Origin of the sequence: Paenimyroides aestuarii (assembly GCF_024628805.1) — a bacterium.
Classification (GTDB): domain Bacteria; phylum Bacteroidota; class Bacteroidia; order Flavobacteriales; family Flavobacteriaceae; genus Flavobacterium; species Flavobacterium aestuarii_A.
In genome coordinates this window covers 2,478,274-2,593,616 of sequence record NZ_CP102382.1, presented here as the reverse complement: position 1 = coordinate 2,593,616, position 115,343 = coordinate 2,478,274, and the positions used below count along the sequence as shown (strand labels likewise).

Sequence of the window (115,343 nt, the reverse complement as noted above, 5' to 3'; positions counted from 1 at the left end):
CGATGTGAAAGATGCAAAAAGCTTAAAAGAAAAGTTTTTTTATGTGTTTGGAAGTCCTGGAAAGATTGATAAATTAAAAAAGAAATCTGTAAAAGTTAAATAATCGTTCAGGGGTTGTAATCAACATTTTAGAGAGATAAAAGGTGCGTTAAAAAAAGTCCTCCGCGCAAATTAAATATCTCACCTTTTAATTCTTTTTGAGTAAAAAACCCCATTAGCGGAGGACCAAATGTCATTCTTTTAATAGAGTTTTTGAATCAAAAAGGTGAGTACGCAAATATAGAAACAAATTTATAAATCAAGCAAGTCTAGAACTAATAAAAATCTTTAAATATTACGTGTTTCCGTTATTTTTATAACCTGTAGAAAGTGCAAACCCTATTTCTAATTTTTCAAAGTACATTTAATTGTAGTGAATTTATAAAGCAGATAATGCTTACCTTATAGATAAGCATTACCCTAAAGAACTAAAGGTGAGGTCGCGTTTACTAATTCTTAAGAATTTGCAATTGCTAATCACTAAAATAGCTCTGTATTCTTATTTCTTTAAAACGAAATTTTTCTGTTTGAAGCTTTTACCCATTCATTTCTGTTGCAAACCGTACATTTCATTGCATGCTCTTGATTATATGAAACCGTTTCACCACAAAAGGTACATGCATAAAAAGTGCCAATTTCAAACGAATATACAATATTTTTTAGAGAATCGGGCAGAATGGGCAGCCCATATTTTGTTTGCTCTGTTTGGTAAAAATAAACACTTATCTCGCCAGAAATCTCTAAAATTGCATATTCTACCTGACCTAGATGAAAAACACTGTTTCGGCGCATTTCCATAAAAAATTCATCTTTACTTAAAGTTTCTTTTGAAAAATCTTCTAAAGCAAATTTTCCTTTTTTAATGATATATACTTCTTTGCCTTCCACCACATTCTCCAGCCACTTAAACTTAAAAACCAATAAGGTTAGCAATTTGTAGCAAATGGCAATTACGCTAAAAGCCACCAAAGCGTTTAAAATACCAATTTCTTTATAAATCATAGGATCTCCCGCAGCAGACCCCAATCCTAAAATCACAACTAATTCAAAAACAGATAGTTGTTTTACGCCGCGTTTTCCTAAAATTCGCAAAAAGATAAGGATGACCAAAAACATCACAAAAGTTCTAAATGCTATTGAAAGCATAAACGTCCAATTATTTTCACCTAAAAGTAATCCTTCTAAATCCATAAAAATGTTTGTTATGGTAGATTAGTAGCTATCAACTATTGCTATTTTGGTTTTATGGTTCCATTTTATTGCATCAATTATGGAATCAATTTGGGTATTTTTTGTACAAATAAGGTACAAATTCATCAATGAAAAATTACAATTTAACAAGCACGCCTTTTCGTTTTACGATATTTTTGTAATCCCACTGAATGTTTATCGATTTTTCCAACCAGCGTTCTAAATCGGCAGCGATAATTTCATCTACATGGTTATAAAAAATCGATGCGTCTTTAAATTTCGATCCACGAACACTTAATAAATCTTCATCAAAATCTGCACCACTCCAAAATATTAGCCGAATGCCTGCTTTTTCTTTGCTGTAACCAACAATCGGGTTTCCGTTAATAAACCAAACCGGATGCCCATGCCAAATTTTACTTTCTGCATTTGAAAGGTTTTGAGATATAAGTTTGTTCAATACATTGCACACTTCTTGGTGTGGTTGCGCTTGCTTGCTGTTATAGCTTTTAATAGTTTCCATTTTTATATAGTTGATAGTGCTGCCACGTATTTATCAATATACCATTCTTTTTCTTTTGATTTATATTGTTGGATAAACCGCGGATGCTCTAGAACAGTAATTTTTTTAAACAATTGGGCTTCATTGTTAATTTCATGAATAAATGTAGCGTTTTTAATGCCTAAAACAAAAACTTCTTCACTATTTAATCCCAATGAAATATGTTTTTTTAGGCAAGAAACCATAAATTTTTTTACATTTTTGAAAAGATTTTTATCATCATAATAATTAGCATTCACCCAATTATTTGATTTGTTCTGTCGAATAATGGCCAACGGAAAAGGAGAGTTTATATAAAAATTGCGGTAAAAAGCATCAGCACCGCCAAAAGCTTCGATCACATCATATAGAAAAACCGAAGATATTTCATGGGTGTGTGCCGATTTCATTTGAATGCCACAAACGCTTTCTAATCGTTTCGTATCGGTAAATGGTACGCCAGTGACACCCGCACCATGCCGGCTTGGGTTAATGCCAATAATAAATTTTCGTTGGTTGGTGTCGTTGTAGTATTTTTCATAAAACTGTTGCATCACCACCAACGTTTCCGGGTTGCTATGATACGGGTTCAATACCTGAAACCCATTAGGCAACAATCCCTTAAATGCAATTTTTTTATTAAAAGCTATGATTTTTTCGGCAAATTGTTCCATTTGAAGTGCTACTTTCTGCTATTAAACCTTTAATTGTTAATCAATAAAAATTCTTCAAAAGTGATTTCTTCTGTGTTTATTAAAGCATAAAAAAAGTATTCTAATTTAAACTTTGCGCCATGTGTATTGGGCTCTAAAACTCCTTTTTTATTGTACGTTTTTTCGAAAGCTGCTTTTTGGAATGATTTAATTACGATTTTGGAATTGTGAACGTATTTTAAATTTTGAATTCGGTTAAACAAAGTTTCTAAACAAATTCCTTCCTTTTTAATTTCATCAAACAGCGCATCTAAGTCAGTGATGGGGGTTGCGGCTGCTATTGGGTTTTTTCTTGGCATATATCAAACATCATTAAGGAAATTAAAAAGTAGTTTTTTTAATTTCTTTAAAGGTACGCCTAATTATCTTACCAAATTCATTTTTAACGTATTGATTTTCTGCTAGTCATTTTGCTGATACGAACCACATTTTATCAAAAAATTTCCGTAATAAGGTGCTGTTAGGTTTGAAATAATAACCCCTTTCGATGTAGATGCATGCACAAACATATTGTTTTGCAAATAAATTCCTACATGGTTTACAACGCCCGTGTTTCCAAACGAAAAGAACACTAAATCGCCTTCTTTTAAATCTTTGGTGTATTTTCGTTTCACATTTGCAGCAATATCCTTTGAAACTCTTGGAAGTTGTAGATTATACACTTCTTTATACAACAAATTGGTGAAACCTGAACAATCGACTCCTTTTTTGGAAATGCCACCAAATTGATAGGGTGTGCCGTACCAATCAATAATAAATTGATACAGGCTTTTGTTTTTTAAACTGCTCGTACTAACGTCTAACAAAGTGCTAATTTCTTCTAAACTAGCGGGTTTCGAAACATTTTTATTTGTTTTTACAACTTCTTTTTTATTGTTTTTTTCTTGGTTGTACTTATCGCGCCAATCTGTTTTTGATTTGCAGGAAAAGGCAGCCATAGCTAAAAAACAAATAAAGATGTATTTTGATATGAAAAAAACCGGAATGCTCCGGTTTTGTATGTTATTCATCATTTTTATGGATGTTTTTTAATTGATCCAGCTTCTCTTTCCAAAGATTCAATTCATCTTTGTGGCGGTCAATGTTTTTATTGATTTCTTTTACCAGCGGATTATCTGCTTTTGCATTTGAAATAAATTGCACATTGTTTTCTAACTGAAAAATTTCCGAGCGAATTTCTTCTATCTTTCGTTGCACAAAAATGGTTTCGTTTTGCAAGCGGCGGTTGTCGTTGTTTTCAATTAAATGCTCAATTTTATTATTGAATTTCACCAATTCTGCTTCTTTTTTAGAAAGACTTAGTTTGTCAAACAAAGCATCTAAAATTTTATTGAATTTGCCTTCAATATGTCTTCGGGTTTGAGGTACAACTCCTAAACTTTTCCAGTTTTCAATATGCGCTTTAATACCGTCTAAATCGGTTTTGTGATCGCCTGTCAACTGAAAATCTTTTAAGCTTTCTAAATATTCTTTTTTCTTGTGAAAATTTTCCATTTCTGCTTCTATCTCTTTGCTGCGTTCGGCATGCAAACGATCAAAGTACGCATTACAGGTTTGTTTAAATTCTTTCCACAAGCTGTCTGAAAACTTTCTTGGCACATGCCCAATGTGTTTCCATTCTTCTTGTATTTTTTTCATCAAAGGAGTAACCGTTTCAAAATCAGAACTTTCATTCAAAGCTTTTGCTTGTTCCACCAATGCTTGTTTTTTAGCAAGATTGTCTTGCTGTTCTTTCTTAATGTCTTTGTAAAAATTATTTTTTAAAACATTAAAGTTGCGTGTGGCATTTTTGAAAGCGGTCCAAGTTTCCTCGCTTTGTTCAGCAGGAACTCTACCAGTATTAAAGAATTTTGTTCGCAATTCTTCGATTTCTTTAATGCCGTTTTGCCAATCGTTGTGTGAGTGGAACGATTTAGTCGCAATTTGTTCAATAGCAGCGATTAATTCCTTTTTTTGCTCTAAATTTTGTTCTTCACGTTGGCGAATTTCATTTTGCAACATTTCTCGTTTATTGTGTAATTCTTTTGTGATGTTGCTGAAATTATGCCAGATTTCTTCGCGGTATTCTTTTGCTACCGGTCCAATTTCTTCTTTCCAAACGCGGTGCAAAGTCTGCAATTCTCTAAAAGCTTTTCGAATGTCTTTTTCATGAATTAACAACGAAGCACGCTCTATTAATTTTTGTTTTTGTTCTAAATTGTTTTTAAAATCTAAATCACGTGCCTCACGGTCCATGTGCAATTGATCGTAAAAACGTTCCAAATGAAAATGGAAATTATTCCAAACGTGGTTGTAATTGTCTTTGGGAATAGAACCCGCATTGCGCCAACGTTCACGCAACTGATTAATATCTTTTAAGGCAGCATTGTAATTATCGGTGTTTTCTACTAAATCTTTTAATTCTTCGATAATTTGGTTGCGTTCTGCCAAATTTTTCTTTAATTGATCTTGTATCGATTTAAAATGGCTGTTGCGTTGGTCGCGGTAGTGGCTGTATAAAGAATCGAATTGATTTTTTGCCGGCAGATCATACTGAAAATCGGAAGCAAAAGCATCGGGGTTTTCTTCTAAGAAAAGTGTTCTTTTTTCATCGATCACATCATGATATTTCTGTAAGAAACTACGTTTTATAGCTTCTACATGCTCGCGAATGGCAGTTACCTTTTCGTTTTTTAGCAAAAGATCCAATTGCTCGTTCAATGCCTCTAACGATAATTCATCGTAATCGAGTAAAGGAATATCGTTATTTTCGTTGATTGATGACGTTTCGCCGTCTTCTGCATTGGTAGAATTGATTTGATCCACAATGGTATTTGATTCATTTTCAGTTGTAAATCCGTCTGCTTCATGCAGGTTATCATTCTTTTCTTCTAACATTTTTCTAATGTTTAAGTTTAACAAAATTATTTTTGAAAGATAAATAATTAATTATAATTAACAAATACTTTTTGAAAAAACAATCAACTGTTCCAAATTTTCCAAGCTTCTTCTGCTTGAATTTGCAGCATTTCCCATCCATTTTTTATGGTTGCGCCTTGTTTTTTACAATTTTTTAGAAATAATGTTTCCGCCGGATTGTACACTAGATCGTAAGCCAAATGGTTGTTTGATATGTAATTATAAGGAATTTGTGGTGCAGAATCTACATTTGGAAAAGTACCAACAGGCGTACAGTTTATAATAATTGTATGATTATGAATGATTTCTTCTGATAAATCTTCGTAAGATGTTTTTCCGTTTCTCGATACTATTAAAGTTTGAATTTGCAATTGATCTAAAGCGTAAATTACTGCTTTGCTTGCACCACCTGTTCCTAAAACCAATGCTTTTGTATGATGCACTTCTAATAAAGGTACTATTGATTTTTTAAAGCCAATCCAATCGGTATTGTAACCAATTTTTTTTTCGTTTTCGATTTTTATGGTGTTAACGGCACCTATTTTTTCCGCATGAATATCTAGCGCATCTAAATACGGAATAATCGCTTCTTTGTAAGGGATGGTTACATTATAGCCTTGATTATTTTCTTTAAATAAAAGATTTAACTCTGATAAGTTATCTATATCAAAATTAACGTATTGCGTATTTAAAATACTTTCTTTATTAAACTTATTGTTGAAGTAATTTCTCGAAAAAGAATAGCTGATTTTTTTGCCAATTAAGCCGTATGTTTTCATAAACAATTAATTTTTTACCAGAACTTCCACCAAGATTTTTTTCTAACTGTAATAGATGAACTACCCTCAATAAAATATCTTCCCTTAATTTCTTTAGTATCCAAATTTATTGAAAAATCTTGCCATTGTTCAGTGTCACAAAGATCATATGTTTTTCCAAAAAGAACGTTGTCTTGAATTTTTAGATCTTTTATACCATCTACAGATAATCGCTTACTGCACCACAAACTATTTTCATAAATATTATAATCAAAAATTTTTTCAGAATCAGAAAATATTAGGTTTTCATCGTTATGCTTTAATGCATATTCTACCCCTAACTCATAAGAAACAATGGGTTTTTTATTTTCTGGCGACATTACATAAACAAAACCACCAGCTATAACAATAACAATATTAAATTTTGGGTAATCAAAAACATCATAATAATTTGTCCAACCTGGTTTAAAGTTTGCTATCCAGTTAGTTCCGTCTTTATTATAAAATTTTACAACAAAACCCTCTGAAAAGAAACCTTCGCCATCTGTATTTATAGGAATATACATTGGTCCATAAGCGGGTAAGCTTTTTAATACTTCAAATTGATTTGAATTACGAGTGGACAAACTATTCTTGATTAAAATTCTGTATGTAATTTTGCACCTGCTCATTTTCCCAAACCGTTGGAAAAAGATCTTGTAACAATGTTCGGTTTTTATAATTTAATGCCAGGGCATTTGTTAAATGATATAGTGCTTTTTCGGTTTGATCGGTCAACATATATAAACCCACCAAACGGTATTCAATCTCGTATTCGTCATTAAAAATATCGCGAGCCTTTAGTAATTTCTGTATAGAATCGTTATTGTTTTCTAGCAATCGCAAGGTATCGCTCCAAAAAAGCCACGTGTCTAAAAAAGCATCGCCGTGTTCAATTGCTTTTCTAAAACCCAATTCGGCTTCTTCCAAAAACAATAAATCTTTATTAATGATTGCAAATCGGCGCCAATACAAATAATTGTGCTCATCGATTCCCAATGCTTTATTTACAAATTGTAAGGCTTTTTTAAAATCGTTTTTTTTCAGATATAAATCTGCAATAGCAATCCACGATTTATCCATTAAAGGATCTTCGTGTACCGATTTCAAATAATATTTTAATGCTTTATCTAAATTCTTTAGATGTTCATAACAAGCGCCAATTCTGCGATATACATACGATGATGGATCTTCAATTTGCAATACATCTTTGTAGCAGTTAATTGCTTGTTGATACATTTTCAATTTTTCGTATGCTTTACCTTTTTCAATATAAGCGCCTGTAAATTTTTCATCGATAATACAAGCAAAATCAAAAGCTTCAATGGCTTTTCGATAATCTTTTGTGATATAAAATTGGCGACCTAATTGATGCCAAGCAACTTCTGAATAAGGGCTGTGGTCTATGAATTCTTCTAAGAACTCAATGGCTTCTTTGTTGTTGTCTAAAAAATCGTAACAATACACCACATTATAAAGCGCTGTTTGGTCTTCCACATCGTGTTCCAAGCATTTTATAAATGCGTCTTTTGCTTGTACAATTTCATCGATATATAAATATTCCATTCCCAAAAGCGAATACACATCGGCAAAATCATCTGTATATTGCAAAGCAATGTTTAAACATTCAATGGCCTTTTGATGGCTACCTTGTTTTGAAAAAATGGTTGCTCGTTGAATATACACTTCATCATTTCGAGGATCAATAGCTTGTATCTCGTTAAGCAGTTTTTCGGCTTTGTCTAATTTATCTTCAAAAACCAAAAGCTCTACCTGAACCAATTTCAGTCCGATAGAGTTGGGATGCTGCTCCAAACCCAGCTTTAGTGCCTTTTTAGAAAGGTTTACTTTCCCTGAATCTAAATAGTGCAGTATAATGTTTTCAAATTCTTCTGAATCGAAAAAACAAACTTTATTTGTTTTAAGCATATTCTCGAATTTTGAAATAGACATTCTAAAAAAATCTTCTTCGTCGTTTGTAAACATAATCGACCTTTCTTTTTATTAAATATAGTTCATTTTATGCATTTTTTTTGCTTTTAAAAACTATATTATTAACATTTTAATTAACAAAGTTCGGCTTGAACTTCGTTTAACGCATCCAATAGCAACGCACAACCTTCTTTAATTTCTTCTTCAGAAATGGTTAACGGTGGTGTGATGCGGATGGCTTTTCCTTCAAACATCAACCAAAATAATACCAAACCTTTGTCTTTGCATTTTAAAATTACGCGATTGGTGATTTCTTCAGAGGGTGTCATGGGTGCCAACATTAATCCTTTTCCGTGAATTTCGGTGATTAGTGGGTGTTTTAATAAGCTTCGGAACAATTGTTCTTTCACTAAAGTTTGGGCCATTAAATCGGTTTCAAGCAACTCTTGCAGCGTTGCCAAGCAGGCTGCCGCAATGACAGGGTGTCCGCCAAAAGTGGTAATATGCCCACATTTAGGATCGCTCGCCAATAAATCCATAAGTTTTTCATTGGCTGTGAATGCACCCACGGGCATGCCGCCGCCCATTCCTTTGCCCATAACTACAATGTCGGGTATGATGTTATAGTTTTGAAAACCAAACAGTTTGCCTGTTCTACCAAATCCCGGTTGAATTTCGTCTAAAATTAGTAAAGTTCCGGTTTCGTCACAGCGTTTTCGCACCTTTGCTAAATAATCATTTTCTGGAGTGATGAATCCGGCGCTTCCTTGAATGGTTTCTAAAACCACTGCAGCCGTTTGGTTGGTGATTTGTTTTAAATCGGCTTCGTTATTAAAGGTGATGAAATCTACATGGGGCAGCAGCGGGCGGAAAGCTCTTTTGCGTTCTTCGTTGCCCAAGATACTCATCGCACCTTGTGTATTGCCGTGATAGGCATTGTTGCACGATATAATCTGTGTTCTGCCGGTGGCACGTTTTGCCAATTTTAACGCGCCTTCAATAGCTTCGGTTCCTGAATTGACCAAATAGGTTTTGTTGAGCGATGCGGGAAGCTGTGCTGCTAACAGTTTGCAAAAATCAACTGCAGGTTTTTGAATATATTCGCCATAAACCATCACATGTAAATAGTGATCTACTTGGTTTTTTATTGCTTGAACCACACGCGGATGCTGATGTCCTAAGGTGCAAGCCGATACACCGGCAACAAAATCTAAATGCTTTTTGCCATCGGTGGTATAAATGTAACTGCCTTTGGCACTGCTAATTTCTAGTGCTAGCGGATGCTCAGTAGTTTGTGCTTGGTACTTAAAAAAATCTTGCTTCATTTATTCCTTTCGGTTTTTAATCACATTTGGTGCTTTTGCTTTTCGCTTAAAATTCAAGGTTTTTTCTTGAATTTCCATAGGTTTTTCGCTTATTTTTTCGTTCTGTTTAATTTCTTGCTCGGCTTTATCGTCGTGCTTCAATTCTTCCTCGCTAAAGAGTGCATCTACGCTGTACATTCGTTCATCGCCCCGCCAATTAAAACCTGCTAATTTTCGAGCATTCTCTGGAAATTGCTCGGGTGGGTAAGTGGTTCCTTCCGGATTAATCATTCGGGTGGCAGTTGTGATTTTGTTTTCTTCTAATTCTAAAACAATTTTGCTACAAATGCCTTTATCAATTCCTTTCAAAACTTGCTCATCATATACATAATAAATCATTTCTGCATTTTGAACCAAATCAATCTGCCGAATTTTATCATCGATAAATTTTCCATACATATTAATTCCTTTGGCCTGGTTATAGCCTGATCCTAAGGTATCTTTCTGAATCACAAAGGCATTGTTTAATACTTTTAAGGAATCTAATTTTTCGGTTTGCACATTGTTTATCAAATGAATCACATCGCCGGTTAACTGACTTTCACCATTGAATAAAACAGGTTTTCGAATTAATTGCAAAAGTCCAATTTTTTGATCGTAATGCAATGAATCTGCTTTTCCGCTCATGTCGGGTGTGCGATACATGCGTGCATTGGGATAACCTTTTATCACACGTTGTTTATCAGGTCCCACAATTTGTAAATTTTTTGCATGAAAATAGGTGGTATCTTTTGGCGTATAATAGGTTATGAGGGGTTTTTTAGTCATGTAAAGTGAATCGTTTGCCCGAAAAACTTCAGCAAAATGGCTTGTTGCAACAGTGTTGTTAATAGTATCGGTAACTTTTACATTATTGATTCCTTTGGCATACGAACGTTTTTCATCATAAAACATTTCATCAGCTTCAATACGCTTGTTGTCATAAAGAATAAACGATTTTTCAATCATTTTTCCTTCGTTTAATCGGGTGTCGTAAAAACCATTTTCGGTGTAGATATGATTTCCTTTATTATCAATCGTGGAAGGACCAAACAAATAGGCATGACCCGAATCTTCGTAATAGTCTAAATGGTTCGATTTCACCACATTTTCAGGATTGGTAATCACCACTTGCGTTCTAAACTCATATTTTAATTCCCGCGTGTAGTATTTTCCGGTTTTCGATTTTAAGGTATTTTGTTTGTTGGTAATGGTTGCGTGGTCGTTGTAATAGGCAATTCCCGTGTTTCGGTCATAATATACTTTTTCTGATTTTAAAGACGAATCGGGGGAAGTCATTACCACATTTCCCGAAGCATACGCAATTTTTTGCATGCCATTATATTCGGCATATTTGCTGTTCAATTGCAGAGTGTCGTCTTGAACAATTCGTACATTTCCAAACAGTTTTGCATAATTTTCTTTTTCAAAAAAATAGGCTTTATTGCAGTAAATATACATACTGTCGTGCTGCATTTGAACATTACCTGTAAGAATTTTGGCACCGGGAACTTCATATTCGTTCACATCGGTAAAATCGGCTGCCAAAAGTCGTATAATTTTACCACTTGTTTCGGTTGTTTGTGCATGCAATGACAGACTGCAAACCAAAATAAAAAGCAGGTTTAAAAAAACGTTTTTCAATTGAGATTATTTTTTTCAAAATTACGCATTTTAAGCGATATCTTCACTAAACTTTTGTTAATGGATTTTATAAAAAACGAGCGATCTTTTTAAATTCGGCATCCAAGTTTTGCCAGCAATTGTGACTCCAAATACGAATGTATTCATAACCTGATTTTTTAAGGATTTTCTCTTTGTGTATATCTTCCAAATAAGCCAAGTTTTCCATATAAATTTCTTTGCTCATACATTCAATTGCAACTGCTGGTTTGTTTTCGGGCTGTAAAAGGATATCAATTGCATAGCCGCCAAAATCATAATTTAAAGTTGCTTTTACAGTTGGATAATTTTCCGTAATCAATTGAAAAATTTGCTTTTTAAATTCGTTTTCTGGTTTTTGGTGAATTTCAGAATGTTTGTTGCCGTATTTTTCTAATTCAGCCAAAATATCTTTTCTGGCTGTTTCGTTTTCCTCGCTAACAGCTTTGCAATAAGCTAAATAGGTGTAAAAAACAGCGCGGCGGTTATTGGCGCCTTCTTGTGCTAAAAAATCTTTGTAATTGCTGTAAAATTCGGAAGGAATAGAATTACAAATGTAGATTTTTTCCTTTGCTCGGGTCACAATCACATTGAGCAATTTGTATCCTTTGGTGTGATTTACAGGACCAAAACTTTGCACAAATCTACCGTCTTTTTTCTTGCCGTAAGTGGTTGATATAATGATTACATCGCGTTCATCTCCTTGAATATTTTCTAAATTTTTTATAAAGAAACCCGCTTTTTCTAATGCATTTATTTTGTCTGCAAAAGCGCTGTTTTCTGGTGCATTCATTTTTTGCAAGATTTTTCTGCGGATGAAATTTCGCTGAGTAATATTAAACGTTGCAATTCCAACCGATGGATACAAACCGTTTGCTTTGGGTTGAATTTCCTCTAAAATTTCCAGTACTTTTTCTGCTTCTTCTTCATTGATATGCTCGTGAAATGTGCCACCCACTTCATAAAATTCAATGGGTTTTTCATTTTTTGAAGCCGGAAGTGGTCGCAAGCGTGAATTGTAAAACGCATGATTTGAAAAATCAATTAAATGCGGATGTTTGGATCGATAATGAAAATCTAAATGATTTTTTTGAAAATTGTTTTCTAAAGCAAAATCTAATAGCGATTCAATGTTTAAAAGTGCATTTTTAAATGTGAGCACTTCTTCGTCTTCCACATCATCTTCGTCTTCCACACTTCCGTCAAAAACTTTACTAAAATAATTTGAAGGAGGCATTTGGTGCTCGTCACCCGCCACAATGATGTTTTTTCCTTTGAGCAACGCCGGTAGGTTGTCTTCTAATTTTAACTGCGATGCTTCATCAAAAACCACATTGTCAAAATAAAAATTTTTACCTTGAAACAAGTTACAGCACACATCGGGCGTTGTTAAAATTATAGGGAAAAAAGCGGTGAACAAATCGGTGTCTTTAAACGTAATTTGCCTTAATGACAAGCGGTTGTGATTGGTGCTTTTACGTTTGTTGTATAAATTCGCTACGGTTAAATCTTTGTTTTTTAGTTCAAACTCTTTCACGGCATTTTTTTGTGCATCGCTCCAGAAATTATGAATGAAATTTTTTTGTATCGATGAAAAATTTTCAATTTTCTTTGAAAGATCTTGGTAGTTTTTCTCGCTAACTTGCAAAATACTTTTCGATTTTTCTTTTAATAATTTATCGAAATAAGCATATAAAAAAGACTGTTCCCAATTAGAAATTTCATAAAGCACTGCCACACATTGCTGCTGAAAAGGCGAGAGAGTGCTGTAAAAATGAAACCATTCATGCCCTGCCAACAAAGGATTTTCAATATTGGAGCTGTAATTGTCAAAGGTTTCAAAACTTGCTGTAATTTTTTCTTTGAAGGAAAAATAGGTCGTTCCAAAATCGGTATTAGCCAACCACGTATCATTAATGATTTGCTTTTTCAGCTGCAAAATATTGTTTACCAATTCATTAAACACATCGGTGGTGAAATTGCTGTCGTAGTAATTTAAAACATCAATTGCAGCAAAATCTGTGGTTATCTTTTCTGAAAAATGTGTTTTTAATGTGGCTAATTTATCTTTATAAGCAAGAATCTCTTGTTTGTTTTTCAATAAATCGGCAGAAATCTCAATAGCATCAAAATCGTCGTGTTGGGTAATGGTTTTAATTAAATGCCCGAGTTCAATTAGTCGTTTTTGGGCTTTTATTGCTTTTTTCTTTTTAGAAGATACAATCGCAAGCAATTTATAGAAAAAGCCATTGGTTTTCTCAGGGTCATAAATATCTGCTGTATCGGCAAAAGTACTTGTGAGCAATTCGGTTTCATTGATATAATTGGTTAATTGCTCACTGTTTTTGGTGAAATCGGTTTTTCGTTTGCCATAATAAAAATGTTCAAATGCAGTCGCTTGCTGTTCAATTGCAGCAAATTGTTTTTTATAGTGCGCAAATGCTTCGTTTATTTTATTTTGAATAGCGAAAAAATGATCGGTTAAAAGCATTTGGTCGTTATAAAAAAACGAAGCGCTAAACGGTTTAAATTTTTCATAAAGGGGTTGCCCGTTTGAAAATAGATAAAGCAACTGCTGAAATTCATCGGTGGTAAAATTGCACGAAATCAGGTTTAAATCTACTGGTTCTTGTATCGATTTTAACGATAAAATGGTTCCAATAATTTCGGTCCAATTTCTGTTGTCAATCAATTGCACGTTCAGTGTATGATGAATAGTGTTCAGTTTTTCCTTGAGTTTGTCAATTGCTTCCACCTCTCTATTCAAAAATTCTTGCCAATGCAATTCACTTGCTTTTTTAAAATCGGGTTGATCAATAGTGTTGCGCACCGCATCGACCACCAATCGGCGGTCCGAAAGACTGTCTTTAATCATGATGCAGTATTTCCCCAAGCCCTTTTCTTGCAACGCATTATACAAAACTTCTAGAGCAGTTTGTTTTTCACATACCACCATCGTGCGATGTTTGTTTTCAAGGGCATTGATCAGCACTGCAGTTAAAGTTTGGCTTTTTCCTGTTCCCGGTGGTCCTTGGATTACAATTTTGGATTGCTTTTTTAGCGATTCTAAAATTTGTTGTTGGGATGGATCGGTTTCTATGGAAGTAATTGATTGAAAAGTTTTATTTTCATTCGTTCCTTCTTGGGGTTTAAAATCGGTGATTAAGCTTTCATAATCGTTAATAATATTTTGCTTTTGCACTTCAAAAAGTGAAAAAATACCACATTTTTCGATTACCGCATCGCCGCGTTTTTCTAACTTTTTGTCGTATGCAGCTTTGGTTTTTAGCAAAGGAATGCGCTCATAGTTATTCAACAAAAAATCAATGTTTTGATCCATTTTAAGTTTTTGAAGAATTTCGGTACAAATAGCAAAAATTTCGGGTTTGTCTAACTTTCCATCTTCGAGCATTTCAGGCGGAATAGGGTTTAGGCTAATGCCGGAATCATTCTGCAAATGGTTGATAAGCACTTCGTTTAAATAAATCGGGTCTTCTTCGGTACGACTTATTTTCCAAGTGTTCATTTCCGATGATTGCTTAGCTCTTACCGACCAAATAAATAGCGGAGCTGCCGTGATTTGCCCATCGTTTTGATCTTTGCGAATTAAAATAGGGAAGCCGAAACCAAAGGTGTTGATTCCTTTTTCAGACTCAATTGCTTCGCTTTGAAAAATTAAATTTTCAAAACTATTGGCAATTTTTAGTAAGTTTTTTTCGCGTTCTGCTGCCGCATCTGTTGGATCTTCTTCTTGTGCAATGACTTCTTCTTCCAATTCAACAAGTTCCACATTTTGATCGCTAGTTGCTTTGTCATGAATTGAAAAAGAAAAATTCATATTTTTCAAGGTCAACAAATCTAAAATAAAGCGTTCGGGCAAGCTTGGGTATATTTCAGCCAATCGCGCCAAATCGAATTTATATCTAGAGTTTCCGGGAATGGCATTCAGGTGCACACCACGGCGGTTACCCACTTTTAATTTGTTTTGAAATGCCTGAAAAACATCGGCAGTAAAACTATTCATAGTATTTTTAATATGTTTCGCAGTAAAAGTAGGATAAATTTTTATCTTTAAAAAAAAATCCTGCATTCTTTCGTTTGCAGGACTTTTGTTTTTTGGTTGAAAATTATTTCATTATTGTTTGCTTGCGGTCAGGACCAACCGAAACAACTTTTATCGGCACACCTACATATTCTTCAATAAATGTGATGTATTCTTTTAATTCTTCAGGCAAATCGGTATAGTTTGTTAAGCCGGTTAAATCTTGTTTCCAACCTTTTTTCTCTACATATACAGGTTGCACATTTTCTGCTTCGATATTATAGGGCAAATGATCAATTTCTTTACCTTTATAAGTATATGCTGTGCAGATTTTCAATGTATCGAAACCAGATAAAACATCGCCTTTCATCATATATAATGCGGTAACACCGTTCACTTCAACTGCATATTTTAAAGCAACTAAATCTAACCAACCACAGCGACGTGCACGTCCGGTTACTGATCCAAATTCATTGCCCACTTTTGCCATTGTTTCTCCAATTGTATCAAACAATTCGGTAGGGAATGGCCCTGAACCAACGCGAGTGGTATATGCTTTAAAAATACCAAATACATCTTTAACCTTGTTAGGTGCAATTCCTAAACCAGTACAAGCGCCAGCAGCAGTTGTGGTTGAAGAAGTTACAAATGGATAAGTACCAAAATCAATGTCTAGTAAAGATCCTTGTGCACCTTCGGCTAAAATAGATTTTCCTTCTTTTAAAGCGTTGTTTAGATAAAACTCAGAATCGATAAAAGTAAGTTTTTTCAATTCTTCAATAGCTGTGAAAAACTCTTCTTCCATTTCTGCTAAATTGTACTGTAAATCAACATTGTAGAATTTTATCATTTCAATGTGTTTTTCAGCCAATGCATTGTATCGTTCTTTAAAATCTGCCAATTCAATATCGCCAATTCGCAAGCCATTTCTTCCGGTTTTATCCATATAAGTTGGTCCGATTCCTTTTAAGGTAGAACCAATTTTTGCTTTGCCTTTTGCTGTTTCAGAAGCGGCATCGATCAAGCGATGAGTTGGTAGAATTAAGTGGGCTTTACGCGAAATTAAAAGGCGTGATTGCACATCAATATCAAATTTTTGTAAACCTTCGATTTCTTTTTGAAATACAACCGGATCCATTACTACGCCGTTTCCGATAATATTTATTGAATTTTTATGGAAAATTCCAGAAGGAATGGTTCTTAAAACATGTTTAATTCCATCGAATTCTAAAGTGTGTCCTGCGTTTGGACCTCCTTGAAAACGAGCAATGATATCGTATTTTGAAGTAAGAACGTCTACAATTTTTCCTTTTCCTTCATCTCCCCATTGAAGGCCAAGTAACAAATCTACTGTCATGATGTTTGGTATGTTAGTCTGTTTTTAATTATTTGTTGTGCTGTTATTTTCTTTTTTGGTTCCGTAGAAGTATAAAGAATGATTTTGAATTTGAATGTTAAAAATTTCTTCAATCGTTTGTTTAATGCTTTGGATACGTGGATCGCAAAATTCAATAACTTCCCCAGTATCGGTTAGGATAATGTGGTCGTGTTGTTTATCAAAATACGATTTTTCGTAATGCGACTGGTTTTGCCCAAATTGATGGCGGCGCACCAAACCGCATTCCAATAACAATTCAATCGTGTTGTAGAGTGTGGCTCTGCTTACACGATAATTTTTGTTTTTCATTTTAATGTAAAGCGATTCAATATCGAAATGTTCTTCGCTTTCATAAATTTCCTGAAGAATAGCATAGCGTTCAGGGGTTTTTCGGTGCCCTTTTTCTTCTAAATACTTAGTAAAAACGCTTTTAACAATGTCTTGATTTTTATTTTCTTCCATGGTTGTCTTTAACAGCACAAATATAATTGTTTATTGCCGATACTAAAAATAAATATTTAAAATTAAGCACTTCCTATGATTCTCGTGATTTTTTCAACGCCGTCTATGTTCTGAATGTTGTCTATCAATTTGTTAAGAACGCTTTTGTTTGGTACGATTACCGTGATTTGTCCTGTGAAAATTCCAGCGTTTGAACTTAGCGAAATACTTTGTATGTTAACGTTCATTTGGTTGGATATAACGCGTGTTAATTCATTGGTTAATCCTAATCCATCAATACCTTTTATCATTAAAGATGCATTGAACTCTTGTGCAGAAGAATCAATCCATTTGGCAGGAAGAATTCTATACGCATAATTAGAGCGCATGCTTAATGCATTCGGGCAATCTATTTTATGTACTTTGATGCCTTCGTTGATGGTTACAAATCCAAAAACTTGATCGCCCGGAATGGGGTTGCAACAGCTTGCTAATTTATAATCAAGTTTTTCATCGTCTTTACCAAAAACAATTAAATCGAGTTTAGCTTCGGGTTTCACCTCGTTTACTTCTTTTCGTATCGATTTTTTAAAGAAGTTTAAGAAAGCATTACTGTTTTTGTGGCTAGCAAACTCTTTTAAATGCGGGTTTTCTATTTTTCCTGTTCCTACTTTATAGAAAAGATCCTGACTGGTTTTAAGTTTAAAAAAGTTTACCAGTTCATTAACCACTTTTTCGTCGAGATTTATTTTTAGATGTTTTAATTTGCGTGCTAAAATTTCTCTTCCTTCTTCGGCAACATGTTTAACATCTTCGTTTAATGCATTTTTGATTTTGTTTTTGGCGCGTGCTGTGGTAACAAATTCTAACCAATGCACACTTGGTTTTTGGTTCGCCGATGTAATGATTTCTACCTGATCGCCCGAATTTAATTCGTAGTTTAAAGGTACTAATTTTCCATTTACTTTTGTTCCGCGTGTTTTAATGCCAATATCGGTGTGGATGCTAAAGGCAAAATCCAAGGCAGTAGCTCCTTTTGGCAATGATTTTATTTCCCCTTTTGGGGTGAAAATATAAATTTCTTTGGCGTATAAATTCAGTTTAAAATCTTCTACGAAGTCTACAGCGTTTGCTTCAGAGTTTTCTAAAGCTTCTTTTAATAAATTCAACCATTTATCTAAACTGTTTTCTTCGGTAACACCTTGTTTGTATTTATAATGTGCGGCATATCCTTTTTCGGCAATTTCATCCATACGCTCGCTGCGGATTTGTACTTCCACCCAACGTCCTTTTGGGCCCATCACAGTGATGTGGAGTGCTTCATAGCCGGTTGATTTGGGCGAAGAAATCCAATCGCGCAATCTGCTGGGTGATGGTCTGTAATGATCGGTTACAATAGAATAAATTTTCCACGCAATAAACTTTTCATCTGCTGGAGCTGATTTATAAATGATGCGAATGGCAAACTTGTCATATACCTGATCAAAAGTTACTCCTTGCGCTTTCATTTTTCTTCGGATGGAATAAATCGATTTGGGACGACCTTTCATTGTAAACGAAATATCTTCTTTTTCTAATGCCTCGTTCAATACCGATGTAATGCTTTTAATATAAGCAGCTTGTTCTTCACTGCTTTCTTTGGTTTTGCTTAAAATATCGTCATACACATCGGGTTCGGTATATTTTAAACCCAAATCTTCTAATTTCGATTTTATATTGAACAATCCCAAACGGTGTGCAAGCGGTGCATAGATATACAAGGTCTCCGAAGCAATTTTAGCTTGTTTGTAGGGCGCCATCGATTCCATGGTTTGCATATTGTGCAAACGATCGGCTACTTTAATAAGAATTACCCGCACGTCATCGTTAAGCGTGAGCAACATTTTGCGGTAGTTTTCTGCTTGAAGCGAAATGTCGGGATCGGGTTCCATGCGTGAAATCTTGGTTAATCCTTCCACAATCTTAGCGATTTTAGGATTGAACATGCGCTCTATATCTTCTACCGTTATATCGGTATCTTCAACCACATCATGCATTAATGCAGCAGCGATAGAAGTGGGACCCAAACCAATTTCTGATGCTACAATTTTTGCAACAGCAATAGGGTGGAAGATGTATGCTTCGCCCGATTTTCTTCTTTGGTCTTTGTGCGCTTCAACAGCAACATCAAATGCTTTGCGAATAAGCTTTTTGTCTTCATCGTTAAGTGTTTGATAACTAATGCTTAAAAGTTCTTTGTACTCGCGTGCGATTTCTTTGTTCTCTTTTTCAATTTCTTCTTGTGTCATAAAATGCCCATTTTCTTCACTAAATATATAAAAAATCTGTTATTGCTATACTATTTTAAACAAAAAAAGGAGCAAAATGCTCCTTTCTTATATTTTTACGAGAATGACCTACTAAAATACATAGAAAACGCCTGCTGAATATTGTGCGTGTGAGCCTTGACCTTTGGTTGAAATATTGCTTCTACCCATTGCTTCTACATTAATACCTAATCTTCGATAAAATTTATCGTGGTGATAACGGGAACTTTTTGTAGCGGGAATATCGGCAATCCAGAAATTAATACCACCACCGGCGCTAGCCATTGTTAAATCGGTTTCGTTTAAACGCAAATGACCAACACCTGCTTTAATATAAGGGTCGGCAATTGGAATATTGAATAAACCACCTAAACTATATGCTAATGAACCGTTAAACGATACAATAGAGATGTTTTCGTTTACAACCATACCGTTCATAACATTGTCTTTCTCCATTTCGTTCATTGAAAAATCTGCTTCAACGGAAAAATTTGGTGCAAATTCGTAGCCAATCATTACTTTGGCAGGAATACCCCCTGAAATCATACTGGCACCCTCTGGTAAATCGGTGTGATTAAAGTTAAAATCCATCATATTGTAACTTGCTCCAACTTTCCAATTGTAGCTTTTTACATAGCGTTCGTTTTTATGTATTACCTGTGCTTGTGCTGAAAAACCTATGCAGCTTAATGCAAAAAATGCTTTTAAGATCGTTTTTTTCATAAAGTCTAAAATTTTTTATAAATATAACTAAAATTTTAAATATTTGTAGCTTTTATTGATTTCTTTGTCTTTTTGCTTCGAAAATTAATACAGCAGCAGCCACAGAAACGTTCATAGAATCAATTTGTCCTTGCATGGGAATAATGATATTTGCTGTTGCTTGTTTGCGCCATTCTTGCGATAAACCTGTAGCTTCGGTTCCCATTACGATGGCTGAAGGCTGGCAAAAATCAACACTGTAATAAGGCACTGCTTCCTGCAAAATAGCACTAAAAAGGGCAATGTTTTTATCTTTCAAATAACTAATAATCTGGGTTGATGTACCCACTGCGATTTGATTGCTAAACAAAGCACCCACACTAGAACGCACTATATTTGGGTTGTACACATCGGTTTTTGGGTCGGCAATCAGCACGGCATCTATTTTTGCGGCATCTGCTGTGCGAAGAACAGCGCCTAAGTTTCCGGGTTTTTCTAATGATTCTAAAACCACAATCAACGGATTTTTAGGCAATTGTAAATCTTGCAATGTGTGCGTTTTTGCTTGCGCAATGGCAATTACACCTTCTGTGCTTTCTCTATATGCTATTTTTTGATATACTTCTTTCGATAGTTCAATAAATTGTGTTTCATTGGTAAACATTTTCTTGAAATCGAGAAATTGTGTTTCGTTAAACAAATCAAAGCAAATAAGCAACTGATCTATTTTATAAGCATTTTTTAGGGCAATTTCGATTTCGCGCTTGCCTTCAATCACAAAAAGTTGTGTTTTTTTGCGGGCTTTACTTTTTTCTTGCAGCTGCAAAATGTCTTTCACCAATTGATTGTGTATGCTGGTAATTTGTTTCATTTAAATAATTTCTTGCTGTTTAATTTCTAGATATTTGTTTAACAAGTTTACCGACAAATCCTTTGGTTTGGTGTAAATGGTTTTTATGCCGTGCATTTGTAATTCTTGAATAATGAGTTGCTTTTCGTGCACAAACTTTGAGGCAATGGTTTGTATGTAAATATCTTTCGTGGTGTGTGCTTTTTTAGCGCTTACTGAGTGCAACAAGGTATTTTCAAAAATAATGGTTAGCAACACGTGTTTCTTTGCCAAGGCACGTAAATAGGGCAATTGTCTTTTTACAGCGTCTAAGGTTTCAAAGTTGGTGAAAAGAATCAGCAAACTGCGTTTTTGAATTTTCTTTAAACTATCTGTTAACACATATTGATAGTTCGACTCTTTAAAATCGGTGGAAATATGATACAATGCATCAACAATTTTACGCACTTGTAACATTTTATTGTCGGCTTTCAAAAACACATCGGTTTTCTTTTCAAAAGTCCATAAACCTGCTTTGTCTTGTCGTTTCACAGAGATATTTGCTAGCATTAAAGCGGCATTTATGGAATAATCTAACAGCGACATGCCATCGAAAGGCATTTTCATGGTTCTGCCTTTATCAATCAAAAGATACACATTTTGTGCTTTTTCTTCTTGATAATGATTCACCATTAAATGTTGTTTTTTTGCTGAAGCTTTCCAATTAATATGCCGCAAGTCATCGCCCATAACATAGTCTTTTATCTGTTCAAATTCAGACGATTGACCTATTTTTCGGGTGCGTTTGATACCGTTGGGCAACAAAGCTGTTTTTGATGCCAACAGCTCATATTTTCTAAGATTTAAAAAACTAGGATAAACCGCAATGTTTTGATTTACAGCTTCTTTAAAGCGTTTACTTAGCAGTTTAGTTCCGTAAGATGCAAAAACATTAATAGCTCCAAACTCATATAAACCGCGTTCTTTCGGAACTAATTGATAGTTTAATTGTTTGGAGGAATGTTTGGAAATCTTTGTAGTTATAAGAAAATCTCTATTTTGAAACTGAAACGGCACTTCGTCTATAATTTGCAGAGAAACAGCAAAGGGATACTTGTTTTTAACCTGCAATTGAATATCATTGGTATCGCCATTAGACAATCGCTCGGTAACTATCCGTTCTGCTGTGATTCCGTTTTTTATATGAAACAATAAAAACAATTCTATGGCTAAAGTGATTGTTAAAACAACTAATAAAACAAAGGCAAAATAGAAGAAAAAGGGCAGAAAGTATCCCACGGAAAAAGCGGTAATTACTGCAAGTAATACCAAATAAAAACGTGTATTTAGAAATATAGATTTCATTTAATTATCGGGGAATTTCAACCGTGTCAACAATTTGTTTCACCACATCTTTAATCGTAATTCCTTCCATTTCGCGTTCTGGAGCTAAAATTAAACGGTGATTCAACACGTAATAAGCTACATATTTAATATCGTCTGGCGTTACAAAATCGCGACCGTTTATCAAAGCAAACGATTTACTGGCGTTTAAAATTGCAATAGAAGCCCTTGGCGAAGCGCCTAAATACAAAAAGCTGTGGCTGCGGGTGTTGTTTACAATTTGAGCAATAAACTGAATCAAATGAGGTTCAATCATTACTTTTTGAGCCAATTTTTGAAAATCGATCAATTGTTGGGCGTTCACCACAGGTTTTAACAAGCTTGTTTTATCAACTTTTTCGTTGGTTTGTTCCAATTGCAATAGTTCAATTTCTTGTTCCAAGGTAGGGTAATCTATTGTGATTTTCATTAAAAAACGATCCAATTGTGCTTCCGGTAGGGCATACGTTCCTTCTTGCTCAATGGGGTTTTGAGTAGCCAACACCAAAAAAGGTTCTTGCATTTGATAGGTAGATCCATCAATGGTAATTTGACGTTCTTCCATCACTTCAAACAAAGCAGCTTGCGTTTTGGCAGGCGAACGATTTATCTCATCAATCAAAATAAAGTTTGAAAAAACAGGTCCTTTTTTAAATTCAAAATGATTGGTTTGATTGTTAAAAACCGATGTTCCTAAAATATCCGAAGGCATTAAATCGGGCGTAAATTGTATGCGCGAAAAATTGGTTTGTACGGTTTTGGCAAGCAATTTGGCTGTTAAGGTTTTTGCCAAGCCGGGAACACCTTCAATGAGCACATGTCCGTTTGAAATAAGTGCCACTAAAAGTAAATCAATTAACTCATGCTGGCCCACAATCACCTTATGCAGCTCGGTTTTTATTGCGTTTATTTGTTCTTTTAAATCGTTTAAAGGAATACGGCTGTTGAATTGTATTTCGTTGGTTTCGTTACTTGGGTTCATTTCTTGATTTTCCATAATGAATATTTAGTTTTTCTAATAGTTTTGTAAACTGAATTAAATGGTTTTGAGTGTATTTATAGCTTAAATTAAATTGTTGTATAAAAGTTACAAACTGATTAATATCGCTGTCTGCAGCCATTGATTTTTGCTTTAATTTTTCTTTGAATTCTTGATTGATAGTTTGGGTTGAAATGTTCCATTCTGTTCTTATAAAATACAAAGCATGCTGAATTTTCTTTTGTAACAATTGGGTGTGGTCGTTTTCTTGGAAATATAAATTCCCCACGGTTTCAATATATTCAACGGTAGTGTTTTTCACGGGTTCAATGATTGGCACAATGCGTTGTTTACGCTTTCCGTAGAAGATTAAGAACAAAATCAACCCACACACAAGCGTGTACCATCCAAAACGCCAACTTTTATTTTTTAAGATAACTTTAAAAATAGATTCATTGTTTGCCAGTTCATTTGATTGATGATTTTGATCGAACCAAATTACATTTTTCTTCTTCAAAAAAGAGGTGAAATTTTCGGCAAAGCTTGCAGTATTTTCATCTTCGTTCAACAAATAATAATTGGTGAGCAAAATAGGAGTGGAGCAGATATAAATCGTTCCTTTTCCAAATTTTGAAGACAAAAACACGGGATTGTTGTTCATTTTTGCAATAACTTGATGTTTTTCTGCATCTATTACTGTAAAAATGGTGCTGTATGTATCTTTTAAAACCAATGTATCTTTGTTTGGTGTTTGTGAGGAAACAAAATGCAGATTGTTGGTTTTAATTTCGTGTGAATGAATGTTTAAAGTGTCTAAAAATGCCTTTCTTCCTTGATAAAAACTTTCGGCAGCAATTATTAAATCGGCACCATTTTTTACCTGTTCTAGCAGTTTTTCAACCGATGAATGGTCAATAAACTGATTGCCTTCAACCATTAAAAAAGTAGTTTGGGCAGCAGAGATTTGTTCACTTTCCAACAAAAATTCATAAGGTGTTAATGCGGTTTTTGTAAGATTTTGATTGGGAAGCAACTGTGGCAATTCCTCATTAAAAACATACAAACCATAAGGATCTTTGCTATTCGTATTAAAATTTCGGTTCCAATTGATAGGGTTTGGAAAATACATTTGTACAAATATTACAAGCAACACAGCCAATAAAAAGTACATCACATATTTAATGTATTCGCTTTTCATGATTGTTTATTTATTAATTGTACAAATTGTTCTTCGATTTTTTGAAAATCATTGGATTGAATTTCATGATAACCATACCAAATATTGTCATAAATATACGACACATACTGAAAAGCAGCCTTGTTGGTAGGATTCTGAATTTCGTTGAGATATTGCTTAGTGGTTTTATTGGGTTCGTATTCAATAAAGCCGTTTTGCGACCAATTTTTTAACATCCATAAATAATAATATCGAACTGCTTTCCGAAGGTTGTTTTCGGCTTTTGCTTTGGAGGTCAAGGCATCAAAATTGATTTGTTCAATATTTTCTTCTATAAATTTTTCGTTTATAATTTGGGTTTCTTTTTTCGCAAATAGACGGATAAATCCTTTTTGGTTGAGATAATAAATTAAAAAACCAAGCCCTATTGTGATACCAATAAATAAAACAATATTTATAATTTCATCCACAACGATGGACGAACCACCGCTATCGGTTGAAAACCAATCTAAAAAATTACGCCACATTTCGCGCAAACGAGCCAAAAACCCGTTTTCTTTGTTAATGTCGTAATTGAATTCAGAACTGGAATAGTTTTCTTTGAAATTTTCGGGTAATTTTTTTGCGGTAACCGTTTCGTTATTCAGCGGTATTAAAGCATTTTTTAAGGTATCGATTGCTAAATTTATTTCGTATTCATCGGAATATGTTTCTTCGATCACTTCTTGATAATCCATTGTATCGACTGCTGTTCCAGTTTGTGAAAAACCAGAAAAGCTGAAAAAAATCAAACAAAAAACTACGAATTTATTCATATTTTCCAATATCATCAATAGATTGGTGCATGGTGTTGTACTCTAATTTTTCTCGTTCCGAATAATATACTAATCCGTTTTGTATCAATAATAAATGATTTAAAATGGTGCTTACCAATATCGAAAAGCAATAGATAATGATTACTACAATTCCAATAATAGATACGTTTGATGGATCGAAATTTTCAGGTCCTTCAGTTTGCATACCAAATATAACTCCGAAAACAGTTATAAAATAAGGAATCATGGTGACAATAGTTCCTAAAACTTGTACAATAATCAACATGCACAAACTGGCACCTACTATGTTCCAAAAATTGTTGGTGATGGTATAAAAACCGTGTTTAAAAGCCTCAAAAAAGGGTTGTTTTTTATCGATATAAAAATACAAAGTAAGCGAATACCAAGTTATAAAAAACGGAATTATTAGTAAGAAAAGAAAAAATCCGATGATTACAAACATTAAAATCCCTGCTATTATTAAGGCAATGATTCCAATAAGCGAAAAAACGATTAAACTTAGAAAACCAAAAAGTAATAACCGGCTAAAATCTGCTTTAAATAAGGCGCGAATAGAGCGCAGTTCGGGTTTCTGCTCGCTGTTTTTGGATAAAATCTGCATATAATAAACTGGGTAGGAATAGTTTACAAGTGCCAAATACAAACCAACAACCACTAAAGCAATAAGCCCCAACACCAACAACACCGCATTGTTGTTTACAAAACTGTTGTTGAGTGTTTCACCGCTTGTATCGCCCAACGACGTGGCAATTAATCGGTAATAAAACGTACCAATCAGCGACATGGAAGCCATTAATAATACCAGCGGAAGAAAGGCAAATTTTAAATAGTTTTTAAAATAATTTTTTCCTTGCACTTTTAAGAACGTAAAGCTATCTGAAATATACGATCCAAAATCACGTATTTTAAATAATTGAAACATAAAATTATAGGTTTTTAAGTGTTTTTTTGTGAATTAAAACCGGATAAATAAAATAATAAAAAGTAATTAAAGCCAACGTGCTACCAATGATTAAATAGTTTAAAACATTGGGCATTTCTTTGGCGTATCGGGTGATGTAACCTTCTATTAATCCTGCAAAAATAGTAAAAGGCATGGTACTTATAAACAATTTAAAGCTGTTTTTAAACCCAATTTTTAGTGATTGCATACGCGTATAAGTTCCGGGAAAAAGCAAACTGGCACCCAACATGAAACCCGCAGCAACTTCAATAACAATAGCCATGATTTCCATGGAACCATGAAGCCAAATGCCACGAATACTTTCGCTAAACACTCCTTTTTCATAAAAAAAGTATTGGAAGCTGCCTAGCATAACGGCATTTTGAACCATGATATAAAATGTACCTAACCCAAGAAAAATACCGTAAATATAACAGCGCACACCCACATACAAATTGTTAATAGTAATACCAAAAGCACTTCCCCAATTGCTAGAACTTTTATAAACAGCCATTGCATCGCCTTTAGAAATGTTTTCTAAAGTTTGGTTCACATAAGCATCACCCAAAATTAAGCGAACATATCGCTCATCAACTGCTGCTGAAACCGCTCCGATGGTTACAAAAACCAAAAAAAGAATCAATGCAAAATACATTACTTTTCTGTATTTATAAGCGATTAATGGTACATCGTAGAAAAAAAACGCATTTAAAACACCTTTTTCGTATCGGTAATTGGTATAAACCTTTTGATGCACAGTGCTTGCAAGGTTATTCAAATAGACCGTTAAATCGCTTTTTGGAAAATAAGTTTGGGCAAAAGCCAAATCATTGCTCAGTTGCACATACATATTAGACCAATTATCAGCAGAAATTTTATTTTTTATGGTTAATTGTTGCTCAATATTTAACCATTTTTCTTTATTTTGTTTTATAAAAGCAATTTCTCTCATAAATGCTAAAATATAAATAATGACCGAAATAACGATCAACACAGCACAAAATGTTGCTATAAATTTTAAACCGGCTTCGCTAGGCGAGCGAATTGTAGCTTTTGCAATAGATATGGTTATTAAAATAGCTTATGTATCAGCTATTTACTATTTTATAATTGATTTGTTAAACTTAAACAGATTTTTGAATTCATTGGATGCTTGGGAATCTGGAGTGGTTTATTTTGTGCTGTTTATACCTTTTATTTTTTATACCTTGTTTTTTGAAAGTTGGACCAACGGACAAACACCAGGAAAAATGATGATGAAAATTAGAGTTGTAAAATTAGAAGGATACCAAGCGCGTTTTTCAGATTATTTCAGCAGATGGGTTTGCCGTTTAGTGGATATACTTATTTTTATGGGTTTACCCGCTATTTTAGTAATAATTTTTAGCAAAAAAAGCCAGCGAATAGGCGATATGGTAACCGATACCACTGTGATTAGTTTAAAATCGAATGTACAATTAAACCATAGGTTTTTAGACGATTTATCCAATGAATATGTGGTGACCTTTCCCACTGTTTTACGATTGTCGGATCATGATATGAACATTATTAAAAAAGCATATAACACAGCAATTATTCAAAACGATTATGAAATGATCACCAAATTGATTGCTAAAATTGAAGAAGTGACCACAATAAAAAATCAGAATTTTAATCAACACCAATTCATTCAAACCATTATCAACGATTTTAATCATTTAACCAGCAAATAATGATTTTTACCATATTAGATATTTTAGGATTAATTGCATTTGCCATTTCAGGAACATTGGCAGGAATCGAAAAAAAGTTAGATTTTTTTGGTGTTTTTGTGATTGCAATGGTCACATCAATCGGCGGTGGAACCTTGAGAGATCTGCTTATTGGCAATACGCCCGTTTTTTGGCTTTTAAATTTACAAACGTTTTATATAGTAACCGCAACAACAATACTTTCGGTGGTGTTTCGTCATCGGTTGAGTTTTTTAAGAACATCGTTGTTTTTGTTTGATACCATTGGTATTGGTATTTTTACAATTATAGGCATTGAACAAGGTTTGATGATTGAATTAAGCCCAATTGTTTGTATTTTATTAGGAACTGTAACAGCCTGCTTTGGCGGCGTCGCGCGTGATATTTTGTGTAATGAAATCCCCGTTATTTTTAGAAAAGAAATTTATGCCACGGCTTGTCTTACAGGTGGTTTTATGTTTTTTGCTTTAGATTTCCTTAAAGTAAATAACGATATAATTTATGTGGCAACCGCAGGAACCATCATTTTAATCCGCATTTTTGCCGTTCGCAATAAATGGTCGTTTCCACAGATTGAGATTAAGTGATACATAAAAAAAAGGCTCTTATGAGCCTTTTTTGTTGGTTTCAATTTTATTTAAAAGATATTCTAATGCGGTATCTTTATCATTCATAAAATCCTCTTCAGTTGGTTTTATATACACATCAGGCATCACTCCGTAACCTTCTGTTTGACTTTGTTCGTTTGGTTTTATCGTCATTAAACCTACACGCAGTTTTAATTTGGAATGAGGTAGTTTCACAGCGGGCATGATACCAGCAACTGTTCCGTTAAAAGTACCGCCTGTTTCATCGCCCACAAAAAATGCTCGTTCTCTGCCTTTTAAATGCGATGAAATAATTGCTGCTGCTGAAAAGGTCATACCATCTGTTATCACATATAAATTATTCTTATAGTTTAATGGTTTGGGCTGTGTGATTTTAGACGATTTTAGCTTTAATCGCAACTCTCCTTCAGCAGTTCTTTGCGCTTTTATTCCTCTGATTGTTGAAAAAACGCTGAAAAAAGGTGCGCCTAAAATTTTTGATGTTACACTTTTTCCTTTAAAAATATTAAAAAAAGTTGTTCGCTTGGTGATGGTTGCCGGTTGTGTAAAAACAAATGTAGTATCGTTTAAATATTGTGCCAATTGGTGAATTTCATTTAACCTGCCACCAGGGTTTCCACGCAAATCTATAATTAAATCTTGAACATTGTGCTTGTTCAGTTCTGCAAAAATAGTATCGTAAACTTTTGTTTTTCCCTTAATAAAATCTTTAATTGTGAGTACAGCAATGGTGCTGTCTTGTGCAACGGGATACGATATTTGTTTAGAATAGGTTTTGGTTTCACTGTCATAACCAAACCATCTGTGTTTGTAAAACGTTTTTTTGCTTGCTTCCTTTAAAGCTAATTTTCGAGCCTTTTCCTCTTCTTTTGTGCGTTTTTGAAGGGTGTCATTCTTAGCAATAGATTGGTTCGTTAATGTGTCTTTTTTGGTTTGATCAACCTCTTTTTTCTTTGCCTTTTTTTCTTTAAATATTCTTTTAATTGTGTGGTGGAAAGCAGAATCGGCACAAACCACTTCCATGTTGATACTATCTACAAATCCTAATTCGTTCTGGTAAAACGAATTAACTCTGCGTGCAAAAAATTTTGGTACAGCGGTTTTGTTGTATCCATCGGATGTGAACGTTTTACCGTATTTTTCAAACAAATAATTAGGAGTAATCCCGTTTATAGATAGCACTTGAGTTCCTTTCTGAATAAGTGTATCGTTTTTTAATTTATTGCGTTTTACAAATAATTTGTTGTTTAAATATTCATATTCAAAGTTATCAATTGGGTTTAATGAGTTTTTGTATTTTTTCTTTACAGAATCTGCCGATGTGAGTTGTACCATAGACATACTCATGTGCCCTTGGCGAACCGAAGCGACAATTGGACTGATTTTTAAGAAAAATTCATTAGGAGTTAAGGGCTCCTTCAGTGTGTTTTTTAAGCTGTCGAACTTACTGTTTAATGCTTCCTTTGAGATATACCAATACAAATCGGGATGCATATTTGTGAGTTGTTTTTGCACATACTTTACATCTTTTTTTAATTGATGAGGGGTTAATTTTGAATAATAGTGACTGTTTTGTTTGTCATGACTTGCACATGCCACAAATAATAAGCCCAATAATGCACATGAAATTTTTTTCATATTTTTTTCTAAATTAATCATTAATTTCTATAAATGGATAATTGCCCAAGCGCGGTGCTAATTCTTTGGTTTTGTACGCCAACTGCGAATTATGGTTATTGAAACAAATAATGGTTATTGTGTCTTTGCGTAAAGTTACATACGAGGTTCTGTTGCCTCGCCACCAACCATTGTGAAAAGTGTAAAGATTGCCTCCATTTTTAGGTTCAATCATTCGAATAGCTAAACCATAGTTGTTTTCACCTGCTTTTTCATAGGAATAACCTTTGTACATTTGCTCTTTCAGTGTTTTGTTTAAAAAAGCGTCTGAATACAAGGCTTTGTCCAGTTTTAACATATCTCGGGCAGTTGTATAAATATTTTTATCGCCATACGTTCCATCTAAATAATCCCAACGCATTATTTGATTGTTTGCGTAATATGATTGAGTGATGTTGTACTTGTTTTCTAAACTCTCCAAAACAAAGGTATTGTTCATTTTTAAGGGTTCTAAAACCAATTCTTTCATTGCATTTTGAAATGATTTTTCGGTGATTTTTTCAACAATCAAAGCCAAAATCACATAGTTGGTATTGGAATATGTAAACCGAGTGTTGGGACGAAAATCAAGTTTAATGCTTTTAGTAGCTAATAAATTAAGAACATCTGTATTGGTTAAAGTCACCTTATTGTTCCAAACGCCTGCTTTCGAAGTAAAATGTCCGTAATAAGGCAAGCCCGAACGATGGTTTAAAAGTAAGCGAACCGTGATGTCTTCATAAGGAAAATTAGGTAAAATGCTTTGCACTTTTTGGTCTAACGATAGTTTACCTTTTTGGATTAATCGCAACACAGTAACACCTGTAAAAACTTTACCTACCGAAGCGACATGCATGGGAGTAGAGTCGTTTATTTTTTCTTTTTTCTGATAATTTGCGTATCCTTGATAATCTTCAAAAATAATTTGACCGTTTTTTGCTACAAGAAATTGTCCCCAAAAGCCACCGCGATTGATTCGATTGTTATAAAAATCTTCGATAATTTCTCGGGTTTCTAATTTATATTTAGGAGTAACAGGATTAAACTTTACGCTATAAGGGTCATCGTTAGATATTAATTTATTTTTTTCTTTAAAAAGCTCACTTCTTTTTTGAATAACTTGTGCAATATCAAAATTTTTATCGCACGATGAGGTAAATAAACCACCCACAATAAGAAGCGGCACAAAAAATTTTTTCATGGTATATACTTGCTATAAGTAAGCAAATATAAAAGTTTTACTAAATTTTTAAAACACTTAATGGCGTTTAATTTTATAAAAAGTAAAAAATGTATCTTTGAAGGATAAAAAGATATAATATGGAGAAAATTAATTGGCAAACAGCCATAGAATTTGAAGATATAACTTATAAAAAATGTGACGGCGTTGCCCGAATTGCTTTCAACAGACCAGAAGTTCGCAATGCTTTTCGCCCAAAAACCACCGCTGAATTGTTAAAAGCATTTCATGATGCACATGAAGACACTTCAATTGGAGTTATTTTGCTTTCGTCTGAAGGTCCCTCTCCTAAAGATGGTGTATATTCTTTCTGCAGCGGAGGCGATCAAAAAGCGCGTGGCTATCAAGGTTATGTTGGGGAAGACGGTTATCACCGCCTGAATATTTTAGAAGTGCAGCGCTTAATTCGTTTTACACCAAAAGCGGTTATTGCCGTTGTAAATGGTTGGGCTGTGGGTGGCGGTCATTCATTACACGTTGTTTGCGACTTAACATTGGCTAGTAAAGAACACGCTATCTTTAAACAAACCGATGCAGATGTTACAAGTTTTGACGGTGGATATGGTTCGGCATATTTAGCCAAAATGGTTGGTCAGAAGAAAGCACGTGAAATTTTCTTTTTAGGAAGAAACTACTCTGCCCAAGATGCGTATGATATGGGAATGGTGAATGCTGTGGTTCCGCACGACGAATTAGAGCAAACTGCGTATCAATGGGCACAAGAAATTTTAGAAAAATCGCCAATTTCTATTAAAATGCTCAAATTTGCTATGAATTTAACCGATGATGGAATGGTTGGTCAACAAGTTTTTGCGGGTGAAGCAACGCGCTTGGCGTATATGAGCGATGAAGCTATCGAAGGCCGAAATGCTTTTTTAGAGAAGCGAAAGCCTAATTTTGAGAAGAAATATATTCCTTAAAAATAAACCAATTGATTACTTCTAAAGGGATAAATATTTATTTGACAAAAATAGTTGGTTAAACACTTGCAAAAATGTTTTGTGAGTGTTTTTTGTTAAATCTATTTTTATTTTCAATTTGTTTGATTATGTATTTAATTAGCAAAATATTGGTGAGCTCTATCAGAATGATGTATCAAAATCAAATTATTAGTTTTTCTTTGTTTTATAGCCAATCTTAATGCTACCAAACTGACTTTCAGTATATAGATTATCAGATACATGATAACCAACGATTTTCTATGTAAATGATGACAGGTACCCAGACTAGTCACGACTTGTTTATTTCCGGATCTATTATTTGATTATTCTATTGTTCTGAAACAAGGATATAAGTTCGTTGTGATATGATAAGAACGTTTTGGCGTAATATGCAAATGATTGGCTCGAAGGATGCCAATAAACTTATCCTTACCGATTTTTAATGTTTTTAGGTTATTGTGTAAAAAATAGTATAACTTTGAAGCTCCGATTCATGGCATTTGCTGGTCAATTTATAGAACCATATAAACAACCAGCCGAGCCTTGTTTTTCTTGTTAAAACACCTATTAATTTTTCTATAATAAATCTGTCTTTCTATCCTGAACAAAGTACTGGAAAACTTTTTCGTTTGTTGTTTTTTCTTTAAAATGGTCGATTGACCTGAGGTGAGTTTTTCAAAGGTCAATTTTATTTACTTGTTCGGTAATATCGATCATCATCTCACAGATGAACTTCGTTGGCTATGAATATCATTTTGTTTCCTTACTAATGGCCGATTTTCTTTGCTGTAATTTTTGTACAATCTAAAGCTTTAAAGGTATTGAATAGTTTTTATTAGTGCACTATAAGAATCTTGGTTTATGAGAATTCTCTATCTAGATATTTGTGGTGTTTCTCTATTTCATGACAATAAAGATCATACATCAAAATTTAATCATTACACTCCATAAGGATTAAATGCCCCTGTTCATACGTTATTTCCACCAAACCATCTGTTAATACCTCATTACTGCTTCCTGGTTTGAAGCCTAAAATCAGGGAATCATTTTTGAGTTCGTATTTCAAGTTTTTGGTTGAAATTCCTTCAACAGATCCTACGGGAATCAAGGATAAAATAGTTTCTTTTGGATACCATTTCACGAAGTTTTTCTGCAACGGAAAGATTTTAGAGTAATCATCAATAATAACAAGTTTTATTAAGGCTTGATATTTAACCAAATTGGTAATATTAGTAAATGTGTGATCCATTCTTTTGCCAGTTGCCCAAAGAATATTTGCAGCAGGTATTTTTCGGTCAATTAAATAATTGATGGCTTTGTCGATATCATACGAATCCTGTGCTTCTAATTTAACAATTTCGATGGGATATTGTGAATTTTTGTAATATTCATAGTCAAAACCTCGATCAAAATCACCAATTAAAACATCTACTTTAATTCCCAATTCCAAAACGCGTGTCATAGCGCTGTCTAGCACAACCACCAGCGGATTCCATTCCAATAATTCATTCAGCAAATCCATTGAACAAGCTTCGCCATTGGCAATTATTAAAGCAGGTTCTTGATCATCGCGTACTATGTGGTGTGAAGACATTGGGATAAATTTTTAAGATTACTAAATTAATAAGATTTCTTTATTTTAAAAGGATTTAATTATCTTTGAAAAAAATAAAATTCTAAAACATGGATTTACAACAAGAACAATGGTGGAGCGATTTTCAAAACGATGAAAACGCTGTTTTGTTAGATGTTCGCACGGAAGAGGAAGTAAGTGAAGGAACTATTCCAGGAGCTGTTCATCATGATTTTTACCAAGGACAAGATTTTTTAAACGCGTTAGAAAACTTAGATAAATCGAAAAATTATTATGTTTATTGCCGTTCCGGAAACCGCAGCGGGCAAACGTGTTTATTGATGAACCAATTGGGTTTTGAAAACACTTTTAACTTGGTTGGAGGGATGAACGAGTGGGAAGGACCAACGGAATAAGGAAGGCGAAAGCCTTTTTTTTATGTATTTTTTCAAGATTTTAAAATGGAATTAATCGATTTTATACTGCATATCGACCAGTATTTGGAAGTTTTCTTGCAAGACTATGGCGTTTGGGTGTATGCTATATTGTTTTTAATCATTTTTGTTGAAACCGGTTTGGTGGTAATGCCTTTTTTACCGGGCGATTCATTGTTGTTTGCAACCGGAATGTTAGCCGCACAGTTTCCTGAAAGTTTAAACGTTTGGCTGGTAATGATTTTATTGTTCATAGCAGCAGTTTTAGGCGATACCGTTAATTATTCAATTGGGAAACAAATCGGCATGCGCATCATCAATTTTAGAATATTGGGCAAACAGCCGGTTACGATTGAACATATTAATAAAACCCATTCGTTTTACGAAAAATACGGCAGCAAAACTATTGTTATTGCACGCTTTGTTCCAATTGTTAGAACCTTGGCTCCATTTGTTGCAGGTATTGGCAGAATGAATTACGCTACTTTTTTAACCTATAATTTTGTAGGTGGATTTATCTGGGTTTTCGGGATTACTTTGGCTGGATATTTTTTAGGAAATATTCCATTAATAAAAGACAATTTTTCAAAAGTAGTGTTGCTGATAATTTTACTATCGGTACTTCCGATTATTTATTCGGTTATTAAAGAAAAAGTAACTGCTAAAAACAAAACGCTTTCGTAAGGAAAGCGTTTTTCGTTTTATATCTTCAAATTATGATGCAAAGAAAACATTAATTGCTGATGAGCTGTTTTTTGAAGCATCTGATTCATCCAACCAACTTGAATTCCTAAATCTTTATTAAATTTATAACCCGCACCAATATATAAGCGATCTCTGTCGAATGCATTATTTTTTCTTGAAGATGCATCGGTATTCATAAAAAGTTCATTGTAGAAACTTGCATACAAGCTTTGATTTTTTTCCGTGTTTTGGTAAATAGGAACATCTACTCCTAACAAATACCTAAACCTTGATTTAAAATCTTGATTTTCAACAAAACGCTGTTCAAACCTGAATCGATGCCTCACAGTAGCAGTTGCAATTTTTTGTTGGGTAATCACATCCTGAAAAATTCGGTTTTCGATAATTGGAACATCGGGTTTTAAGTATTGCTCTGTGTTCACAAAACCATATCCTGCGCCCAATGTAAGATCATCAAGCAGCATATATTGAACAGAACCCCGAATTAAAAGTTGGTTTAAATCAGAAAAAACTTCATAATTTCGATATTGCGCATCGTAGTTAAGATTCCACTTGGTATTTTGAAATCGAGCATTTCCAAAATACATATACCATGCCCCTAATTTTGGATCTCCTTTTTCAGTAGTGTTTGAAAAACCTTTTATGGTTGTGAGCAAAATTGCAACTAATACAACGATTTTTTTCATGAGAAATTAATTCTTTTTTGATTCTAAAATAATGGCAAATTGCAAGCCAAACATAACAGCCGCAAGAACCAAATGCGCAGCTTGTGTACCAAACGGAAAATGAATATAATACATTAAAACACCTGTTAAAATCTCTAAAATTAATAGCAACAGCACCCAATTTACTTTTTTATTACCAAGGTTTAATCGTTTATTGCGCAAGAACAAGTAAAGGTTAACAAAAAATATAGCTAACGAAAATGTTCTGTGAATATAGAAAGTTAAATCCGGATTTTGCAACCAAAGCGATACATCGGTGATTCCGCTGCGAGTTTGATCATCTATAAACTGTCGAACTTGCGTTCCTAAACCAATTTGTATCAATGAAAAAAGTAGGGCTACCCAAGTGAAAACATAAAAGGTGCGATCATATTTAAGAGATTTGGTGTGGTTATTCTTCGCCAAATAAATCAAATAAATCAGTGCGGCTACATTTAGCAATGCAGCAATCATGTGTGTGGTTATTTTGATAGGATTCAGCACCGAATAAACTACAGTAGCGCCTAACCAAGCATTAAAACCTAATAAAAACAGCACAATTGCCGACCAAATAATTAGCTTATAATTTGCTTTAAAAAATGCTACAGAAATTATTGAATGAATAAATAACACCAAACAAGCCAAACCGGCCAATGCGCCAAACAATCTATTGATGTATTCAACCCAAGTGTGATAAGGGTTAAAAACAGCATAATCGTGCTTTGTATATTCGTTCCAATGGCTTGGATTGTACACATCATTTGTAGTGAAATCGCTATTTGCAACCCACAATTTATTGCTGTTGATGATTACTTGTCCTTTATTATAAGCATGATTGGGCTTCCAAAGCAATTCTTCCACTTGTGTGGGTGGAATATAATATCCAAAACATTTTGGCCAATCAGGACACCCCATTCCCGAACCAGTCATGCGGACAGTTGCTCCTGCAATAATGACCAAATAAACCAATACAAGTGTGATTTTTGCCCAACGAATAAACGATTTGCTTTCCATAATTATAACTTTGGATTAACGGGTTTTAACCCTAAACTATCTGCTTTTTTTACCATAAATTGATACGCCGCAGCATACTCATTTGCAATATCACCTTCCAAAATAGCCTCTTTAATGGCATCTTTTATTTGTCCGATTTCTCTTGAAGGCTTTAGATCGAAAATTTCCATTATTTCTTCGCCAGTAATGGGTGGCTGAAAATTGCGTACATGATCGCGTTCTTCAACTTCCACAATTTTATGGCGAACAATTTTAAAATTGTTATGGTATTTTTGAAACTTCTTTTGATTTTTCGTAGTAATATCTGCTTCGCACAAGGTTAACAAATTTTCCACATCTTCGCCTGCATCAAACACTAATCGGCGAACTGCCGAATCGGTGACTGTATCTTCTGCGATTACAATTGGTCGAGAACTCATCGCCACCATTTTTTGTACAAAACGCATTTTTTGGTTTAAAGGCATGTGCAAACGCTGAAAAATTCGCTTCACCATTTTACTGCCCAAAAATTCGTGCCCATGGAATGTCCAACCGTTCTTCTTATTGAATTTTTTGGTAGGTGCTTTTCCAATATCGTGCAACAAAGCAGCCCAACGCAGCCATAAATCATCCGTATTCGGACAAATATTATCAACCACTTCTAAGGTGTGGTAAAAGTTGTTTTTGTGTGTGTGACCTTCCACTTCTTCCACATTGTTTAAGGCAGTTAATTCAGGTAAAATCAAATCGAGTAACCCTGTTTTGTACAACAGTAAAAAGCCTGTAGATGGTTTATTGGTCAATAAAATTTTATGTAATTCTTCTACTATTCGCTCGCCCGAAATAATCTTTATACGATTGGCATTTTTTGCAATTGCATCCAGCGATTGTTCTTCAATGGTAAAATGTAACTGAGTGGCAAACCGCACGGCGCGCATCATTCGCAAGGGATCGTCAGAATAAGTGATATCTGGATCAAGTGGTGTGCGAATAATTTGATTTTGCAAATCGATCATTCCATCAAAAGGATCAACCAAATCACCAAAATGACTTTCGTTTAATGAAAAAGCCATGGCATTTATGGTAAAATCCCTACGGTTTTGATCGTCTTTAAGTGTTCCGTTTTCAACCAATGGATTTCTACTATCAGCTCGATATGACTCTTTTCGTGCGCCAACAAATTCAATATCAATATCATTAAAACGCAACATGGCTGTGCCATAATTTTTGAAAACTTGCACTTTGGGTTGGTGCGGTATCAGTTCCGAAACTTTCAAAGCCAAATCAATACCGCTGCCAACAGCCACAATATCAATATCTTTCTTAGAATTGCGTTGCAAAATGTAATCGCGTACAAATCCACCAATCACATAAGCATCTACCTTCAAAGCTTCGGCAGCTTGCTTTATTATTTCAAAAATGGGATTTTGTAAGGCTTCTTTATAATTGGATGAATGAATCATTATTTTCTTAAAATTTTTACTTGAGCATCATTTGTAAGTTTAATTACGGTTGATGATTTTTTACAGATTTTATCTTGATCTAATTGCACCACATAATCTACACCACTTATTATTTCCTGAGAGATTTCTGAAAACCGGGTAGGAGTGACATCGCCAGAAATATTAGCCGATGTGGAAACCAATGGACGCTTCATTCGCTCTACCAATTTGAAAACAAAAGGGGTATTTACAATGCGTATTCCTAATGAATTATCATCTGCAATCAGGTTTTTTTCTACATTTCTGGGCTCATCTAAAACTAAAGTTGTTGGTTTTTCGGCACAATCTAAAATATCAAAAGCCACTTGTGGAATGTTTTTAAAAACATGGTAAAGTAAGCGGTCGTTGTTCACCAAAACAATCATGCTTTTGCTTTCCTCACGCTTTTTAAGCTCGTAAATTTTCTTCACAGCTTCTTCGTTGGTTGCATCACAGCCCAATCCCCAAACAGTGTCGGTTGGATAAAGGATAATTCCTCCGTTTTTAATTACTTCAAATGCTTGATGTACTTCTTTATTAATGTCTTCCATAAAAAGGAATAAATTTAATTCTAATTAAAACTCAATCTTTTCGCCTACATTCATTCCTGAGTTTTTAGCAAAAACTCCACACAAATGAAACAATAAGCGTGCACCAACATTTCCGTCCCAATCATCTTCGCCTGGAGCAACTTCTACCAGATCAATTCCGATGATTTTTTTGTTTGAATTTGCTAATGCACTTAATAAATATGTGGCTTGTTCGTAAGCTAAACCACCCGGAACTGGTGTGCCTGTATTGGGGCAATACCAACGATAAAGAGCATCTATATCAAAGCTAATTGCAACATTTTCAGGTAACTGCGCTATTATTTCATTGCACTGATCCTGCCAAGTAGTTCCTGTGAATTGCTTTGCTTTTAAATCGGTATCAGTATATACTTTTACTTTGTTTGATTTTTTTACAACTTCTACTTCGCCTTCACTAAAATCACGAATGCCTACTTGCACTATTTTTTCTATTTGTGGCAATTTTATAGCATTATACATGATGGAAGCGTGCGAATAGGTAAAACCTTCGTAAGCTTCGCGCAAATCCATGTGGGCATCAAAGTGCAGAATACCAAAAAGGTCATTTTTACTAGCCAACGCTTCATAATAACCCATGGGCGTGGAATGATCGCCACCCAAAAGAATTACTTTCTTTCCTTGATTCATCCAATAAAGTGTGCGCTCTTTCACTTCTTGGTTGAATTGAGCCGATGCTTTATTAATTTTATCTAAATCTGCCTGTAGTTGTGGGAATGTTTCTATGGCTTCACCATTTTCTAATGCTTCAATAATTGGTTGGGCTAAATTTTTATATTTTTCGCTGTTTTCAATCCAATGTTGCGGCGCTTCGTCCATATAAATTCCTAGTTTCCATAAATCTGGAAATTCTTGATGCAGTAAATCAACTTGAAAGGACGCGTTTAAAATTGCTTCAGGTCCTTCGCTGGCACCACTTCCATAACTCACCGTTACTTCCCAAGGTGCTGGTAAAATGATTATTTCACTTTCGTGTGCTGTGAAAGGTAATCCATAAATAGATGCATCAGCCGAACCGGGTTGCGATGGATCAAAATTTTCGATTTTTTGTTGTTTAGTAAGCATTTTTTATTTCTTTTTATGCGTTACAAATATAAAAAAAGCCAGCGTAAAGCTGGCTAAATATATTAAGTTGTTTGTATTCCTTTTTTCAAAATTTGTCCAAAATGATACATATCTTCAAAGGTTGAATATAATGGCACCGGAGCTAAACGAATAACTGCTGGTTCACGCCAATCTACAATCACGCCTTCTTTCATTAAATAATGAAAAAGTTCTTTTCCTTCGCCGTGTAAAACCACAGAAAGCTGCGATCCTCGTTCTGCTTGATTTTTTGGAGTGATAATTTCTAAATTGGTATTGGTTTCTTTGGCTATTTCGTTTACGATAAATTCTAAATAAGCAGTTATTAAATTGCGCTTTTTTATAAGGGCATCCATACCTATTTCATCAAACATTTCAACAGATGCCAAGTAAGGTGCCATTGCCAAAACACCCGTACATGAACTTTGCCAACCCAATGCTCCTTCATTTGGCGTAAATTCAGGCTCCATTAAAAAACGACGTTCTTTATCGTGACCATACCATCCTCCAAAACGATTTAGATCAGGATTGTTGTGATGTTTTTCGTGTACGAAATATCCGGCAACGCTTCCTGGACCTGCATTCATGTATTTGTAACTACACCAACAAGCGAAATCTGCATTCCAATCGTGCAATTTGAGCTCGATATTTCCGGCAGCATGTGCCAAATCCCAACCTACTTTTGCCCCAACCGCATGACCAGCTCTTGTGATGTTTTCCATATCTAAAACCTGACCAGTGTAATAGTTAATGCCACCAATCAAAACAAGCGCCAATTCATCGCCTACTTCATTAATCTTAGCGATAATGTCTTCGTTGCGCAGATTGTGTTCACCCGCTCTGCGCTGTACTTCAACAATAGCATCTTTTGGATCGAAACCATGAAATTTAACTTGGGTTTGCAACATATACTGGTCGCTAGGAAAAGCTTTTTCTTCGCAAATAATTTTGAATCGGGTAGGTGTTGGGTTATAAAACGAAACCATCATCATGTGTAAATTCACAGTAAGGGTGTTCATTACAGAAACCTCACTAGGTTTTGCTCCCACGATTTTTGATAACGGATTTGAAAAACGCTCATGGTAATCCCACCATGGCTTTTGTGCATAAAAATGTCCTTCAACAGCCATATTTGCCCAATCATTCATCACTTCATCTACATATTTTTTGGCACGATTTGGCATTAATCCCAATGAATTTCCCGTAAAATAGATTGCTTTTTTTCCATTGACTTGTGGGAAAACAAATTCACTTTGGTATTTCTTTAATTCGTCTTGTGCATCTAAGGATTGTGCAAATTCTTTTGTATTTTGAAAGTTCATTATGTTGATTTTATTTTTAAAAGATAAATTTACTTATAATAAATGTGTTGAACAAAGTCTTTAGTACAGAATATTTATGTTCCTACTCATCATCTGGTTTTTCAACTTTTTTATCAATATTTTCATTTAAAAAAGGAACATAGATTCGTTCACTTTTTATTACAAGGATTAATGCTATAACTGCATGAAGAAACACACACGTGAGTAAGAATATAATTCTGCCTTTCCCAAAAACATCTTTATTGAAAAGAGTTTCGTAATGGTAGGCAACAAAGCAATATCCTACAAAAAGTAAGGTGTTGATAGTAATCACACGAAAAAATTTTTTGCGATTTGCCAACACAATAACAGTCACCAAAAAACAAATCATGGAAACTGCTACTACTGCGATAATTGCTTCTAAAAAAGTCATATATAAAAATGTAGGGTAAATATCGGTTATTTTTTAGATATTTTAAAACAAAAATCCGACCAATTATGTGAATTAGTCGGATTTTTTATGTGTGTATTTTCAAGAAATTATTTTCCTGCTGCAATTAAATTTAATGCAGAACCTGCTTTAAACCACTCAATTTGGCTGTCGTTATAGGTATGATTTGCCATGATGATGTCTTTAGAACCGTCTGCATGAACGAATTCTAAAGTTAATTGTTTTCCTGGAGCAAATTCGGTTAAATCTAAAAAGTTGATGGTATCGTCTTCTTGAATTTTATCGTAATCAGCTTCGTTTGCAAATGTCAATGCCAACATACCTTGTTTTTTAAGGTTGGTTTCGTGGATACGAGCAAACGATTTTACTAGAACTGCTTTTACACCTAAGTGGCGAGGTTCCATTGCAGCGTGCTCACGCGATGATCCTTCACCGTAGTTTTGATCACCCACTACGATTGATGGAATTCCTGCGGCTTTGTATTGACGTTGAACCGCTGGAACTTCTGCATATTCACCTGTTAATTGATTTTTAACAAGGTTTGCTTTTCCGTTAAACGCATTTTCTGCACCAATTAGCATATTGTTTGAAATATTGTCTAAGTGTCCGCGGAAACGCAACCATGGTCCTGCCATTGAAATGTGGTCGGTGGTACATTTTCCGAAAGCTTTGATTAACAATTTAGCTCCTGTAATATTTTGACCGTTCCAAGGTTGGAAAGGTTCTAACAATTGTAAACGAGATGAATCTGGACTCACCACTACATTTACGCTAGACCCGTCTGCTGCTGGCGCTTGATAACCTGCGTCTTCCACATCGAAACCTTTTGTTGGTAATTCATCGCCAAATGGCGGTTTAAACATTACCTCTTCGCCATTATCGTTTAGCAATTTATCGGTAATTGGGTTAAAATCTAATCGACCCGAAATTGCCAATGCTGCAACCATTTCTGGAGAAGTTACAAAGGCATGCGTATTTGGATTTCCATCGGCACGTTTAGAGAAGTTACGGTTAAAAGAGTGTACAATAGTGTTTTTCTCACCTTTGTCTGCTCCTTCACGATCCCATTGCCCAATACAAGGTCCACAAGCATTTGTAAATACTTTTGTTCCCATTTTTTCAAAGGCAGCAATCATACCGTCTCTTTCAATGGTGTATCGAATTTGTTCAGAACCTGGGTTGATACCAAACTCGGCTTTTGGTGTAATGCCAAGTTCCACAGCTTGGTTAACGATTGAAACTGCACGCGACATATCTTCATAAGAAGAGTTGGTACATGAACCGATTAATCCCCATTCTACTTTTACCGGCCAATCATTTTTAGCGGCTTCTTCTTTCATTTTTGATACAGGTGTTCCTCTATCTGGAGTGAAAGGTCCGTTGATATATGGTTCTAATTCTGATAAATTAATTTCGATTAATTGGTCAAAATATTGCTCTGGGTTTGCATATACTTCTGCATCGGCAGTTAAGTATGAAGCTACTTTATCAGCTGCTTCAACCACATCTGCACGACCGGTAGCTGTTAAATATCTTCTCATGGAATCATCATACCCAAAGGTAGATGTAGTAGCACCAATTTCGGCACCCATATTACAAATGGTTCCTTTACCTGTACAAGACATTGAAAGTGCGCCTTCGCCAAAATATTCAACAATAGCACCTGTTCCACCTTTAACGGTTAAAATATCAGCAACTTTTAAGATAACATCTTTTGGAGCTGTCCATCCGTTTAATTTTCCTGTTAATTTTACTCCGATAAGTTTAGGAAACTTTAATTCCCAAGCCATACCGCTCATTACATCAACTGCATCTGCACCACCCACACCAATAGCAAGCATTCCTAAACCACCTGCGTTTACTGTGTGAGAATCGGTTCCGATCATCATACCGCCAGGGAATGCATAGTTTTCTAAAACAATTTGGTGGATGATTCCAGCACCTGGTTTCCAGAAGCCAATACCGTATTTATTGGAAACAGATGAAAGGAAATCAAAAACCTCTTTTGATTGGTTGTTTGCTACAGCTAAATCTTTTTCTGCACCTACTTTTGCTTGAATTAAGTGATCACAGTGAACGGTTGTTGGTACTGCCACTTGTTCTTTACCGGCATGCATAAACTGCAATAAAGCCATTTGGGCAGTAGCGTCTTGACATGCTACACGATCTGGAGCAAAATCTACATAATCTTTTGCTCTTTCAAATTTTTGTGAAGGTGTTCCTTCCCATAAATGAGAATATAAAATCTTTTCTGAAAGTGTTAGCGGACGACCTACTAATTCGCGTGCTTTGTCAACACGTGCAGGCATGTTTTCGTACACTTTTTTAATCATTTCAATATCAAAAGCCATACTTTATAAATTGTGTTTAGTTATTTAATGTTTAATTTTTACAAAAATACAAAATTCAATTTGAATTAAAAAATTTTTAATAAATTCATCAATTATAAGAATTATTATTTATAATTATTCTATTTTAGTGTTTTTAAGTCAATATTTTAATAAACTGCATATCATTATCTAAAAAAAATAATTGTTTTTTTGCTATATAGATACATTTCTTTTCAAATATCTGCTAAATAATCAAAAAGCCCTTCATAGAGAAGAGCTTTTTGTGTGCATATTATCTGTTTTTAAGCCAATTGCTTTTAAAGTTGCAGTTTTGATAATCATCATTAATATAGATATAGGTATCTTTTATATGATCTGCTATCCATTTTCCAATCACCTCGTTTTGTTTTGATTTAAGTGCCACATAACGTATTTGCATATAATCTTTTGAAAAATCAGCAAGGTGTTGGGGTATTTTATTGGTTATTTGAACAATTCGGTAGTATTGTTTGTCTGTGGGATCAGTTACCAAAGTGTTGTTTGAAATTTCACCTACTTTTAAATTTGAAACCATTTCATACAACATTCTGTCTTCCATTTTATTCAATTCAAATCGAGATTCTCCCGAACGATCTAATAAAATTCCACCGCTTTGTTTGGTTTCTTTTTGTTCTGAATATTGACGAGCTGCATCGGCAAAGGTGATTTCTTTGTTTAAAATACGAATGCGCAACTCATCTAAAGTGGTTTTTGCTTTTTCTAATGCTTCTGCGGTTGGTTTTGGTTTTATTAATATATGGCGAAGTTCTAAATCTTTCCCTTTAATTTTTTCTAATAAAATAATGTGATACCCGTGTTCTGTTTCGAAAGGTTTTGATATTTCGCCTTCTCTTAATGAAAAAGCCACATCTTTAAATTCTTTTACAAATTGCGTTTTTTTGTCGATGGTATATAAACCACCTGTTTGTATAGATCCTTTGTCTTCAGAATACATATACACTTTGCTGGCAAACGACGAGCCGTCTATAACGTCTTGACGGATTTCATTGAGCTTATCAATAACTGCTTGGCGCTGTTCTTTTGTGATTTCGGGTTTTATAACAATTTCTGCCATTTCTATTTGATCGCCCACCATTGGCAATGAATCTTTTGGGATTTTATTGTAAAACTGGCGAATCTCTTCTGGGGTAATGGTTACTTCTTTTATCAACTTATCTTGCATACGCGATGCCAAAAGATTTTCTTTTGTAATGTCGAAAAACGTTTCTCTTAATTCTTCATAGCTTTTTTTGTTGTAAAACTGCACCACATTATCAATTGAACCTGCTTGTTCAACCATACGGTCGATTTGTCCATCCATATAACTATTCACTTCCTCATCTGTCAACACAATACTGTCTTGAATGGCTTGGTGTGTGAACAATTTATTTTCTAAAAGTGTTCCCAAAAGTTCACAGCGGGTTAGTTTAGCAGTATCGTAGCCGGTTGCTTTTGCTTGGATGAGGGTATTGTTTATATCAGAATCTAAAATAACGTAGTTACCTACAACACCCACAACGCCATCGATACGCTTTTTGGTTGCTTGTTGTGCCTGTACGCTTACAAAACTAACAACAGCCAAAACTGTCATTAAAATGTTTTTAAGAAATAATTTCATATTTGTGTATTAATTTTTACAAACTGCAACAAAGATACATAGCTACAGCAAACTTTTGTCTATTTTTAATTTTAATTAAGATTTTTTTTGTTGTATTTAGTTTTTAATTGATTCAAAACAGCTTGATTGGCGTGTATTGATGCTTTTTCTTTTAATTGCTCATTGAACTGTTTTTCGAATAATGCTTGGTAGTCTGTGATTACTTTGCTTTTCACTTCTTCAAATGCAGGTTCATAGCTGTCTTTTTTATCGCGCAAATAAAAAACATAGTACAAATTGTTCCATTTTATTACCTTTTTTCCTAATGAATTAAAATCTAAATTTTCGGGTAAACGTTTGTCATTTCTATAAAATCGCCCTTGGTATTTATAAACCATCGGAAAATCGGCTTCTTTAACTGTATAATTGTTCTTTAATAATTTATGATAGGTTTTAGCATCAGATTTATTGTTGAAAACATAAACTTCCCCAATAAAATGCGCAGGTTGCGTGTAATTAGATTGGTGCTGTTCAAAATAATTTTGAAGTGCTACGGTATCATTTGCAGTTACGTTCCAAATCTTTTCCTCTAATAAATCAAATAACATTAAACCTTCTTTATACTCATGTAAAGTGTGTGCAAACTCAGGAAAATTACGTTCCAAATTACTGTTGTAGGTTTCTTTTAATTTTTGAAGCGTATAAAAATTAAATGCTTTTTTCACAAGCAATTCATCGGTTGGTGTGGCTGCGTATTTGTTTGGAAACGAATAAATATGGTCCAAAATATTTTTTACCGTAATTTGATTATCTGTAAAAACAGCTACCACACTTTCGGTTTCTTTTGTTTGTTCCACTTTTGGTTGGTTCATTAATTCGGTTCGATTTAAAAGCGATACGGTTTTCGATAGATTTTCTGTGTTTACTTTAAATTGATACAATTCTTTTAAATGATCCATTAAGTCTTTTTCCAGCACTTTTGAGCGTTCGTCTGACTTTATTTTTCGGAGAAAGTTAGCCTTTAAATCTTCTTCTTCGGGCTGTTCTTTGATATCGGTGACTGCAACGATGTGCCATCCATACTGACTTGCAAACGGTTTTGAATAGGCATCTTTAAAATTTAACTCATATAAAATATCCGAAATACCATCAATATTGAGCGTTCCTTCGTTATAAATACCCAAATCACCTCCGTTGTCTCGCGTGTGAATATCTTCCGAGAAATGAAAAGCAACATCAAAAAAAGAATCACCAACTTCTAAACGTTTGTAGATTTCGTTGATTTTCTTTTGAGCATCGCCTTGTTCTTTATCTTTTGTTTCAACTAAAATATGTGCAATTCGCTTTGTTTTTGGAGCAGGTCTTTTTTTATGAACTTTAATTAAATGGAAACCAAATTTCGTTCGAATCGGCATTGAAACAGCTCCAACTGGTGTGTTATAGGCGCCGCTTTCAAACGGATAAACCATTTTAAAAACACTAAAATAACCCAAATTACCTTTGTTGTGTTTTGCACTTAAATCATTGGAATAGACAACAGCGGCATCTTCAAATGGTAATCCTTTTAAAATTTCGCTTCTAACAGCAATAGCTTGGTTATAAGCTTTTAAGGTATCTGCAGGTACAGCAAATTCATCAACAGTAATTAAAATGTGCGAGGCGTTTACTTCCCATTTATTTCGCTCTAAAGCTTCATCCAATAAACGGTTTAATTCTTTTTCGTTTATAAAATATTTTTCTGCCAATTCCTTTCGGTACATTGCAAATTCTTGTTGCACTTTTGGTGATTGATCAATTCCCAAGCTGTATGCGTGTTGCAAACGCAATTTATAGGTTTTATACAATTCAAAATAATTGTCGATGTCTTTTTGAGATTCATCCGCAATTACATCGATATTTTTATTGTACAAACGCTCAAAATCAGCAACAGTGTATATACTGTCGTTAATTGTAACCAAAACATCGGTTGGTTTTTGCGCATACATAAAGGTTGAAAAAGAAAAAAGAAGAAAAAGAAAATTTTTTTTTATACGCTTCATTACCATTTTTGATTGTTTGCGCAAAGTTAAACTTTTTTGCGATAGAACATAAAACGATTACAAAAACCAACGCTTTATTTGTTTTAAAATACCACAATAAAATCCTATTTTTGCACCTTTAAAGAAATTAAAATGAGTTTTAAAGACGAAATTTTACGCAGAAGAACCTTTGGTGTTATTGCCCATCCCGATGCCGGTAAAACCACCCTAACCGAAAAATTGCTTTTATTTGGTGGTGCTATTCAAGAAGCAGGTGCGGTAAAAAGCAATAAAATTAAGAAAGGAGCTACATCCGATTTTATGGAAATTGAGCGTCAAAGAGGAATTTCGGTGGCAACATCGGTGCTTGCGTTTAATTATAAAAATAAGAAAATCAACATTTTAGATACACCCGGACATAAAGATTTTGCCGAAGATACTTTTAGAACACTCACAGCCGTAGATTCGGTTATAGTGGTGATCGATGTTGCAAAAGGGGTAGAAGAGCAAACCGAAAAATTGGTTGAAGTTTGTAGAATGCGCAATATTCCAATGATTGTGTTTATTAACAAATTAGACCGTGAAGGAAAAGATGCATTTGATTTGCTGGATGAAGTAGAACAAAAATTAGGATTAAAAGTAACGCCGTTGTCGTTCCCAATTGGTATGGGTTACGATTTTCAGGGAATTTATAACATCTGGGAAAAGAACATTAATTTGTTTAGTGAAGACAGCCGCAAAAATATCGATGATGTAATTACAATTGATGATTTAGAAGACAAAGCTTTAGATCAATTGGTTGGTGAAAAACCCGCTGCAAAATTGCGGGAAGAACTGGAATTGGTTGCTGAAGTATATCCAGAATTTAACCGGGAAGATTATATAAAGGGCGATTTACAACCTGTTTTCTTTGGATCTGCTTTAAATAATTTCGGAGTGCGGGAATTGTTAGATTGCTTTATAGAAATTGCGCCATCGCCCCGAGCAAAAGATTCAGATACCCGAACCGTGCTTCCTGATGAAAATAAATTCGCAGGTTTTGTATTTAAGATTCACGCCAATATGGATCCAAAACACCGTGACCGTCTAGCGTTTATCAAGATTGTTTCGGGAACTTTTGAACGCAACAAGCCATACACACATGTTCGTTTGGGTAAGAATTTAAAATTTTCAAGTCCGAATGCGTTTTTTGCCGAAAAGAAAGAAATTGTTGATATTTCATACGCCGGAGATATTGTGGGATTGCATGATACCGGAAACTTTAAAATCGGCGATACGCTAACTGAAGGGGAATTGATGAATTTCCGTGGGATACCATCGTTCTCACCCGAGCATTTTCGATATATTAACAATGCCGATCCAATGAAATCAAAACAATTGGAAAAAGGAATTGACCAATTGATGGATGAAGGAGTGGCACAGTTGTTTACCCTTGAATTAAACGGCCGAAAAGTAATTGGAACCGTTGGTGCGCTGCAATATGAAGTTATTCAATACCGTTTAGAACATGAATACGGTGCAAAATGTACTTACGAAAATTTCCCAGCTTTTAAAGCATGTTGGGTGCGACCGGAAGACCCTAAAAACGAAGAGTTTGCCGAATTTAAACGTGTAAAACAAAAATTCTTAGCAAAAGACAAATCGGGACAATTGGTTTTCCTAGCCGATTCTGAATTTTCTATTCAAATGACCCAAAGTAAATATCCAACCGTAAAACTAGACTACGTTTCCGAACGAATTTTATAACATAAAAAAATCAATCCAAATTTGGGTTGATTTTTTTTATATTTACTTTAAAGAATCAATTAATGAAAACATTTTTACTGGTAATCTTGTTATTTTCGAATAATTCTATTTATTCTTAAAAAAGGTTCAGTTTTATATATTTAATTAATTGAAAATTCTTTGGGATTAAAATGCGGAGTCTATAATAAGACTCTGCATTTTATTTAAATATCTTTAAATAAATCTTTTATTGTCTTCATAGGTAAAAACATTTTACCAGAAGTGGGTAGTAAAATGAATCCATATTGAGTATAAAATCCTATTGCTTTTTCATCAATTGGGTCAACCACCACCGCTAAGATTCCCATGTTTTTTGAAATTTGTAAACTCGTTTTTAAAGCGTCTAATAAAAGTGCTTCTCCTAATCTTTTTCCTTTGATAGATTGATCAATTGCTAATCTTCCTAAAAGTATAGTTGGAATTTCAACATAACTCGGTGGTAGCTTTTTAATTAGATCATCTTCAAATTCCTCTCTTTTAATAGAATTAGCAGATAAAGTGTAATATCCTTTGATAATATCATCATCTTCTAATAATACATAACAAGCCGACAAATCACGATTTACATCTTGTTTTGCTTGCTTTTTAATGTAATTGTCTAAAAGTTCATATCCACATGAGAATTTCGTCTTTTCATACTTTTTTTCAAGGAGTACTATTTTTAACGCCATTTGATTCAATAAAATTTAAATAATTTAATTGAGCCTTTTTAAGTTTTGCATTGGGTTTTTGTGGGTTTAATATTGCATTCAAAAAAACTTTTTTATCCTCAATACTCTTAAGTATTTGATTGTTTTCAATAATGATCTTATTTGCTTCATTATTTATACAGAAAACAACAAATTCACTAAGACTTTTAAAACCTTTCAATTCACTTGCAAACTTAATCAACTCCTTTTGTTCTGTGCTAATTCGAACATCAATTCTGTCATTAACTAAAGTTGCCATAATCATATATTTATTTGTTATTTTTTTAGTCCTTGTTTTTTAGTCCTTGTTTTTTAATCCTTGTTTTTTAGTCCTTGTTTTTTAATCCTTGTTTTTTAATCCTTGTTTTTTAGTCCTTGTTTTTTAGTCCTTGTTTTTTAGTCCTTGTTTTTTAGTGCTTTTTTTTAGTCCTTGTTTTTAATGTGACAGTTTAAATTAAAAACGAATTAGCAATACAAATGTACGTTTAAAACACGTACAAAAAAAATATTTTATTGTTTTATAAAAATATATTTGTGAAATTGTAAGTAATGACATTCTTAATGTTGAAACAAACGATCCTAATTTTAGTTTAGAAGAAGTAAAAGAGCATGAAATAAAGGCTATTGAAATTTTGGATAGAGATATAAAATCTAGCCAAAGATATAAATAATACTAATCTAAATCTTCAAACTACTTTCAAAAGGTACGCGGTGTATTAAACTTCTACCCAAAGTAACCTCGTCTGCATATTGCAGCTCGTCGCCAACGGCAATTCCGCGTGCAATGGTCGATGTGGTGATATTAAAATCTTTAATCTGTTTGTAAATATAAAAATTGGTGGTGTCGCCTTCCATGGTAGAACTCAGTGCAAAAATAATTTCTTTCACACCACCATTTTTCGCTTTGTCAATCAATGTTTTAATATTTAATTGACTGGGACCAACGCCATCAATTGGAGAAATTTTTCCACCTAAAACATGATAAATTCCTTTGTAAAGCTGGGTGTTTTCTAGTGCCATTACATCACGAACATCTTCCACCACACAAATTATGGAATGATCGCGCGATGGTTTTTCACAAATTTCACACAATTGCGTATCCGAAATAGCATGACAACTTTTACAGTATTTAATTTCGTTTCGCAATAAATCTAACGATGTGGTTAGCGCAGTTGTGTGTGCTATCGGCTGGCGCAGCAAATGCAAAACCAAACGCAAAGCAGTACGCTTACCAATGCCTGGTAATTGTGCCATTTCGTTTACTGCGTTTTCTAATAATTTCGAAGGAAAATCCATACTGCAAAAGTAGTAATTTTTTTGAAAGAAAATTATGGCGCGATTTGTTTCAGCTATCATAAAATAGTTATTTTTGATAAAATTTAAACCAATGACTCCAACTGTAATTTTAACCATTTTAGTTTTATATTTTGCTGTTTTAATAGGAATATCTCGTTTTGTGAGCCGAAAAGACAGTAGTAATTCGGCTTTTTTCTCTGCCAATAAAAATTCTAAATGGTATTTAGTGGCTTTTGGAATGATTGGAACCGCACTTTCAGGCGTTACCTTTATATCGGTGCCTGGTGAAGTAGGTGCGCCAAGTGGTGAACAATTCAAGTATTTTCAATTTGTTTTGGGAAACGCTGTTGGTTTTATAATCACGGCTACGGTGCTTTTACCTTTATATTATCGGTTGCAGTTGGTTTCTATTTACGAATATTTTGAAAAGCGATTGGGTTTTTACAGTTACAAAACCGCAGCGGCTATTTTTTTGGTGAGTAGAACCATTGGATCGGCTTTTAGATTGTATTTGGTGGTGATTGTTTTTCAGCGATTTGTGTTTGATGCTTTTGGAATTCCTTTTGCGTTAACAGGCATTATTTCGTTGGCATTGATTTATGCTTACACTTATAAATCGGGCTTAAAAGCCATCATTATTACCGATACGCTGCAAACTTTTTTCTTGGTGAGTTCGGTTATTTTAACCATTATATTTATATGTTCTAGTTTAGATTTGAACGCCATTGAAGCTTTTGAAACAGTGAAAAACAGCAGTTACAGCAAAATTTTCTTTTGGGAAGATTTCATGGGCAGTAAATTTCATTTTGCAAAGCAATTTTTGGGAGGAATGTTTGTAACCATTGCCATGACTGGTTTAGATCAAGATTTAATGCAGAAAAATTTAAGTTGTGCTACTATTAAAGATGCGCAAAAAAATATGTTTACGTTTACCGGCATTTTTGTGTTGATTAATATCTTTTTCTTGGGAGTTGGTGCGCTGCTTTACATTTATGCCGATGCCAATGGCGTGCAAGTGCCTGCGGATTTGATTACCGGAAAGCCCCGAACCGATTTATTATTCCCTGAAATAGCTTTTCACCATTTGGCATTATTGCCTGCAGTAGTCTTTTTATTGGGATTGATTGCTGCCACATTTGCCACAACCGATTCTGCTTTAACAGCATTAACCACCTCTTTTTGTATTGATTTTTTAGGGATGGATAAACCTGAAAATGTTCATAAACCAAAAAACATAAAGGTTCGGAAAATGGTTCATTTTGTTTTTTGCTTGATTATGTTCGGAGTTATTGTGCTTTTTAATGCCATAAATGATGCATCGGTTGTAAGCATGATTTTTAGAATAGCGTCTTACACATACGGTCCTTTGTTGGGATTATTTACTTTTGGGATTTTCTTTAAAAGCAGAACGGTACACGATCAATGGGTGCCACTGATTTGTTTGACCGCTCCGTTTATTACACTTTTAATTAGTAATTATTCTGCTACTTTTTTAAATGGATATGTTTTTGATAACGAATTGATTATAGTAAATGCAGGCATTACCGTGCTGTTGCTTTTGGCAATAAGCAAAAAGCTTACTAAAACGGTTTTTGAAACTAATGAAATTTGATAAGTACATTCCCACGCATCAATTACAACCCTACATTAAGTGTTTTGTGGTGTCGGAAAATGAAGACGAAAGTGCCTACAAAGTTTTTCCCACTACGGGAATGGTGGTTGGATTTCAGTACAAAGGACAACTTACCACCATCAAAAACAATGAAGAACGTACGCTGAATTCTGCCGGAATTACTGGCATTACCGATGGTTACAATATCTTTAAAAATTCGGCAAGGATTGGAACTATATTGGTGTACTTTACCGAAATTGGTTTTACGCATTTTGCTTCGCATCCTGCCAATGAATTGTTCAATTTGAGTATTTCTTTGGATGAAATTTTTGATAAAAACAAGGTGTCTGAAGTGGAAGAACGATTGACCATTGCTACCACTGACCAACAAAGAATAACTATTGTGGAAGCGTTTTTACTTTCCCAATTTAAAGACATTGAAACCGACCAATTAATTGTTCAGGCGGTTCAAATGATTTATCAAAGCAATGGAACGATACGCATAAAAGAATTGAACCATAGGTTATTGATTAGTCAAAGTGCTTTTGAAAAGCGTTTTAGAAAAGTGGTGGGAACAAGTGCCAAGAAATTTGCTTCAATTGTTCGATTCCATTCAGTTTTGAATCAGTTGGATGGTTCCAAATCTTTATCTGAAATTTGTTATGAAAACAATTTCTTTGATCAGGCGCATTTCATTAAACATTTTAAACAATTTACGGGCGATACACCAGAAAACTTTAAAAGGTTTTTGTGAGAAACACCGGCTTGCGTGAGGGATTGAGGCATTTGTTTGAGCTCTTTTTTGTGGAACGGAGTGGAACAAAAAAAGCGAGTGCCGAAAGCCCGACCCCGGCGAACAAATTTTTTTTTTTACTGAAATTTTCTTTGCGCCGGGGGCACGCCCAAAAAATAAAAAAAAAACGATTTTTTACAATGAAGCTAGCTTTAAAGGATGCAACTTTGCATAGAAATTAAAAATAGAGAAAAATGTTTACAGTAGAACAAATTATGGCAGCGCACAGTAAGGTGCAATCGGGTGCGGATTTTCCGGCTTATATTCAGGATTTGAAAGGTTTAGGGGTGACGTATTACGAAACTTTTGTGACCGATGGGCATACCGATTATTTCGGGGCAAATGATTATAAAACTTCGACGGAAGCAAAATACAATGCTTTTGTGATTGCTGATGCCTCGAATATGGAACAATTTGTTGCTGATTTAAAAGCACACCAGCAAGGAAAAACCGATTATCCAACTTTTTGTAGTGACTGTGCAAAGTCGGGCATTGAAAAATGGGCGGTTTGCATGGAAAAAATGACGTGCACGTATTTTGACAAAGCAGATAATGAAGTGTTGGTAGAAGCGATTCCTCAATAAAAGATACCTTTTTTGATAAAAAAACCGAGTCTAAATAAGGCTCGGTTTTGTGTTTTTAATATTTATTGATACTTAAAAGAACCAATGTGCATGTTTCTTCGTAAGCAATTCCTGCATGGGTGAGTTTTTCCTGAAACTCTTTATTTTCGGTTCCCGGGTTAAAAATCACTCGGCGCGGATGCAGGTTTAAAATATATTCATAAAAAGGTTTTTGGTTGGTAGGATTCAGGTAAAGCGTTACGGTATCGATATCGTCATAAGGAATCAATTCTTTATGAATGGGAACTCCGTTTACTTCGCCGGTTCTGTTACCAAAAGCTTTTACTTTGTACTTGTGGTTTAATAATTTTTTTATCGCCATGTTGGAATACCGCTGCTCATTTTCTGATGCGCCCATGACTAATGTATATTCTTTCATAGTAAATTGTTTGTAACTAAGTTACCACTTTTTTACTTAAAAAGCTATTAAAAATTAACCAACTACTTCTTGAATTTCTTGTAAAATTTTTTGTGCCAAATCATCGGCTGCTTGCTGTGATGGTGCTTCGGTATAAATTCGAATAATGGGTTCGGTATTCGATTTTCGCAAATGCACCCATGAATCAGCTAAATCGATTTTTACACCGTCAATGGTACTGATTTTTTCATTGGCATATCGTTTTTGCATTTCTTCTAAAATAGCATCTACATTGATTTCAGGTGTTAATTCAATTTTGTTTTTACTCATGAAATAAGCCGGGTACGATGCTCTTAAAGCCGCCACATCTAAATCTTGTTTTGCCAAATGTGTTAAAAACAAAGCTACACCAACCAAAGCATCACGTCCATAATGAATTTCAGGATAAATGATGCCACCGTTTCCTTCGCCACCAATTATGGCATTGTTTTTCTTCATTAATTCTACCACATTTACTTCGCCAACTGCCGATGCTTCATAGATTCCGTTGTGCTTTTCGGTAATATCTTTCAACGCGCGAGAAGACGACATATTAGAAACCGTGTTGCCCGGAGTTTTACTCAACACATAATCGGCAACGGCAACCAAGGTATATTCTTCTCCAAACATTTCGCCGTTGTTGCTGATAAAAGCCAAACGATCCACATCCGGATCAACCACAATACCAAAATCGGCGTTTTCTTTTACAACCAATTCGCAGATATCGGTTAAATGTTCTTTTAACGGTTCTGGATTGTGCGGAAAATGTCCGTTTGGTTCACAATACAATTCCACCACTTCAACGCCCATTTTCTTCAATAAAGCAGGAATTACAATTCCGCCCGAAGAATTTACACCATCAACAACTACCTTGAATTTTTTACTTTTAACAGCTTCTACATCAACTAATTTTAGGTTTAAAACTTCATCGATATGTTTGTCCATATAATCAGTAATTTCGGTAATAGTTCCCAACGAATCCACATCGGCAAAATCAAAACTGTCCGATTCTGCAATTTCTAAAATCAAAGCACCTTCGGCTCCGCTTAAAAATTCGCCTTTGTTGTTTAATAATTTCAGTGCATTCCATTGTTTTGGATTGTGCGATGCCGTTAGAATAATTCCACCATCAGCTTTTTCCAAAGGAACAGTTACTTCAACAGTTGGTGTGGTAGATAAGCCTAAATCAATCACATTAATACCTAACCCTACCAACGTTTGCATAACCAATTGGTGAATCATTGGACCCGAAATACGGGCATCTCGACCAATTACAACGGTTAATTTATCTTTTTGTAAACTGTTTTTAAGAAATGTTCCGTAAGCCGATGCGAATTTTACGGCATCGATCGGAGTTAAATTTTCGCCCACGTTACCGCCAATGGTACCGCGAATCCCGGAAATAGATTTTATTAAGGTCATTTATTTACATTTTTTAACAAACAAATATAAGAATGATTATATTAGATAAGTACAATTTACGCTATTTTTATATCATGAATTTTTTAGCACACATCTATTTATCGGGAACGAACGAACGCATACAGATTGGCAATTTTATGGGCGATGGTATTCGTGGTAAAGATTATAAAAATTATCACAATGATATTCAAATTGGGGTTTTGTTGCACCGGTCTATTGATAGTTTTACCGATTTTCATCCGATTTTTCGTCAATCAAAACACAGATTGGTTCCAAAATACAATCACTTTTCGGGAATTATTATCGATATGTTTTATGATCATTTTCTGGCAAAAGAATGGAAAATGTATCACCACGAAGATTTGCAGGTTTTTACCCAAAAATTCTATCAAAGTCTGGAAAATCATCAAGACGAATTAAACCTGAAAACAAAACAATTACTTCCTTATTTAACACATCAAAACTGGCTGGAACGCTATGCACATTTAACCGATTTACAGCAGATTTTGCAACAAATGGACAATCGTTTCGCCATGAAATCGAACATGAGCGAATCTGTGGACGACTTACATACTTTTTATGATGATTTTCAGAGCGAATTTCACTTGTTTTTTAAGGATTTAATGATTCATTCAGAAAAAGAGTTGCAACGCCTTGTAAACGAATTTAAAAAATGATTGTCTTTTAATTTTTAGTGCGTTACTTTTGCAACATGGATGCAGTGAAAAACGGAAATACAAGGTTTAGAAAAGCTTTTAGATATATAGAAGGAATTGTTTATTTGCTGAAAACAATCATTTCAGATAGGCAATTTTTGTATCTATCATGCGTTTTGGTTGGTGTTTCTTCTGCATTAGCGGTAATTTTATTAAAGTCATTTTCACATGGTGTTTTTAAGCTAGCCACTTATTTGGATACGCTTTATAAACTTCCTTTTTCAAACAGTATTTTACCAGTAGTTGGTATTTTACTTACTGTTTTTGTAATTCGAAAATTTTTAGATGGTTCTCTTGAAAAGGGAACAAGTCAAATCATGATTGCCGTGGCAAAACGCTCTGGTTTTATGCCGCGCAAACAAATGTATGCACAGATTATAACCAGTTCATTAACGGTTGGTTTGGGTGGATCTGCCGGATTAGAATCGCCCATAACCATTACAGGAGCTGCTTTTGGATCGAACTATGCACAAAATTTCCGTTTTAATTATAAAGATCGAACCTTGCTTTTGGCTTGCGGGGTGGCTGCCGGAATTGCAGCGGCCTTTAATGCACCCATAGCAGGTGTGCTTTTTGCTATTGAAGTAATTTTGGCGGATATGAGTGTCACTGCTTTTATACCATTGATGATTTCTTCGGCAACTGGAGCAATTGTTTCGGCAGTGGTTTTAAAAGAAAGTATCTTATTACACTTTAAAGAGCAATTAACGTTCGACTATTCCAACACATTTTATTATGTTATTCTCGGTGTTATTTGCGGTTTATTTGCCTTATATCATGCCCGAATGTTTAGAAAAATTGAACATTTAACAGCAAATTTGCCATACAAACCCTACCGCAAAGCATTGGTTGGCGCTTTAATGTTGGCCGTTTTAATTTTTCTGTTTCCCACACTTTTTGGGGAAGGATATGAAAGTATTAAATCGCTGGCAAATAATAGTGCTGAAAATGTACTCGACAATTCTTTAATCGAACGCTTTAATGAAAACAAATGGGTGGTTTTTGCTTTTGTATTGTTCACCCTGTTTTTTAAAAGTATAGCCACAGGATTAACGCTTGGTGCGGGCGGAAACGGTGGTAATTTTGCGCCATCGCTTTTTGCGGGATCTTATTTGGGCTTTTGCTTCGCAAAATTTTTTGAATTGATTGGTTTCAAAGAAATGCCTATAACCAATTTCACGGTTGTGGGTATGGCAGGTCTTTTAAGTGGTTTGTTTCACTCGCCCCTAACAGCCATTTTCCTGATTGCAGAAATTACGGGTGGCTATGGTTTAATGGTTCCTTTGTTAATTGTTTCTTCAATCAGTTTTGCCATTTCTAAACATTATGATAAACATTCCATGGATATTTATACCCTTGCAGATAAAGGCATGGTGTTTACATCAGATAAAGACAAAAATATTTTAAACAAAATTGAACTGCACACCATTTACAATAATTCGGTTGAAACCTTAACAACAGCCGATACCATGTATCAAGCAAAAACAATATTTTTAGCTACCGGACAAACTTTTATACCCATTGTAAACGAAGATCAAACCATCGAAGGTATCATCTATTTGAATGATGTGCGCCATATCTTATTTAACCAATATCAATTAGGAGCTGCGGCCATTTCGGAAGAAATGAAACCGGCTTTTTCAGTTTCATTGTCAGAAAACACAGGCAATGTGATTAAAATTATCGATGACCAACACCTTTCTGAAATATTGGTTACTCAAAATAACAAATTAGTGGGATATGTTACCAAAGTGAAAATTTTAGAGGTTTACCGTGAAAATCTAAAAGATTTAAGAATTGAGTAGATTATTCTAATTAGTGTATTTGAATCAATAAAATCTGTACATCTTTGGCAGAAATAAAATCATTTTACCAATGCATTAATATTTTAAAAGCAAAGCAATTTGTATATTTGCACTTTGACTTTTTATATGCAAAATACCGATGATAATATACAGGTTTTGGGCGCACGCGTTCACAACCTAAAAAATATAGATGTTACCATTCCCCGCGAAAAACTAGTTGTTATTACTGGCTTGTCGGGTTCTGGAAAATCGTCTTTGGCATTCGATACCATTTATGCCGAAGGTCAACGCCGATATATTGAAACATTTGCTTCGTATGCACGACAATTTTTAGGTGGTTTGGAACGCCCAGATGTGGATAAAATCGACGGACTTTCGCCGGTTATTGCCATTGAACAAAAAACAGTTAACAAAAATCCCCGATCAACTGTTGGAACCATTACCGAAATTTACGATTTCATTCGTTTGTTGTTTGCAAGGGCTTCTGATGCTTATTCTTATGAAACAGGCGAAAAAATGGTCAGCTATTCCGATGAACAAATTTTAGATTTAATCATTGAAAACTACAGCGGACAACGAATCAATATACTATCGCCCGTAATTCGTTCGCGAAAAGGACACTACCGCGAGTTGTTTGAACAAATTGCCAAACAAGGTTTTGTGAAAGTGCGTATTGATGGTGAAATTCGCGATATTGTTCCGGCAATGCGTTTAGACAGGTACAAAACCCACGATATAGAAATTGTAATTGACCGTTTGGCCATTGACGACACCGATGATACAAAAAAACGATTGGCAGAAAGCATTAAAACAGCCATGTATCATGGCGATGATATTTTAATGGTGCTTCCACATGAAAGCGAAAATTCCCGTTTTTTTAGTCGTCATTTAATGTGTCCCAGCTCAGGAATTTCGTATCCTATTCCTGAACCAAACAGTTTTTCGTTCAACTCACCCAAAGGTGCTTGTCCGGTTTGTAATGGTTTGGGAACGATTAATGAAATCAACCTAAAAAAAATCATACCAAATAATGAGCTTTCTATTAAATCTGGAGGTTTACTGCCTATTGGCGAGCAAAAAAGCAGCTGGATTTTTAAACAATTAGAACTTATTGCCCAACGCTACGATTTTAAACTTTCAGACCCTATCAAAAACATCCCAAAAGAAGGTTTGGATATGATATTAAACGGAGGAAAGGAAAGCTTTTCTGTATCATCGAAAATTTTGGGTATCACTAAAGATTATAAAATAGATTTTGAAGGAATATCAAACTTTATTAAAAATCAGTTCAATGATGCACCAACCGCAGCAATCAAAAGATGGGCGGGAGATTTTATGGACGAAATTACGTGTCCGGAATGTAACGGTTCGCGCTTGCGAAAAGAATCATTGAATTTCAAAATCCATAACCAAAATATTGCCGATTTAGCTTTAATGGATTTGGATCAATTAGGCGAATGGTTTGGCGATTTAAACAATCATCTGAGCAGCAAACAGCAAATGATTGCCGGTGAAGTGGTGAAAGAAATCGTTACGCGTTTATCTTTTTTGCTCGATGTGGGTTTAAATTATCTTACATTGAACCGATCTTCAAAAACCCTTTCAGGGGGCGAAGCACAACGCATTCGTTTGGCAACGCAAATTGGTTCGCAGTTAGTCGGAGTGCTTTATATTTTAGATGAACCTAGTATTGGGTTGCACCAACGCGATAATGAAAAACTAATTACGTCTTTAAAACAATTGCGCGATGTGGGCAATTCGGTTTTGGTGGTAGAACATGACAAAGATATGATTGTGGAAGCCGATTATGTAATTGATATTGGACCTAAAGCAGGTGCAAACGGCGGACAAATCATTAGTGCAGGCACTCCAAAACAACTTTTAAAAGAACAAACCATTACGGCGCAATACCTGAACGGAAAACTAGAAATTCCTATTCCAGAAAAAAGACGAAAAGGCAATGGAAACAAACTAAAACTTACTGGCGCAAAAGGGAATAATTTAAAAAATGTTTCGGTAGAATTTCCTTTGGGGACTTTAATTTGCGTGGCAGGCGTGTCGGGTTCGGGGAAATCTACGTTGATAAACGAAACCCTTTATCCCATTTTAAACGAACATTTTTTTAATGCGGTTAAAGTGCCCCAACCTTATGATAAAATAAAAGGTTTAGAGCATATCGACAAAGTAATTGGTATTGATCAAAGTCCGATTGGAAGAACACCGCGTTCCAATCCGGCTACTTATACCGAAGTTTTCACCGAAATTCGTGCATTGTTTACCAAAACGCCAGAAGCAAGCATTCGGGGGTACAAACCCGGACGATTTAGTTTTAACGTGAAAGGTGGCCGTTGCGAAACCTGTGAAGGATCTGGCTTGCGAACAATTGAAATGGGCTTTTTACCTGATGTGTATGTGGAATGCGAAACTTGTCAAGGCAAACGTTTTAATCGCGAAACATTGGAAATTCGTTACAAAGGAAAATCAATCGCCGATATTTTGGATATGACCATTGATGAAAGCGTACATTTCTTTGAAAATATTCCAAAAATATATCGAAAAGTAAAAACCATTCAAGATGTAGGCTTGGGCTATTTAACCTTAGGGCAACAAAGCACCACACTTTCAGGTGGGGAAGCACAACGTATAAAATTAGCAAGTGAATTGTCTAAAAAAGATACCGGAAATACGTTTTATATTTTAGACGAACCCACCACCGGTTTACACTTTGAAGACATTCGCGTGTTAATGGAAGTTTTGCAACAGTTGGTTGATAAAGGAAATACTGTTTTGATAATTGAACACAATTTAGATGTGATTAAAATGGCCGATTACATTATTGACATTGGTCCCGAAGGCGGAAAAAATGGGGGAGAAGTAGTAGCAAAAGGAACACCAGAGCAAGTTGCTAAAAGCAAAAAAAGCCATACTGCACGTTTTTTAAAGAAAGAATTAAGTTAGAAATATAGGTATCGATTTTAGAATCAAAAAACCTAAAACAGATATTAAACGTTAAACAAATCAAACAAAAAAGATGGAAGAAAATTTATCAGAAGAAGATATCAGAATCAAAGAAAAACTATCGCAAAAATCGTGGAACGAAATTAAGACCAACGATTCTTGGGCCATTTTTAAAATCATGTCTGAATTTGTAAATGGATATGAAAAAATGGGGCGTATTGGGCCGTGTGTTTCCATTTTTGGATCGGCACGAACAAAGAGCGATAATCCTTATTACAAATTGGCAGAAGAAATTGCCTTCAAAATTAGTAAAGCAGGTTATGGTGTTATTTCGGGCGGAGGTCCCGGAATTATGGAAGCAGCCAACAAAGGGGCACACTTGGGCGGTGGACCATCGGTTGGTTTAAATATCGATTTGCCTTTTGAACAGCATTTTAACCCTTATATCGATCATGATAAAAACCTGCAATTCGATTATTTTTTCGTGCGAAAAGTAATGTTTGTAAAATACTCACAAGGATTTGTGGTAATGCCGGGTGGTTTTGGAACATTAGATGAATTGTTTGAAGCAATTACATTAATTCAAACCAAAAAAATTGGTAAATTTCCTATTGTTTTGGTGGGCTCTGAATTTTGGTCGGGATTAATTGATTGGGTAAAAACCGTGTTGCTTGAAAAATATTTCAACGCATCACCCGAAGATATGAATTTGATAAAAGTAGTTGATACCGCAGACGAAGTGGTAACTATTATCGATACATTCTACAAAAAATACAACTTAAGTCCGAATTTTTAATAAACCAATCCGTTTTCAAAAGAAACGGATTTTTTTATGCCAATTTGTAAGAACTATCTATCTTTGAAAAGTAATCAAAACAAAAAAATGAAAACTTTATTTTACAATATAAAAGAACTTTTTCAGGTTCGCGAAAACAATACCGAAATTTTAAAGGGAAGCCAAATGAAAGAACTTCCTTCTATAAAAAATGCCTTTTTAGTAGTTGAAAATGATTTGATTGCAGATTATGGCGCTATGGAGAATGCACCTGCCGAATATGATGAATCGGTTGATGTTTCTGGAAGAATGATTATGCCCAGTTATATCGACAGCCATACGCACATTGTATATGCAGGCAACCGCGAACAAGAATTTGTAGATCGAATTAACGGTTTAAGTTACGATGAAATTTACCAACGAGGCGGTGGTATTTTAAATTCTGTAGAAAAATTGCGCAAGGCTTCTGAAGACGAATTGTATATCGATGCTGCAAACCGCTTGGAAGAATTAATTGCTTTAGGAACGGGCGTTATTGAAATTAAATCGGGTTATGGTTTAAGCTTGGAAGCAGAATTGAAAATGTTGCGTGTAATTAAAAAGTTACAAGAAAAGTATCCCGTTAAAATAAAAGCAACTTTTTTAGGTGCACATGCCATTCCACCAGAATTTAAAGGCAATCAATCAGGATTTGTAACTGCAATTTGCAATGAAATGATTCCTGAAATAGCACAATCGGGCTTGGCAGATTATGTAGATGCTTTTTTAGAAACCGGCTATTTTACCGTAGAAGAAACCCAAAAAATTATTCAAGCAGCAACAAAACATGGCTTAAAGGCAAAAATACACGTAAATCAATTCACAGCAATTAATGGTGTTGCAATGTGTGTGGAAGAAAACGTATTGTCTGTGGATCATTTAGAAATTGTAACCGATGCAGACATTGCGGCATTGCAAAAAGGAAGAACCATTCCTGTGGCACTGCCCACTTGTTCGTATTTTATATCGATTCCTTACACGCCCGCACGAAAAATGCTAGAAGCCAATTTACCTTTGGTAATTGCATCAGATTATAATCCGGGAACCACACCGAGCGGAAATATGAATTTTGTGGTGGCAACCGCTTGTATAAAAATGAAGATGACCCCCGAGGAAGCTTTTAACGCAGCTACTTTAAATGCTGCTTATGCATTGGAAGTTCAAAACGAATACGGTAGTATCACAAAAGGCAAAAAAGCATCGTTTTTTATTACCAAACCTATCCATTCCATTTACGCAATTCCGTATAATTTTGGTAGTGATTTAGTAGAAACTGTATATTTAAACGGAAAAAAACAATAAAAAAACACACCGAATACCAAAAGTAAACGGTGTGAAAAAAAATAGTTATGAAAAAGATTTTATAGATCGAAAATTAATTTATCGATATATATTTACCTATTACAAAGTTAGTAATAATTCCTTAATTTTAAATAAAAAACCGTATGTTAAATTCTAAAATAATATAAATAATACTTATAGATATTGATTTTACTGCGATTTTATAAAACAACAGATGGAAAATTTTGAATACTTTAACAAAACAGCATTAAACAAACTTTTAATTTTAAGAAAAGGTGAAACCAAATTTGGCGAAAAAATAGCCATTCCTAGTCAAGAATCTGCACAATTTGCCGATTTTCTTAAAAATACCGATGCAAAGTTTATTGTTTATGGAATAAAAGAATTTGCCGGTGTTAAGGCCAATTTTGGAAGAATTGGGCAAAAGCATGCTTGGGATGTTTTTCTACCAGTTTTCCTAAATATCCAACACAACAAATTTTTAAAAGCACATCATGTGGCTGTTATAGGTTGTTTTGATTTTAAGGTTTATGAAGAAGAAATTCAGCAATTAAATCCATCTGAGCCTGGGCAATTAAACCGTTTGTTTGAAATTGTTTCGGAAATAGATAAAGAAGTAACCTATCTTAATACTTTGATTCATCGAGCTGGTAAAAAAGCCATTGTGATAGGTGGGGGGCACAACAATGCCTATGGAAATATAAAAGGTTTGGCACTAGCAAAAGGAGCTGCGGTGAATGTGGTGAATTTTGATGCCCACACCGATTTTAGAGCTTTAGAAGGCAGACACAGCGGTAACGGATTTTCTTACGCATTCCACGAAGGATTTTTAAACACATATTGTATGTTTGGTGCACATGAAAACTACCTGAATAAATTTATGTTGCATCAATTTAAAGAACAACCTGAACGATTAAAACTTTATACCTTTGAAGAAGTGAAAGTTCGATTTGAGAAAGATTTTCAAACCAGTATCAACAATATCCAGCGTGTGATAAAAAGCAAACCTTATGGTATCGAAATTGATGTGGATGCTATTGAAAACACGCCAAGCAGCGCTATGTCGCCCAGTGGATTTTCTGTTACAGAAGCGCGTCAGTTTATAAATCAAACCGCAACAAGCAGTAATGCATCTTATTTGCATTTATGCGAAGGTTCACCAAGTTTTAGCACAGCAGCAGATAACATGTTGGGTAAATTATTAACCTATTTAACAACCGATTTTATAAAGGCACAGTTAAGTGTGGTAAAATAAAAAAATATGCAACTATCCGTCGTAATCTTAAATTATAATGTAAAGCATTTTTTAGAAGTTTGTATAAAAAGTGTTCAAAAAGCTGTTGAGAATATCAAGGCTGAAATTATTGTTGTGGATAATGCTTCAACCGATGGATCAAAAGAAATGATACAGCAATTATTTCCGGATGTTATTTATTTGTATCAGACTGAAAATTTGGGTTTTCCTAAGGGAAATAATATTGGAGTTCATCATGCAAGAGGTGAATTTATATGTGTTTTAAACCCAGATACAATCGTTGCAGAAGACACATTTGAAATTTTGTTAAAAACCTATCAAACACTAGAAAATCCTGGGGTTTTGGGCTGTAAATTAATTGATGGCTCTGGTAAATTTCTTCCTGAAAGCAAACGGGGTGTTCCTACTCCTTGGGTTGCTTTCACAAAAGTAGCCTCGTTATATAAAATCTTTCCCAAATCGAAATGGTTTAATACATACTACGCACAGCATATATCTGAAAACCAAATGGGAAAAGTTGCTATTTTGGTAGGCGCTTTTATGTTTATGAAACGCGACTTGTATATGGAATTAGGCGGGTTTGATGAAGGATGTTTTATGTATGCAGATGATATCGACTTAAGTTATATGGTTTCAAAAACGGGTTTACAGAATTATTACATTCCAAAAACAACTGTAATTCATTTTAAAGGAGAAAGTACACTTAAAGATGGAAAGTATATGCTGCGGTTTAAAGAAGCGATGCAGTTTTTCTATAAAAAGCATTTTAAAAAATCACCTTGGTTCAATGCGGTCATGAATATGGGTATAGCATTGTTTGCCTTAAAAAAACAATCTGAAAAAAGCAGTGACCAACATTCTATAAATCACTATATATTGGTAACCAACAATGCTGCGCTTTATCAAAAAGTTGTAAATAAAATTAATAAGCCTTTAGATTGGGTTTATTTTTTAGAAGATATTCAAACAATAAATCAGCCTGAGAAAAACATTGAAATTTTAATTGATAACGAATCTATTTCCTATAAAGATTACATAGCCTTTATCAATCAAAATCAAAAAGCAAACAAAACGTTTAAAATTCGTTCTATAAACTCTGATTTTTTTATCGGAAGCAATGATAAAAATGGAAGGGGAGAAATTTTATCTTTCTAAAAATTAAAAAAATTAAATAAACAGCAAAATACTCTTAAAATTTACTACTTTTGTACTACTTTAATCTATACACAACTTTTTATTAGAAATATGGCAAAGTTTGAATTAAAATTACCTAAAATGGGTGAAAGTGTTGCAGAGGCAACCATTACAAATTGGGTAAAAAACGTTGGTGATACAGTAGAACAAGATGAAACAATTGTTGAAGTAGCAACCGACAAAGTTGATAGCGAAGTGCCGACAGAAGTAAGCGGAAAAATCGTGGAAATTTTGTTTCAGAAAGATGATGTAGTGCAAGTGGGACAAACAATTGCAATCATTGAAACAGAGGGTGCCGATGTTGCACCAGCTAATAATGTACCAGCAAACGAGGAAGTTTCAGTAGAAAAAGTTGAAAAAACAGTTGCAGTGGCACAAGAAACAGTTGCAGTTGCAGATTTCGGTTCTTCAGATAAATTTTTCTCGCCTTTAGTAAAAAATATTGCAAAAGAAGAAGGTGTTTCTATTGCCGAACTAGAAGCAATCAACGGTACCGGAAAAGACGGAAGAATTACCAAAACAGATATATTAGATTACGTTAAAAACAGAGGTTCACAATCAGTTGCAGCTCCTGTTCAGCAAACTGCGGCTTCTGTTCAGCCAACACAACCAGTAGCAAGCAAAGCAGCACCAGTTTCTGTGAACGGACAAGACGAAATTGTAGAAATGGATCGTATGCGTAAAATGATTGCGCACCACATGATGCAATCGGTTCAAACTTCTGCGCACGTGCAATCGTTTATCGAAGTAGACGTTACAAATATCGTGAATTGGCGAAATAAAAATAAAAATGCTTTTGAGAAGAGAGAAGGAGAGAAGCTTACATTTACACCTATTTTTATGGAAGCTGTTGCAAAAGCATTAAAAGATTTCCCTATGATGAATATTTCGGTTGATGGTGATTACATCGTTAAACGTAAAAACATCAATTTGGGAATGGCGGCAGCTTTGCCCAACGGAAATTTAATTGTTCCAGTAATTAAAAATGCCGATCAGTTGAATTTGGTAGGAATGGCAAAAGCAGTTAACGATTTAGCAAATCGCGCAAGAAACGGAAAATTAAAACCAGATGACACACAAGGCGGCACATACACTGTTACCAACGTTGGAACGTTTGGTTCTGTTTTTGGAACACCAATTATCAATCAACCGCAAGTAGGAATTTTGGCATTAGGGGCTATTAGAAAAGTAGCTGCTGTTATCGAAACTCCAGAAGGTGATTTTATAGGTATTCGTCAAAAAATGTTCTTGTCACATTCTTATGACCACCGAGTGGTTGATGGTTCTTTAGGCGGACAATTTGTTCAAAGAGTGGCACAATATTTAGAATCTTTTGATCCGAATAGAGCTATTTAAATATACAAAATCCCGAAGGTTGTTATCTTCGGGATTTTTTTTACATTTCCTCTATCTGATACATTGTAGCCGTTCTGTGTATGCGGTTTTTGATTTGTTTTTTTAGCTTTTTGGGTGCTAAAACCATCACATTTTCTCCAAAACCTAAGATTTCACGTTCTAGTTCAAAATTAGGAATCACGTCTATTCGTATAACAATTCCATTTTCATTTTCTTGAAGGATTTGTTGCGAATGATGAATGGGTTTGGTTTTTACATAGGGCGCATTTTTCACATTAAATTTTAAAATAATTTTTTGCGGTCGATCTTTTTCCGAACGTGTTACACCAATACATTCGCTATAATATCTTTCAAAATCGATACCTTCGTAAGGTTTGAAAGCAGAAGCTTCCAATTCATAAAAGGCCTCTATACGGTCTAAAGCTAAAGTAACCAAAAGTTTTTCTTTATTGCTTCGAGTGATTAAAAACCAACGGTTGCGGTATTCTTTCAGCAAATATGGATGATAAATTTCTTTTATAGCTTGTTTTGATTTAAACGATTTATACTCAATATAAAGTGGTTTTTTATTCAGAATAGCCTTGTATAGCCGGCTTAGATGAGCGATTCCTTTTAACTGTTTATTATCTTCAAACTGAATATAATTTGGTGTTTTCTTGGAAGATTTATAGATGTTGTTTTCCAATTTAGCAATAAGTTCGCTCATTTCATCGAAATATTGAAAACCATTAAATTGCTTTAAAAGTGATACAACTTCCTTCATTTTATGAACGTCTTCCTCTTTTATCGGCGACTTTGTAATTGAATATTCCGGATCTTCATAACTATAAAATTTGCGATTGGTAACCACAATTGGGGCATTGTATCCCAATTTATCGCTGCGCATAAACTGTATATCGGCCTGAATGGTGCGTTTGCTAATACCGGTTGTAATGCCTTCAAATTCATACAATGCATCGGATACCTTTTCCATTAAATCTTCCAGCGTCCACTTTCTAAAGCGGTTTTGCAAACATTGATTGATTGTTTTATAGCGAATTAACGCAGATTTGTTAGTAGCCATGACCAATTAGTATTAAAAATCAGGTAAATATATCATTAATTACGCAATTTAGTTGCGTAGTTAAATATAAAAACAATAATAGAATTTTTTTTTATAGTATTATCTAATTGATAATTAGTTTTTTAAAAATAAATTAATTTTTTTTTCATTTGCGCATTTTGATTGCGTAGTGACAGTTGCATCTTTGTGATGTTGAAAGTAATAAATATTTCTATTCTGATGTTTCAAATGGCATCGTAGTGCGGGAAACCGTATGCTGAATATGCAAACTTTCAACAAGTTTCCTCGGTCGTGGGTTCAAATCCCACCTTTCAGAAATGAAAGTAGTTCAGTTGGATAGAACAAGGATAAAATTGGGTTCGAATCCCAAACTTGACTTTACTCAAGTTGCGCCCGGTTGCAATGAGGTGAATTCCTCACATTTTGAAAGTTGATTACTTGTAAAAGAAATCGCACCAAAGTTCTTTTCATCCTTTTCAGTTGAATTATTTATATAAATCATCACTTTGTTTAAAGCTTGAATACTGAAAATTGCTGTTTGGAAATATATCTGATACATAAAATGTAAATAGTAAATTTTATTATAAAGATATAGAGTAGCTTACATCTTTTTCTTTATTCCGCATTTAAAAAAGGAAAAAGTTGAAAAGAACTTATTAAAAGAAAACAAAAAATGATAAATATGAAAAAAATTACATTAAACGAACAAGAAGCTGCGTTAGTCATTAAGAACAAAAAAATTGTGAATGTTTTATTTGCTGGTACTTATTGGTTTTTCTTAGGTGAAAAAATAGAGAAATTTAATACAAGCCAAGAATTTCCCAAATTATATCAAGGAATTTTTGATAATGACCATTTGAAAAATTATTTAGAAATAATTACTGTTGCAGACGATGAATTGGTGTTGAAATTTCAAAACAATGTTTTTGATTCCGTTTTAACTGCTGGAGTTTATGCTTTCTGGAAAGATAAAAATCCGTTTCAATTTCAGAAGATTTCAATAACCAATTACATCACCAATGAAGTATCAAAAGTGATTTTAGAGAAGCCACAATTAAACTTATATGTGAGAAATTATCGTATCGAATCCTATGAAAAAGGTTTGTTAATTGTAGATGGTAAATTTGTAGAATTACTAGATACTGGTAATTATTTTTGGTGGAAGAATTCGCAAGTTATTACTGCGGTAAAAGGAGATACACGTCAGCAAAATATGGAAGTGAACGGACAAGAAATTCTTACAAAAGATAAAGTTCAACTTCGTTTAAATTTTGCAATTCAATATCAGATTGTTGATTTTGTTAAAGCATTTGCAGAAAATAAAGAGTTTGAAAACCAATTGTATATAATTGTACAAATGGCTTTGCGAACATTAGTTGGAACAATGACTTTTGATGAATTAATGGATCAAAAAAGTAAAATAGCCGAAACTATTTCGCTTGAAATCATGCAGAAAGTAAACAGATTAGGTGTTAAAATAATTGACACAGGTTTGAAGGACATTATTCTGCCTGGAGAAATTCGGGATATCATGAATCAAGTTTTGATTGCTGAGAAGAAAGCACAAGCAAACAGTATTATGCGTCGTGAAGAAACAGCTTCAACAAGAAGTTTGTTAAATACGGCAAAATTGATGGACGAAAATCAAATGCTCTATAAATTGAAAGAAATGGAATATATCGAAAAAATAGCAGAAAAAATAAATACTATTTCCGTTTCGGGCAGAGATAATATTGTTTCTGAATTGAAGCAAATTTTTACAAAATAAAATACAATTAATTATGAAAAAAATAACAGGAAAAGACCTATTGCGTATAGGTTTTGAAGAAAATATCATTTTAGGAAAAACATTACACTTTTTAGAGAATTATCAGGGTGCATTAAACAAAGGCGAGGTATTAAATATTTTAAAAAAACTTATTGATAACCCACATGAAACCTTTGAAACATCAGAATTTTATCCATTGGCACAGCAGATTATTGCATTGCAAAACGAAATAGACAGTGCTACTATTCCACTAGCGACTGAACCAAAAGAATATACCGTTTTTGGAAACGAACATATCGAGGAAGGTGCAAAAAAACAAATGGAAGTTGCGATGAAACTGCCTGTTTCGGTAGCCGGAGCTTTAATGCCCGATGCACATCAAGGCTATGGATTGCCAATTGGCGGTGTTTTGGCTACCCGAAATGCCATTATTCCGTATGGAGTAGGTGTGGATATTGGGTGCAGAATGGCACTTTCAATTTACGATATGGAAGCCTCTTTTTTTGAAGAAAACCAATCGAAATTTAAACGCGAATTAATCGCACAATCAAATTTTGGTGCAGGAAATGGTTTTAAAGGACAATACCGATTGGATCACGAAGTTTTAGAAAATCAATTGTTCCACGAAAATCCGTTTTTAAAAAGTTTAAAAGATAAAGCTTGGGCACAATTAGGAAGCTCTGGTGGTGGCAATCATTTTGTGGAATTTGGTATTATTGAATTTTCAGAGCGCGACGAAATGCTCAATATTGAAAAAGGCCAATATGTTGCCCTATTAACCCATTCAGGTTCACGAGGTTTTGGCGCTACTATTGCCAGTCATTATACCCAATTGGCAAAGAAAGTTTGCAAATTGCCACGCGAAGCTAAAAACCTAGCCTATTTTGATTTGAATTCAACCGAAGGTCAAGAATATTGGCTGGCAATGAATTTGGCTGGCGATTACGCTTCGGCTTGCCATGAAGTGATTCATTTAAAAATGCAAAAAGCTTTAGGAGCTAAAGTTTTAGCTAAAGTTGAAAATCATCACAATTTTGCGTGGAAAGAGCAGTGGAACGGCGAAGAAGTGATTGTTCACCGAAAAGGAGTCACACCTGCCAGCAAGGATGTAATGGGGATAATTCCGGGATCAATGACAGCACCTGGTTTTTTAGTTCGTGGAAAAGGTGCACCAGAAGCCATTCAGTCTGCATCGCACGGTGCCGGACGACAAATGAGCCGAACCCAAGCGAAAAAAGAAATTACTAAAACCGATTTCAAAGCCATTTTAAAAGACCATAACGTTACTTTAATTGGTGCGGGTTTAGATGAAGCTCCAATGGCTTATAAAGATATTCATCAGGTGATGCAAGCCCAAGAACATTTAATTGATGTGGTGGCTACTTTTACACCCAAAATGGTTCGTATGGCAGACGATGGAAGTAGGGAGGATTAGTTTTAATTAAATAAACCGCAATTAAATTTGCGGTTTATTTTTTTATAATCTTAAACGTTTTTGACTGATTTTCTATTGAAATATTTAAAAAATAAATACCGTTTGCATAATGTGAAACGTTAATTTTTTCTTCATTAATTCCTTGTTCGATCAACTTGTTTGATACATCAAAAATTTTATAGATAAAACTTTCTGAGTCACTCTCTATAGTAACAAAGTCTGAAGTGTAGGTAGGATACACCTTTACCACATTCAAGTTTTCATTCGTCAAGCTTAAACTGTTCCATTTGTTTTCGGCAATCGGTCCGTTCCAAATTAGGGTAGCTAGATAAGGATTATCAATAAACGGATTTCGGTTTCCTTGGGCATTGTAAATAGTTTCATTTCGGTTTATTTCATGTGCCGAAACCGGATCTTCTACATTCCATTGTAAAAAAATGTTTGGCATATCACCATACAGCGAAAATGAAGTTGAACCATGACCAACATTTACAGGTTGGCAGCGATTACCATAGCGCACATACATGTACATAATCATTCGGGCAATATCGCCTTTCCACTGGTTTCCAGGATAAAAATATTCGATACCATTTTGCTGAATTACACGGGAATAGGTGATATATGAAGTGGGGTTTGCAATAAATTTAAAATTACTTCTTAAACTATTACGATCATAATCAGCAGCACGCAGGTGGTGTGCATCAGCACCCGGACCTTCAAATTCTAGATTGGGTGTACCTTTTGATCGAGGAAACACATGTTCGCGCACCCATTTATTGTCGCAATTTGCACTATGACAACTTGCATTTCTATCGCGCGTTAAATCATTATTTTTTATTAAATCAGTATCGTTCCAACCATAAATCAGTAAAATTTTATTGTTATCTGTTGGGTCCACATCTGCATCTTTTAAAACATCCCAAACTTGGGGCGAATAAATTAAATCCGTTGTATGTGTGTTAGTAATTAAAGTTGCAAGTTCGTTTTTTAAAGCATCACCCTTCAAAGATAAATTAATTGATTGATAATATGTGGGAATCTGTGCATTGGAGACACAAAATATAAAGAAAAAAATAGTATAAAAGGCTGATTTCATTGCTTGTAAATAATAGTGCAAAATTAATGAAATATCTTTGAATTAAATGTTTTTGTAGAAACAATTCCATTCTTCGTACTACTTTTTATATTTTTGAAAAAAAAATCAACGAATGAGATCAATTACAGCAGTTTTTATTTTTTTTATCTTTTTTAATGCAAAAGCTCAAAGCTATTTAGATTATTATTTTAAGGCCAATAATATAAATGGTGCAATTGTGATTTATGACGAAAACAAAGATGAATGGCTTTTTAACACAGAAAGTGAACCTTTTTACAATACACCGGCGGGTGCACATTTTCATTTGTGGCAAGCTTTGGTAGGATTAGAAGAAAAGATTTTTAAAATTGATGTAAATGAAAAACTAAAATGGGATGGTGTAAAAAGATCTTCATTTGAAGGAAGAATGTCCGAGTGGAATGCCGATACCAATTTGATTGATGCTTTAAAAAATCAAAATGATTGGTATTTTAATGTGTTAAAAGATAAATTATCATCTGAAAGTTATGAGAACAATATTAAAAACGCTTCATTTCTGAAAGAAGTTAAAAATAATGAATGGGAGTATTTTTGGAACTATGCAGCTTTTACAAATCCAAATTCTATGATTTTATTTCTGATAGATTTGCACGACAATAAATTACCCTTTCATAAAAAAAGCCAGCAATTTTTATTCAATCAACTTCTGGCAAATCAACAGTTAGCCCTTCATACCACAACAACGAGCTACTTAGGAAAAAAAATAGATTGGACAGTGGGTATTTATCTTAAACAAAGTAAACCGATTTATTTTTCGCTTCGAACTTATACTTCATTAGAAAGTGATGCTTTAGCAGACTACGAAAAGCGTAAGAATTTAATTTTAGCTCAAATATTTGAAGTTTTAGGATACTAAAAAGAGGCTGTCCAAAAAGTTTGGGCAGCCCTTTTTTTGTTGTGTTTTCTCTAAAAAATTCGTATTTTAGAGTTGAACAAAAAACCCAACTATGGCTAAGGTAACATTTAAAAATCAAACAGGCAACTCTCCAGAACTTTTCCCTATCAATATTTTTGATTTGATTCCAGAAGACCACCCCGTTCGGTTGGTGGATTCGGTGGTTAATCAATTGGATATCAGCGATATTACAAATCTTTACTTAGGCGGAGGTTGCTCTGCATATCATCCGAGAATGATGATTAAAGTGTTGTTTTACAGCTATTTGTCCAACATTTATTCGTGTAGAAAAATCGCCAAAGCCCTTACCGAAAACATTCATTTTATGTACATTTCGGGAAATTCTACGCCAAATTTTAGAACCATCAACGAATTTAGAGGGAAAATTTTGAAGGAGAAAATCAAAGATTTGTTTGCCGAAGTGGTGAAAATGCTGGTAGAATTGGGCTACATCAGCCTTGATATTCAGTATATTGACGGCACAAAAATTGAGGCAAAATCCAATAAATACACCTTCGTTTGGCGGGGTTCTGTGGAAAAGTACAAAGAAAAATTAGAAGTTAAAATCAATACGATTCTTTCAGATATTGAAAACAGTATTCAATCAGATAATCAAGAACTTAACAAGGAAGAACTGCCCAAAAAAATCAATTCCGAAGAACTAAAAGAGAAGTTATCTGAATTGAACAAAAAACTAAAAGAACCTACCAAAAAACAGGCAAAAGAGCTACAAAAACTTCAGGATGAGCATCTTCCAAAATTAGAAAAATACGAAAAAGACCTAGAAACTTTAGGCGATAGGAATTCTTACAGCAAAACCGACCCCGACGCTACTTTTATGCGGATGAAGGAAGATCACATGAAAAACGGACAGCTTAAACCGGCTTATAATACGCAGATTTCAACTGAAAACCAGTTTATTACACACATCTCTATCCATCAAAAACCTGGTGACACCACCACTTTAGAATCTCATTTGGAAGGTTTTGAAAATGCTTACAAAAAACAAAGCAAAGAAGTGGTTGCCGATGCAGGATACGGAAGTGAGGAGAATTACGAAATGCTTGAAAATAAGAGCGTTACAGCGTATGTGAAGTATAATTATTTTCATGCAGAACAGAAAAAGAAGATGGAAAACAATCCGTTTTTGGTTCAGAATTTATTCTATAACCAAGAACAAGATTTTTACGTTTGTCCGATGGGTCAACGAATGGAAAATATAGGCAAAGGCAAACGAATTTCGAGCAACGGATACGAATCGCAAGTGTCTTATTATCAAGCTAAAAACTGCAACAATTGTCCGCTTCGAGGGGAATGTTTCAATGCAAAAGGCAACCGAAAAATAGAAGTCAACCACCGATTAAATGAATTAAAACACAAGGCTAAAACATTATTAACTAGCGAAGAAGGTTTAAAACACCGAAGCAAACGCCCGATAGAAGTAGAAGCTGTCTTTGGTCAACTCAAAAGCAATAATAAATTTAACAGATTTACATTCAAAGGATTAGAAAAAGTAGAATTAGAATTTCTACTGATGGCTCTTGGACATAATTTTAGAAAAATGGTGGCTAAAGGAGCGACTTCTAAGAAAATTGTTGTAAAAACCGCAAAACGAGGTTCAAAAATGATTTTTGAAATTGAAATTTTCATTTTTAAGCATCAAGAATTTTCTTCAACTAAAAATAATCATCAAAATTTTCACTATCAAAAATTAGCCGCATAAAAAAAAGACTGCCCTTTTTGGACAGCCTCTTTAAATTTTATTTTCTAATCATCATTTGATTACTGATTTTGTTGCATCCATTCTTCCATGCGTTGTTTTGCTAATTCTTCATTGAATAAAGCATCCCAACCAACAATAGATCCCATTGCTAATAAAATTATAATCGAAACTATAAATAATACAATTCCAATAATTGCTAAAATTCTACCCGTATTCAACGTTGAATAGTTCGTGTAAGCATTTGGATTACTTTTATATAATTTCATATCCTTGCTTGCTAAAACTAATGCGATAATTCCAAAAACAACACCTATACCATAAAAACAACATCCAATGATAGATAAAATACCTAAAACTAAAACGGCTGTTGCGTTTGGTAAGTTTGAGGGAACTATATTATTGTTTCCATTGTTAAAACCAGAGTTTTGATAATTTTGCGGATCACTTGGGTTTTGATAATTTTCCATAGTTATTTTAAAAGTTAAAATTTATATTCGTTTGTAAATATAAGCAAATACCATAATAATTGCGTTGAGTATCGCTAGAAAAATAATTATTTTATGGTATTTTCTTTTCTTGTCAATAAAATGCAACAAGATAAATGCAAATAACAAAGCAGTAGTATAAATAGCCGGATACATTTTAAAAGCTCCAACAAAATCACCTTGAGTAACCATATAAGCAGCTCTTTGCGTGCCGCACCCCATACATTCTACGCCAAAAAGTTTTTTGTGCATGCAAGGCAACATGTATTCTTCCATTTTGCTTCAGATTTTTTCTCGAAAGTATAAATTTCTTATCTTTGAAAAAAGTTTTTCTATGAAAATTATTCTTTATGTGGTTGCATTTGCATTAATGATTTGGGCGCTAGTGGAACAAACACTTGCCAAACCCAATTTATATGTACAAATAATTGCAATTATTGTTTTTTTCTTTGTTATGAAAGATTTATTAAACAAAACACCGAGTAATTTTGATAAAGATAACAACGATACAAACCATGAATCATAATATTGAAATTGGAAGCTTCGTAGAAGTTTTAGATGAAAATTTTAAGGGGAAAGTTGTACAAATAAATAACAACGAAGCCGTTATTTTAACAAATGATGGATTTGAACTTTCGTACTTTTTGCATCAACTAATTCCTGCTGTAGATGATTTTTTGATAAAACAAGGGTCAAGCTACGGAGCTATTGAGTCGGCCAAGATGCAAAAAATCACTAAAAATCATCACAGAGTTAATACCGATAAAAAAACAAAAAAAGACGAAGTTGTTTTAGAGATCGACTTGCATATTGAAAAGCTTGTAAAAAGTTTTAAACACTTAACCAATTTCGATATTCTGAATATTCAAGTTGATACCGCTCGTAGGCAATTAGAATTTGCTATTGCAAACCGCATTCCCAAAATAGTTTTTATCCATGGAATGGGAGAGGGGGTTTTGAAAACCGAATTAGAGTATTTGTTTGGTCGATATCCCGAAATTACTTTTCAAGATGCCAACTACCGCAAATACGGTTTAGGAGCAACTGAAATATACATTAAACAAAATGTCAATCTATAAAGAATCGTTTATCGAATTAAAAACTTTTCCTCTGCATCGCGAATTATTTCTGCATGATCAAATGCTAAAACGGGCAGTTCATGGATGGGAAACCATTTTATATTCTTAGCATCGTCTTTCGCTTTTGCTACCGCCAAATTATCAATTTCCCCATAAAAAGCAATAGATATAGTGTGGCTTCTGGGGTCGCGTTGTGGGCTTCCGTAAGCTTTTATTTGTTTTACTTGATAAAGTTGTATATCGGTTTCTTCGAATAATTCTCGTTTGGCTGCCGCTTCCAATTCTTCGTTTTCATCTACAAAACCGCCTGGCAACGCCCAATAATTTTGAAAAGGCTCATTTAATCGTTGAATGAGCAAAATTTCATACTGATTATCAATCTTTCGACATAAAACTACATCAACAGTAACAAATATTTTTGGTGGATATTTCATTATTTAAAGAATATGAAGTTGGATTAATGCTAATAAAACAACGCTAATTATTGCTGTAAATATACCTATTAAAGCGGATTTAGATATTTTTTCTTTGAAATAAAATTTTCCTATAAACGTTCCGCCGATTATTACACCCAAATTCATAGTGATAAATACTAGAGTAGGGGTTTCAAAGAAAATTTTGTGAGCTTTCATATAAAAATAGATATTGCTGAAATTTAAAAGACCTAGTAAAGTTCCATACAAGAAATTTTTAAAATGTGCACTTCCTTTGCTAAAAAGCAAGTATAATAAAGAAACAAAACCGCAAATTATAAATATTACAAATAGTGATACAATATAAGGTATGGTTTTATTGGTGGCTAAAATTTTAAATAAAGTATCAATTATTCCATATCCTATGAAAACTGCTAAAAGGTAAATAATGTTGAATTTTCCATCTTTTGTGGATTTTTTATACAAAAGCAACACTATACTAATAAAAGATAAGGCAATTGCGACAAGTTTGTTCCATGTGAAAATTTCATTAAAAATAAAAAAACTCAGCAATACCGGTATAATAAGCGACATTCTTTGAAAAATATCAGTTTTGGCTAAACCAGATAATTGCAAAGATTTGTTGAGGATATAAAAAATAGTTGGCATTAACATTCCTAAAACAACTGTGTTTACCGAAAATGCCTTGATGATGTTTGTAGTATTGATTTGCGCATTAAAAAGTACGAATGTTAAAACAATTGCAACAATATAATTTGCAAAAACGAACAAAAATAAATCTTTTATATTTTTGATTTTCAGATATTTAATATAAAAACCGACAGCTAATGACGAGAGCAAGCTTATGATTAATGCGTACATAATATTTTGTATAAAAATGTTAAAATACAGATTCTATTTTACATAATATATATTATCATTCAATTAATATACATAATTAAATGATATAGTTTTTTTAAATTCAACAAATATCATTATTTTTGCACAGTTTTAAAAAATATACAAGTGGAAAATTCAAACGCACAGAAGATTATCAAAGCCTTGCAAGCAGATGTTGTAGCAAACGGAATTGTAGCTGACAATTTAGTTCCAGAATTAAAAAAACTGAGAGAATTTGCTTTACTTGAAGAAAAACCATTTTTAGTAAAAGCTTTGCGATTAGCTTACGAGCATATTGAAGAAAACAATGATTTTCTGGTAAATATACCATCTGATGAACCAATTGAAGATGAAATGGAAATCAACTCAGAAAACACTGCTAGTGAAAGCTTTAACTATTTTATGTCTTTAATGTTAGATCTAGACAACAAGCACAATGTTGCAGATTTAAAAGAATATAATGTACAATTTCAACAATTTTAAAAATGTTACAATTTTTTAGAATAATAGCCGCTTTAGAAGGAATTTCTTATATAACATTATTCTACAATATGTTATACAACAAACCAAATAATCCAGAATTGTATCAACAATTATTGTATCCTTTGGGAATGATCCATGGCATGCTTTTTGTTCTATACATTGTGTTAGCAATTTATCTAAAGTTCGAGTATAATTGGTCTTTCAAGAAGTTAGGATTAATTTTAATAGCTTCCCTCCTGCCTTTTGGAACTTTTTATTCAGACTATAAATGGCTAAAAAATTAAATAAAATTTGGTAATTCGTAAAAATATATTAATTTTACCAAAAATTTATAAATACGAGTATTCTGTTTTACTAATAATTTAAAAAAAAAGTTTTATGAAAAAAATAACTTTACCTTTAATCGCTGCAGTATTAGGTTTTTCTAATATGAATGCTCAAGAAGGGTTACCTTACAACAAATGGTCTTTTGATGTTAATGGAGGTATTACAAAACCATCTCAACCAATGACACCTGGTTACTACAGTGAAACCTTCCCACAATTTTTTCACGCTGATGCTGGTGTTCGATACATGTTTAATAACAAATTCGGTATTAAAGCTGATTACGGTTATGACTACATGAAAAACGGAGATGAGTCACAATACTTCAGAACGAAATACAACCGTGTAAATTTACAAGGTGTTGCAAACTTAGGACGTATTATGAACTTCGAAGAGTGGACTAGAACTTTAGGTTTACAAGGTCACACTGGTGTTGGTTACTCTTGGATGCAAGCTGGTAAAGACGATGTGGTTAGCTTTACTGGTAAAGATGAAATGGTTAACTTTATTATAGGTTTAACTGGTCAAATTAGATTGGGTAACCGTGTTGCATTAAATGCTGATTTCAGTATGATCAACAACATCAGTCAAAACTATACTTTTGACGGTTATTCTGTGGCAGATCAAGAAATGGATCGTTCTTTCAATGGTACATTGTATAATGCTACTTTAGGTTTATCTTTCTATTTAGGGAAAAACGAACAACATGCTGACTGGTACGCAAACGATGGTTTAACTAACAGAGTTGAAGCATTAGAAAACCGTGTTACAGATATCGAAAACAAAATGATCGACTCTGATAACGATGGTGTTGCTGACTATTTAGATTTAGAACCAAACACTCCAGCTGGAAACATGGTGGATACTAAAGGTCGTTCAATTGACTTAAACAAAAACGGTATTCCAGATTCTTACGAAGATTATTTCGATTCAAGATATGCTAAGAAAGGTGATACATTCTCTTCTGCTGATTCAAACACAGCTAAAGATTTGATCAACCAAGGTTATGTGGCTGTTTATTTTGATTTTGATAAATCAACTCCTAAAAACGCAGAAGCTACTAATTTCTTAGTTACATATTTACGTTCTAATCCAAGTGCTACTGTTGATGTAAACGGTTTTGCTGACTCAGTTGGTAATGCATCTTACAACCAACGTTTATCTGAAAAACGTGCTAAAAACGTAGCTAAAATTTTAGAACAAGCTGGAATTTCTAGCTCTAGAATTAAAACTACTGCTAACGGTGAAGATTCTTCATTCGACGGTGCAAACAAAACTACTTCTAAATTCGCTAGAAGAGTAACTTTCAAAGTAAACTAATTTAGTTTATATATATTAATAAAAAGAGAGGTTTATGCCTCTCTTTTTTTTATTCCTATATTTGTAAAAAAAGAAAACTAAACTATGAAATTCCACGTAGTATCCGATTATAAACCCATGGGCGACCAGCCGCAAGCTATAAAAAGTCTTTCAGAAGGTATTTTAAATAATGAACCTTACCAAACGCTTTTAGGTGTTACGGGTTCAGGAAAAACTTTTACGGTAGCAAATGTGATTCAAGAAGTACAAAAGCCCACTTTGGTATTAGCGCATAACAAAACATTGGCTGCTCAATTGTATTCAGAGTTTAAACAATTCTTTCCAAATAACGCAGTTGAATATTTTGTATCGTACTACGACTATTATCAACCCGAAGCTTATTTGCCAGTTACGGGAACCTATATTGAAAAAGACTTATCAATCAATGAAGATTTAGAGAAAATGAGGCTTAGTACCACTTCTTCCCTCCTTTCTGGTCGAAGAGATGTGTTGGTCGTAGCTTCTGTATCGTGTTTGTATGGTATCGGAAATCCAACTGAATTTCAAAAAAATGTAGTTACTATTGAACAAGATCAAATTATTTCGCGTACGAAGTTCTTACAACAATTGGTGCAATCGCTTTATTCACGAACCGAAGCAGAGTTTTCTCATGGTACGTTTAGGATAAAAGGAGATACTGTTGAAGTATATCCAAGTTATGCAGATGACCCCTTCCGTATCCATTTTTTTGGTGATGAAATCGAAGCAATTGAGTCTTTTGATAGCAAAACATCAAAAGTGATTGAAAAATACCAATTGCTTAGTATTTACCCAGCTAATATGTTTGTTACTTCTCCAGACGTTCTTCAAAATGCCATTTGGCAAATCCAACAAGACATGGTTAAACAAGTGGAGTATTTTAAATCAATCGGAAAACATTTAGAAGCCAAGCGGTTAGAAGAACGCACCAATTTTGATTTAGAAATGATACGTGAGTTAGGTTATTGCTCGGGAATTGAAAACTATTCGCGCTATTTAGATGGTCGCGAGCCTGGAACACGTCCATTTTGTTTAATTGATTATTTTCCCAAAGATTATTTAATGGTGATTGATGAAAGCCACGTTACGGTTTCGCAGGTACATGCCATGTATGGCGGCGACCGATCAAGAAAAGAAAATTTGGTAGAATATGGTTTTCGCTTGCCTGCAGCAATGGACAACAGACCGTTAAAATTTGAAGAGTTTGAGGCATTGCAGAATCAAGTACTATACGTTTCGGCTACCCCAGCAGATTACGAATTACAAAAATCGGAAGGTATTTATGTGGAACAAGTCATTCGCCCTACTGGTTTGTTAGATCCGATTATTGAAGTGCGTCCTAGTCAAAATCAAATCGATGATTTAGTTGAAGAGATTCATCAACGGGTGGATTTAGACGAACGTGTTTTAGTTACTACACTCACCAAGCGAATGGCTGAAGAATTAGCCAAGCATTTCACGAAGATAGGGATTCGTTGCCGTTACATTCATTCCGATGTTGATACTTTGGAACGAATTGAAATTATGCAAGACCTTCGAAAAGGCTTATTTGATGTGCTTATTGGTGTGAATCTTTTGCGCGAAGGACTCGATTTGCCTGAAGTTTCATTAGTGGCTATTCTAGATGCAGATAAGGAAGGATTTCTTCGAAGCAACCGATCACTTACGCAAACTGTGGGGCGTGCCGCACGAAATATTAATGGTAAAGCGATTATGTATGCCGATAAAATCACCGATAGTATGAAGCGAACAATCGATGAAACGACTTACAGAAGAAGTAAGCAAATGGCATTTAACGAAAAACATGGTTTAAAACCAAAAGCGTTGAACAAAAAAATTGAGAAATCACTCGCAGATCAATTCAAAACCTACGAACAGCAAACCGAATTAAAAACAGTAGCAGAGGAAGAAACAGCATACTACTCTACAAAAGATATTGATAAGGCAATTAAGGACAAGCGCAAAGAAATGGAAAAGGCAGCAAAAAATTTAGATTTTATTCAAGCTGCTAAACTAAGAGATGAAATACAAAATTTAACAAATAAAAAATCAAATATGTAAAATTATTTTATATTTTTAACCAAAATTACAACTTATAAACAATGAAAAACTTAAAAAAATATCGGTTTATTTTTTCTTTTCTAGCGATGTTGTTGTTGCAAAGTTGCTGGTACACGAGCGGAGTGGACGATTTTCCTGAACCACGATATTCACAATACACGCCTATTACCTTATCGCGTGCACAATTAGAAGGTTCGATAGGTATGAGTGAGCCAAGGGCCATGATAAAAGCGGGAAAAATTTATGTAAAAGATTCCTTTATATTTATTACTGATGAAAATAAAGGTTTTCATATTTATGATAATTCCAACCCGAATGCGCCGCAGTTAACCGGTTTTTTGTATGCGCCTGGTGCAACTGATATGGCTATAAAAAACAACACGATTTACATCAATCAAGCGGTAGATTTAGTAGCAATTAGCTTCAATAATAACGAAGTTACTGTTCACAAGCGAATTCAGAATGCTTTTCCGCAAAAACTAAGTCCAGATGGTTGGCAACATCAAGTGGGCGAAAATGAAATTATTGTTGATTGGAAATAAGTTAGCTATGAAGAAAATTTTAAAATTTAGTTGGGTTCTTGCTACCTGTTTTGCTCTGTCATTTTGTAGTAGCGATGGTTCAGATGGTGCCAATGCTCCAACTTCTGAGGGTGTTGGAAAAGGTGGATCAATGGCTGTTTTTGCCATCAAAGGCAACTATTTATATACCGTAGATTATCAAACATTACACGTTTTTCAGATTAGCGATACAAATAATCCTGTGAAAGTGAATGATGTGGTGATTGGTAGAGATATAGAAACCATTTATTCATTAGAAAACCTAATGTTTATGGGTTCTAGAAATGGGATGTTTATATATGATGTATCTAATCCAGAAAACCCAAAATATTTGTCGCAAGCAGAACATTTTACAGCCTGTGACCCCGTTGTAGCGAATGAAACACACGCATTTGTAACCTTGCATTCAAACACTGGATGCGGAAATAATTTGAATACTTTGATGGTTTATGAAATTGCCGATTTAAAAAATCCTTTGCTTATACATCAGCGTAATTTAACATATCCTCGTGGCTTGGCCTTATATGAGAAGTATTTGATTATTTGTGATGATGAATTGAAAATTTTTGATACCACAGATCCTGCAGAGCCTGTTTTGGTGAAATCGGTAAATTATAAATTTAAAGACATTGTGATTTATAATGACATTCTCTATGCGTTTGGTGAGCAAAAAGTGACCCAATTCAAGTGGAACACCAATGATTTTCTAAGCCTTGCCCCTATTAGCGATATTACTTATTAAGCTTTCTTTTTAGAAAGCTTTTTTCTTGTATCTTTGATAAAATTTAAGAACAATGACAAATAATGATATTTTAAAAAAATTGCGTGTAGCCTTGCAACTTCGAGATGACCAAATTGTTGAAATTTTAGAGTTGGTTGATTTTCGTGTTTCAAAAGGTGAAATTGGCAATTTTTTTAGAACTGAAGATCATCCCAAATATGTGGAATGTAAAGATCAAATTTTGCGAAATTTTTTGAATGGTTTGGTAATTTATTTGCGAGGAACTAAAGAAAATCCTAAAAATCCGAAAGAAGTTTTGGCAGGAATTTCCGCTTCAAAAATAGCATTAACAGATACGCAAAAGGTTGATGGTAAACCAAAAGCTACTTCTAATACAAAAAATGCTTCTACTGCAAAGCCTGCTTTTAAAAGTAAAAAAAATGTAGCACCCAAAAAAACAATGCCTTCTACAAAAAAAGATGTTTTAGGAAATGTGAAGTTTAATAATGGAAAACCTAAGAAGAAAAACGATCAATAGGTCGATTTATTTTTTAATTATATGTAAATGAAGCAAATAAAAAAATATTTTACTATTTGGGGAGTTCCTATTATAGCTTACCTAATTCCATTATTTCTATTTTATCTAGCTATTTCTATAAAAAGTGATATCTTGGTTGAATTATCAATTGCTTTATTTTTTCTAAATTTAATTGGAACTTTTATAGCTGCAATTGCACAAATTACGGTTAAAAAATGGTACTATATTTTATCACAAGTATTAATTTCGATAGTTTTATACTTTTTATTCTCTACTTATATTGCAATATATAATCCTGACTTTTACGGAGCTTACAAAACTATTCCTAAAGACATTCAAATCTATGAACCCATTTCTAAAGAATTATCCAATTTGACTTTGATTGAAAATGATTTAATATTGCAACAGTCGCATCAACCAGGAATCTATAATTATTATACAACATTTAATCCTAAAGAAGCAGGCACACTTTACATAAAAGCATTTGAAATTACATCTAATGATCGACTTTCCGAGGAAAGAATTAATATGTCATCTTCAATAAATATTGAAAAAATTGAAAGTAAAATCTATTCAGGGGAATTTACTATTTATGAAGGATCATGGGGTGATAAATACGGTGCAAGAATAGAGTTATGGTTTAAAGTTAAAGATAACAATGTTCAATATAAAATCACTGAAAAAAATTATATTGTTGAAGGCTGGATGCGATAAGTTTTTAATTAAAAACCCAATTTTTAATCATCAGCTTTCCTTGTGGAGTTAAAACCGATTCCGGATGAAATTGAACACCACAAATATCATATTCTTTGTGTTTTAGCGCCATTATATGTCCTGATTCATTAATTGCAGTAACTAAAAGGTGATTTGTAACAGTTGCCGGGTTTACTACCCACGAATGATAATGTCCTATAAAAATATCGTTTGTCAAATCATTCCATAAAAAATCGTCTTCAATGATTTGAAGTTTGGTTGCTATTCCGTGCAGCGGTTGGTTAAGATTTAAAAGTTCGCAACCAAAATATTCGGCAATTGCCTGATGCCCTAAACAAACACCCAAAATACTTTTTTTGTCTTTATAAAAATCAATTACATCTAACAAAAGACCAGCTTCTTTAGGGATTCCCGGACCAGGCGACAACACAATTTTATCAAAATCTTGCAATTGTTCTAAGTAGAAATCATCGTTTAAAAAAACAGATACCTCTACTCCATTAAAACTTTCCAAGTAGTGAATAATATTGTGTACAAACGAGTCGTAATTGTTGATTACTGCAATTTTCATTCAGCAAAAATACACTAAAATTTGTTTTCTACTTCGGCAGCATCTAACAATAAATAGTGCATATCGGTATTTTTCATAAAGGGTTTGTGTAAATGATTTCCCGGACCAAACATGGCTACTTCTACATAGTCTGCGGAATGATCCATTGAAATCCATCCCACGGAATTGTATTTTTTTTGAATTTCGGCTAAAGCCTTAAAAGGCAAATGTTTGTAATTGTACAAACCGTCGTCGCCTTTTTTTAAACCATTGTAGTAAGATGCTATGTTTTTCGTTTCTTCGTCGGTCAACTCTACATTTATGCAACTTTTAACAAATTCTTTGATTTGACTTTCAGACTGATTGTTTTTAATATTGTTTAAAAGATATTCGTTTGTAAACTTGTAATTTGCTAAGCTATCAAAATGATCGTTGGCATATTTACCATAAATCATTCCCGGATTGGCATTTCCGTGATCAGTAGTAATTACAACCAATGTATTTTGATCTTGTTCGGCAAATTTTATTGCAACTGCAATTGCTTCATCAAATTGTAATTGCTCGTGAATCAATGCTGAAACATCGTTAGCATGTGCTGCCCAATCTACTTTTCCAGATTCAACTTGCAATACAAATCCTTCTTTATGATCTTTCATTTGATTGATTGCCACTTCGGTCATTTCAGCCAATGTAGGAATTGTATTTGTTAATTCAGCAGATTGTTTGCGATCTATTTCATAAGGAAGTGCATCCAAATCAAAAATGCCCAACAATTTTTTAGAAAGATGCGCCTGTTTTAAATCGTTTTTTGATTTTGCCACCACATAATTGTGCTGTTCAAAAGCGGCATACATATCTTTTTTATCTGTGCGATGTGCCGCATCGAAATATTTTTGTCCGCCCCCCATTAACACATCATATCCCAATCGCAAATATTCTTCTGCAATTGCAGCTTGATCGTTTCTACTTTTCATTGCAACTGTAAAGCCTGCTGGTGTTGCATGGGTGATAGGAACTGTTGTAACACAACCTGCTTTTTTGCCTTTTGCTTTGAACTTTTGCCAAATGGGTCTATTTTCTTCACCAGAAGCATTCATGTTCAATGCACCGTTTTTTACACGAACACCACCGCCCCACGAAGAACTTGCTGCTGCAGAATCGGTAACAATTGACGATGCTGAGGCCATATCCATTATTCCGCGAGAAACCTTGTTTTCTGTATATAATTGTAACCAATTTGTAGATCTGCCTAGAATACGGTTGGAATATAAGTTAGCAAGATTAAGCGTTCCCGAACTCATTCCATCGCTAACCATAAAAATGATGTTTTTTGCTTTTTTGTTGGTTGAATTTAATAATGTATTGCTATTTTCTGCAAAAGTATCAATTGGATTTATTAAAGTTGATCCTACTACCAAACTTCCTAACTTAAAAAAACTTCTTCTTTTCATGGTTGTAAAAAATTTATACAAAAATAGGCAAACGAACCGTTTGCCTAAAGTATCTGTGTTAAATATTTGTTATTTGAGCTTTAATCGAAATCTACTGCAACCTGATTGTGCAATAAATCGGCCATGGTTTCGTGCTTTCTAATTAAATGCGTTGTATCGTTATAAACTAAAACTTCGGCAGGTTTAAAACGAGAGTTATAATTCGATGTCATTGAGAAACAATAAGCACCTGCATTGTGAAAACACAAAATATCTCCTTCACTTATTTCAGCAATTTTACGGTTGCTTGCAAAAGTATCGGTTTCACAAATGTATCCCACTACCGAATAAAAACGCTCTTTACCATTATTGTTAGAAATATTGGTGATATGATGGTATGCGTTATATAACATGGGGCGGATTAAATGATTAAAACCAGAATCTACACCAGCAAATACGGTAGATGTTGTTTGTTTCACCACATTTACTTTTGCAAGAAAATACCCCGCCTGTGAAACCAAAAATTTACCCGGCTCAAAGACCAAGGTTAAATCTTTGCCATATTCTTTACAGAATTCATTGAAGCGAAGTGTTAATTTTTCCCCTAATTCTTCAATGTCTGTTTCCAAATCTCCTTCTTTATAAGGTACTTTAAATCCGCTTCCAAAATCAATAAAATCAAGGTTTTTGAATTGTTTAGCGGTATTAAATAAAATTTCAGATGCGTATAGAAACACTTCGATATCTAAAATATCAGAGCCTGTGTGCATGTGAATTCCATTGACTTTCATTTTGGTATTTTCGATAATTCTTAAAATGTGCGGTGTTTGATGCACCGAAATCCCGAATTTACTATCGATATGTCCTACCGAAATATTACTGTTTCCACCAGCCATCACATGCGGATTGATGCGAATACATACCGGAATATTTGGATGTTTAGCACCAAACTGTTCTAAAATCGAAAGATTGTCTATATTGATATGCACCCCTAATTTTACTGCTTCTTCAATTTCTTCCAAAGAAACACCATTTGGCGTAAACATGATGTCATCTGCAGAAAAACCTGCTTCTAAGCCTAATAAAACCTCTTGTATAGATACGGTGTCTAACCCACTGCCCTTCTTCTTCAACAACTTTAAAACGGAAATGTTTGTTAATGCCTTCGCCGCATAATTTATTTTTAGCTTTTTAACCTGTTTAAACGCATCTTGTAAACGTTGAAACTGTGACTCAATTTTGTTGCCGTCATACACATACACAGGGCAACCATATTGCTGTGCAGTGTTTAATAATAAATTTGTATCCATTTTTTAAAATTGTTGTTGAAGATGCAAATTTAAAATTATTAGCCAAAATGGGAGGATTTTTTATTAATATTCTTTAAAAATTAATGCTAAATGTATTTTATTTGAATTATTGTTAATCAATTAGTACCTCACCTCTCTTAAAAACTGAATATTTTTCTTTAAAATCTATCGATTAATCCATTCTTTAAAAGCCTGTACGCGTTCTCTGCTCACAATGATTTCTTCATCTTTATAGGTTTGCAGGCTAATTTTTAATCGAGAATTGCTGTAAACACTTATGTCTTTAATGGCTTTTAATGCAATGATGTATTGGCGATTCACTCGAAAAAATGCAGATGGATCTGTTTCTTTTTCAATTGCTTCTAAACTTTCATCTATTGGAAACGACCTGCCTTGGTTCGTGGCTAAAAAACTACTTTTAAAAGCGCTGTAAAAGCATTCAATATCTGTGGTATCAACAATTTTTAAACTGTTGCCTGTTTTTACAATATACCTTTTTTTATACTCAGTTGGGTAAAAATTCTTTAATACATCAGTAGTAAAGGTTGTTTTTTCATGCCAAGCTCTAAATTTTTCTAAAGCAGCTTGTAGCTCTTTTTCATCAATTGGTTTCAGCAAATAATCAATACTGTTTAGTTTAAAGGCTTTTAACGCATATTCATCATAAGCAGTTGTAAAAATTATGGCACTAGCTATGGAAACATGATCAAAAATTTCAAACGAAATACCGTCTTCCAATTGAATATCAACCAAAACCAAATCGGGGTGTGTACTATTTGCAAACCACTCCACACTTTCGGCGACCGATGCCAAAACAGCCACCACCGAGCAATTCATTTGCTCAAGCCGGCGTTTTAATAAACGAGCTGCTGGTTTCTCATCTTCAATAATAACAACGTTCATCTGTTATTTTTTTTTAAAAGCATTTCGTTCTTCCTCCATGTATTGCTTTATCTTGCGGTTTTCCCAATCTTTGTTTAAAAATGGAATTAAATTAAAAACGCCTACTGCATGCGAGAACAAGCCTATTCCCCACCCGATTAAAGGAAATATAAACCAATAACCGCTATTTGGAGTCAGCAAATTTAAAATAATTAACACCGTGTTTACGCTTATATATGAAATGCAATGTATATAAAAGCCTTTTACTTCTTTCACGCGTTTTTTAGCTTTTAAAAGCTCTAGTTGACTATAATTTTCCATTTTATTTATTTTTTAGTTGTTTTTGTATCATTTTTTGTTCCCACTTGTTGAAAATGTTTAATGCTTTCACACCGTTTATCATCAATGCAATGAGCATGAAAAAGGCAATCACAACCCACCAATCGTTGGCAGGATATGCCCATTTATTCAGTGCGAAGAATGTTGGAATTGTAACAATTGTGAGGAATAGTGATTGATAAAACTCTTTGAGTTTTTGCATTCTGCTGTAAGCGTTCTCAAAAAGTGTTTCGGTGATGTTATCTTGTTGAAAATTAAATAAAGAATCACTTGTTATTAAAGGTAATTTTACTTTATAAAGATCATTTGTTTGCATTATTTCTACATTTATGTTTGACACTAATTCATAACGATAGATAATATTTGACAAGCCAATACCGCTCGATTTTTCAAAAGTTTGTTTTTTTTGTAAAGAATTTTGGATAACCAGATAGTTTTCTTCTTGATAAATTTCGATTAAGAGCGGTTTTTTATCTGAAATACTATTATGTTTTATGGCATTTTCTAGCAAAAGTTGCAAGCTTAATGGTACAATTTTGTAATCAAAAACAGATTCGTCAATCAAAAAATTGACAGAAATTCCATTTTCAAATCGCATTTTTAATAAAGAAATATAAAGTTTTGCAAAATTCAATTCTTCTTCAACCGATATTAAGTTTTTATCTTTTTGATCCAATACATAACGATAAATTTTTGATAAAGCCACAGTAAACTCCTGTGCTTTTAAAGGATTTTCCTCGATTAAAGAGCTTAGAACATTCAACGAATTAAACAAAAAATGCGGATCCAACTGATTTTTAAGTGTTTCAAACGAAGCCGTTGCTTTTACAGCGATATCCTTTTGCTGGGTAACTTCAATTTTATCTTTCCTGCGAATTAACAAAACTACATATACCGTTGTTGAAATCGTCATTGAAAACCACAATGTAAAAGTAGAGTTCTGCAATACAAAGTGAAAAGCTTCATTAATAGAACTGCCAACAATCAGAATGTTTCCTAGAAATTCTAACAATAAAACAACCATTGCAGTGAGAATATTCACTAAAATTCCTCCTACCAATACATTTGGAATATTTTTTTCTCGTTTCAAATAATAATCTGAAAGCACTAACGTATTAGCTAAGTAAATTGCAAATGTATTTGTAAAGACAACAACAAATTGTTTTAAAAAGCCCAATCCATTGTATTTTTGAACATATTCAAAATTAATTGCCAATACAATAACATAACATATTAGTAATATTATCGAAAATTGTTTTAAGTGACGTTCAAAATTTTTCATAATTAATTTGTTTAATTATACCTCAAAAGTAGCACAGCATTTTTTGGAAAAAAACTAAAAGTCGCTGAACTGTTGATTTTAGCTACCGAACCGTAAATTTCATCATCATAAGCAAAAAAAAGAACTTTTAAAAACTATGAAAACCTAATTAAAATAGTAAATTTGCTATTAAATATTTAAGACACATGGTTTACAAATTTCGCGTTATTTTAGATGCTGAAGATGATGTTTTAAGAGACATCGCCATTAAAGATACAGATACTTTAGAAGATTTACACAACACCATCATCAATGCGTTTGGCTTTGACGGCACCGAAGGCGGATCGTTTTTCTTGTGCGATGACAACTGGCAACAAGAAGATGAAATTCCGCTGTTTGATATGGGCGATGTGCCTGGTGAACAAAAAACGATGGCCGATTTTAAATTGAACGATTTGTTGTACGAAGACCAAACCAAAATCCTTTATATCTATGATCCATTTGTAAATTGGACATTTTTTGTGGAATTGGCTGCGATTGAAAGCGAAGATGATTCTGATGAAAAAGAATTGCCTGCATTGCTTTTTGCACACGGAGTTTTGCCTGAAGACGCGCCTGTAAAAACGTTTGGTGATCCCATTTCTAAAGATGACATTTATGGGGATTTTGATGACGATTACGACGATGAAGATTTTGATATGTTTGATGGTGATGACAGTTTTGAAGATTTTGGTTACGACGACAGTTATTAACTAAACACTTTAAATAAATACACCCTACTGATTAATAAACAATAAATTAAAGAAAACTGAAAGGTTTTCTTTTTTTACCTAATAAAAATACACAAACCCTATTATGATTAATTTATTTAATACCCACATTGAATCGTTATCTATTCACCGTGTGGGAAATAAAAGCCGTGCCGAAGCAATATTTTTATCGGAAAACACCTTCAACGTAAACGATGAAATCACGCCGCTTTTAAAAGAATATTTTTTCAAACCTTTTCGTGAAAAAGAAGAAAACTATTACCAATTTGCACACGATGTGGATTTAGATTACAACGAAATGTACAATTTTGCTAACGAAATTTTTGCAAATCCAAGCAATGTACACGAGGTTTCTAAAAAAATCACCAAACATTTATACGAGCAATCAAATCATCCACATATTAAAAACGGGGAAGTTTATGTGACGTATTTAACGCATATCACCATTGATAATAATCCGGTAGATGCAATTGGTATTTTTAAAAGCGAGTTAAAATCTGATTTTTTACAGTTTGAAGAAAACAACAGCAACCTCGAAATGGTGCTTCAACAAGGAATTAATCTGAATAAATTAGACAAAGGCTGTATCATTTTTAATTATAAAAAAGAAGAAGGCTATAAAATTTTGACTATTGACAGTAACCGTTATGACGCGCGTTATTGGTTAGAACATTTTTTATCAGTTGATGCCTTTCAGGATGAAAACTTTATGACCAAAAAGTATTTGAAATTTGTTCAGGATTTTGCGAAAGATGTGGTTTTACCTGCCGAAGATAAAAAAGAAGAAGTGATGTTTATGAACCGTTCTGTGAATTATTTTGCAAAAAATGACGAATTTGAAGAGCAAAATTTCATAAACGATGTAATCGACAATCCCGATTTGCAAACAGAATTCAAGAACTACAAAACCGATCGCGCGGAAAAATACAGCATTGAAGATGTATCGAACTTCCCAATTGCAAACAATGCTGTTTCGGATGTTCGCAAAAAAATTAAAAACGTTATTAATTTAGATACCAACGTACAAATTAAGTTAGATTTTATTAACCCCGAATCTGCCGAAAAATTCATTGAAAAAGGTTGGGACGAAGAAAAACAAATGTATTACTACTTGGTTTATTTCAATAAAGAACAGAAAGTGTAATTGCAAACCTTTTTTGTCATTATGAATGTAACGGAGTGAAATGAAGAATCTATAAAATAACGATACTTTATAAATAACGAAAGCTTCCTATTTTGGAAGCTTTTTATTTCTGTAAAACATTGATAAAATTGTAATTACGAAAAATATGATGTAAGCACTATATATAATTTTGTTTTGATTGAATTGAGTTTTAAAACTATTTATGAATAAACTAAACTTATTATTTTCTGTTTCATCTACCCCTCCGAAATACCCACCTGAACATTGGTAAAATATTAAATCTTCGTAAGCAATTTCTGATTCTTGAGCATTTGGATCCCAATCTCTTCCTACAAAATACATGGTATTGTAATCCAAAATATAAAGTTCAGCTTCGCGTTCATTAAAAATATTTAATACTTCAATAAATTCGTTATAAGTTGAACCTTTATCAAAATGAATTTTTAATCCGTAAATAGTATCTTTAGTTTGAATAACCTCATTCACGAATTGGTCGATATATTTAAAAGTATTTTTTGAATTAATATCATTACTCAAATGAACTTCTTTGTAAATCCGCTGTTCAAATTCATTCTGACCATAATTTACATGTTCAAAATTTTTAGTCATTCGTTCAAACTCTGCAAAATCATTATAAATAAAGTCAACGGATCTTAATTGAGTAAAATAATCGTACTTATTCATATACCAAATCCCTAAAATTGGCAGAAGAATAATAGAATAAATTCCGGGTATGTAGTATATCTTTTTCACAAATTGAAAGATACAAAAGAGGCTGTCCAAAAAGTTTGGGCAGCCCTTTTTTTGTTGTGTTTTCTCTAAAAAATTCGTATTTTAGAGTTGAACAAAAAACCCAACTATGGCTAAGGTAACATTTAAAAATCAAACAGGCAACTCTCCAGAACTTTTCCCTATCAATATTTTTGATTTGATTCCAGAAGACCACCCCGTTCGGTTGGTGGATTCGGTGGTTAATCAATTGGATATCAGCGATATTACAAATCTTTACTTAGGCGGAGGTTGCTCTGCATATCATCCGAGAATGATGATTAAAGTGTTGTTTTACAGCTATTTGTCCAACATTTATTCGTGTAGAAAAATCGCCAAAGCCCTTACCGAAAACATTCATTTTATGTACATTTCGGGAAATTCTACGCCAAATTTTAGAACCATCAACGAATTTAGAGGGAAAATTTTGAAGGAGAAAATCAAAGATTTGTTTGCCGAAGTGGTGAAAATGCTGGTAGAATTGGGCTACATCAGCCTTGATATTCAGTATATTGACGGCACAAAAATTGAGGCAAAATCCAATAAATACACCTTCGTTTGGCGGGTTCTGTGGAAAAGTACAAAGAAAAATTAGAAGTTAAAATCAATACGATTCTTTCAGATATTGAAAACAGTATTCAATCAGATAATCAAGAACTTAACAAGGAAGAACTGCCCAAAAAAATCAATTCCGAAGAACTAAAAGAGAAGTTATCTGAATTGAACAAAAAACTAAAAGAACCTACCAAAAAACAGGCAAAAGAGCTACAAAAACTTCAGGATGAGCATCTTCCAAAATTAGAAAAATACGAAAAAGACCTAGAAACTTTAGGCGATAGGAATTCTTACAGCAAAACCGACCCCGACGCTACTTTTATGCGGATGAAGGAAGATCACATGAAAAACGGACAGCTTAAACCGGCTTATAATACGCAGATTTCAACTGAAAACCAGTTTATTACACACATCTCTATCCATCAAAAACCTGGTGACACCACCACTTTAGAATCTCATTTGGAAGGTTTTGAAAATGCTTACAAAAAACAAAGCAAAGAAGTGGTTGCCGATGCAGGATACGGAAGTGAGGAGAATTACGAAATGCTTGAAAATAAGAGCGTTACAGCGTATGTGAAGTATAATTATTTTCATGCAGAACAGAAAAAGAAGATGGAAAACAATCCGTTTTTGGTTCAGAATTTATTCTATAACCAAGAACAAGATTTTTACGTTTGTCCGATGGGTCAACGAATGGAAAATATAGGCAAAGGCAAACGAATTTCGAGCAACGGATACGAATCGCAAGTGTCTTATTATCAAGCTAAAAACTGCAACAATTGTCCGCTTCGAGGGGAATGTTTCAATGCAAAAGGCAACCGAAAAATAGAAGTCAACCACCGATTAAATGAATTAAAACACAAGGCTAAAACATTATTAACTAGCGAAGAAGGTTTAAAACACCGAAGCAAACGCCCGATAGAAGTAGAAGCTGTCTTTGGTCAACTCAAAAGCAATAATAAATTTAACAGATTTACATTCAAAGGATTAGAAAAAGTAGAATTAGAATTTCTACTGATGGCTCTTGGACATAATTTTAGAAAAATGGTGGCTAAAGGAGCGACTTCTAAGAAAATTGTTGTAAAAACCGCAAAACGAGGTTCAAAAATGATTTTTGAAATTGAAATTTTCATTTTTAAGCATCAAGAATTTTCTTCAACTAAAAATAATCATCAAAATTTTCACTATCAAAAATTAGCCGCATAAAAAAAAGACTGCCCTTTTTGGACAGCCTCTTTATTTACGCTTTGCAACAACCGTCTAACTTTTCGTAAGCTATTGGGTCGGCTTTTATTTCATCGGCATCAAAACCTAATTTTGAAATGGCAGTTTTAATGGTTTGCAAATTTGTTTTTTTAGGGTTGAAGTAAACCGTAATGGTTTCTTTTTCATCGTCTAACTCATACATTTTTACACCTTTAATTTTCAGCATTTCGGTTTGAAACATTTTTCCACAAGTTTCACATGCTTTACAATGATCGCAAACAATGTTGGTTTTAATGACTACTTTTTCTGATTTTTTGTTTTGTGCATGCGCTATTGTTGAAAACGCGACAAACAAAATAATTAATAAAGCTTTTAAATATTTCATTCCATCTGTTTTAAATAAGTTATTCAATATACGAAATCATGTAATCATTTGGTTTTCTTACCTTTTTTAATTCTGCTTGCCAATCATTTTCGGCATCGCGGTAACCAATTGGTAAAAGCACCACACTTCGCAAGCCTTTTTCTTCTAAATGCAGTAGTTTGTCAATTTCGTGGTTAATAAAACCTTCCATTGGTATCGAATCTACTTCCAAAGCACCGGCTTCTGTCAATGCCATTCCCAATGCAATATACACTTGGCGAGCAGCATGTTCAAATTGGCGTTCGGGTGTCATAGACGTTAATTGTTTAATGACGTTGTTTTTATAACCGTTTGAAAAACCTTCGGGCAAATTGCGTTCTGTCTCGTAATAATCGAAATAATAACTTATTTTGGCAACATCATATGCACTCCAAGCTGCAAACACCAATAAATGGGAACAATCTGTAATTTGTGATTGATTGAAAGCGAAAGGTTTCAATTGTTCTTTTAATGATTGATTGGTAATAACCAGTATTTCAAAAGGTTGCAAACCTGATGATGTGGGCGCCAAGCGTGCGGCTTCTAAAATATTGCTTATTTTTTCTTGAGAAACTTTTTCGCCGTTCATTTTTTTGGTAGCGTAGCGCCATTGCAATGCGGGAATAATACTCATAATTTTTATTTTTATGACTTATTGATAACATTCAACAGTTTGTCATTCCAACGGAGGAGGAATCTATTTATTTATCAAAAGATTTTTCACTCCACTACGTTTCCCTCAGAATGACAAACCGTAAGTTATTAATAATAACGATAATAAATTATTTTTTATAAGATGCCAAAAAAGAATTTACATTTTGTTCGATACGTTCGTGAATGTTGGAAACATCGGCTTTTTCAAATTTTTCACCAATAATGTTTTCGTACAATTCAATATATCTTTCTGAAACGGTTTCAATGTATGCATCGGTCATTTCAGGAATTTGCTGACCATCTTTCCCTTGAAAACCGTTTGCAATTAACCACTGACGCACAAATTCTTTTGATAACTGTTTTTGTGCTTCGTTTTTATCCTGACGCTCTTGGTATCCTTCTGCATAAAAATAACGAGAAGAATCGGGCGTGTGAATTTCATCAATCAATACAATTTTACCGTCTTTTGTTTTACCAAATTCATACTTTGTATCGACCAAAATCAATCTACGAGCGGCTGCAATCTCTGTTCCACGCTGATATAAGGCGTGTGTGTATTGTTCCAAAACTTCGTAATCTTCTTTAGAAACAATTCCTTGTGCCAAAATATCTTCTTTAGAAATATCTTCATCGTGTGTGCCAACAGCAGCTTTGGTAGTTGGTGTAATAATTGGCGTTGGGAATTTATCGTTTTCTTTCATACCTTCTGGCATTTCAACACCACACAAAATGCGTTTTCCTGCTGCATATTCACGTGCTGCATGCCCCGACAAATAACCGCGAATCACCATTTCAACCTTAAAAGGTTCACACAAATGCCCCACCGCTACGTTTGGATCTGGATTTGCGATTAACCAATTGGGTACAATATCTTCAGTAAGTTGCATGAATTTTGATGCAATTTGGTTCAAAATTTGACCTTTATAGGGAATTCCTTTTGGCATAATTACATCAAAAGCCGATAAACGGTCGGTTGCAATCATTACCAATAAATCATCGTTAATTGTGTAAACTTCACGTACTTTTCCTTTGTAAACTGCTTTTTGACCCGGAAAATTAAAGTTAGAAGAAGTTATGGTTTTCATTATAATGTTGTGTTTGTTTTAAAACTGTAAAAGTACTAATAATTCTTGTTCAAAACGTTCTTTTGGCAAATATTGCGCTTCTAGATGATCCATAAAAGGTATAGGTGTTTCGATACTCGCTACACGTTTTATTGGTGCATCTAAATATTCAAAACAATTTTCCATAATCCAAGCCGATAAATCGCTGGCAATGCCTCCAAAAAGCGTATCTTCTTGCAAAATAATTACTCGGTTTGTTTTTTGTACCGATTTTTGAATGCTTTCGTAATCTAAAGGTTGAAGCGTTCTTAAATCGATCAAATCGGCTGAAATATTTGTATGTTTTTCTAAAGTTTCCAATGCCCAATGAACGCCCGCTCCGTAAGAAATAATCGTTACATCGTTTCCTTCTTTAATTAACGAAGCCTGCCCAAACGGAATGGTGTAATAATTTGCCGGAACATCTTGCGATTTACTGCGATACAAATTTTTATGTTCAAAGAAAATCACCGGATTGGGATCATTAATTGCGGTGTTCAACAACCCTTTGGCATCGATAGGAAAAGCAGGATAAACCACTTTTAGTCCCGGAGTTTTAGTAAACCAAGCTTCGTTTGTTTGCGAATGAAACGGACCAGCGCCCGAACCTGCACCACAAGGCATGCGCACCACCACATCGGCATGTTCGCCCCAACGGTAATGCTGCTTTGCCAATAAATTTACGATGGGATTAAAACCTGTTGAAACAAAATCGGCAAATTGCATTTCTACAATTGCTTTGTATTTATTGATAGATAATCCGGCTGCGGCAGACACAATAATACTTTCGCAAATTGGCGTGTTGCGCACTCGTTCTTTGCCAAAAGCATCAACAAAACCTTCGGTTACCTTAAAAGCACCTCCGTATTCGGCAATGTCTTGCCCCATGATTACTAAATTTTCATGACGCTCAAACGATTGTTTCAATCCTTCGGAAATGGCATCAATAAAACGCATATTTTTTGTATCGGAAGATGCTTCAAAGTGTTGGTAATCAAAAGGTTTATACACATCATTCAATTCCGTTTCCAGATGAGCTTCTAAACCAGCTTCGTCTTGCGTAATTTTCCAATGTGTATCAATTTCCTCTTTAATTTCGCTTCGTATGCATAGGTCTTGTTCATCAGACAAAATACCCATTTCAGATAAATAGTTCTTTAATCGGGCAATTGGATCTTTCAATTTCCACTCTTCAAAAAGTTCTTTCGGCACATATTTGGTACCACTCGCCTCTTCGTGTCCACGCATTCTAAAGGTTTTCATTTCAATTAAAACCGGATGCGGATTTTGGCGCATATCATTGGCAATTGCAGAAAGTTTGGTATAAACTTCCACAATATTGTTCCCATCAATAATATGACTTTCCATACCATAACCAATGCCTTTGTCGGCAAGATTTTCGCACTTATATTGTTCGTTGGTAGGCGTTGAAAGTCCGTAACCATTGTTTTCAATAATAAACATTACGGGCAAATTCCAAACGGCAGCAACGTTTAAAGCTTCGTGAAAATCGCCTTCAGAGGTTGCTCCTTCGCCAGTAAAAACCGCCGTAATTTTGTTTTCTTTTCGCAGTTTATGTGCCAGTGCAATTCCATCGGCAATACCCAACTGCGGTCCCAAATGCGAAATCATTCCCACAATATTAAATTCTTGGGTACCAAAGTGAAACGAACGGTCGCGTCCTTTTGTAAATCCGTTTGGTTTTCCTTGCCATTGCGAAAACAATCTGCTTAAAGGAATGTTTCTACTTGTAAAAACTCCAAGGTTTCTGTGCATTGGTAAAATATATTCATCATTGTGAAGAATAGATGTTACACCAACTGCAATGGCTTCTTGCCCCATGCCTGAAAACCATTTTGATACTTTTCCCTGACGGATCAAAATCAACATTTTTTCCTCTATTAATCGAGGTTTCAATAATTTTTTATAAAGATCTAATAATAGCTCTTGCGATAAAATTTCTGTTTGAACTTCCATAAAATGGGTTGTGAAAATTTTTGTCTAAAAGTACAAATTTTATTTATTCCTCCTAATTGAATTTTTTTTTCACTACTATGTGATTTTTTTTGGATTATAATTTTTTTTTATATAATTTTGATACTAATCATTTTAAAGACACCTTGAAATTTTCAATTTTAACCTTTAACTATGGTTATGTTGTTTGTTATTAAAGAAACTGATTTATAATTTTGTAAATCAGTTTTTTAATTTAATCTAAAAACTTTACCTATGGACGATAAACCCAAAAAACGCAAGCGAACATCGGGTGTATTGCGCGATAAAGACCGAACAAAAGCAAAAATGGTTCAAGCAGTGGGAAAAGTGCTTCTAAAAAAAGGATATACCGGTCTGAATGCCAGTGCTATTGCAAAAGAAGCCGGTATTGACAAAAGTTTGGTTTGGACTTATTTTGGCAGTTTAGATAATTTAGTAGAAGAATACATCTTACAACGCGATTTTTTGAATGCTGTTGCCAAAAACGATGTATTATCGCTGCTTGAAAATACAAACGGAATTCCGAAAGAAGCTATTTATGGCATTCTACACAATCAATTAGAAACTTTGCTAAAAGATAAAGTGCTTCAAAAAATCATTCATTGGGAAATTGGCGAAAGCAAACCTTTTTTACGCAATTTAGCCGATAAACGCGAAGAATTGGGCGAAGCTTTCTTTGAAGTAGCCGAACCTGCTTACAAAAATGCAAATGTAGATTTGCGGGGAATTTTAGCGGTTTTAATTGCAGGTGTTTATTATTTGGCGCTTCACGGAAAAACCAATGGCAGTTTATTTTGCGGAATTGATATCAACGAACCGGCAGGAGAGCAACGCATTAAAGAGGCTCTTTATACTGTGATTGAAATGGCACACCAAAAAGCACAACTTGATTAACAATTTACAGCTAACGGTTTTATTTAACTACCTAAAATTGTTAACTTTGTTAATCAAAGTTTATAAAAATGCAAAATATACCCAGTGTTAATTTGCGTGATTTCCTATCGGATGATCCGGTACGCAAACAAAAATTTGTTAATGAAATCGGTAAAGCTTACGAAGAAATTGGTTTCGTAGCTTTAAAAGGACACTTTTTAAGTGAAGAATTGGTTGCAAAATTATACCAGCAAGTTCGCGCCTTTTTTCACCTTCCACTAGAAGTTAAGCAAAAATATGAAATTCCCGGAATTGGCGGTCAACGTGGTTATGTTTCCTTTGGAAAAGAATCTGCAAAAGGAAGATCCACAGGCGATTTAAAAGAGTTTTGGCATTTTGGACAATATGTTGAAAACAATGACAAATTGGCAAACGAATATCCCGCAAATGTAACGGTTACTGAACTTCCTGAATTCAATTCAACAGGAAAAGAAGCTTACAAAATGCTAGAAAAAACGGGAGTTTACGTATTGCGGGCTTTGGCTTTGTATTTGGGTTTGAATGAATTTTATTTTGACGATTTTGTTAAAAACGGAAACTCAATATTACGCCCAATTCACTACCCTCCTATTCTCGATGAACCAAAAGATGCCGTACGAGCAGCTGCGCACGGCGACATTAATTTAATTACGCTTTTAATGGGCGCACAAGGAAAAGGTTTGCAAGTTCAAAACAACAATGGCGAATGGATTGATGCAATTGCCGCCGAAGATGAATTGGTTATAAATGTAGGTGATATGTTGTCGCGACACACCAATAATAAACTAAAATCTACTATACATCAAGTGGTCAATCCCCCACGAGAATTATGGGGAACTTCGCGCTTTTCAATTCCTTTCTTTATGCACCCAATAAGCGAAATGCCTTTAAATTGTTTGGATAACTGTGTGAACGAAGAAAATCCTAAACTTTATGAAGATATAACTGCAGGTGCTTTTTTAACGGAAAGGTTAATAGAATTGGGTTTGATTAAGAAATAATTTTTTTACAAAAAAAAACAAAGTATTTGTATAATTAAAAAAACTTCGTACATTTGTATCAACTCATCTACTACATGACAAGTGAATGTTTTAGAATTTTTGAGTTTTTCATAAGTGTTTTTTTTGGTTATTAAAGTGGGTTTATTTCGGTAAACCCACTTTTTTTTTGTGGATTACTCTTATTTATTAATAAAACGTTCGGTTATAAAATCAATATCTTTTATGGATTTGCGTGCCCAATCTATTTTTTTCATTAATAATTCTTCCTCTGTAAGTTGCCAATTAATAGCAGTTTTTTTCAAGCGTGTTGTGATATTATTAATAATGATAGCTGCAGAAACTGAAATGTTTAGACTTTCCGTGAAACCACACATGGGTATTTTGATGAATGTATCTGCTTGATCCATAATTTCAGGTGACAAACCATCTTTTTCTGTTCCAAAAAAAATGGCCGACGGTTTTGTTACATCAAAATCATCTAATAAAAAAGCATCTTTGTGGGGTGTGGTTGCAACAATTTGATAGCCTTTTTGCTTTATAGCATCTATACAATTCTGCGTGGTGTTGTGCGAATTAATATCTACCCATTTTTCCGCTCCCATAGCAATTTGTTTATCAATTGTTTTACTAAATTTTTGCTCGATTATATGCAAATTCTGAATACCAAAAACCTCACAGCTACGCATCACTGCACTTGTGTTATGCAACTGATAAACATCTTCCACAGCTACACAAAAATGATTGGTTCTTTGAGCCAACACTCTTTCAAAACCCAACATTCTATTTTTGGTGATAAATCCTTCTAAATAACTTAAATATTCTGTATTTTTATATAAATCTAACGAATGCATTTTTTTATAATTTTAGCAAAGATACTCGTATCATTGAAAAAGTGCTATTGCTTTGTTTTTAATTTAGGATGTGTTAGAAAAATATTTGTATGCGTATGAAAAATTTAGTCTTTTTAACGGGAGCAGGAATTTCAGCTGAAAGTGGATTAAAAACCTTTAGAGATGCTAATGGATTGTGGGAAGGACATGATGTGATGAAAGTGGCAAGTTATGAGGGTTTTCAGCAAAATCCAGAATTGGTCCTTGATTTTTATAATCAACGTCGCCGTCAATTACTAACGGTACATCCAAATGCGGCACATAAACAAATAGCTGCCTTTCAAAAAGATTTTAATGTTACCGTTATCACTCAAAATGTGGACGATTTGCACGAACGTGCAGGCAGTAAACACATCATTCATTTACACGGGGAACTCTTAAAAGCTCGAAGTTTGGTAGAAGATCATTTAATTTATGAATGGAAAGAAGATATTTTAATAGGTACTACAAATAGCAAAAATCAGCAATTAAGACCGCATATTGTTTGGTTTGGTGAAGCTGTTCCAGAAATGCAATCTGCTGTCTCAGTTGTAGAAAAAGCAGATATATTGGTAATCGTTGGAACATCACTACAAGTTTATCCAGCAGCCGGATTAATTGATTATGCTTCTAATGCTCAACAAATTTTCTATATTGACCAACACCCTGCCGACACCAAATATTTTAATAAGAACATACATATAATTGCTGAAAAAGCTACAAAAGGATTGCCTGTTTTAAATCAATTGCTAGGTTATTAATGCATTCCATCATTCCTCATAAAAAACTGAGGGTAATCTGTGGTTATGAAATCAATTCCTTGGGCGATTAATTGATGGGCAACTTCGAGATTATTAACTGTCCAAGTGTTTGTTTGTAAGTACATTTTTTTGAATTCCCGAATAATTTCTGGGTTTTTTAGCAATAAATCAAATGGGTAATCCATACCGTTTAAACCGCTTTCAAAAATTTGTTGTGCTGTTTTATCTCCTTCCAAATAATGCACATGAAATAAGGGCAATTGCTTTTTTAAATAAATCGCAGCGGCAAAATCAAATAAGATAAATTCGGTGTTTTGCACAGTAGTTTTCAGTGGAATTTGCTCTGTAAGTATATCAATAAGCTTTTGAGTTCTCTTAGGCGATATCTGTGATGTTTTGATTTCTACAATGAGTTTGGTGGTATTTTGATTGTTTATTTGTTTGAAAAATTCGACTAATAATGTTAATTTTTCACCGTTTGGATGTGTCTTTGAAAGTAAATCGGAATAGTTGGTGTTTTCAATTGGCAATCCATAAAAATCATGATCATGGTTTACAACGATGAAATCATCTTTGGTTAAGTGCACATCAATTTCGCTGCCTATGCACTGCAATTCAATGGCTTTTTGTAAGGAGGCTATTGAATTTTGAGGTAAGTTGAATTCTTTCCATGCACCGCGATGCGCAATGACTTTATTTTTCATTTTCTTCTTGATTTTCTTTTTGCAGATTTACTGCATCTTTATCGTTTTTAAGCTCATCAAAGATAGAATGTTTCCACAATTTAGTGCCGGTGAGATAGGCAACTTTACTTATTAAAAAACCTGCTACGGGCGATGTGATGAATAAAAAGAAAATAATGGCAATTGCTTTTGTTGTAACCGAAAAATCTGAAAAATGCAAGGCGGCAGCAATTAAGATGCACCCAATACCTAAAGTAGCTGCTTTGATGGTAACAGATAAACGGGAATAAAAATCGGGCATTTTAAGGATACCCCAAGAGGCTATCAATATAAAAATGGCCCCTAGCGTGCTTAAAAACATTATTAAAAAATCATTCATCTCTTTTGCGTTTAAAAATATAATATGAAAATGCTACGGTGCTTAAAAAGGCGATTAGTGCCAAAATCATTGCTTCGTCTAGAAATAATGAGTTGTTTACAATGATACTGAACAAGGTAATAAATGCCACACCCACTGTGATGAGCAAATCTAGCGCTACTACCCGATCTACTACTTGAGGGCCTTTTATAAATCGTAACATTATAAAAAAGATAGACAAACAAATAATAGGCATTACTACATATCCTAAATAACTTTCAACACTCATATTATCGTATTATTTCTAGTAATTTTTTTTCAATTCTATTGTTCAATCTTTTTACAAATTGTTCTTTATTGGTAAGATACATTACATGTATATACATAAATTTTTTATCCTTTGAAAGATCAATCACAACTGTTCCTGGTGTTAAGGCAATCATGTTTGCAAGCATAGTGATTTCAAAATCGGTTTTTGCTTCCAATTCATATTTAATAATTCCGGGTCTCATGTTGTAATTGGGTGTGATTACGTCCATTGTTACTTCATAATTTGCTTTTAAGAGATCATAAAAAAACAATAATATAAAAGCAAATATTTTCGGAACTCTATAAAAATACTCGGTATTGCCTCTAACAGAGCGGTTGATCATCCACAAAATAAAGAAGCCCACGGCATATCCAAATAAAAAATTGGTATAGTCTAAGTGTCCGGTGAGCGCCACCCAAACAAACGTAAGCAATATGTTTAATAAAAAATTTTGTAACATAATTATTGTTTTGCTCCTAACACATTTTCAATATAAATTTCGGGATTTTTCATTTCGTATGCTGCCTTTTCTGATAATTTCATAAAGCTGTTCGCACTTAATCCAATATATAAAGATACAAATGCTAAGCCAACAATAGGTGCAATTAATGCAATTTTTCCTGAAAAAGGAAAGGATTCAAAATGATCTATTTCTTCGGTGATGGGTTTGGGAGATTCTTTCCAAAATGCTTCAGACCAAATTCTAACAATTACAAACAGGGTTACAAAGCTGGCAATGATGAGTGCAGCAAGCAATATATAGTTTTCTTGTTTAAAGGTTTCTTGAAACAATAAAATTTTAGGCCAAAAACCAGACAAAGGTGGAATTCCGACCAATGAAAAGAGTACCAACGCAGCAACAAATGAAAATTTTGGATAATCTTTTAATAAACTTCCCAAACGCGTCATATCAACCGTTTCGCGCATTTTCACAATAACACCCGAAATCATAAAAACATTGCTTTTTACAATAACATCGTGTATCAAATAAAAAACAATTGCCACAAATGCCCATTCTGTATTTAAACCCATACCGGCAATAAAAAAACCAATATGACAAACAATTAAATACGATAAAACCCTTCGGATACTTTTTTTATTAATAGTTCCTAATGCACCTGTTAACAAGGTTAAAATAGCAATTACAGAAAAAAGCACGAGCGTAAAATAATCGGGTTGAAAAATTACGGTGAACACGCGCAACATTGCATAAACCCCCATTTTTGTTAACAAACCTCCAAAAATGGCGGCAATGGCAGATGGTGGTGTGTGATATGCAGATGGCAACCAAAAATACAAAGGAAATACCGCCGATTTAATTCCAAATGCCACAAAAAACAACAATGATGTTACTGTTACCAAACCCGTATTTTCAACTTGTGCTACTTTTACGGCTAGGTCGGCAATGTTTAAAGTTCCGGTAATTCCGTATAAAATACCAATTGCGGTAAGAAAAATAACCGAGCCAAGCATATTCATGGTTACGTACTTAATCGCACCTTCCATTTGTCTTTTTTTTCCTCCAACCGTTAATAAGATAAAAGATGATATAATTACCACTTCAAACCACACATATAAATTAAAGATATCACCTGTTAGAAAAGCTCCTAAAAGCCCCATTACTAAAAAGTGAAAGATAAAAAAATATCCAAATCTAATACGACTTTCGTTTAAACTTGCTGTGGAATAAATACCTACTGCCAACGATACCAAAGCCGTTAAAAGTACCATAATAGCACTGAGGGTATCAGCAATAAATGTAATACCAAAAGGTGCTTGCCAGCTGCCCAATTGCAGTGTGAGATACCCGTTAGCCAAGGTCATTTCGAACATTCGCAAACAAAGCAAAAATGCAATGCTATTGCCCACGATGCTAATTATTTTCTGAACAAGTACTTTTTGCCAGAAAAAAAGAAGCACAATTGCCGTGAACATGTGCATTAATATGGGGGCAAGTATAAAATTTGTAATCATATATCTAAATCTTGAACATTTAACGAATCCAAATCATCGGATCCTGTGGTTGTGTAAACCCTTTTGAGCAAAACAATGGCAAAAGCTGTTAGTGCAAAACTGATTACAATTGCAGTAAGAATTAACGCTTGCGGCACCGGATCTGCATAAATTTCGTGAAATGCATTGTTTTCAGGTTTTATGATAGGGGCTTTGCCTTTGGTGATTCCACCAATAAGAAAAATGAGTAAGTTTGCACCGTTTCCTAACAGCAATAATCCCAACAAGAGTTTCACCATGCTGCGGCGAAACATCATATAAATGCCCGATGAATAAAAAGCACCTACTAAAATAACCAATAGTAATTCCATAATTTTCTATGTGTTTTCTGAAATTGTAAATAAAATGGTTAATACCACGCCAATCACGACCATATACACACCAATATCAAATATTAAAGCCGAACCCAATGCGCCAATCACCACTACCGAATCGGCAAACCAAACTACGCTCATAAACGGATAACCTAACAAAACAGGCAGCAAACCGCTTAAAAAGCAAATTATTAAACCGGTTGGTATGACAAAAAAGGGTTTTATGGCAAACATTTTTACAGTTTGATACGGACTGTATGCAAACGAATGCAACACAAATGCAATGGATGCCACTAAGCCGCCAACAAATCCTCCACCAGACAAATAATGTCCGCGGATTAATAAAAATATTGAAAACAAAATCAACAACGGAAGCAAATAGTTGGTAGATGTCCGTAAAATGGTTCTGTCTAAACGTTCATTATTCCGATTTTTCTCCATCTTTTGTTTTATATTTTAAAATACTATATACGCCAATTGCAGCAATTGCAAGCACAATTGTTTCAATAAACGTGTCAAATCCTCTGTAATCCACCAAAATAACATTCACCACATTTTTTCCTTTAGCCAATTTGTAGGCATTATCTGCATAAAATTTACTAACACTTTGGTCGGAAGGTGATACCAATGCTTGCAAAGTGATCAGTGCGATTAAAATTCCAAAAGCCACAGCAATTACACCATCTCTAAACTGAATTTTAGGGTTGGTGAACCGTAAAAATGGCGGTAATTTGAAAAGAACCAATACAAACAAAACCACTGTTAGCGTATCAATTGCAAACTGCGTCATCGCCAAATCGGGTGCCCCATAAAAAACAAAGATCAAACAGATAGAATAGCCAATAACTCCGAGTGCTGCAATTGATGTTAAGCGTGATGTGGTTGTGGTAATGAAATATATGGCAATAATTGTAATGATAAACACCAAAAATTCGTAAATCCTAAATTCTGATAAACCTTCGGTATTTACCCGTAAAGGAACATCGGCAAAAAGTTTGTAACCCACAATTCCCATAAAGAACAAAATGATAAACATAATGTAGATACGCAAATAGCCATTGTGAAAAAAGCGGGTATATTTAAAAGCAAACCATTTAATAGCTTGTGTAGTTGCGGCAATGAATCGTTGAGGAGCAAACCGGCGGATAATTTCTAAACTTTTTTCCCCTTTTTCTGATGGTTTTATAGCAAGATACAATACGGTTCCTACCACAATAGTAATGGCACTTAAAAGTAAAACCGTGTTAAAACCATGCCACAACGAAAGATACATTTCGGGTAGTTTTCCTAACACCGATCGCACAGTAGCTTTTAAAAAAAGCGTATTGGGAAGCACAGGAAACACACCAAACAAAACAGTAATAACCGATAACAAAACCGGTGGAAACCACAACAATAAATGAGGTTTTTGAACCGATTGAAAACGCTCGGGTAGTTTACCAAAAAAGGGTCTTATACCAGCAAGAAATCCCGAAGCAGTAAGAAAAACATTGGTTATCAGTGCCGCTCCTGTCAATAAAACGATAGATTCTTGGGTAAACATAAAATCGGTTGTAACACCATAAATTAGTTCTTTACTTAAAAATCCAAAAGTTAGCGGAATACCTCCACTTGAAAGCGCTGCGATAAATCCCGACACAGCAACTAAGGGCATTATTTTTCGCAAGCCTCTCAATATCGATAAATCACGTGTGTGCGTTTGGTGGTCCACAATTCCTGTTATTAAGAATAATGAAGCTTTGTACAAAGCATGAACCAAGATAAAAGTGCACGCAGCATAAATGGCAGCCTCGGTGCCTACTCCTAATAAAAATACAATAATTCCTAATGCAGAAATGGTTGAATAAGCAAGCAATCCTTTCATATCTTTATAAAAAACACTTAAAACTGCTCCCATAACCATTGTGAGCGCACCAACGGTCATAAGTGTGTAATTCCACACCACATCACCACCCAAAATAGGTGAAAAACGCGCTAGTAGATAAATACCAGCTTTTACCATTGTGGCGGAATGTAAATAAGCCGAAACTGGCGTTGGAGCTTTCATGGCACCCGGTAACCAAAAGTGAAATGGAAACTGTGCCGATTTAGTAAATGCACCGCCAAAAAGTAAAAAGATAATAATGTAATAAAACGAATTGTTTACCAATACATCTGACTGTGTAAGTAGTTGATTTATAGAGTAAGTTCCTGCAACGGTACCAATGAGTACAAAGGCAGCCAAAAGTAAAAATCCGCCTAAACCCGTGATGCTCAAAGCCCACAATGCACTTTTGCGCGACTCTTCTTGCGTGGTATTAAACCCTATCAAGAAAAAAGAGCTAATACTAGTTAATTCCCAAAAAATAAATAAAGTTATTAAATTGTCTGAAAGCACCAAGCCCAGCATAGCCCCCATAAACATGGTTAGATACGAAAAAAAGCGGTGCAAGTTAGCATCTCTTTTTAAGTATTGTGCTGCATATAAATAAATAAGTGTTCCAATGCCAGTAATCATCAAAGAAAAAAGCATTGAAAGACCGTCTAATTTAAAGTCTAATGAAATACCTAATGACGGAATCCATGAGTTCCGAAAAAATACTACCTGCGCACCTTCGTACACCGATGGCAAATACCCCGAAAAGTAGAATACCAATAACAGAGGTAATACCCATAGAAATTTAAAAAAACCTAAAATTTTTTGCGGTTTTAGGAGTAATAATCCAAATGCCAGCAAAAAAATGAGAATAATGGGTAAAAGCATAATATGTGTTTTTAAAAAAACCTTTCTCTGATATAATATTTTTTAGATCAATTTCCGTAAAAATAGCAAAATAAAATGGAAAAAGGAAATGTGAAAAGCACATAAATGATAGGTTTTCACAACCAATTTACGGGTTTTCCTTTTTTGCTAAAAAGCCATGCCACAAAAACCGTTTCTTTTCCATCAACTTTAAAAACTTTAAATTGTGGTGCTAAAAGTATGGCAGCAACGCCACTCACAATGGGTATCCATAAACCGCTTAACAGATTAAAGTTTACAATGATTACACGTGCTGCTAAAAAGATTACTGCAAAACACAAAAACTGAATAATTAAAATTTTAGTAGCTTTATTCATTACTATTTTTTATTTGAAATTTTGTTCGTTTACTGCCTTCATACATTTCATATTTTACTAAACGGGCTTCTAATTTTCCGTTGAATAACTTTATTTTTCGTGATGGTTTTAATCCCACAAATTTTAAAGCTTCCACGTTTCCGGTAATAAACCAAGCATTCGTTCCAGGATAATTCTGCTTTAGCGTATCGCCCATTTCACGGTAAAAACGTTCCAAATCAATATCTAATCGCTCTCCATAGGGCGGATTAAAAACCATGTGTAAGTGTCCGTTTACTTCTTTTTCAGTTTCGAAAAAATTGCGTTGTTCAATTTTTATATATTCCTCTAAATTAGCATTATAAGCGTTGTCTTTTGCTTTTGCAATGGCAGAAGGTGCTTTGTCATAACCAAAAATATCATAATGAAAATCGGTGATTTTCTTTAACAATGATTCTTCCACTTTTTCAAACAAATCCGCATCCCAGTCGTTCCATTTTTCAAAAGCAAACTCTTTTCTATTGATATTGGGCGGAATATTGCATGCAATCATGGCTGCTTCCACCAAAAAAGTACCCGAACCACACATTGGGTCTAAAAAATTTGATTGCCCCGACCATCCGCTTAAAATTAAAATTCCGGCTGCTAAAACTTCATTAATTGGTGCGATATTAGTGGCTGTTCGGTATCCGCGATGGTGCAGTGATGCGCCCGATGTATCTAGTGAAACCGTACAAAGATCTTTTTGAATATGAATATTTATTCGCAAATCGGGATGATCTTTATCAATATTGGGGCGGTTGTCAAACTTTTTCTTAAATTGATCCACTATGGCATCTTTACTTTTCAAGGCAACAAATTGCGAGTGATTAAATTGCTCTGAAAAAATAGTAGCATCTATCAAAAATGATTGGTGTACGCTTAAAAATTCGCTCCAATCAATGCTTTGCATCCCATTATATAAACTGGTTTCATTATAAACTTTGAATTGTTTTATGGGTTTTAATATTTTTAAGGCAGTTCGCAAAGCTAAATTTGCTTTGTACATAAAACCTTTATCACCGTAAAAGCTCACCATGCGCGTTCCTTGTTCCACGCGTTGCGCACCAAGCTTTATTAATTCATTTGCTAAAATTTCTTCAAAACCAAAGAAGGTTTTAGCCACCATTTTAAAATTTTCCATAGACAATTCCTTTCCTTCGGGAACGATAAATTTATTTAATTCTACAAAAATAGTGTATTTTTGCGTTTCCAAAATTTCTAAAATGCAAGAATCTCAAAAAAATTGGTTTAAAAATTGGTTCAACAGTCCCTATTATCATATACTTTATAAAGATCGCGACTATACAGAAGCACAATTGTTTATTGACAATATTACCAATTATCTGAATCTTCCGGAAGCGGCAAAGGTGCTTGATTTAGCATGCGGACGTGGAAGACATTCTATTTATCTAAATCAATTGGGCTATGATGTAATGGGTGCAGATTTATCTGTAAACAATATAGAATTTGCAAAACAATTTGAGAATGAAAAATTGCATTTTCAGGTGCAAGACATGCGCGAACCATTTGAAGTGAAGTTTGATGCAATTTTTAATTTTTTTACAAGTTTTGGCTATTTTGAAAACGAAGCAGATCATTTAACTGCTTTAACAGCTATAAAAGCAAGTTTGAAAGAATATGGTTTTGCCGTCATTGATTTTATGAACGTGCATAAAGTGATTGATAATTTAGTGGAAAAGGAGACTAAAGTGGTTAATGAGATTACTTTCAACATCAAACGCTGGGCAGAAAACGGCTATATTTTCAAAAACATTGCTTTCGAGCACGATAATGAATCGTACGATTTTACTGAAAAAGTAAAAGCATTTACTTTGGAAGATTTTGAAACCTTGATGCATCAAGCAGAAATATTCTTATTGGATATTTTTGGCGATTATAAATTGAATAAATTTCACAAAAACGAATCGGACCGTTTAATCATGATTTTTAAATAATGGATACCTATTTATTACCCTTTTTGGCAGTAATTCTTGGCTATTTTTTGGCAATTATTGTAAAGCCAGCCAAAAAGAAAACCATTAAATTGTTGTTAGCATTTAGCGGTTCTTTTTTATTGACCATGACCGTTTCGCACTTGTTGCCAGAAGTATATGCGTATGTTATTGAAGGAAATCATTCAGAGGTGGTTGCTGAGCCAATAAAGTCTTCAATGGATCACTATTTAAATGATCACACTCATGATGACGTCCATACAGACCATCAGCATCATTCAAACGCTACTCCATCAGTAGCACATAATCACGATCATGGAGCCATGAAAGAAATCGGTTTGTTTATAATGTTGGGAATTATTTTTCAAATAATTTTGGAATATTTCTCAAAAGGTGCAGAACATGGACACGTACACGTACATGAAAAGATGACTTCGATGCCGTGGTTATTATTTGCCAGTTTGTGTTTGCATGCCTTGTTTGAAGGAATGCCCGTAAGTCAGCACACGCATTTGGCTTGGGCAATTGCCATACACCATTTTCCAATAGCCATTATTTTAACATTATTCTTTTTACAAGCAGAATTAAACAAAAAATTTGTTTTTCTGTTCATGACTGTTTTTGCGTTAATGACACCATTGGGAACTTATCTCTCTGCCAACTTATCTGTTTTAACGGCATATTATGTTCCTATATCTGCTTTTGTAATTGGTATTCTTTTCCATATATCATCAACCATAATATTTGAAAGCAGCGAAGGACATAAGTTTAATTTAGCAAAGCTTTTAGCAATACTTATAGGGATTGCTTTTGGATTTTTTGTTTAATTTTTTTTCTTTTTAATATTTTTTGTTAATTTTAGCATTTAAACATACCCTTAAATGCTAAATCTTATAAAAAAATTTTTACTATCAATATGTTTTCTCTTCTCTTTAAATCAATTTTATGCCCAACCGTTATATGTACGAGATTGGGGTGCTGTTAATTTAACCGCAAGAGTTTTGGAAGTAAAACTTAGTACTGAAGAGCTTTTTATAGACTATGGATACTACGGAGAGATAAAAAAATATAACATTAAAAATGCTACTACTTCTTTTTTTTATAGCTTCCCACATCCAAGTAACCCTTCCCCTTCATATGCTGTTAGAATTGAAAATATGAAATTTGATAGTAAAGAAAATTTAATTGTATATGGAAGAACTCATAATAAAAACTTAGGAACTCCTGGAACATACAGTCAAGTACCTTTACCTGGAACAGCTTATACAGGACATTCTTTTATCGCAAAGATAGGTCGTACTGGTCAACTGCTATGGTTTACATATTTTCACGATTTAGCTCAGAACACCGCTGGTTTAACCTTAGATAAAAATGACAACATTTATGTACTTACTAGAAGGGATAAAAATGATGTTTTACCTACTAATAGTTTTCAAAGTACTGGAGATCAGTCTTCCATTATAAAATATCAAGATGTTATTAGTAAATTAGATAATACTGGTAATCACTTATGGAGTACATTTTATTTCAAAGATGATTCTAAAATTAGAAATATGATTGCTGGTGATAATGGTCTATATGTTTATGGTGATCATTTTGGAGGAGTGGGTTCGAGCAATTTTTTTGGAACTAAAGGCAGTTTTCAAGAATACTCTTCAGGTTTATCTTCAAATGGAGATATTTCTACCGTATTTCTAACAAAGTTTAATTTTAACGGCACAAGGATATGGAGTACTTATTTTGGAGACCAAATCTCAAAATGTCCTTTGAACAATATTGCTAATCCTTACGGTTTGGCGGTAATTGGTGACGATGCATATATTTTGACAAATCTAAACAATATATATACTCCAGCAACAAATATGTCAACTAGCAATGCTTACTTAAAACAGCAAACATCAGTGTCTAAAAATGTAGCACTTACAAAGTTTAATAGTAGTGGTGGTCGGGTATTTACTTCTTATTTACATTCAGGTCAGTCATTGTTTAAAACAAGTACAAATGACTTATTGATAGGTGGTAAAATTGATGAGATATATATTGGTTCAAAAAATAATATAGTTACACAAAATGCTTATCAAGGACAGCATGGAGGTAAATTCGATATGCATTGCTTCATTATTTCTAATAATGGTGCCAGTTTAAAATATGGAACCTATTACGGTGGTGATGGTAATGATGAAGGTATCTGCGTGCCTACTAAAAATGGTTTTTATGTTCTCGGTAACTCTTTAAACAATTCAAAGGCAACTACTTTGTTCGATTCTAACGGCGGTTTATTTTATGGTTCTAATGCAATTGGATATCGTGGTTTTTTTATGGGATACTTCACAACAAAGCCTTTACAAAATGAAAATCATGAAGCATTAAAAGCCCGAGTTTATCCTAACCCTGCCACAACGCTTTTAAATGTGGAAACCGAAGATATGTTAACTAAAGAAACTGTATTAACTATTTACGACTTATCAGGAAAAAGAATCCTACAACAAAATGCCCATGCTGACAATCACAACCAAATAAATGTGTCTAGTTTAAATTCTGGAGTTTATTTGTTACAGATAGAATCAAATACAAGCTATGAAACTATTAAATTTATAAAAAAATAATCCAATCTATTTCATCAAAAAATCCTTAAAATCATAAAAATTTTGAGGTGACACACCATGACCCACTGGGTATTCTTTATATTCAAAAGATATGTTAAATGGTTTAAGAAAATCGGTGGTTTTTCTTGCCCATTCCACCGGTATTACTTGATCTACCGTTCCGTGTGAACCAAATATTTTTAAATGATTGTATGCAGAAAAAGCTGTTTTTGGCGTCATTATTTCGGGGTTAAAATAACCACTAAGTGCTACAACTTTATTTATTTTTTCCGGATAAGTAATCGCAATGGCATAACTTAAAATAGCTCCTTGGCTAAAACCTACTAAGTTGATGTTTTTAGTGTCAATAGGATATTTTGCTACTATTTCATCTATAAATTCCACCAAAAGATCTCTTGAAGCTATTGCTTGATTATCATCGCTGAATTTATTCATATCTGCATCAAAACTAATCGCATACCAAGCAAATCCATAAGGAGGCAGTTGGTAAGGCGCTTGAACCGAAACCACATAGTAGTCATCAGGTAATTCAGTGGCAAATGTGAACAAATCTTCTTCGTTGCTGCCGTAGCCGTGCATTAAAACGATAAGAGGATTTTGTGCTTGAACAATCTTTGGCTCTTTTATCAAATAATTTAAAATTCCTGTTTGCATAATTACTTTTTAGATGAAAATATTTTTTGAATAAAACCTCCAATAATAGGTAGCAATTTGTATTCGTTTGCAACAGCGCCTGAAAAACTGTAAACCCACAAAATAATAATAAAGGCATAAAAACCATAAGCGGCATAAGCGTTTGGAATGGCTCCAACCAAACTA

The 115,343-nt window shown here is 34.0% G+C and carries 110 protein-coding genes and 2 pseudogenes (2 of these 112 only partly in view); 41 read left to right on the top strand and 71 right to left on the bottom strand.

Features of this window, described 5'->3' with window-relative positions:
- On the top strand, positions 1–103 hold the 3' portion of the coding sequence (locus tag NPX36_RS12545; protein ID WP_257499064.1) for a sterol desaturase family protein. Its footprint begins 803 nt before the window's first position; 103 of the gene's 906 nt are visible here — the last part of the coding sequence; its start codon lies off the left edge, out of view; it ends in the stop codon at positions 101–103.
- 443 nt (positions 104–546) lie between these two features.
- On the opposite strand, the gene NPX36_RS12540 is transcribed toward NPX36_RS12545, so the two are convergent.
- The 23 genes from NPX36_RS12540 to NPX36_RS12430 form a co-directional block, all read right to left on the bottom strand.
- Positions 547–1,230 (bottom strand): DUF421 domain-containing protein, encoded by a 684-nt coding sequence (locus NPX36_RS12540; RefSeq protein ID WP_257499063.1) that lies wholly within the window; start codon positions 1,228–1,230, stop codon positions 547–549.
- A 136-nt stretch (positions 1,231–1,366) separates the two neighbouring features.
- The gene (locus tag NPX36_RS12535) at positions 1,367–1,753 is read right to left on the bottom strand and encodes a DUF1801 domain-containing protein (protein ID WP_257499062.1); all 387 of its coding nucleotides are present in this window, start codon (positions 1,751–1,753) and stop codon (positions 1,367–1,369) included.
- A gap of 2 nt (positions 1,754–1,755) precedes the next feature.
- Entirely contained in the window at positions 1,756–2,445 is a 690-nt protein-coding gene (locus NPX36_RS12530) for an SMUG2 DNA glycosylase family protein (protein ID WP_257499061.1), read from the bottom strand.
- 29 nt (positions 2,446–2,474) lie between these two features.
- The gene (locus tag NPX36_RS12525; protein ID WP_257499060.1) at positions 2,475–2,783 is read right to left on the bottom strand and encodes a hypothetical protein; all 309 of its coding nucleotides are present in this window, start codon (positions 2,781–2,783) and stop codon (positions 2,475–2,477) included.
- Between the two features lie 102 nt (positions 2,784–2,885).
- Positions 2,886–3,497: a C40 family peptidase gene (locus NPX36_RS12520; protein WP_257499059.1), complete on the bottom strand. Its 612-nt coding sequence runs from the start codon at positions 3,495–3,497 to the stop codon at positions 2,886–2,888.
- Positions 3,487–5,361 carry a DUF349 domain-containing protein gene (locus NPX36_RS12515; protein ID WP_257499058.1) on the bottom strand — a complete coding sequence of 625 codons (1,875 nt, stop codon included), beginning with the start codon at positions 5,359–5,361 and terminating at the stop codon, positions 3,487–3,489. The genes NPX36_RS12520 and NPX36_RS12515 overlap by 11 nt, the downstream gene beginning before the upstream one ends.
- Before the next feature lie 83 nt (positions 5,362–5,444).
- The gene (locus NPX36_RS12510) at positions 5,445–6,161 is read right to left on the bottom strand and encodes a shikimate dehydrogenase family protein (protein WP_257499057.1); all 717 of its coding nucleotides are present in this window, start codon (positions 6,159–6,161) and stop codon (positions 5,445–5,447) included.
- A 14-nt stretch (positions 6,162–6,175) separates the two neighbouring features.
- Positions 6,176–6,766 (bottom strand): hypothetical protein, encoded by a 591-nt coding sequence (locus NPX36_RS12505; protein ID WP_257499055.1) that lies wholly within the window; start codon positions 6,764–6,766, stop codon positions 6,176–6,178.
- A 1-nt stretch (position 6,767) separates the two neighbouring features.
- Entirely contained in the window at positions 6,768–8,165 is a 1,398-nt protein-coding gene (locus NPX36_RS12500; RefSeq protein WP_257499054.1) for a tetratricopeptide repeat protein, read from the bottom strand.
- An 80-nt stretch (positions 8,166–8,245) separates the two neighbouring features.
- Positions 8,246–9,436 (bottom strand): aspartate aminotransferase family protein, encoded by a 1,191-nt coding sequence (locus tag NPX36_RS12495; protein ID WP_257499053.1) that lies wholly within the window; start codon positions 9,434–9,436, stop codon positions 8,246–8,248.
- Positions 9,437–11,098 carry an OstA-like protein gene (locus NPX36_RS12490; protein WP_257499052.1) on the bottom strand — a complete coding sequence of 554 codons (1,662 nt, stop codon included), beginning with the start codon at positions 11,096–11,098 and terminating at the stop codon, positions 9,437–9,439.
- 67 nt (positions 11,099–11,165) lie between these two features.
- On the bottom strand, positions 11,166–15,140 hold the full coding sequence (locus tag NPX36_RS12485; RefSeq protein ID WP_257499051.1) for an AAA domain-containing protein: 3,975 nt from the start codon (positions 15,138–15,140) through the stop codon (positions 11,166–11,168).
- A 103-nt stretch (positions 15,141–15,243) separates the two neighbouring features.
- On the bottom strand, positions 15,244–16,515 hold the full coding sequence (locus tag NPX36_RS12480; protein WP_257499050.1) for an adenylosuccinate synthase: 1,272 nt from the start codon (positions 16,513–16,515) through the stop codon (positions 15,244–15,246).
- A gap of 24 nt (positions 16,516–16,539) precedes the next feature.
- On the bottom strand, positions 16,540–16,998 hold the full coding sequence (locus tag NPX36_RS12475; protein ID WP_257499049.1) for a Fur family transcriptional regulator: 459 nt from the start codon (positions 16,996–16,998) through the stop codon (positions 16,540–16,542).
- A 62-nt stretch (positions 16,999–17,060) separates the two neighbouring features.
- A complete protein-coding gene (locus NPX36_RS12470) occupies positions 17,061–19,265 on the bottom strand; it encodes a RelA/SpoT family protein (RefSeq protein ID WP_257499048.1) in 2,205 nt (734 codons plus the stop codon).
- Positions 19,266–19,376: 111 nt separating this feature from the next.
- Entirely contained in the window at positions 19,377–20,006 is a 630-nt protein-coding gene (locus tag NPX36_RS12465; protein WP_257499047.1) for a porin family protein, read from the bottom strand.
- A gap of 52 nt (positions 20,007–20,058) precedes the next feature.
- Positions 20,059–20,856 carry a TrmH family RNA methyltransferase gene (locus NPX36_RS12460; protein ID WP_257499046.1) on the bottom strand — a complete coding sequence of 266 codons (798 nt, stop codon included), beginning with the start codon at positions 20,854–20,856 and terminating at the stop codon, positions 20,059–20,061.
- Positions 20,857–22,179, bottom strand: coding sequence for a DUF58 domain-containing protein (locus NPX36_RS12455; protein ID WP_257499045.1), 1,323 nt, complete (start codon positions 22,177–22,179; stop codon positions 20,857–20,859).
- 4 nt (positions 22,180–22,183) lie between these two features.
- Entirely contained in the window at positions 22,184–23,194 is a 1,011-nt protein-coding gene (locus NPX36_RS12450; protein ID WP_257499044.1) for an AAA family ATPase, read from the bottom strand.
- Positions 23,166–24,374, bottom strand: coding sequence for a DUF4350 domain-containing protein (locus tag NPX36_RS12445; RefSeq protein ID WP_257499043.1), 1,209 nt, complete (start codon positions 24,372–24,374; stop codon positions 23,166–23,168). The genes NPX36_RS12450 and NPX36_RS12445 overlap by 29 nt, the downstream gene beginning before the upstream one ends.
- On the bottom strand, positions 24,371–25,168 hold the full coding sequence (locus NPX36_RS12440; RefSeq protein ID WP_257499042.1) for a hypothetical protein: 798 nt from the start codon (positions 25,166–25,168) through the stop codon (positions 24,371–24,373). The genes NPX36_RS12445 and NPX36_RS12440 overlap by 4 nt, the downstream gene beginning before the upstream one ends.
- Positions 25,161–26,111, bottom strand: a complete 951-nt coding sequence (locus NPX36_RS12435; protein WP_257499041.1) for a hypothetical protein — start codon at positions 26,109–26,111, stop codon at positions 25,161–25,163. Before NPX36_RS12435 ends, NPX36_RS12440 begins: the two co-directional genes overlap by 8 nt.
- A gap of 4 nt (positions 26,112–26,115) precedes the next feature.
- On the bottom strand, positions 26,116–27,084 hold the full coding sequence (locus tag NPX36_RS12430; protein ID WP_257500751.1) for a stage II sporulation protein M: 969 nt from the start codon (positions 27,082–27,084) through the stop codon (positions 26,116–26,118).
- Positions 27,085–27,103: 19 nt separating this feature from the next.
- Between NPX36_RS12430 and NPX36_RS12425 the strand changes: the two genes are divergently transcribed.
- Together NPX36_RS12425 and NPX36_RS12420 are read left to right on the top strand one after the other, a co-directional pair.
- On the top strand, positions 27,104–27,844 hold the full coding sequence (locus tag NPX36_RS12425; RefSeq protein ID WP_257499040.1) for an RDD family protein: 741 nt from the start codon (positions 27,104–27,106) through the stop codon (positions 27,842–27,844).
- Positions 27,844–28,449, top strand: a complete 606-nt coding sequence (locus NPX36_RS12420; RefSeq protein WP_257499039.1) for a trimeric intracellular cation channel family protein — start codon at positions 27,844–27,846, stop codon at positions 28,447–28,449. Before NPX36_RS12425 ends, NPX36_RS12420 begins: the two co-directional genes overlap by 1 nt.
- Positions 28,450–28,467: 18 nt before the next feature.
- Here the strand turns inward: NPX36_RS12420 and NPX36_RS12415 are convergent, their stop codons facing one another.
- Positions 28,468–30,108 carry a S41 family peptidase gene (locus NPX36_RS12415; RefSeq protein WP_257499038.1) on the bottom strand — a complete coding sequence of 547 codons (1,641 nt, stop codon included), beginning with the start codon at positions 30,106–30,108 and terminating at the stop codon, positions 28,468–28,470.
- Between the two features lie 13 nt (positions 30,109–30,121).
- Positions 30,122–31,327 (bottom strand): serine hydrolase domain-containing protein, encoded by a 1,206-nt coding sequence (locus tag NPX36_RS12410; RefSeq protein ID WP_257499037.1) that lies wholly within the window; start codon positions 31,325–31,327, stop codon positions 30,122–30,124.
- Between the two features lie 119 nt (positions 31,328–31,446).
- On the opposite strand from NPX36_RS12410, the gene NPX36_RS12405 reads away from it, so the two are divergent.
- Positions 31,447–32,286 carry a 1,4-dihydroxy-2-naphthoyl-CoA synthase gene (locus NPX36_RS12405; protein WP_257499036.1) on the top strand — a complete coding sequence of 280 codons (840 nt, stop codon included), beginning with the start codon at positions 31,447–31,449 and terminating at the stop codon, positions 32,284–32,286.
- 952 nt (positions 32,287–33,238) lie between these two features.
- Here the strand turns inward: NPX36_RS12405 and NPX36_RS12400 are convergent.
- Positions 33,239–33,901 (bottom strand): thiamine diphosphokinase, encoded by a 663-nt coding sequence (locus NPX36_RS12400; RefSeq protein WP_257499035.1) that lies wholly within the window; start codon positions 33,899–33,901, stop codon positions 33,239–33,241.
- Between the two features lie 89 nt (positions 33,902–33,990).
- On the opposite strand from NPX36_RS12400, the gene NPX36_RS12395 reads away from it, so the two are divergent.
- Both NPX36_RS12395 and NPX36_RS12390 read left to right on the top strand, forming a co-directional pair.
- Positions 33,991–34,296, top strand: a complete 306-nt coding sequence (locus NPX36_RS12395) for a rhodanese-like domain-containing protein (protein WP_257499034.1) — start codon at positions 33,991–33,993, stop codon at positions 34,294–34,296.
- A 45-nt stretch (positions 34,297–34,341) separates the two neighbouring features.
- The gene (locus tag NPX36_RS12390; RefSeq protein ID WP_257499033.1) at positions 34,342–34,998 is read left to right on the top strand and encodes a DedA family protein; all 657 of its coding nucleotides are present in this window, start codon (positions 34,342–34,344) and stop codon (positions 34,996–34,998) included.
- A gap of 17 nt (positions 34,999–35,015) precedes the next feature.
- Here the strand turns inward: NPX36_RS12390 and NPX36_RS12385 are convergent, their stop codons facing one another.
- From NPX36_RS12385 to NPX36_RS12340, 10 genes are all read right to left on the bottom strand, one after another.
- Positions 35,016–35,705 (bottom strand): DUF2490 domain-containing protein, encoded by a 690-nt coding sequence (locus NPX36_RS12385; protein ID WP_257499032.1) that lies wholly within the window; start codon positions 35,703–35,705, stop codon positions 35,016–35,018.
- A 6-nt stretch (positions 35,706–35,711) separates the two neighbouring features.
- Positions 35,712–36,737, bottom strand: coding sequence for a COX15/CtaA family protein (locus tag NPX36_RS12380; protein ID WP_257499031.1), 1,026 nt, complete (start codon positions 36,735–36,737; stop codon positions 35,712–35,714).
- 2 nt (positions 36,738–36,739) lie between these two features.
- Positions 36,740–38,179: a CCA tRNA nucleotidyltransferase gene (locus NPX36_RS12375; protein ID WP_257499030.1), complete on the bottom strand. Its 1,440-nt coding sequence runs from the start codon at positions 38,177–38,179 to the stop codon at positions 36,740–36,742.
- Positions 38,179–38,748 carry an L-threonylcarbamoyladenylate synthase gene (locus NPX36_RS12370; protein ID WP_257499029.1) on the bottom strand — a complete coding sequence of 190 codons (570 nt, stop codon included), beginning with the start codon at positions 38,746–38,748 and terminating at the stop codon, positions 38,179–38,181. Before NPX36_RS12370 ends, NPX36_RS12375 begins: the two co-directional genes overlap by 1 nt.
- 24 nt (positions 38,749–38,772) lie before the next feature.
- A complete protein-coding gene (locus NPX36_RS12365; protein ID WP_257499028.1) occupies positions 38,773–39,849 on the bottom strand; it encodes an agmatinase family protein in 1,077 nt (358 codons plus the stop codon).
- 62 nt (positions 39,850–39,911) lie between these two features.
- Positions 39,912–41,189: a kynureninase gene (kynU, locus tag NPX36_RS12360; protein ID WP_257499027.1), complete on the bottom strand. Its 1,278-nt coding sequence runs from the start codon at positions 41,187–41,189 to the stop codon at positions 39,912–39,914.
- Positions 41,190–41,271: 82 nt separating this feature from the next.
- Complete coding sequence (locus NPX36_RS12355; RefSeq protein ID WP_257499026.1) at positions 41,272–41,601, bottom strand: hypothetical protein; 330 nt, start codon at positions 41,599–41,601, stop codon at positions 41,272–41,274.
- Between the two features lie 107 nt (positions 41,602–41,708).
- Positions 41,709–43,970 (bottom strand): aconitate hydratase, encoded by a 2,262-nt coding sequence (locus NPX36_RS12350; RefSeq protein WP_257499025.1) that lies wholly within the window; start codon positions 43,968–43,970, stop codon positions 41,709–41,711.
- Positions 43,971–44,241: 271 nt separating this feature from the next.
- On the bottom strand, positions 44,242–45,606 hold the full coding sequence (locus tag NPX36_RS12345) for a peptidylprolyl isomerase (RefSeq protein WP_257499024.1): 1,365 nt from the start codon (positions 45,604–45,606) through the stop codon (positions 44,242–44,244).
- A 71-nt stretch (positions 45,607–45,677) separates the two neighbouring features.
- Positions 45,678–47,624, bottom strand: a complete 1,947-nt coding sequence (locus tag NPX36_RS12340) for a peptidylprolyl isomerase (RefSeq protein WP_257499023.1) — start codon at positions 47,622–47,624, stop codon at positions 45,678–45,680.
- A 132-nt stretch (positions 47,625–47,756) separates the two neighbouring features.
- On the opposite strand from NPX36_RS12340, the gene NPX36_RS12335 reads away from it, so the two are divergent.
- Positions 47,757–49,349: a peptide chain release factor 3 gene (locus NPX36_RS12335; protein WP_257499022.1), complete on the top strand. Its 1,593-nt coding sequence runs from the start codon at positions 47,757–47,759 to the stop codon at positions 49,347–49,349.
- A 203-nt stretch (positions 49,350–49,552) separates the two neighbouring features.
- On the opposite strand, the gene NPX36_RS12330 is transcribed toward NPX36_RS12335, so the two are convergent.
- The 3 genes from NPX36_RS12330 to recR all read right to left on the bottom strand — a co-directional run bounded on the left by NPX36_RS12330 (position 49,553) and on the right by recR (position 51,373).
- Complete coding sequence (locus tag NPX36_RS12330) at positions 49,553–50,059, bottom strand: GNAT family N-acetyltransferase (protein ID WP_257499021.1); 507 nt, start codon at positions 50,057–50,059, stop codon at positions 49,553–49,555.
- The gene (locus NPX36_RS12325) at positions 50,034–50,336 is read right to left on the bottom strand and encodes a type II toxin-antitoxin system TacA family antitoxin (RefSeq protein ID WP_257499020.1); all 303 of its coding nucleotides are present in this window, start codon (positions 50,334–50,336) and stop codon (positions 50,034–50,036) included. The genes NPX36_RS12330 and NPX36_RS12325 overlap by 26 nt, the downstream gene beginning before the upstream one ends.
- A gap of 419 nt (positions 50,337–50,755) precedes the next feature.
- Positions 50,756–51,373, bottom strand: a complete 618-nt coding sequence (gene recR, locus NPX36_RS12320; RefSeq protein ID WP_257499019.1) for a recombination mediator RecR — start codon at positions 51,371–51,373, stop codon at positions 50,756–50,758.
- 91 nt (positions 51,374–51,464) lie between these two features.
- On the opposite strand from recR, the gene NPX36_RS12315 reads away from it, so the two are divergent.
- The 3 genes from NPX36_RS12315 to NPX36_RS12305 all read left to right on the top strand — a co-directional run bounded on the left by NPX36_RS12315 (position 51,465) and on the right by NPX36_RS12305 (position 54,362).
- Positions 51,465–52,985, top strand: coding sequence for a sodium:solute symporter (locus NPX36_RS12315; protein WP_257499018.1), 1,521 nt, complete (start codon positions 51,465–51,467; stop codon positions 52,983–52,985).
- A complete protein-coding gene (locus NPX36_RS12310; RefSeq protein WP_257499017.1) occupies positions 52,975–53,739 on the top strand; it encodes a helix-turn-helix domain-containing protein in 765 nt (254 codons plus the stop codon). Before NPX36_RS12315 ends, NPX36_RS12310 begins: the two co-directional genes overlap by 11 nt.
- Positions 53,740–53,972: 233 nt before the next feature.
- Positions 53,973–54,362: a DUF1398 domain-containing protein gene (locus tag NPX36_RS12305; RefSeq protein ID WP_257499016.1), complete on the top strand. Its 390-nt coding sequence runs from the start codon at positions 53,973–53,975 to the stop codon at positions 54,360–54,362.
- 55 nt (positions 54,363–54,417) lie between these two features.
- Here the strand turns inward: NPX36_RS12305 and NPX36_RS12300 are convergent, their stop codons facing one another.
- Complete coding sequence (locus NPX36_RS12300) at positions 54,418–54,780, bottom strand: CoA-binding protein (RefSeq protein WP_257499015.1); 363 nt, start codon at positions 54,778–54,780, stop codon at positions 54,418–54,420.
- A gap of 54 nt (positions 54,781–54,834) precedes the next feature.
- On the bottom strand, positions 54,835–56,220 hold the full coding sequence (gene glmM, locus NPX36_RS12295; protein ID WP_257499014.1) for a phosphoglucosamine mutase: 1,386 nt from the start codon (positions 56,218–56,220) through the stop codon (positions 54,835–54,837).
- Between the two features lie 32 nt (positions 56,221–56,252).
- On the opposite strand from glmM, the gene NPX36_RS12290 reads away from it, so the two are divergent.
- From NPX36_RS12290 to NPX36_RS12255, 8 genes are all read left to right on the top strand, one after another.
- Positions 56,253–56,897: an acyl carrier protein phosphodiesterase gene (locus NPX36_RS12290; protein WP_257499013.1), complete on the top strand. Its 645-nt coding sequence runs from the start codon at positions 56,253–56,255 to the stop codon at positions 56,895–56,897.
- Between the two features lie 35 nt (positions 56,898–56,932).
- Entirely contained in the window at positions 56,933–58,741 is a 1,809-nt protein-coding gene (locus tag NPX36_RS12285; RefSeq protein ID WP_257499012.1) for a chloride channel protein, read from the top strand.
- A 126-nt stretch (positions 58,742–58,867) separates the two neighbouring features.
- Positions 58,868–61,699, top strand: coding sequence for an excinuclease ABC subunit UvrA (uvrA, locus tag NPX36_RS12280; protein WP_257499010.1), 2,832 nt, complete (start codon positions 58,868–58,870; stop codon positions 61,697–61,699).
- 73 nt (positions 61,700–61,772) lie between these two features.
- Complete coding sequence (locus NPX36_RS12275; RefSeq protein WP_257499009.1) at positions 61,773–62,495, top strand: LOG family protein; 723 nt, start codon at positions 61,773–61,775, stop codon at positions 62,493–62,495.
- Positions 62,496–62,582: 87 nt separating this feature from the next.
- A complete protein-coding gene (gene hutI / locus NPX36_RS12270; protein ID WP_257499008.1) occupies positions 62,583–63,815 on the top strand; it encodes an imidazolonepropionase in 1,233 nt (410 codons plus the stop codon).
- Between the two features lie 214 nt (positions 63,816–64,029).
- Entirely contained in the window at positions 64,030–65,070 is a 1,041-nt protein-coding gene (locus tag NPX36_RS12265) for a formimidoylglutamase (protein WP_257499007.1), read from the top strand.
- Between the two features lie 6 nt (positions 65,071–65,076).
- Entirely contained in the window at positions 65,077–66,225 is a 1,149-nt protein-coding gene (locus NPX36_RS12260; protein ID WP_257499006.1) for a glycosyltransferase family 2 protein, read from the top strand.
- Between the two features lie 90 nt (positions 66,226–66,315).
- Positions 66,316–67,620, top strand: a complete 1,305-nt coding sequence (locus NPX36_RS12255; protein WP_257499005.1) for a dihydrolipoamide acetyltransferase family protein — start codon at positions 66,316–66,318, stop codon at positions 67,618–67,620.
- A 40-nt stretch (positions 67,621–67,660) separates the two neighbouring features.
- Here the strand turns inward: NPX36_RS12255 and NPX36_RS12250 are convergent, their stop codons facing one another.
- Positions 67,661–68,683 (bottom strand): helix-turn-helix transcriptional regulator, encoded by a 1,023-nt coding sequence (locus NPX36_RS12250; RefSeq protein ID WP_257499004.1) that lies wholly within the window; start codon positions 68,681–68,683, stop codon positions 67,661–67,663.
- A 682-nt stretch (positions 68,684–69,365) separates the two neighbouring features.
- Here NPX36_RS12250 and NPX36_RS12245 point away from each other — a divergent pair.
- Both NPX36_RS12245 and NPX36_RS12240 read left to right on the top strand, forming a co-directional pair.
- Positions 69,366–70,451, top strand: coding sequence for a slipin family protein (locus tag NPX36_RS12245; protein WP_257499003.1), 1,086 nt, complete (start codon positions 69,366–69,368; stop codon positions 70,449–70,451).
- 13 nt (positions 70,452–70,464) lie between these two features.
- A complete protein-coding gene (locus tag NPX36_RS12240; protein WP_257499002.1) occupies positions 70,465–71,886 on the top strand; it encodes an RtcB family protein in 1,422 nt (473 codons plus the stop codon).
- Between the two features lie 34 nt (positions 71,887–71,920).
- On the opposite strand, the gene NPX36_RS12235 is transcribed toward NPX36_RS12240, so the two are convergent.
- A complete protein-coding gene (locus tag NPX36_RS12235; protein WP_257499001.1) occupies positions 71,921–72,982 on the bottom strand; it encodes an endonuclease in 1,062 nt (353 codons plus the stop codon).
- A gap of 112 nt (positions 72,983–73,094) precedes the next feature.
- Here NPX36_RS12235 and NPX36_RS12230 point away from each other — a divergent pair, with 112 nt between their 5' ends.
- Positions 73,095–73,877, top strand: a complete 783-nt coding sequence (locus NPX36_RS12230) for a hypothetical protein (protein ID WP_257499000.1) — start codon at positions 73,095–73,097, stop codon at positions 73,875–73,877.
- Between the two features lie 91 nt (positions 73,878–73,968).
- Positions 73,969–75,543 (top strand): annotated as a pseudogene (locus NPX36_RS12225) (IS1182 family transposase); the annotation flags it as partial.
- Between the two features lie 155 nt (positions 75,544–75,698).
- On the opposite strand, the gene NPX36_RS12220 reads toward NPX36_RS12225, so the two are convergent.
- Both NPX36_RS12220 and NPX36_RS12215 read right to left on the bottom strand, forming a co-directional pair.
- Positions 75,699–76,106: a CCC motif membrane protein gene (locus tag NPX36_RS12220; protein WP_257498999.1), complete on the bottom strand. Its 408-nt coding sequence runs from the start codon at positions 76,104–76,106 to the stop codon at positions 75,699–75,701.
- A 21-nt stretch (positions 76,107–76,127) separates the two neighbouring features.
- The gene (locus NPX36_RS12215) at positions 76,128–76,400 is read right to left on the bottom strand and encodes a DUF2752 domain-containing protein (protein ID WP_257498998.1); all 273 of its coding nucleotides are present in this window, start codon (positions 76,398–76,400) and stop codon (positions 76,128–76,130) included.
- Between the two features lie 58 nt (positions 76,401–76,458).
- Between NPX36_RS12215 and NPX36_RS12210 the strand changes: the two genes are divergently transcribed.
- On the top strand, positions 76,459–76,650 hold the full coding sequence (locus NPX36_RS12210) for a hypothetical protein (RefSeq protein ID WP_257498997.1): 192 nt from the start codon (positions 76,459–76,461) through the stop codon (positions 76,648–76,650).
- Positions 76,640–77,203: a Smr/MutS family protein gene (locus NPX36_RS12205; RefSeq protein ID WP_257498996.1), complete on the top strand. Its 564-nt coding sequence runs from the start codon at positions 76,640–76,642 to the stop codon at positions 77,201–77,203. The genes NPX36_RS12210 and NPX36_RS12205 overlap by 11 nt, the downstream gene beginning before the upstream one ends.
- Positions 77,204–77,211: 8 nt before the next feature.
- On the opposite strand, the gene NPX36_RS12200 is transcribed toward NPX36_RS12205, so the two are convergent.
- Both NPX36_RS12200 and NPX36_RS12195 read right to left on the bottom strand, forming a co-directional pair.
- A complete protein-coding gene (locus NPX36_RS12200; protein WP_257498995.1) occupies positions 77,212–77,637 on the bottom strand; it encodes an NUDIX hydrolase in 426 nt (141 codons plus the stop codon).
- 3 nt (positions 77,638–77,640) lie between these two features.
- Entirely contained in the window at positions 77,641–78,498 is an 858-nt protein-coding gene (locus NPX36_RS12195) for an EamA family transporter (protein WP_257498994.1), read from the bottom strand.
- A gap of 144 nt (positions 78,499–78,642) precedes the next feature.
- Between NPX36_RS12195 and NPX36_RS12190 the strand changes: the two genes are divergently transcribed.
- The 8 genes from NPX36_RS12190 to NPX36_RS12155 all read left to right on the top strand — a co-directional run bounded on the left by NPX36_RS12190 (position 78,643) and on the right by NPX36_RS12155 (position 85,255).
- Positions 78,643–78,999: a hypothetical protein gene (locus NPX36_RS12190; protein ID WP_257498993.1), complete on the top strand. Its 357-nt coding sequence runs from the start codon at positions 78,643–78,645 to the stop codon at positions 78,997–78,999.
- Positions 79,000–79,001: 2 nt separating this feature from the next.
- On the top strand, positions 79,002–79,283 hold the full coding sequence (locus NPX36_RS12185; protein WP_257498992.1) for a DUF3817 domain-containing protein: 282 nt from the start codon (positions 79,002–79,004) through the stop codon (positions 79,281–79,283).
- 145 nt (positions 79,284–79,428) lie between these two features.
- Positions 79,429–80,643: an OmpA family protein gene (locus tag NPX36_RS12180; protein ID WP_257498991.1), complete on the top strand. Its 1,215-nt coding sequence runs from the start codon at positions 79,429–79,431 to the stop codon at positions 80,641–80,643.
- Positions 80,644–80,727: 84 nt separating this feature from the next.
- Positions 80,728–82,722, top strand: a complete 1,995-nt coding sequence (gene uvrB / locus NPX36_RS12175; RefSeq protein ID WP_257498990.1) for an excinuclease ABC subunit UvrB — start codon at positions 80,728–80,730, stop codon at positions 82,720–82,722.
- 41 nt (positions 82,723–82,763) lie between these two features.
- Complete coding sequence (locus NPX36_RS12170) at positions 82,764–83,264, top strand: hypothetical protein (protein ID WP_257498989.1); 501 nt, start codon at positions 82,764–82,766, stop codon at positions 83,262–83,264.
- Positions 83,265–83,271: 7 nt separating this feature from the next.
- Entirely contained in the window at positions 83,272–84,024 is a 753-nt protein-coding gene (locus NPX36_RS12165; RefSeq protein WP_257498988.1) for an LVIVD repeat-containing protein, read from the top strand.
- Between the two features lie 52 nt (positions 84,025–84,076).
- Positions 84,077–84,541, top strand: a complete 465-nt coding sequence (locus NPX36_RS12160) for a DUF1456 family protein (protein WP_257498987.1) — start codon at positions 84,077–84,079, stop codon at positions 84,539–84,541.
- Positions 84,542–84,568: 27 nt separating this feature from the next.
- The gene (locus tag NPX36_RS12155) at positions 84,569–85,255 is read left to right on the top strand and encodes a hypothetical protein (protein WP_257498986.1); all 687 of its coding nucleotides are present in this window, start codon (positions 84,569–84,571) and stop codon (positions 85,253–85,255) included.
- A gap of 4 nt (positions 85,256–85,259) precedes the next feature.
- On the opposite strand, the gene NPX36_RS12150 is transcribed toward NPX36_RS12155, so the two are convergent.
- The 6 genes from NPX36_RS12150 to NPX36_RS12125 form a co-directional block, all read right to left on the bottom strand.
- Positions 85,260–85,826, bottom strand: coding sequence for an anthranilate synthase component II (locus NPX36_RS12150; protein WP_257498985.1), 567 nt, complete (start codon positions 85,824–85,826; stop codon positions 85,260–85,262).
- 14 nt (positions 85,827–85,840) lie between these two features.
- Entirely contained in the window at positions 85,841–87,256 is a 1,416-nt protein-coding gene (locus NPX36_RS12145) for an alkaline phosphatase (RefSeq protein WP_257498984.1), read from the bottom strand.
- 80 nt (positions 87,257–87,336) lie between these two features.
- On the bottom strand, positions 87,337–88,545 hold the full coding sequence (lysA, locus tag NPX36_RS12140; RefSeq protein WP_257498983.1) for a diaminopimelate decarboxylase: 1,209 nt from the start codon (positions 88,543–88,545) through the stop codon (positions 87,337–87,339).
- Between the two features lie 165 nt (positions 88,546–88,710).
- Complete coding sequence (locus tag NPX36_RS12135) at positions 88,711–89,448, bottom strand: LytR/AlgR family response regulator transcription factor (protein WP_257498981.1); 738 nt, start codon at positions 89,446–89,448, stop codon at positions 88,711–88,713.
- 3 nt (positions 89,449–89,451) lie between these two features.
- Positions 89,452–89,748: a 2TM domain-containing protein gene (locus tag NPX36_RS12130; protein WP_257498980.1), complete on the bottom strand. Its 297-nt coding sequence runs from the start codon at positions 89,746–89,748 to the stop codon at positions 89,452–89,454.
- 1 nt (position 89,749) lies between these two features.
- Positions 89,750–91,048: a histidine kinase gene (locus tag NPX36_RS12125; RefSeq protein ID WP_257498979.1), complete on the bottom strand. Its 1,299-nt coding sequence runs from the start codon at positions 91,046–91,048 to the stop codon at positions 89,750–89,752.
- Between the two features lie 185 nt (positions 91,049–91,233).
- Here NPX36_RS12125 and NPX36_RS12120 point away from each other — a divergent pair, with 185 nt between their 5' ends.
- A complete protein-coding gene (locus NPX36_RS12120; RefSeq protein ID WP_257498978.1) occupies positions 91,234–91,779 on the top strand; it encodes a plasmid pRiA4b ORF-3 family protein in 546 nt (181 codons plus the stop codon).
- 103 nt (positions 91,780–91,882) lie between these two features.
- The gene (locus NPX36_RS12115; RefSeq protein ID WP_257498977.1) at positions 91,883–92,941 is read left to right on the top strand and encodes a nucleoid-associated protein; all 1,059 of its coding nucleotides are present in this window, start codon (positions 91,883–91,885) and stop codon (positions 92,939–92,941) included.
- 87 nt (positions 92,942–93,028) lie between these two features.
- On the opposite strand, the gene NPX36_RS12110 is transcribed toward NPX36_RS12115, so the two are convergent.
- Positions 93,029–93,694: a hypothetical protein gene (locus tag NPX36_RS12110; protein ID WP_257498976.1), complete on the bottom strand. Its 666-nt coding sequence runs from the start codon at positions 93,692–93,694 to the stop codon at positions 93,029–93,031.
- Between the two features lie 106 nt (positions 93,695–93,800).
- Between NPX36_RS12110 and NPX36_RS12105 the strand changes: the two are divergent.
- Positions 93,801–95,374, top strand: a pseudogene (locus NPX36_RS12105) (IS1182 family transposase); the annotation flags it as partial.
- A 130-nt stretch (positions 95,375–95,504) separates the two neighbouring features.
- On the opposite strand, the gene NPX36_RS12100 reads toward NPX36_RS12105, so the two are convergent.
- From NPX36_RS12100 to NPX36_RS12085, 4 genes are all read right to left on the bottom strand, one after another.
- The gene (locus NPX36_RS12100; RefSeq protein WP_257498975.1) at positions 95,505–95,855 is read right to left on the bottom strand and encodes a heavy-metal-associated domain-containing protein; all 351 of its coding nucleotides are present in this window, start codon (positions 95,853–95,855) and stop codon (positions 95,505–95,507) included.
- Positions 95,856–95,874: 19 nt separating this feature from the next.
- Entirely contained in the window at positions 95,875–96,507 is a 633-nt protein-coding gene (locus NPX36_RS12095; protein ID WP_257498974.1) for an NAD(P)H-dependent oxidoreductase, read from the bottom strand.
- Positions 96,508–96,655: 148 nt separating this feature from the next.
- A complete protein-coding gene (locus NPX36_RS12090; protein ID WP_257500750.1) occupies positions 96,656–97,615 on the bottom strand; it encodes a phosphoribosylaminoimidazolesuccinocarboxamide synthase in 960 nt (319 codons plus the stop codon).
- Positions 97,616–97,630: 15 nt separating this feature from the next.
- Entirely contained in the window at positions 97,631–99,607 is a 1,977-nt protein-coding gene (locus NPX36_RS12085) for an alpha-ketoacid dehydrogenase subunit alpha/beta (protein WP_257498973.1), read from the bottom strand.
- A 252-nt stretch (positions 99,608–99,859) separates the two neighbouring features.
- Here NPX36_RS12085 and NPX36_RS12080 point away from each other — a divergent pair, with 252 nt between their 5' ends.
- A complete protein-coding gene (locus NPX36_RS12080; protein ID WP_257498972.1) occupies positions 99,860–100,519 on the top strand; it encodes a TetR/AcrR family transcriptional regulator in 660 nt (219 codons plus the stop codon).
- Positions 100,520–100,587: 68 nt separating this feature from the next.
- On the top strand, positions 100,588–101,538 hold the full coding sequence (locus NPX36_RS12075; RefSeq protein WP_257498971.1) for an isopenicillin N synthase family dioxygenase: 951 nt from the start codon (positions 100,588–100,590) through the stop codon (positions 101,536–101,538).
- A gap of 179 nt (positions 101,539–101,717) precedes the next feature.
- Here NPX36_RS12075 and NPX36_RS12070 read toward each other — a convergent pair whose 3' ends face one another.
- Positions 101,718–102,389, bottom strand: a complete 672-nt coding sequence (locus tag NPX36_RS12070; RefSeq protein WP_257498970.1) for a TrmH family RNA methyltransferase — start codon at positions 102,387–102,389, stop codon at positions 101,718–101,720.
- A gap of 95 nt (positions 102,390–102,484) precedes the next feature.
- Between NPX36_RS12070 and NPX36_RS12065 the strand changes: the two genes are divergently transcribed.
- Positions 102,485–103,168: an SIR2 family NAD-dependent protein deacylase gene (locus tag NPX36_RS12065; protein WP_257498969.1), complete on the top strand. Its 684-nt coding sequence runs from the start codon at positions 102,485–102,487 to the stop codon at positions 103,166–103,168.
- On the opposite strand, the gene NPX36_RS12060 is transcribed toward NPX36_RS12065, so the two are convergent.
- The 10 genes from NPX36_RS12060 to NPX36_RS12015 all read right to left on the bottom strand — a co-directional run bounded on the left by NPX36_RS12060 (position 103,165) and on the right by NPX36_RS12015 (position 111,092).
- A complete protein-coding gene (locus tag NPX36_RS12060) occupies positions 103,165–103,872 on the bottom strand; it encodes a glycerophosphodiester phosphodiesterase (RefSeq protein WP_257498968.1) in 708 nt (235 codons plus the stop codon). The genes NPX36_RS12065 and NPX36_RS12060 overlap by 4 nt on opposite strands.
- On the bottom strand, positions 103,862–104,230 hold the full coding sequence (gene mnhG / locus NPX36_RS12055; protein ID WP_257498967.1) for a monovalent cation/H(+) antiporter subunit G: 369 nt from the start codon (positions 104,228–104,230) through the stop codon (positions 103,862–103,864). The genes NPX36_RS12060 and mnhG overlap by 11 nt, the downstream gene beginning before the upstream one ends.
- On the bottom strand, positions 104,223–104,498 hold the full coding sequence (locus NPX36_RS12050; RefSeq protein ID WP_257498966.1) for a monovalent cation/H+ antiporter complex subunit F: 276 nt from the start codon (positions 104,496–104,498) through the stop codon (positions 104,223–104,225). Before NPX36_RS12050 ends, mnhG begins: the two co-directional genes overlap by 8 nt.
- Before the next feature lies 1 nt (position 104,499).
- A complete protein-coding gene (locus NPX36_RS12045) occupies positions 104,500–104,979 on the bottom strand; it encodes a Na+/H+ antiporter subunit E (RefSeq protein ID WP_257498965.1) in 480 nt (159 codons plus the stop codon).
- Between the two features lie 2 nt (positions 104,980–104,981).
- Positions 104,982–106,493 carry a proton-conducting transporter transmembrane domain-containing protein gene (locus tag NPX36_RS12040; protein ID WP_257498964.1) on the bottom strand — a complete coding sequence of 504 codons (1,512 nt, stop codon included), beginning with the start codon at positions 106,491–106,493 and terminating at the stop codon, positions 104,982–104,984.
- Positions 106,490–106,843, bottom strand: a complete 354-nt coding sequence (locus NPX36_RS12035) for a Na+/H+ antiporter subunit C (RefSeq protein ID WP_257498963.1) — start codon at positions 106,841–106,843, stop codon at positions 106,490–106,492. The genes NPX36_RS12040 and NPX36_RS12035 overlap by 4 nt, the downstream gene beginning before the upstream one ends.
- A gap of 6 nt (positions 106,844–106,849) precedes the next feature.
- Positions 106,850–107,287, bottom strand: a complete 438-nt coding sequence (locus NPX36_RS12030) for an MnhB domain-containing protein (protein WP_257498962.1) — start codon at positions 107,285–107,287, stop codon at positions 106,850–106,852.
- Positions 107,268–109,589 carry a hydrogen gas-evolving membrane-bound hydrogenase subunit E gene (gene mbhE, locus NPX36_RS12025; RefSeq protein ID WP_257498961.1) on the bottom strand — a complete coding sequence of 774 codons (2,322 nt, stop codon included), beginning with the start codon at positions 109,587–109,589 and terminating at the stop codon, positions 107,268–107,270. The genes NPX36_RS12030 and mbhE overlap by 20 nt, the downstream gene beginning before the upstream one ends.
- A gap of 116 nt (positions 109,590–109,705) precedes the next feature.
- Positions 109,706–109,945, bottom strand: coding sequence for a hypothetical protein (locus NPX36_RS12020; protein ID WP_257498960.1), 240 nt, complete (start codon positions 109,943–109,945; stop codon positions 109,706–109,708).
- On the bottom strand, positions 109,938–111,092 hold the full coding sequence (locus NPX36_RS12015; RefSeq protein WP_397376472.1) for a THUMP domain-containing class I SAM-dependent RNA methyltransferase: 1,155 nt from the start codon (positions 111,090–111,092) through the stop codon (positions 109,938–109,940). Before NPX36_RS12015 ends, NPX36_RS12020 begins: the two co-directional genes overlap by 8 nt.
- A 97-nt stretch (positions 111,093–111,189) precedes the next feature.
- On the opposite strand from NPX36_RS12015, the gene NPX36_RS12010 reads away from it, so the two are divergent.
- The 3 genes from NPX36_RS12010 to NPX36_RS12000 are packed head-to-tail and all read left to right on the top strand — an operon-like array spanning position 111,190 to position 114,524.
- Positions 111,190–111,921 (top strand): SAM-dependent methyltransferase, encoded by a 732-nt coding sequence (locus NPX36_RS12010; protein ID WP_257498959.1) that lies wholly within the window; start codon positions 111,190–111,192, stop codon positions 111,919–111,921.
- Entirely contained in the window at positions 111,921–112,745 is an 825-nt protein-coding gene (locus tag NPX36_RS12005) for a ZIP family metal transporter (protein WP_257498958.1), read from the top strand. Before NPX36_RS12010 ends, NPX36_RS12005 begins: the two co-directional genes overlap by 1 nt.
- A 54-nt stretch (positions 112,746–112,799) precedes the next feature.
- Positions 112,800–114,524 carry a T9SS type A sorting domain-containing protein gene (locus NPX36_RS12000; protein ID WP_257498957.1) on the top strand — a complete coding sequence of 575 codons (1,725 nt, stop codon included), beginning with the start codon at positions 112,800–112,802 and terminating at the stop codon, positions 114,522–114,524.
- 6 nt (positions 114,525–114,530) lie between these two features.
- On the opposite strand, the gene NPX36_RS11995 is transcribed toward NPX36_RS12000, so the two are convergent.
- On the bottom strand, positions 114,531–115,178 hold the full coding sequence (locus NPX36_RS11995; RefSeq protein WP_257498956.1) for an alpha/beta hydrolase: 648 nt from the start codon (positions 115,176–115,178) through the stop codon (positions 114,531–114,533).
- Between the two features lie 2 nt (positions 115,179–115,180).
- Positions 115,181–115,343, bottom strand: the 3' end of a protein-coding gene (locus tag NPX36_RS11990) for a hypothetical protein (protein WP_257498955.1). It continues 170 nt past the right edge of the window; 163 of the gene's 333 nt are visible here — the last part of the coding sequence; the start codon falls outside the window, past its right edge; its stop codon occupies positions 115,181–115,183.

Excerpts from the sequence above, each read along its gene's own strand:
- NPX36_RS12540 (WP_257499063.1), bottom strand. The coding sequence starts at position 1,230 with ATGGATTTAGAAGGATTACTTTTAGGTGAAAATAATTGGACGTTTATG.
- NPX36_RS12535 (WP_257499062.1), bottom strand. The coding sequence starts at position 1,753 with ATGGAAACTATTAAAAGCTATAACAGCAAGCAAGCGCAACCACACCAA.
- NPX36_RS12530 (WP_257499061.1), bottom strand. The coding sequence starts at position 2,445 with ATGGAACAATTTGCCGAAAAAATCATAGCTTTTAATAAAAAAATTGCA.
- NPX36_RS12525 (WP_257499060.1), bottom strand. The coding sequence starts at position 2,783 with ATGCCAAGAAAAAACCCAATAGCAGCCGCAACCCCCATCACTGACTTA.
- NPX36_RS12520 (WP_257499059.1), bottom strand. The coding sequence starts at position 3,497 with ATGATGAATAACATACAAAACCGGAGCATTCCGGTTTTTTTCATATCA.
- NPX36_RS12515 (WP_257499058.1), bottom strand. The coding sequence starts at position 5,361 with ATGTTAGAAGAAAAGAATGATAACCTGCATGAAGCAGACGGATTTACA.
- NPX36_RS12510 (WP_257499057.1), bottom strand. The coding sequence starts at position 6,161 with ATGAAAACATACGGCTTAATTGGCAAAAAAATCAGCTATTCTTTTTCG.
- NPX36_RS12500 (WP_257499054.1), bottom strand. The coding sequence starts at position 8,165 with ATGTTTACAAACGACGAAGAAGATTTTTTTAGAATGTCTATTTCAAAA.
- NPX36_RS12495 (WP_257499053.1), bottom strand. The coding sequence starts at position 9,436 with ATGAAGCAAGATTTTTTTAAGTACCAAGCACAAACTACTGAGCATCCG.
- NPX36_RS12485 (WP_257499051.1), bottom strand. The coding sequence starts at position 15,140 with ATGAATAGTTTTACTGCCGATGTTTTTCAGGCATTTCAAAACAAATTA.
- NPX36_RS12480 (WP_257499050.1), bottom strand. The coding sequence starts at position 16,515 with ATGACAGTAGATTTGTTACTTGGCCTTCAATGGGGAGATGAAGGAAAA.
- NPX36_RS12475 (WP_257499049.1), bottom strand. The coding sequence starts at position 16,998 with ATGGAAGAAAATAAAAATCAAGACATTGTTAAAAGCGTTTTTACTAAG.
- NPX36_RS12470 (WP_257499048.1), bottom strand. The coding sequence starts at position 19,265 with ATGACACAAGAAGAAATTGAAAAAGAGAACAAAGAAATCGCACGCGAG.
- NPX36_RS12465 (WP_257499047.1), bottom strand. The coding sequence starts at position 20,006 with ATGAAAAAAACGATCTTAAAAGCATTTTTTGCATTAAGCTGCATAGGT.
- NPX36_RS12460 (WP_257499046.1), bottom strand. The coding sequence starts at position 20,856 with ATGAAACAAATTACCAGCATACACAATCAATTGGTGAAAGACATTTTG.
- NPX36_RS12455 (WP_257499045.1), bottom strand. The coding sequence starts at position 22,179 with ATGAAATCTATATTTCTAAATACACGTTTTTATTTGGTATTACTTGCA.
- NPX36_RS12450 (WP_257499044.1), bottom strand. The coding sequence starts at position 23,194 with ATGGAAAATCAAGAAATGAACCCAAGTAACGAAACCAACGAAATACAA.
- NPX36_RS12445 (WP_257499043.1), bottom strand. The coding sequence starts at position 24,374 with ATGAAAAGCGAATACATTAAATATGTGATGTACTTTTTATTGGCTGTG.
- NPX36_RS12440 (WP_257499042.1), bottom strand. The coding sequence starts at position 25,168 with ATGAATAAATTCGTAGTTTTTTGTTTGATTTTTTTCAGCTTTTCTGGT.
- NPX36_RS12435 (WP_257499041.1), bottom strand. The coding sequence starts at position 26,111 with ATGTTTCAATTATTTAAAATACGTGATTTTGGATCGTATATTTCAGAT.
- NPX36_RS12430 (WP_257500751.1), bottom strand. The coding sequence starts at position 27,084 with ATGAGAGAAATTGCTTTTATAAAACAAAATAAAGAAAAATGGTTAAAT.
- NPX36_RS12425 (WP_257499040.1), top strand. The coding sequence starts at position 27,104 with ATGACCGAAATAACGATCAACACAGCACAAAATGTTGCTATAAATTTT.
- NPX36_RS12420 (WP_257499039.1), top strand. The coding sequence starts at position 27,844 with ATGATTTTTACCATATTAGATATTTTAGGATTAATTGCATTTGCCATT.
- NPX36_RS12415 (WP_257499038.1), bottom strand. The coding sequence starts at position 30,108 with ATGAAAAAAATTTCATGTGCATTATTGGGCTTATTATTTGTGGCATGT.
- NPX36_RS12410 (WP_257499037.1), bottom strand. The coding sequence starts at position 31,327 with ATGAAAAAATTTTTTGTGCCGCTTCTTATTGTGGGTGGTTTATTTACC.
- NPX36_RS12405 (WP_257499036.1), top strand. The coding sequence starts at position 31,447 with ATGGAGAAAATTAATTGGCAAACAGCCATAGAATTTGAAGATATAACT.
- NPX36_RS12400 (WP_257499035.1), bottom strand. The coding sequence starts at position 33,901 with ATGTCTTCACACCACATAGTACGCGATGATCAAGAACCTGCTTTAATA.
- NPX36_RS12395 (WP_257499034.1), top strand. The coding sequence starts at position 33,991 with ATGGATTTACAACAAGAACAATGGTGGAGCGATTTTCAAAACGATGAA.
- NPX36_RS12390 (WP_257499033.1), top strand. The coding sequence starts at position 34,342 with ATGGAATTAATCGATTTTATACTGCATATCGACCAGTATTTGGAAGTT.
- NPX36_RS12385 (WP_257499032.1), bottom strand. The coding sequence starts at position 35,705 with ATGAAAAAAATCGTTGTATTAGTTGCAATTTTGCTCACAACCATAAAA.
- NPX36_RS12380 (WP_257499031.1), bottom strand. The coding sequence starts at position 36,737 with ATGGAAAGCAAATCGTTTATTCGTTGGGCAAAAATCACACTTGTATTG.
- NPX36_RS12375 (WP_257499030.1), bottom strand. The coding sequence starts at position 38,179 with ATGATTCATTCATCCAATTATAAAGAAGCCTTACAAAATCCCATTTTT.
- NPX36_RS12370 (WP_257499029.1), bottom strand. The coding sequence starts at position 38,748 with ATGGAAGACATTAATAAAGAAGTACATCAAGCATTTGAAGTAATTAAA.
- NPX36_RS12365 (WP_257499028.1), bottom strand. The coding sequence starts at position 39,849 with ATGCTTACTAAACAACAAAAAATCGAAAATTTTGATCCATCGCAACCC.
- kynU (WP_257499027.1), bottom strand. The coding sequence starts at position 41,189 with ATGAACTTTCAAAATACAAAAGAATTTGCACAATCCTTAGATGCACAA.
- NPX36_RS12355 (WP_257499026.1), bottom strand. The coding sequence starts at position 41,601 with ATGACTTTTTTAGAAGCAATTATCGCAGTAGTAGCAGTTTCCATGATT.
- NPX36_RS12350 (WP_257499025.1), bottom strand. The coding sequence starts at position 43,970 with ATGGCTTTTGATATTGAAATGATTAAAAAAGTGTACGAAAACATGCCT.
- NPX36_RS12345 (WP_257499024.1), bottom strand. The coding sequence starts at position 45,606 with ATGAAATTATTTCTTAAAAACATTTTAATGACAGTTTTGGCTGTTGTT.
- NPX36_RS12340 (WP_257499023.1), bottom strand. The coding sequence starts at position 47,624 with ATGAAGCGTATAAAAAAAAATTTTCTTTTTCTTCTTTTTTCTTTTTCA.
- NPX36_RS12335 (WP_257499022.1), top strand. The coding sequence starts at position 47,757 with ATGAGTTTTAAAGACGAAATTTTACGCAGAAGAACCTTTGGTGTTATT.
- NPX36_RS12330 (WP_257499021.1), bottom strand. The coding sequence starts at position 50,059 with ATGGCGTTAAAAATAGTACTCCTTGAAAAAAAGTATGAAAAGACGAAA.
- NPX36_RS12325 (WP_257499020.1), bottom strand. The coding sequence starts at position 50,336 with ATGGCAACTTTAGTTAATGACAGAATTGATGTTCGAATTAGCACAGAA.
- recR (WP_257499019.1), bottom strand. The coding sequence starts at position 51,373 with ATGGATTTTCCTTCGAAATTATTAGAAAACGCAGTAAACGAAATGGCA.
- NPX36_RS12315 (WP_257499018.1), top strand. The coding sequence starts at position 51,465 with ATGACTCCAACTGTAATTTTAACCATTTTAGTTTTATATTTTGCTGTT.
- NPX36_RS12310 (WP_257499017.1), top strand. The coding sequence starts at position 52,975 with ATGAAATTTGATAAGTACATTCCCACGCATCAATTACAACCCTACATT.
- NPX36_RS12305 (WP_257499016.1), top strand. The coding sequence starts at position 53,973 with ATGTTTACAGTAGAACAAATTATGGCAGCGCACAGTAAGGTGCAATCG.
- NPX36_RS12300 (WP_257499015.1), bottom strand. The coding sequence starts at position 54,780 with ATGAAAGAATATACATTAGTCATGGGCGCATCAGAAAATGAGCAGCGG.
- glmM (WP_257499014.1), bottom strand. The coding sequence starts at position 56,220 with ATGACCTTAATAAAATCTATTTCCGGGATTCGCGGTACCATTGGCGGT.
- NPX36_RS12290 (WP_257499013.1), top strand. The coding sequence starts at position 56,253 with ATGATTATATTAGATAAGTACAATTTACGCTATTTTTATATCATGAAT.
- NPX36_RS12285 (WP_257499012.1), top strand. The coding sequence starts at position 56,933 with ATGGATGCAGTGAAAAACGGAAATACAAGGTTTAGAAAAGCTTTTAGA.
- uvrA (WP_257499010.1), top strand. The coding sequence starts at position 58,868 with ATGCAAAATACCGATGATAATATACAGGTTTTGGGCGCACGCGTTCAC.
- NPX36_RS12275 (WP_257499009.1), top strand. The coding sequence starts at position 61,773 with ATGGAAGAAAATTTATCAGAAGAAGATATCAGAATCAAAGAAAAACTA.
- hutI (WP_257499008.1), top strand. The coding sequence starts at position 62,583 with ATGAAAACTTTATTTTACAATATAAAAGAACTTTTTCAGGTTCGCGAA.
- NPX36_RS12265 (WP_257499007.1), top strand. The coding sequence starts at position 64,030 with ATGGAAAATTTTGAATACTTTAACAAAACAGCATTAAACAAACTTTTA.
- NPX36_RS12260 (WP_257499006.1), top strand. The coding sequence starts at position 65,077 with ATGCAACTATCCGTCGTAATCTTAAATTATAATGTAAAGCATTTTTTA.
- NPX36_RS12255 (WP_257499005.1), top strand. The coding sequence starts at position 66,316 with ATGGCAAAGTTTGAATTAAAATTACCTAAAATGGGTGAAAGTGTTGCA.
- NPX36_RS12250 (WP_257499004.1), bottom strand. The coding sequence starts at position 68,683 with ATGGCTACTAACAAATCTGCGTTAATTCGCTATAAAACAATCAATCAA.
- NPX36_RS12245 (WP_257499003.1), top strand. The coding sequence starts at position 69,366 with ATGAAAAAAATTACATTAAACGAACAAGAAGCTGCGTTAGTCATTAAG.
- NPX36_RS12240 (WP_257499002.1), top strand. The coding sequence starts at position 70,465 with ATGAAAAAAATAACAGGAAAAGACCTATTGCGTATAGGTTTTGAAGAA.
- NPX36_RS12235 (WP_257499001.1), bottom strand. The coding sequence starts at position 72,982 with ATGAAATCAGCCTTTTATACTATTTTTTTCTTTATATTTTGTGTCTCC.
- NPX36_RS12230 (WP_257499000.1), top strand. The coding sequence starts at position 73,095 with ATGAGATCAATTACAGCAGTTTTTATTTTTTTTATCTTTTTTAATGCA.
- NPX36_RS12220 (WP_257498999.1), bottom strand. The coding sequence starts at position 76,106 with ATGGAAAATTATCAAAACCCAAGTGATCCGCAAAATTATCAAAACTCT.
- NPX36_RS12215 (WP_257498998.1), bottom strand. The coding sequence starts at position 76,400 with ATGGAAGAATACATGTTGCCTTGCATGCACAAAAAACTTTTTGGCGTA.
- NPX36_RS12210 (WP_257498997.1), top strand. The coding sequence starts at position 76,459 with ATGAAAATTATTCTTTATGTGGTTGCATTTGCATTAATGATTTGGGCG.
- NPX36_RS12205 (WP_257498996.1), top strand. The coding sequence starts at position 76,640 with ATGAATCATAATATTGAAATTGGAAGCTTCGTAGAAGTTTTAGATGAA.
- NPX36_RS12200 (WP_257498995.1), bottom strand. The coding sequence starts at position 77,637 with ATGAAATATCCACCAAAAATATTTGTTACTGTTGATGTAGTTTTATGT.
- NPX36_RS12195 (WP_257498994.1), bottom strand. The coding sequence starts at position 78,498 with ATGTACGCATTAATCATAAGCTTGCTCTCGTCATTAGCTGTCGGTTTT.
- NPX36_RS12185 (WP_257498992.1), top strand. The coding sequence starts at position 79,002 with ATGTTACAATTTTTTAGAATAATAGCCGCTTTAGAAGGAATTTCTTAT.
- NPX36_RS12180 (WP_257498991.1), top strand. The coding sequence starts at position 79,429 with ATGAATGCTCAAGAAGGGTTACCTTACAACAAATGGTCTTTTGATGTT.
- uvrB (WP_257498990.1), top strand. The coding sequence starts at position 80,728 with ATGAAATTCCACGTAGTATCCGATTATAAACCCATGGGCGACCAGCCG.
- NPX36_RS12170 (WP_257498989.1), top strand. The coding sequence starts at position 82,764 with ATGAAAAACTTAAAAAAATATCGGTTTATTTTTTCTTTTCTAGCGATG.
- NPX36_RS12165 (WP_257498988.1), top strand. The coding sequence starts at position 83,272 with ATGAAGAAAATTTTAAAATTTAGTTGGGTTCTTGCTACCTGTTTTGCT.
- NPX36_RS12160 (WP_257498987.1), top strand. The coding sequence starts at position 84,077 with ATGACAAATAATGATATTTTAAAAAAATTGCGTGTAGCCTTGCAACTT.
- NPX36_RS12155 (WP_257498986.1), top strand. The coding sequence starts at position 84,569 with ATGAAGCAAATAAAAAAATATTTTACTATTTGGGGAGTTCCTATTATA.
- NPX36_RS12150 (WP_257498985.1), bottom strand. The coding sequence starts at position 85,826 with ATGAAAATTGCAGTAATCAACAATTACGACTCGTTTGTACACAATATT.
- NPX36_RS12145 (WP_257498984.1), bottom strand. The coding sequence starts at position 87,256 with ATGAAAAGAAGAAGTTTTTTTAAGTTAGGAAGTTTGGTAGTAGGATCA.
- lysA (WP_257498983.1), bottom strand. The coding sequence starts at position 88,545 with ATGGATACAAATTTATTATTAAACACTGCACAGCAATATGGTTGCCCT.
- NPX36_RS12135 (WP_257498981.1), bottom strand. The coding sequence starts at position 89,448 with ATGAACGTTGTTATTATTGAAGATGAGAAACCAGCAGCTCGTTTATTA.
- NPX36_RS12130 (WP_257498980.1), bottom strand. The coding sequence starts at position 89,748 with ATGGAAAATTATAGTCAACTAGAGCTTTTAAAAGCTAAAAAACGCGTG.
- NPX36_RS12125 (WP_257498979.1), bottom strand. The coding sequence starts at position 91,048 with ATGAAAAATTTTGAACGTCACTTAAAACAATTTTCGATAATATTACTA.
- NPX36_RS12120 (WP_257498978.1), top strand. The coding sequence starts at position 91,234 with ATGGTTTACAAATTTCGCGTTATTTTAGATGCTGAAGATGATGTTTTA.
- NPX36_RS12115 (WP_257498977.1), top strand. The coding sequence starts at position 91,883 with ATGATTAATTTATTTAATACCCACATTGAATCGTTATCTATTCACCGT.
- NPX36_RS12100 (WP_257498975.1), bottom strand. The coding sequence starts at position 95,855 with ATGAAATATTTAAAAGCTTTATTAATTATTTTGTTTGTCGCGTTTTCA.
- NPX36_RS12095 (WP_257498974.1), bottom strand. The coding sequence starts at position 96,507 with ATGAGTATTATTCCCGCATTGCAATGGCGCTACGCTACCAAAAAAATG.
- NPX36_RS12085 (WP_257498973.1), bottom strand. The coding sequence starts at position 99,607 with ATGGAAGTTCAAACAGAAATTTTATCGCAAGAGCTATTATTAGATCTT.
- NPX36_RS12080 (WP_257498972.1), top strand. The coding sequence starts at position 99,860 with ATGGACGATAAACCCAAAAAACGCAAGCGAACATCGGGTGTATTGCGC.
- NPX36_RS12075 (WP_257498971.1), top strand. The coding sequence starts at position 100,588 with ATGCAAAATATACCCAGTGTTAATTTGCGTGATTTCCTATCGGATGAT.
- NPX36_RS12070 (WP_257498970.1), bottom strand. The coding sequence starts at position 102,389 with ATGCATTCGTTAGATTTATATAAAAATACAGAATATTTAAGTTATTTA.
- NPX36_RS12065 (WP_257498969.1), top strand. The coding sequence starts at position 102,485 with ATGAAAAATTTAGTCTTTTTAACGGGAGCAGGAATTTCAGCTGAAAGT.
- NPX36_RS12060 (WP_257498968.1), bottom strand. The coding sequence starts at position 103,872 with ATGAAAAATAAAGTCATTGCGCATCGCGGTGCATGGAAAGAATTCAAC.
- mnhG (WP_257498967.1), bottom strand. The coding sequence starts at position 104,230 with ATGAATGATTTTTTAATAATGTTTTTAAGCACGCTAGGGGCCATTTTT.
- NPX36_RS12050 (WP_257498966.1), bottom strand. The coding sequence starts at position 104,498 with ATGAGTGTTGAAAGTTATTTAGGATATGTAGTAATGCCTATTATTTGT.
- NPX36_RS12045 (WP_257498965.1), bottom strand. The coding sequence starts at position 104,979 with ATGTTACAAAATTTTTTATTAAACATATTGCTTACGTTTGTTTGGGTG.
- NPX36_RS12040 (WP_257498964.1), bottom strand. The coding sequence starts at position 106,493 with ATGATTACAAATTTTATACTTGCCCCCATATTAATGCACATGTTCACG.
- NPX36_RS12035 (WP_257498963.1), bottom strand. The coding sequence starts at position 106,843 with ATGGAATTACTATTGGTTATTTTAGTAGGTGCTTTTTATTCATCGGGC.
- NPX36_RS12030 (WP_257498962.1), bottom strand. The coding sequence starts at position 107,287 with ATGGAGAAAAATCGGAATAATGAACGTTTAGACAGAACCATTTTACGG.
- mbhE (WP_257498961.1), bottom strand. The coding sequence starts at position 109,589 with ATGCTTTTACCCATTATTCTCATTTTTTTGCTGGCATTTGGATTATTA.
- NPX36_RS12020 (WP_257498960.1), bottom strand. The coding sequence starts at position 109,945 with ATGAATAAAGCTACTAAAATTTTAATTATTCAGTTTTTGTGTTTTGCA.
- NPX36_RS12015 (WP_397376472.1), bottom strand. The coding sequence starts at position 111,092 with ATGGTGGCTAAAACCTTCTTTGGTTTTGAAGAAATTTTAGCAAATGAA.
- NPX36_RS12010 (WP_257498959.1), top strand. The coding sequence starts at position 111,190 with ATGCAAGAATCTCAAAAAAATTGGTTTAAAAATTGGTTCAACAGTCCC.
- NPX36_RS12005 (WP_257498958.1), top strand. The coding sequence starts at position 111,921 with ATGGATACCTATTTATTACCCTTTTTGGCAGTAATTCTTGGCTATTTT.
- NPX36_RS12000 (WP_257498957.1), top strand. The coding sequence starts at position 112,800 with ATGCTAAATCTTATAAAAAAATTTTTACTATCAATATGTTTTCTCTTC.
- NPX36_RS11995 (WP_257498956.1), bottom strand. The coding sequence starts at position 115,178 with ATGCAAACAGGAATTTTAAATTATTTGATAAAAGAGCCAAAGATTGTT.